107 protein-coding genes (2 of these 107 cut by a window edge) are annotated in these 113,672 nt (G+C 69.6%); 44 read left to right on the plus strand and 63 right to left on the minus strand.

The features are described 5' to 3' along the window. Both ACIBL3_RS30465 and ACIBL3_RS30470 read left to right on the plus strand, forming a co-directional pair. On the plus strand, positions 1-659 hold the 3' portion of the coding sequence (locus tag ACIBL3_RS30465) for a glycine hydroxymethyltransferase (RefSeq protein ID WP_396357157.1). Its footprint begins 808 nt before the window's first position; the window shows 659 of its 1,467 coding nt (coding positions 809-1,467); its start codon lies off the left edge, out of view; it ends in the stop codon at positions 657-659. A 48-nt stretch (positions 660-707) separates the two neighbouring features. Then, positions 708-1,181 (plus strand): GbsR/MarR family transcriptional regulator, encoded by a 474-nt coding sequence (locus ACIBL3_RS30470; protein WP_396357159.1) that lies wholly within the window; start codon positions 708-710, stop codon positions 1,179-1,181. A 79-nt stretch (positions 1,182-1,260) separates the two neighbouring features. On the opposite strand, the gene ACIBL3_RS30475 is transcribed toward ACIBL3_RS30470, so the two are convergent. Genes ACIBL3_RS30475 through ACIBL3_RS30500 form a run of 6 tightly spaced genes read right to left on the minus strand, consistent with a single transcriptional unit; the run spans position 1,261 to position 8,000 of the window. After that, complete coding sequence (locus ACIBL3_RS30475; protein WP_396357160.1) at positions 1,261-2,490, minus strand: VWA domain-containing protein; 1,230 nt, start codon at positions 2,488-2,490, stop codon at positions 1,261-1,263. Then, positions 2,483-3,373, minus strand: coding sequence for an AAA family ATPase (locus ACIBL3_RS30480; RefSeq protein ID WP_396357161.1), 891 nt, complete (start codon positions 3,371-3,373; stop codon positions 2,483-2,485). Before ACIBL3_RS30480 ends, ACIBL3_RS30475 begins: the two co-directional genes overlap by 8 nt. Continuing rightward, complete coding sequence (locus tag ACIBL3_RS30485) at positions 3,366-4,268, minus strand: XdhC family protein (protein WP_396357163.1); 903 nt, start codon at positions 4,266-4,268, stop codon at positions 3,366-3,368. The genes ACIBL3_RS30480 and ACIBL3_RS30485 overlap by 8 nt, the downstream gene beginning before the upstream one ends. Positions 4,269-4,283: 15 nt before the next feature. After that, positions 4,284-6,659: an aerobic carbon-monoxide dehydrogenase large subunit gene (locus ACIBL3_RS30490; RefSeq protein ID WP_396357164.1), complete on the minus strand. Its 2,376-nt coding sequence runs from the start codon at positions 6,657-6,659 to the stop codon at positions 4,284-4,286. Beyond that, the gene (locus ACIBL3_RS30495; protein ID WP_396357165.1) at positions 6,656-7,135 is read right to left on the minus strand and encodes a (2Fe-2S)-binding protein; all 480 of its coding nucleotides are present in this window, start codon (positions 7,133-7,135) and stop codon (positions 6,656-6,658) included. Before ACIBL3_RS30495 ends, ACIBL3_RS30490 begins: the two co-directional genes overlap by 4 nt. A 1-nt stretch (position 7,136) precedes the next feature. Further along, on the minus strand, positions 7,137-8,000 hold the full coding sequence (locus ACIBL3_RS30500; protein ID WP_396357166.1) for an FAD binding domain-containing protein: 864 nt from the start codon (positions 7,998-8,000) through the stop codon (positions 7,137-7,139). 529 nt (positions 8,001-8,529) lie between these two features. Here ACIBL3_RS30500 and ACIBL3_RS30505 point away from each other — a divergent pair. The 5 genes from ACIBL3_RS30505 to ACIBL3_RS30525 all read left to right on the plus strand — a co-directional run bounded on the left by ACIBL3_RS30505 (position 8,530) and on the right by ACIBL3_RS30525 (position 14,074). Further along, the gene (locus ACIBL3_RS30505) at positions 8,530-10,215 is read left to right on the plus strand and encodes a nitrite/sulfite reductase (RefSeq protein ID WP_396357167.1); all 1,686 of its coding nucleotides are present in this window, start codon (positions 8,530-8,532) and stop codon (positions 10,213-10,215) included. Between the two features lie 142 nt (positions 10,216-10,357). Next, positions 10,358-11,044, plus strand: a complete 687-nt coding sequence (locus tag ACIBL3_RS30510) for a phosphoadenylyl-sulfate reductase (protein ID WP_396357168.1) — start codon at positions 10,358-10,360, stop codon at positions 11,042-11,044. Further along, a complete protein-coding gene (gene cysD / locus ACIBL3_RS30515; RefSeq protein WP_396357169.1) occupies positions 11,041-11,997 on the plus strand; it encodes a sulfate adenylyltransferase subunit CysD in 957 nt (318 codons plus the stop codon). Before ACIBL3_RS30510 ends, cysD begins: the two co-directional genes overlap by 4 nt. Further along, a complete protein-coding gene (locus tag ACIBL3_RS30520; protein ID WP_396357170.1) occupies positions 11,997-13,283 on the plus strand; it encodes a sulfate adenylyltransferase subunit 1 in 1,287 nt (428 codons plus the stop codon). Before cysD ends, ACIBL3_RS30520 begins: the two co-directional genes overlap by 1 nt. Continuing rightward, on the plus strand, positions 13,280-14,074 hold the full coding sequence (locus ACIBL3_RS30525; RefSeq protein WP_396357171.1) for a sirohydrochlorin chelatase: 795 nt from the start codon (positions 13,280-13,282) through the stop codon (positions 14,072-14,074). Before ACIBL3_RS30520 ends, ACIBL3_RS30525 begins: the two co-directional genes overlap by 4 nt. Here ACIBL3_RS30525 and solA read toward each other — a convergent pair. After that, positions 14,071-15,204: an N-methyl-L-tryptophan oxidase gene (gene solA / locus ACIBL3_RS30530; RefSeq protein WP_396357172.1), complete on the minus strand. Its 1,134-nt coding sequence runs from the start codon at positions 15,202-15,204 to the stop codon at positions 14,071-14,073. The two genes, ACIBL3_RS30525 and solA, sit on opposite strands and share 4 nt — an antisense overlap. 45 nt (positions 15,205-15,249) lie before the next feature. On the opposite strand from solA, the gene ACIBL3_RS30535 reads away from it, so the two are divergent. Together ACIBL3_RS30535 and ACIBL3_RS30540 are read left to right on the plus strand one after the other, a co-directional pair. Next, the gene (locus ACIBL3_RS30535) at positions 15,250-15,477 is read left to right on the plus strand and encodes a ribbon-helix-helix protein, CopG family (protein WP_396357173.1); all 228 of its coding nucleotides are present in this window, start codon (positions 15,250-15,252) and stop codon (positions 15,475-15,477) included. Then, complete coding sequence (locus ACIBL3_RS30540) at positions 15,477-16,640, plus strand: Clp protease N-terminal domain-containing protein (RefSeq protein ID WP_396357174.1); 1,164 nt, start codon at positions 15,477-15,479, stop codon at positions 16,638-16,640. Before ACIBL3_RS30535 ends, ACIBL3_RS30540 begins: the two co-directional genes overlap by 1 nt. A 3-nt stretch (positions 16,641-16,643) precedes the next feature. On the opposite strand, the gene ACIBL3_RS30545 is transcribed toward ACIBL3_RS30540, so the two are convergent. From ACIBL3_RS30545 to zapE, 3 genes are all read right to left on the minus strand, one after another. Beyond that, positions 16,644-17,024 carry a VOC family protein gene (locus ACIBL3_RS30545; RefSeq protein WP_396357175.1) on the minus strand — a complete coding sequence of 127 codons (381 nt, stop codon included), beginning with the start codon at positions 17,022-17,024 and terminating at the stop codon, positions 16,644-16,646. A 52-nt stretch (positions 17,025-17,076) separates the two neighbouring features. Next, positions 17,077-17,943 carry a polyphosphate kinase 2 family protein gene (locus ACIBL3_RS30550; RefSeq protein ID WP_396357176.1) on the minus strand — a complete coding sequence of 289 codons (867 nt, stop codon included), beginning with the start codon at positions 17,941-17,943 and terminating at the stop codon, positions 17,077-17,079. Positions 17,944-18,033: 90 nt separating this feature from the next. Continuing rightward, positions 18,034-19,047, minus strand: a complete 1,014-nt coding sequence (zapE, locus tag ACIBL3_RS30555) for a cell division protein ZapE (RefSeq protein WP_396357177.1) — start codon at positions 19,045-19,047, stop codon at positions 18,034-18,036. 299 nt (positions 19,048-19,346) lie between these two features. Between zapE and ACIBL3_RS30560 the strand changes: the two genes are divergently transcribed. The 6 genes from ACIBL3_RS30560 to ACIBL3_RS30585 are packed head-to-tail and all read left to right on the plus strand — an operon-like array spanning position 19,347 to position 25,560. Then, positions 19,347-20,669, plus strand: a complete 1,323-nt coding sequence (locus tag ACIBL3_RS30560; protein WP_396357178.1) for an extracellular solute-binding protein — start codon at positions 19,347-19,349, stop codon at positions 20,667-20,669. Positions 20,670-20,673: 4 nt separating this feature from the next. Further along, entirely contained in the window at positions 20,674-21,639 is a 966-nt protein-coding gene (locus tag ACIBL3_RS30565; protein ID WP_396357179.1) for a carbohydrate ABC transporter permease, read from the plus strand. Next, positions 21,636-22,463 (plus strand): carbohydrate ABC transporter permease, encoded by an 828-nt coding sequence (locus ACIBL3_RS30570; protein ID WP_396357180.1) that lies wholly within the window; start codon positions 21,636-21,638, stop codon positions 22,461-22,463. The genes ACIBL3_RS30565 and ACIBL3_RS30570 overlap by 4 nt, the downstream gene beginning before the upstream one ends. A 24-nt stretch (positions 22,464-22,487) precedes the next feature. Further along, on the plus strand, positions 22,488-23,267 hold the full coding sequence (locus ACIBL3_RS30575; protein ID WP_396357181.1) for a VOC family protein: 780 nt from the start codon (positions 22,488-22,490) through the stop codon (positions 23,265-23,267). Continuing rightward, on the plus strand, positions 23,264-24,211 hold the full coding sequence (locus tag ACIBL3_RS30580; RefSeq protein WP_396357182.1) for an aldo/keto reductase: 948 nt from the start codon (positions 23,264-23,266) through the stop codon (positions 24,209-24,211). The genes ACIBL3_RS30575 and ACIBL3_RS30580 overlap by 4 nt, the downstream gene beginning before the upstream one ends. Next, positions 24,208-25,560 (plus strand): GH1 family beta-glucosidase, encoded by a 1,353-nt coding sequence (locus tag ACIBL3_RS30585; protein ID WP_396357184.1) that lies wholly within the window; start codon positions 24,208-24,210, stop codon positions 25,558-25,560. The genes ACIBL3_RS30580 and ACIBL3_RS30585 overlap by 4 nt, the downstream gene beginning before the upstream one ends. A 6-nt stretch (positions 25,561-25,566) precedes the next feature. Here ACIBL3_RS30585 and ACIBL3_RS30590 read toward each other — a convergent pair whose 3' ends face one another. Then, complete coding sequence (locus ACIBL3_RS30590; RefSeq protein WP_396357185.1) at positions 25,567-26,799, minus strand: ROK family protein; 1,233 nt, start codon at positions 26,797-26,799, stop codon at positions 25,567-25,569. Between the two features lie 101 nt (positions 26,800-26,900). On the opposite strand from ACIBL3_RS30590, the gene ACIBL3_RS30595 reads away from it, so the two are divergent. After that, the gene (locus ACIBL3_RS30595) at positions 26,901-27,875 is read left to right on the plus strand and encodes a zinc-binding dehydrogenase (RefSeq protein ID WP_396357186.1); all 975 of its coding nucleotides are present in this window, start codon (positions 26,901-26,903) and stop codon (positions 27,873-27,875) included. A 119-nt stretch (positions 27,876-27,994) separates the two neighbouring features. On the opposite strand, the gene ACIBL3_RS30600 is transcribed toward ACIBL3_RS30595, so the two are convergent. The 3 genes from ACIBL3_RS30600 to ACIBL3_RS30610 are packed head-to-tail and all read right to left on the minus strand — an operon-like array spanning position 27,995 to position 29,056. Next, positions 27,995-28,327 (minus strand): YnfA family protein, encoded by a 333-nt coding sequence (locus ACIBL3_RS30600; protein ID WP_396357187.1) that lies wholly within the window; start codon positions 28,325-28,327, stop codon positions 27,995-27,997. Then, on the minus strand, positions 28,324-28,752 hold the full coding sequence (locus ACIBL3_RS30605; RefSeq protein WP_396357188.1) for a MerR family transcriptional regulator: 429 nt from the start codon (positions 28,750-28,752) through the stop codon (positions 28,324-28,326). Before ACIBL3_RS30605 ends, ACIBL3_RS30600 begins: the two co-directional genes overlap by 4 nt. Then, a complete protein-coding gene (locus ACIBL3_RS30610; protein ID WP_396357189.1) occupies positions 28,745-29,056 on the minus strand; it encodes a hypothetical protein in 312 nt (103 codons plus the stop codon). The genes ACIBL3_RS30605 and ACIBL3_RS30610 overlap by 8 nt, the downstream gene beginning before the upstream one ends. Positions 29,057-29,180: 124 nt before the next feature. Between ACIBL3_RS30610 and ACIBL3_RS30615 the strand changes: the two genes are divergently transcribed. Together ACIBL3_RS30615 and ACIBL3_RS30620 are read left to right on the plus strand one after the other, a co-directional pair. Continuing rightward, the gene (locus tag ACIBL3_RS30615) at positions 29,181-30,257 is read left to right on the plus strand and encodes an ATP-dependent DNA ligase (RefSeq protein ID WP_396357190.1); all 1,077 of its coding nucleotides are present in this window, start codon (positions 29,181-29,183) and stop codon (positions 30,255-30,257) included. Positions 30,258-30,347: 90 nt separating this feature from the next. Further along, positions 30,348-30,851, plus strand: a complete 504-nt coding sequence (locus tag ACIBL3_RS30620) for a hypothetical protein (RefSeq protein WP_396357192.1) — start codon at positions 30,348-30,350, stop codon at positions 30,849-30,851. On the opposite strand, the gene ACIBL3_RS30625 is transcribed toward ACIBL3_RS30620, so the two are convergent. Then, positions 30,848-31,024 (minus strand): hypothetical protein, encoded by a 177-nt coding sequence (locus ACIBL3_RS30625; protein WP_396357193.1) that lies wholly within the window; start codon positions 31,022-31,024, stop codon positions 30,848-30,850. The genes ACIBL3_RS30620 and ACIBL3_RS30625 overlap by 4 nt on opposite strands. 36 nt (positions 31,025-31,060) lie before the next feature. Beyond that, complete coding sequence (locus ACIBL3_RS30630) at positions 31,061-32,938, minus strand: ABC transporter ATP-binding protein (protein ID WP_396357313.1); 1,878 nt, start codon at positions 32,936-32,938, stop codon at positions 31,061-31,063. 155 nt (positions 32,939-33,093) lie between these two features. On the opposite strand from ACIBL3_RS30630, the gene ACIBL3_RS30635 reads away from it, so the two are divergent. The 3 genes from ACIBL3_RS30635 to ACIBL3_RS30645 are packed head-to-tail and all read left to right on the plus strand — an operon-like array spanning position 33,094 to position 34,332. Further along, positions 33,094-33,537 carry an SRPBCC domain-containing protein gene (locus tag ACIBL3_RS30635; RefSeq protein ID WP_396357194.1) on the plus strand — a complete coding sequence of 148 codons (444 nt, stop codon included), beginning with the start codon at positions 33,094-33,096 and terminating at the stop codon, positions 33,535-33,537. Then, positions 33,534-33,881 (plus strand): ArsR/SmtB family transcription factor, encoded by a 348-nt coding sequence (locus tag ACIBL3_RS30640; RefSeq protein WP_396357195.1) that lies wholly within the window; start codon positions 33,534-33,536, stop codon positions 33,879-33,881. The genes ACIBL3_RS30635 and ACIBL3_RS30640 overlap by 4 nt, the downstream gene beginning before the upstream one ends. A 1-nt stretch (position 33,882) precedes the next feature. After that, positions 33,883-34,332 (plus strand): SRPBCC domain-containing protein, encoded by a 450-nt coding sequence (locus ACIBL3_RS30645; RefSeq protein ID WP_396357197.1) that lies wholly within the window; start codon positions 33,883-33,885, stop codon positions 34,330-34,332. Positions 34,333-34,342: 10 nt separating this feature from the next. On the opposite strand, the gene ACIBL3_RS30650 is transcribed toward ACIBL3_RS30645, so the two are convergent. Continuing rightward, positions 34,343-35,116, minus strand: a complete 774-nt coding sequence (locus tag ACIBL3_RS30650; RefSeq protein ID WP_396357198.1) for an enoyl-CoA hydratase/isomerase family protein — start codon at positions 35,114-35,116, stop codon at positions 34,343-34,345. Between the two features lie 24 nt (positions 35,117-35,140). Further along, the gene (locus ACIBL3_RS30655) at positions 35,141-36,739 is read right to left on the minus strand and encodes an ABC-F family ATP-binding cassette domain-containing protein (protein ID WP_360521299.1); all 1,599 of its coding nucleotides are present in this window, start codon (positions 36,737-36,739) and stop codon (positions 35,141-35,143) included. Between the two features lie 106 nt (positions 36,740-36,845). On the opposite strand from ACIBL3_RS30655, the gene ACIBL3_RS30660 reads away from it, so the two are divergent. Further along, positions 36,846-37,748: a neutral zinc metallopeptidase gene (locus tag ACIBL3_RS30660; protein WP_396357199.1), complete on the plus strand. Its 903-nt coding sequence runs from the start codon at positions 36,846-36,848 to the stop codon at positions 37,746-37,748. A 53-nt stretch (positions 37,749-37,801) separates the two neighbouring features. On the opposite strand, the gene ACIBL3_RS30665 is transcribed toward ACIBL3_RS30660, so the two are convergent. From ACIBL3_RS30665 to ACIBL3_RS30725, 13 genes are all read right to left on the minus strand, one after another. After that, positions 37,802-40,834, minus strand: coding sequence for a hypothetical protein (locus tag ACIBL3_RS30665; RefSeq protein ID WP_396357200.1), 3,033 nt, complete (start codon positions 40,832-40,834; stop codon positions 37,802-37,804). Between the two features lie 21 nt (positions 40,835-40,855). Further along, positions 40,856-41,797 (minus strand): hypothetical protein, encoded by a 942-nt coding sequence (locus tag ACIBL3_RS30670; RefSeq protein ID WP_396357202.1) that lies wholly within the window; start codon positions 41,795-41,797, stop codon positions 40,856-40,858. A 108-nt stretch (positions 41,798-41,905) separates the two neighbouring features. Then, the gene (locus ACIBL3_RS30675; protein WP_396357203.1) at positions 41,906-42,562 is read right to left on the minus strand and encodes a hypothetical protein; all 657 of its coding nucleotides are present in this window, start codon (positions 42,560-42,562) and stop codon (positions 41,906-41,908) included. 12 nt (positions 42,563-42,574) lie between these two features. Continuing rightward, positions 42,575-43,303 carry a TadE/TadG family type IV pilus assembly protein gene (locus ACIBL3_RS30680; protein ID WP_396357205.1) on the minus strand — a complete coding sequence of 243 codons (729 nt, stop codon included), beginning with the start codon at positions 43,301-43,303 and terminating at the stop codon, positions 42,575-42,577. Then, positions 43,293-43,793, minus strand: a complete 501-nt coding sequence (locus tag ACIBL3_RS30685) for a TadE/TadG family type IV pilus assembly protein (RefSeq protein WP_396357206.1) — start codon at positions 43,791-43,793, stop codon at positions 43,293-43,295. Before ACIBL3_RS30685 ends, ACIBL3_RS30680 begins: the two co-directional genes overlap by 11 nt. 28 nt (positions 43,794-43,821) lie before the next feature. Continuing rightward, a complete protein-coding gene (locus ACIBL3_RS30690) occupies positions 43,822-44,235 on the minus strand; it encodes a TadE family protein (RefSeq protein ID WP_396357208.1) in 414 nt (137 codons plus the stop codon). A 5-nt stretch (positions 44,236-44,240) separates the two neighbouring features. Continuing rightward, positions 44,241-44,459, minus strand: a complete 219-nt coding sequence (locus tag ACIBL3_RS30695) for a hypothetical protein (RefSeq protein WP_132210455.1) — start codon at positions 44,457-44,459, stop codon at positions 44,241-44,243. A gap of 116 nt (positions 44,460-44,575) precedes the next feature. Further along, positions 44,576-45,496: a type II secretion system F family protein gene (locus ACIBL3_RS30700; protein WP_396357210.1), complete on the minus strand. Its 921-nt coding sequence runs from the start codon at positions 45,494-45,496 to the stop codon at positions 44,576-44,578. After that, positions 45,496-46,398 (minus strand): type II secretion system F family protein, encoded by a 903-nt coding sequence (locus ACIBL3_RS30705; protein WP_396357212.1) that lies wholly within the window; start codon positions 46,396-46,398, stop codon positions 45,496-45,498. Before ACIBL3_RS30705 ends, ACIBL3_RS30700 begins: the two co-directional genes overlap by 1 nt. A 9-nt stretch (positions 46,399-46,407) precedes the next feature. After that, positions 46,408-47,718, minus strand: coding sequence for a CpaF family protein (locus ACIBL3_RS30710; protein ID WP_396357213.1), 1,311 nt, complete (start codon positions 47,716-47,718; stop codon positions 46,408-46,410). Further along, positions 47,715-48,518 (minus strand): hypothetical protein, encoded by an 804-nt coding sequence (locus ACIBL3_RS30715; RefSeq protein ID WP_396357214.1) that lies wholly within the window; start codon positions 48,516-48,518, stop codon positions 47,715-47,717. The genes ACIBL3_RS30710 and ACIBL3_RS30715 overlap by 4 nt, the downstream gene beginning before the upstream one ends. After that, a complete protein-coding gene (locus ACIBL3_RS30720; protein WP_396357215.1) occupies positions 48,518-49,249 on the minus strand; it encodes a hypothetical protein in 732 nt (243 codons plus the stop codon). Before ACIBL3_RS30720 ends, ACIBL3_RS30715 begins: the two co-directional genes overlap by 1 nt. A 53-nt stretch (positions 49,250-49,302) precedes the next feature. After that, the gene (locus ACIBL3_RS30725) at positions 49,303-49,764 is read right to left on the minus strand and encodes a hypothetical protein (RefSeq protein ID WP_396357217.1); all 462 of its coding nucleotides are present in this window, start codon (positions 49,762-49,764) and stop codon (positions 49,303-49,305) included. 152 nt (positions 49,765-49,916) lie between these two features. Here ACIBL3_RS30725 and ACIBL3_RS30730 point away from each other — a divergent pair, with 152 nt between their 5' ends. Genes ACIBL3_RS30730 through ACIBL3_RS30740 form a run of 3 tightly spaced genes read left to right on the plus strand, consistent with a single transcriptional unit; the run spans position 49,917 to position 58,168 of the window. Further along, positions 49,917-57,047, plus strand: a complete 7,131-nt coding sequence (locus tag ACIBL3_RS30730; RefSeq protein ID WP_396357219.1) for a hypothetical protein — start codon at positions 49,917-49,919, stop codon at positions 57,045-57,047. A 26-nt stretch (positions 57,048-57,073) separates the two neighbouring features. After that, the gene (locus ACIBL3_RS30735) at positions 57,074-57,604 is read left to right on the plus strand and encodes a hypothetical protein (RefSeq protein ID WP_396357220.1); all 531 of its coding nucleotides are present in this window, start codon (positions 57,074-57,076) and stop codon (positions 57,602-57,604) included. A gap of 3 nt (positions 57,605-57,607) precedes the next feature. Beyond that, positions 57,608-58,168 carry a hypothetical protein gene (locus tag ACIBL3_RS30740; protein ID WP_396357221.1) on the plus strand — a complete coding sequence of 187 codons (561 nt, stop codon included), beginning with the start codon at positions 57,608-57,610 and terminating at the stop codon, positions 58,166-58,168. Here the strand turns inward: ACIBL3_RS30740 and ACIBL3_RS30745 are convergent. From ACIBL3_RS30745 to ACIBL3_RS30785, 9 genes are read right to left on the minus strand one after another with little or no spacing between them, the layout of a single operon-like run. Beyond that, positions 58,150-58,779 carry an acVLRF1 family peptidyl-tRNA hydrolase gene (locus ACIBL3_RS30745; protein ID WP_396357222.1) on the minus strand — a complete coding sequence of 210 codons (630 nt, stop codon included), beginning with the start codon at positions 58,777-58,779 and terminating at the stop codon, positions 58,150-58,152. The two genes, ACIBL3_RS30740 and ACIBL3_RS30745, sit on opposite strands and share 19 nt — an antisense overlap. Continuing rightward, on the minus strand, positions 58,776-59,159 hold the full coding sequence (locus ACIBL3_RS30750; RefSeq protein WP_396357223.1) for a metal-sulfur cluster assembly factor: 384 nt from the start codon (positions 59,157-59,159) through the stop codon (positions 58,776-58,778). Before ACIBL3_RS30750 ends, ACIBL3_RS30745 begins: the two co-directional genes overlap by 4 nt. Next, positions 59,152-59,625, minus strand: a complete 474-nt coding sequence (gene sufU / locus ACIBL3_RS30755) for a Fe-S cluster assembly sulfur transfer protein SufU (protein WP_396357224.1) — start codon at positions 59,623-59,625, stop codon at positions 59,152-59,154. The genes ACIBL3_RS30750 and sufU overlap by 8 nt, the downstream gene beginning before the upstream one ends. Positions 59,626-59,631: 6 nt before the next feature. Beyond that, on the minus strand, positions 59,632-60,888 hold the full coding sequence (locus ACIBL3_RS30760; RefSeq protein WP_396357225.1) for a cysteine desulfurase: 1,257 nt from the start codon (positions 60,886-60,888) through the stop codon (positions 59,632-59,634). Then, positions 60,885-61,646 carry a Fe-S cluster assembly ATPase SufC gene (gene sufC / locus ACIBL3_RS30765; protein WP_396357226.1) on the minus strand — a complete coding sequence of 254 codons (762 nt, stop codon included), beginning with the start codon at positions 61,644-61,646 and terminating at the stop codon, positions 60,885-60,887. Before sufC ends, ACIBL3_RS30760 begins: the two co-directional genes overlap by 4 nt. Positions 61,647-61,682: 36 nt before the next feature. Further along, positions 61,683-62,018, minus strand: coding sequence for a non-heme iron oxygenase ferredoxin subunit (locus tag ACIBL3_RS30770; RefSeq protein ID WP_396357227.1), 336 nt, complete (start codon positions 62,016-62,018; stop codon positions 61,683-61,685). Beyond that, positions 62,015-63,217, minus strand: coding sequence for a Fe-S cluster assembly protein SufD (sufD, locus tag ACIBL3_RS30775; RefSeq protein WP_396357228.1), 1,203 nt, complete (start codon positions 63,215-63,217; stop codon positions 62,015-62,017). The genes ACIBL3_RS30770 and sufD overlap by 4 nt, the downstream gene beginning before the upstream one ends. Further along, on the minus strand, positions 63,217-64,629 hold the full coding sequence (gene sufB / locus ACIBL3_RS30780; RefSeq protein ID WP_396357231.1) for a Fe-S cluster assembly protein SufB: 1,413 nt from the start codon (positions 64,627-64,629) through the stop codon (positions 63,217-63,219). Before sufB ends, sufD begins: the two co-directional genes overlap by 1 nt. After that, positions 64,626-65,381 carry a helix-turn-helix transcriptional regulator gene (locus ACIBL3_RS30785; RefSeq protein WP_396357232.1) on the minus strand — a complete coding sequence of 252 codons (756 nt, stop codon included), beginning with the start codon at positions 65,379-65,381 and terminating at the stop codon, positions 64,626-64,628. The genes sufB and ACIBL3_RS30785 overlap by 4 nt, the downstream gene beginning before the upstream one ends. A gap of 127 nt (positions 65,382-65,508) precedes the next feature. Here ACIBL3_RS30785 and ACIBL3_RS30790 point away from each other — a divergent pair, with 127 nt between their 5' ends. From ACIBL3_RS30790 to ACIBL3_RS30800, 3 genes are read left to right on the plus strand one after another with little or no spacing between them, the layout of a single operon-like run. After that, on the plus strand, positions 65,509-66,225 hold the full coding sequence (locus tag ACIBL3_RS30790) for an ABC transporter ATP-binding protein (protein WP_396357234.1): 717 nt from the start codon (positions 65,509-65,511) through the stop codon (positions 66,223-66,225). Beyond that, positions 66,222-66,998, plus strand: coding sequence for an ABC transporter permease (locus tag ACIBL3_RS30795; RefSeq protein WP_396357236.1), 777 nt, complete (start codon positions 66,222-66,224; stop codon positions 66,996-66,998). The genes ACIBL3_RS30790 and ACIBL3_RS30795 overlap by 4 nt, the downstream gene beginning before the upstream one ends. A gap of 28 nt (positions 66,999-67,026) precedes the next feature. Further along, positions 67,027-67,953, plus strand: coding sequence for a heme A synthase (locus tag ACIBL3_RS30800; RefSeq protein WP_396357314.1), 927 nt, complete (start codon positions 67,027-67,029; stop codon positions 67,951-67,953). A gap of 68 nt (positions 67,954-68,021) precedes the next feature. On the opposite strand, the gene ACIBL3_RS30805 is transcribed toward ACIBL3_RS30800, so the two are convergent. Both ACIBL3_RS30805 and ACIBL3_RS30810 read right to left on the minus strand, forming a co-directional pair. Further along, positions 68,022-69,134 (minus strand): ScyD/ScyE family protein, encoded by a 1,113-nt coding sequence (locus tag ACIBL3_RS30805; protein WP_396357237.1) that lies wholly within the window; start codon positions 69,132-69,134, stop codon positions 68,022-68,024. Between the two features lie 120 nt (positions 69,135-69,254). Then, complete coding sequence (locus ACIBL3_RS30810; RefSeq protein ID WP_396357315.1) at positions 69,255-70,169, minus strand: heme o synthase; 915 nt, start codon at positions 70,167-70,169, stop codon at positions 69,255-69,257. A gap of 264 nt (positions 70,170-70,433) precedes the next feature. On the opposite strand from ACIBL3_RS30810, the gene tkt reads away from it, so the two are divergent. From tkt to ACIBL3_RS30850, 8 genes are read left to right on the plus strand one after another with little or no spacing between them, the layout of a single operon-like run. Then, positions 70,434-72,647 carry a transketolase gene (gene tkt / locus ACIBL3_RS30815; RefSeq protein WP_396357238.1) on the plus strand — a complete coding sequence of 738 codons (2,214 nt, stop codon included), beginning with the start codon at positions 70,434-70,436 and terminating at the stop codon, positions 72,645-72,647. Positions 72,648-72,679: 32 nt separating this feature from the next. After that, on the plus strand, positions 72,680-73,789 hold the full coding sequence (gene tal / locus ACIBL3_RS30820; protein WP_396357239.1) for a transaldolase: 1,110 nt from the start codon (positions 72,680-72,682) through the stop codon (positions 73,787-73,789). Then, complete coding sequence (locus ACIBL3_RS30825; RefSeq protein WP_396357241.1) at positions 73,786-75,369, plus strand: glucose-6-phosphate isomerase; 1,584 nt, start codon at positions 73,786-73,788, stop codon at positions 75,367-75,369. Before tal ends, ACIBL3_RS30825 begins: the two co-directional genes overlap by 4 nt. 33 nt (positions 75,370-75,402) lie before the next feature. After that, positions 75,403-76,953 (plus strand): glucose-6-phosphate dehydrogenase, encoded by a 1,551-nt coding sequence (zwf, locus tag ACIBL3_RS30830; RefSeq protein WP_396357243.1) that lies wholly within the window; start codon positions 75,403-75,405, stop codon positions 76,951-76,953. Next, positions 76,950-78,137, plus strand: a complete 1,188-nt coding sequence (locus tag ACIBL3_RS30835; RefSeq protein WP_396357244.1) for a glucose-6-phosphate dehydrogenase assembly protein OpcA — start codon at positions 76,950-76,952, stop codon at positions 78,135-78,137. The genes zwf and ACIBL3_RS30835 overlap by 4 nt, the downstream gene beginning before the upstream one ends. Next, a complete protein-coding gene (pgl, locus tag ACIBL3_RS30840) occupies positions 78,134-78,904 on the plus strand; it encodes a 6-phosphogluconolactonase (RefSeq protein WP_396357245.1) in 771 nt (256 codons plus the stop codon). The genes ACIBL3_RS30835 and pgl overlap by 4 nt, the downstream gene beginning before the upstream one ends. A gap of 41 nt (positions 78,905-78,945) precedes the next feature. Next, positions 78,946-79,749, plus strand: coding sequence for an isocitrate lyase/phosphoenolpyruvate mutase family protein (locus ACIBL3_RS30845; RefSeq protein ID WP_396357246.1), 804 nt, complete (start codon positions 78,946-78,948; stop codon positions 79,747-79,749). Between the two features lie 5 nt (positions 79,750-79,754). Continuing rightward, a complete protein-coding gene (locus ACIBL3_RS30850; RefSeq protein ID WP_396357248.1) occupies positions 79,755-80,363 on the plus strand; it encodes a hypothetical protein in 609 nt (202 codons plus the stop codon). Here ACIBL3_RS30850 and ACIBL3_RS30855 read toward each other — a convergent pair. The 3 genes from ACIBL3_RS30855 to ACIBL3_RS30865 are packed head-to-tail and all read right to left on the minus strand — an operon-like array spanning position 80,334 to position 83,467. Beyond that, positions 80,334-81,131 (minus strand): ABC transporter permease, encoded by a 798-nt coding sequence (locus ACIBL3_RS30855; RefSeq protein ID WP_396357249.1) that lies wholly within the window; start codon positions 81,129-81,131, stop codon positions 80,334-80,336. The genes ACIBL3_RS30850 and ACIBL3_RS30855 overlap by 30 nt on opposite strands. Further along, positions 81,131-82,543 carry an ABC transporter permease subunit gene (locus ACIBL3_RS30860; protein ID WP_396357250.1) on the minus strand — a complete coding sequence of 471 codons (1,413 nt, stop codon included), beginning with the start codon at positions 82,541-82,543 and terminating at the stop codon, positions 81,131-81,133. Before ACIBL3_RS30860 ends, ACIBL3_RS30855 begins: the two co-directional genes overlap by 1 nt. A gap of 3 nt (positions 82,544-82,546) precedes the next feature. Continuing rightward, complete coding sequence (locus tag ACIBL3_RS30865; RefSeq protein WP_396357251.1) at positions 82,547-83,467, minus strand: ABC transporter ATP-binding protein; 921 nt, start codon at positions 83,465-83,467, stop codon at positions 82,547-82,549. A 111-nt stretch (positions 83,468-83,578) separates the two neighbouring features. Here ACIBL3_RS30865 and ACIBL3_RS30870 point away from each other — a divergent pair, with 111 nt between their 5' ends. Next, complete coding sequence (locus tag ACIBL3_RS30870; RefSeq protein WP_396357252.1) at positions 83,579-84,733, plus strand: sensor histidine kinase; 1,155 nt, start codon at positions 83,579-83,581, stop codon at positions 84,731-84,733. After that, the gene (locus ACIBL3_RS30875; protein WP_396357253.1) at positions 84,730-85,404 is read left to right on the plus strand and encodes a response regulator; all 675 of its coding nucleotides are present in this window, start codon (positions 84,730-84,732) and stop codon (positions 85,402-85,404) included. The genes ACIBL3_RS30870 and ACIBL3_RS30875 overlap by 4 nt, the downstream gene beginning before the upstream one ends. Before the next feature lie 45 nt (positions 85,405-85,449). Here ACIBL3_RS30875 and ACIBL3_RS30880 read toward each other — a convergent pair whose 3' ends face one another. The 6 genes from ACIBL3_RS30880 to ACIBL3_RS30905 form a co-directional block, all read right to left on the minus strand. Beyond that, a complete protein-coding gene (locus ACIBL3_RS30880) occupies positions 85,450-85,809 on the minus strand; it encodes an RNA polymerase-binding protein RbpA (protein WP_132210419.1) in 360 nt (119 codons plus the stop codon). 15 nt (positions 85,810-85,824) lie between these two features. Next, positions 85,825-86,058 (minus strand): preprotein translocase subunit SecG, encoded by a 234-nt coding sequence (secG, locus tag ACIBL3_RS30885; protein WP_337010487.1) that lies wholly within the window; start codon positions 86,056-86,058, stop codon positions 85,825-85,827. After that, positions 86,055-86,867 (minus strand): triose-phosphate isomerase, encoded by an 813-nt coding sequence (tpiA, locus tag ACIBL3_RS30890; RefSeq protein ID WP_396357255.1) that lies wholly within the window; start codon positions 86,865-86,867, stop codon positions 86,055-86,057. Before tpiA ends, secG begins: the two co-directional genes overlap by 4 nt. 6 nt (positions 86,868-86,873) lie before the next feature. Continuing rightward, positions 86,874-88,076, minus strand: coding sequence for a phosphoglycerate kinase (locus ACIBL3_RS30895; RefSeq protein WP_396357256.1), 1,203 nt, complete (start codon positions 88,074-88,076; stop codon positions 86,874-86,876). Between the two features lie 89 nt (positions 88,077-88,165). Then, positions 88,166-89,173 (minus strand): type I glyceraldehyde-3-phosphate dehydrogenase, encoded by a 1,008-nt coding sequence (gene gap / locus ACIBL3_RS30900; RefSeq protein ID WP_396357257.1) that lies wholly within the window; start codon positions 89,171-89,173, stop codon positions 88,166-88,168. A 147-nt stretch (positions 89,174-89,320) separates the two neighbouring features. Then, entirely contained in the window at positions 89,321-92,107 is a 2,787-nt protein-coding gene (locus tag ACIBL3_RS30905) for a BTAD domain-containing putative transcriptional regulator (protein ID WP_396357258.1), read from the minus strand. A gap of 111 nt (positions 92,108-92,218) precedes the next feature. On the opposite strand from ACIBL3_RS30905, the gene ACIBL3_RS30910 reads away from it, so the two are divergent. Further along, entirely contained in the window at positions 92,219-92,989 is a 771-nt protein-coding gene (locus tag ACIBL3_RS30910) for a sulfite exporter TauE/SafE family protein (RefSeq protein ID WP_396357259.1), read from the plus strand. A gap of 80 nt (positions 92,990-93,069) precedes the next feature. Here the strand turns inward: ACIBL3_RS30910 and ACIBL3_RS30915 are convergent, their stop codons facing one another. Both ACIBL3_RS30915 and whiA read right to left on the minus strand, forming a co-directional pair. Then, on the minus strand, positions 93,070-93,423 hold the full coding sequence (locus ACIBL3_RS30915) for a hypothetical protein (protein ID WP_396357260.1): 354 nt from the start codon (positions 93,421-93,423) through the stop codon (positions 93,070-93,072). Positions 93,424-93,515: 92 nt separating this feature from the next. After that, the gene (gene whiA, locus ACIBL3_RS30920) at positions 93,516-94,499 is read right to left on the minus strand and encodes a DNA-binding protein WhiA (RefSeq protein WP_112238983.1); all 984 of its coding nucleotides are present in this window, start codon (positions 94,497-94,499) and stop codon (positions 93,516-93,518) included. 134 nt (positions 94,500-94,633) lie between these two features. Here whiA and ACIBL3_RS30925 point away from each other — a divergent pair, with 134 nt between their 5' ends. Together ACIBL3_RS30925 and ACIBL3_RS30930 are read left to right on the plus strand one after the other, a co-directional pair. Continuing rightward, the gene (locus tag ACIBL3_RS30925; protein WP_396357261.1) at positions 94,634-95,140 is read left to right on the plus strand and encodes a SigE family RNA polymerase sigma factor; all 507 of its coding nucleotides are present in this window, start codon (positions 94,634-94,636) and stop codon (positions 95,138-95,140) included. Continuing rightward, positions 95,137-96,624 (plus strand): hypothetical protein, encoded by a 1,488-nt coding sequence (locus ACIBL3_RS30930; protein WP_396357262.1) that lies wholly within the window; start codon positions 95,137-95,139, stop codon positions 96,622-96,624. The genes ACIBL3_RS30925 and ACIBL3_RS30930 overlap by 4 nt, the downstream gene beginning before the upstream one ends. A gap of 109 nt (positions 96,625-96,733) precedes the next feature. On the opposite strand, the gene yvcK is transcribed toward ACIBL3_RS30930, so the two are convergent. The 3 genes from yvcK to uvrC are packed head-to-tail and all read right to left on the minus strand — an operon-like array spanning position 96,734 to position 100,580. Beyond that, a complete protein-coding gene (gene yvcK / locus ACIBL3_RS30935; RefSeq protein ID WP_396357263.1) occupies positions 96,734-97,675 on the minus strand; it encodes a uridine diphosphate-N-acetylglucosamine-binding protein YvcK in 942 nt (313 codons plus the stop codon). Beyond that, the gene (gene rapZ, locus ACIBL3_RS30940; RefSeq protein ID WP_396357265.1) at positions 97,672-98,535 is read right to left on the minus strand and encodes an RNase adapter RapZ; all 864 of its coding nucleotides are present in this window, start codon (positions 98,533-98,535) and stop codon (positions 97,672-97,674) included. Before rapZ ends, yvcK begins: the two co-directional genes overlap by 4 nt. Then, on the minus strand, positions 98,535-100,580 hold the full coding sequence (gene uvrC, locus ACIBL3_RS30945; RefSeq protein ID WP_396357267.1) for an excinuclease ABC subunit UvrC: 2,046 nt from the start codon (positions 100,578-100,580) through the stop codon (positions 98,535-98,537). The genes rapZ and uvrC overlap by 1 nt, the downstream gene beginning before the upstream one ends. Before the next feature lie 82 nt (positions 100,581-100,662). Between uvrC and ACIBL3_RS30950 the strand changes: the two genes are divergently transcribed. Continuing rightward, positions 100,663-101,118 (plus strand): DUF6194 family protein, encoded by a 456-nt coding sequence (locus tag ACIBL3_RS30950; RefSeq protein WP_396357268.1) that lies wholly within the window; start codon positions 100,663-100,665, stop codon positions 101,116-101,118. Between the two features lie 147 nt (positions 101,119-101,265). After that, on the plus strand, positions 101,266-102,486 hold the full coding sequence (locus tag ACIBL3_RS30955; protein WP_396357269.1) for a S8 family peptidase: 1,221 nt from the start codon (positions 101,266-101,268) through the stop codon (positions 102,484-102,486). A gap of 53 nt (positions 102,487-102,539) precedes the next feature. On the opposite strand, the gene ACIBL3_RS30960 is transcribed toward ACIBL3_RS30955, so the two are convergent. The 7 genes from ACIBL3_RS30960 to eccCa form a co-directional block, all read right to left on the minus strand. Further along, positions 102,540-103,109, minus strand: a complete 570-nt coding sequence (locus ACIBL3_RS30960) for a Rieske (2Fe-2S) protein (protein WP_396357270.1) — start codon at positions 103,107-103,109, stop codon at positions 102,540-102,542. A gap of 186 nt (positions 103,110-103,295) precedes the next feature. Continuing rightward, on the minus strand, positions 103,296-104,651 hold the full coding sequence (locus tag ACIBL3_RS30965) for a MinD/ParA family protein (protein WP_396357271.1): 1,356 nt from the start codon (positions 104,649-104,651) through the stop codon (positions 103,296-103,298). Positions 104,652-104,920: 269 nt separating this feature from the next. Beyond that, a complete protein-coding gene (locus ACIBL3_RS30970; RefSeq protein ID WP_396357272.1) occupies positions 104,921-106,114 on the minus strand; it encodes an RNA-guided endonuclease InsQ/TnpB family protein in 1,194 nt (397 codons plus the stop codon). Between the two features lie 178 nt (positions 106,115-106,292). Further along, positions 106,293-107,615 (minus strand): type VII secretion integral membrane protein EccD, encoded by a 1,323-nt coding sequence (eccD, locus tag ACIBL3_RS30975; protein WP_396357273.1) that lies wholly within the window; start codon positions 107,613-107,615, stop codon positions 106,293-106,295. A gap of 28 nt (positions 107,616-107,643) precedes the next feature. Beyond that, positions 107,644-108,693, minus strand: a complete 1,050-nt coding sequence (locus ACIBL3_RS30980; RefSeq protein WP_396357274.1) for a DUF6177 family protein — start codon at positions 108,691-108,693, stop codon at positions 107,644-107,646. Position 108,694: 1 nt separating this feature from the next. Continuing rightward, positions 108,695-109,099, minus strand: a complete 405-nt coding sequence (locus ACIBL3_RS30985) for a hypothetical protein (protein ID WP_396357275.1) — start codon at positions 109,097-109,099, stop codon at positions 108,695-108,697. Further along, on the minus strand, positions 109,096-113,130 hold the full coding sequence (gene eccCa, locus ACIBL3_RS30990) for a type VII secretion protein EccCa (RefSeq protein ID WP_396357276.1): 4,035 nt from the start codon (positions 113,128-113,130) through the stop codon (positions 109,096-109,098). Before eccCa ends, ACIBL3_RS30985 begins: the two co-directional genes overlap by 4 nt. A gap of 134 nt (positions 113,131-113,264) precedes the next feature. Here eccCa and ACIBL3_RS30995 point away from each other — a divergent pair, with 134 nt between their 5' ends. Next, on the plus strand, positions 113,265-113,672 hold the 5' end (the start) of the coding sequence (locus ACIBL3_RS30995; protein ID WP_396357277.1) for a hypothetical protein. The gene runs 441 nt beyond the window's last position; the window shows 408 of its 849 coding nt (coding positions 1-408); it begins with the start codon at positions 113,265-113,267; its stop codon lies beyond the right edge, outside the window.

Genomic DNA, 113,672 nt, shown 5'->3' on the forward strand with positions numbered 1-113,672 from the left:
CGGTGCCGCACGCGCACGTCACCACGACCACGACGCACAAGTCGCTGCGCGGCCCGCGCGGCGGCATGGTGCTGTGCCAGCCCGAGTACGCCGACTCCGTCGACCGTGGTTGCCCGATGGTCCTCGGTGGCCCGCTCAGCCAGACGATGGCGGCGAAGGCGGTCGCGCTGGCCGAAGCCCGGCAGCCCTCGTTCCAGCAGTACGCGCAGGCCGTCGCGGACAACGCGGTCGCGCTGGCCGACGGCCTCATGAAGCGGGGCGTCAAGCTCGTCACCGACGGCACCGAGAACCACCTCGTGCTGCTCGACGTCTCGTCGTACGGGATCACCGGGCGGCAGGCCGAGTCGGCCCTGCTGGACGCGGGCATCGTGACCAACCGGAACGCCGTACCGCGGGACCCGAACGGCGCCTGGTACACCTCCGGCGTCCGGATCGGCACGCCGGCGCTGACCACCCGCGGTTTCGGGGCCGACGAGTTCGACCGGGTCGCGGAGCTGATCGTGGACGTGCTGTCGTCGACCACGCCGACCACGACCTCGGCGGGTGCGCCGTCGAAGGCGAAGTACGTGCTGGCCGACGGTGTCGCGGACAAGACCAAGGCCGCGTCCGCGGAGCTGCTCGACAAGCACCCGCTGTACCCGGGACTCGAGCTGAGCTGACCGGCTCGAACTATCAGAACCTTGTGATAGTTGCGGTAGGGTGCGGCCATGCCGCACCCTGACCCGGCTCCGGAAGAGATCAGTCAGTTCGTCGAGCACTTCGCCGGCGTCCTGGCGAACAGCGGCGTGCCGACCATGTCCGCCCGGGTGATCGGGCGGATGCTGGTCAGCCCGACCGGCACGTTGACGTCCGCCGAGCTGGCCGAGTCCCTGCGGATCAGCCAGCCGGCGGTGTCCGGCGCCGTACGGCAGTTGCTGCAGGTCGGCTTCATCACGCGGGAGCGGATCCCGGGGTCGCGCAAGGACCACTACCGGATCCGCGACGACGTGTTCCCCGCGATCCTCGAGCGCCGCAACAGCGCGCTCGCCGAGTGGGAGTCGACGAGTCGCTCGGGGGCCGAGCTGTTCGGCCTGGACACCCCCGTCGGCCGCCGGCTGTGCGAGGCCGCGGACTACTTCGCCTTCATCCACAGGGATCTGGAGCAACTGATCAGGAGCTGGCGGGTGGATCACCCCCGATGACCCTGACCGGCCCGGAATGGCTCGGCAGCGCCGAGCGGATCGCGTTGGAGACCCGGATCATGCGCCGCCGGGTCCCGCTCTACAAGGCCGGAATCGCGGCACTCCGGCTGCTCAACCGGCTGACCGCCGTTCGGGGAGTGCCGAGGGCGGCTTCGAGGTCCTCGAGGGCGGACAGGGAGTGGGCGCTGACCACTGAGTCGCAGTACGGCCAGGCTGCGGCCATTCCCCCGACCAGTGGGCGGTAGCGCGGGCTTTGCGTTCGCGGGTTGGCCCAGACGATGCGATAGGCGATCCGGGACAGCCGCGCCAACTGCTGGCCGAGCCGGGCGGGATCACCTGTCTCCCAGCCATCGGAGATGACCAGGACCACCGCTCCACGGGCCAGCCCACGGCAGCCGTACCTGTCGTTGAAGTCCTTGAGCGCCGCACCGATCCGGGTTCCGCCGGACCAGTCCGGTGCAGCCGCCGCGGCGCGTTCCAGCGCGACCGTGGGTCGCGACCTGGCGAGCACCTTGGTAAGCCGGGTCAGCCGGGTCGCGAAGGTGAACACCTCGGCCCGTCGCCCACCCGCCGCGCAGTAGAGCAGTTGGAGCATCGCGCGGGCGTACGGCTCCATCGATCCGGAGATATCGCACAGTACAACGAGCCGCCGGTGGCGCTCGCGTCGCCTGCGCATGATCAGCCGGACTGGATCGCCTCCGGTACGTCGGGCATGCCGGAGCGTCGCCCGCAGCTCGACACGCGAGCCGTACGACGCCAGGCGGAACCGACGAGACTGGTAGGTGGGCGTGATCAGCGACAGCCGCCGCATCAGATCGGCGAGGGCCAGCAACTCGGCCGGCGAGAGTGCCGCGAAGTCGCGGGTGGCGAGCCGCTCGGTGGCGGTGGCCACCGCCCGAAACGGAACCTCGCCGGGCGGTCCGTCGTCGGGTCCGCTCTTCGTCGACGCGCCGCCGTGGAACCAGCTCGGCTGGTCAGCTCCGGATGTGCCGTGCATCGCCGGTGAGTCGCCACGGGGCTCGGGCAGAGGTACGGCGTTCGCGTCACCGCGACCGTCGGCAGGATCCGTCAGACCGCCGAACACGGCGGCGAAGACTCGGTCGAGTACGTCGATCTGCGCCGGATCGGACACCAGCGTCGCCAAAGCGCAGTGATAGAGCACGGCGCTCGTGTCCGGACGGACCAGGGTGATCGCCCGGGCGAAGCGTTCGCAGCGGTCCGGACCGACTGGCAGGCCGGCCAGGCGAAGCGCTGCTCCGAACCGGGCCACCAGAGTCGGGAGGTCAGCAACGGCGCCCGGCTCAGCCACCACCGACCACCTTGGCCAGGCCTACCGCCCGTACCGTGTCCTGATCCTCCTGGTACTTCAGCACCGCACCGAGGGTCTGTTCCGCGGCCGCGGCGTCGAACCCGTCCAGCCCGAGGACGTGCAACGCCGTCACCCAACTGATGGCCTCGGCGATCCCAGGCGGCTTCTGCAGGTCCAGTCCGCGCAGGCGCTCCACCGCGCCGGCCACCCGCTCGGCCAGAAAGTCCGCGGCGTCAGGCACCCGACGGCGGATGATCGCCGCGACCCGGCCAGTGTCCGGATAGCCGATCCAGTGGTAGAGGCATCGTCGCTTCAACGCGTCGTGCAGGTCGCGGGTGCGGTTCGACGTGAGCACGGCGACCGGCGGCAACGCCGCGCGCTGCGTGCCGAGCTCCGGAATGGTCACCGCCGACTCCGCCAGCACCTCGAGCAGGAACGCCTCGAACTCGTCGTCCCCGCGGTCCACCTCGTCGATCAGCAGCACCGCCGGCCGTGGCCCGGGATGCTGGATCGCCTGGAGCAGCGGCCGCGGCAGCAAGTACTCCGCACCGAAGAGGTCCGCGTCGTGCAGCACCTCGCCCCGAGCCTCGGCGAGCCGGATCGCGAGCAGTTGGCGCGGGTAGTTCCATTCGTACAAAGCCTCGGCAGCCGTCAGTCCCTCGTAGCACTGCAGCCGCACGAGCCGCGTGTCGAGCGCGGCGGCAAGAGCCTTGGCGGCCTCGGTCTTGCCGACACCCGGCTCGCCCTCGAGGAGGATCGGCTGTCGCATCCGGATCCCGAGAAACATCGCGGTCGCCAGCGGTTCGGCGGCCAGGTAGCCGGTCGCCTCCAGCCGGGCACTCAGCTCGGCGATGTCGGTCACCCCGGTGGCTGGGTCACTCATCGAGATAGCGCCCGGGATCGTCTGCGAAGGCCTGACGGCAGCCCGGGCCGCAGAAGTGCCAGACCTTTCCGTCGTGCTCCAGGCGCAGGCTCTCCGCCGTGACCGCGACGGTCATCCCGCACACCGGGTCGACGGCCTCGGTCGGCAGCACGGCCGGCACCGAGACCTGCCGCGCCGGCCGGGGCCGGGTGGCGATGATCTCGGCGAGCACCGACAACGCGATCTCCGGCGCCGCACGGGCCCCGATGTCCAGCCCGGCCGGGGTGTGCACGCGCGCCTTCTCGTCCTCGCTGAGGTCCAGTTCGGCGACCACCGCGTGGCCCCGCCGACGGCTGGCTACCAGGGCGACGTACGGAATGCCGGCCCGGACAGCCCCGGCGAGCACTCGCTGCTCGTGCCTGCCGTGGGACGCGACCACGACCGCGGCCGTATCCGCCGGGAACGGCTCCTCGGGGTCGCCGGTGGCGCGAACGTCGTACCCCAGCGCCTCCCCCACCTGGACCAGCGCACGGGCGATCGGCGCATCACCGAACACGTGGACGAGCGTCGCCGGGATCATCGCCTCCAGGAAGATCTCCAGGGTTCCGCCGGACAGGCAAGGGTTTCCGACGGTGACCAACCCGTCCTCGACCACCTCCCGCTCGTCCGCCGCCGGGGTGATCCGCAGCAGCGTCGACTCGCCGGTCTCGAGCAGCCGCAGCCCCTCCAGCCGGACGGTGGACTCGGCGCAGGTTCCGCCGACGAACCCCTCGAGCGTTCCGTCGGGCAGGAGCAGCGCACTGTCACCGGCCTTGGCACTGGTCGGGCGTTCCGCGCGGACCACGGTGGCCACGACGTACGGCGTCCGCCCGGACCGCAGGTGGTTCGCGCGAAGCTGCAGGTCGGATCGGGTCATCTCTCTGCACCGGCGTTAGGTGATGGCCAGGTCGGTGCGGAACGGCCGGCCCTGGATGGCGCGCCACACGTTGGCCGGGGTAAGCGGCATGTCCACGTGTCGTACGCCATGCGGCTGGAGCGCGTCCACCACCGCGTTGACGACCGCCGCCGGTGAGCCCACTGTGGCGGACTCCCCGACGCCCTTGGCCCCGATCGGATGGTGCGGCGACGGCGTGACGGTCTCCCCGAGCTCCCACGACGGGCACTCCATCGACGTCGGCAACAGGTAGTCCATGAAGGTCGACCCGAGATGGTTGCCGTCGTCATCGAAGGCCATCACCTGCATCAGCGCCATCCCGACGCCGTCCGCAAGGCCGCCGTGCACCTGCCCCTCGACGATCGTCGGGTTGATCCGCACCCCACAGTCGTCCACGGCGACGAACTTCCGCAGCGTGACCTTCCCGGTGCCCGGGTCGACGTCGACGACGCAGATGTAGGCGCCGAACGGGTAGGTGAGATTGGGCGGGTCATACACGCACGTCGCGTCCAGGTGCCCCTCGACTCCTTCCGGCAGCTCGAGCCCGGAGTGTGCGGCCATCGCGATCTCCTGGATCGTCCTGCCCTGGTCCGGATCGCCCCTCACGAACCATCGGCCCTTCTCCCACTCCAGGTCGTCCGGCGACACCTCGAGCATGGCGGAGGCAACGATGCGAGCCCGCTCGCGCACCTTGCGCGTCACCACGGCCGTGGCCGCCCCGGACACCGGCGTCGAGCGCGAGCCGTACGTCCCGAGCCCGAACGGCGTCTGGTCGGTGTCGCCGTGCACCACCTCGACGTCGTCCGGTGAGATGCCGAGCTCCTCGGCGACGATCTGGGCGAACGTCGTCTCGTGGCCCTGCCCCTGCGACTGCACCGAGATCCGCAGGACCGCCTTGCCGGTCGGGTGGACGCGGAGCTCGGCGCCGTCGGCCATACCGAGGCCGAGGATATCCATGTGCTTGCGCGGCCCCGCACCGACCGCCTCGGTGAAGAAGCTGACGCCGACACCCATCAACTCGCCGCGCTCCCGCTTCTCGGCCTGCTCCCGGCGGAGATCGGCATAGCCCACCATGTCCATGGCGAGCTGCAGCGCCCGCGGGTAGTCGCCCGAGTCGTACTCCCAGCCGGTCGGCGAGTTGTACGGGAACTGCTCCGGCCGGAGCAGGTTCTTCATCCGCAGCTCGGCCGGGTCCACGCCGAGCTCGGCGGCCAGTACGTCGACCATCCGCTCGACCAGGTAGACGGCTTCGGTAATCCGGAACGAGCACGCGTACGCGACGCCGCCAGGCGCCTTGTTCGTGTAGACGCCGGTGACGTCGCAATGCGCCGCCTGGAGGTCATACGAACCGCTGAACACGTGGAAGAAGCCCGCCGGGAACTTCGTCGGCTGCGCGGTGCCGTTGAACGCCCCGTGATCGGCGAGCACCTTGACCCGCAGACCGAGGATCTTGCCGTCCGGCGTGGCGGCGATCTCGCCGTGCATGTGGTAGTCCCGGGCGAACCCGGTGCTCATCAGGTTCTCCGACCGGTCCTCCACCCATTTCACCGGCTTGCCGGTCACGATCGAACCGACGATCGCGAGCACGTAGCCGGGGTAGACGGGGACCTTGCCGCCGAAGCCGCCGCCGATGTCGGGCGAGATCACCCGGATCTTGTGCTCGGGCAACCCGGCGACCAAGGCGTACACCGTCCGGTGGGCGTGCGGGGCCTGGGTGGTCGACCAGAGGGTCAGCTTGCCGGTGACCTTGTCGAAGTCGGCCACCGCCCCGCAGGTCTCCAGCGGCGCGGGGTGCACCCGGGGATACAAGATGTCCTCGGCAACGACCACCTCGGCCGACTCGAACACCGCGTCGGTCCGGGCCCGGTCGCCGGCCTGCCAGTCGAAGATCCGGTTGTCGGTCCGGCCCTCGAGGTCGTCGCGAATCACCGGGGCGTCCGGGTCGAGAGCGTGGCGGGCGTCGGCCACCGCGGGCAGCGGCTCGTAGTCGACGTCGATCAGTTCGAGCGCGTCGCGGGCGGCGTACCGGTCCTCGGCGACGACGAACGCCACCTCCTGCCCCTGGAAACGCACCTTGTCGGTCGCCAGCACCGCCTGGACGTCGTACGACAGAGTGGGCATCCACGCCAGGTTCAGACCTTCGAGCGTCTGGCCGGTGATGACCGCCTTGACCTTCGGGTGCGCCTCGGCGGCCGTCGTGTCGACGGACGTGATGCGGGCATGCGCGTACGGGCTGCGCAGGACGGCGCCGTACAGCATGCCGGGCAGTTGTACGTCGTCCACGTAGTTGCCGCGTCCCCGGATGAAGCGCGCGTCCTCCTTGCGGATCATCCGTCCGAAACCCATCGGCGTCCGCTCGCCGGTCGCGGTCATGTCGTCACCTTCTCGGCCGCGGGGTGCTCAGCGGCCCAGCGGACCGCCCGCACGATGTTCTCGTAGCCGGTGCAGCGGCACAGCTGACCCGAGATGGCCTCCCGGATCTCCGGCTCGGACGGCTCGGGGTTGTGGTCGAGCAGCCAGCGGGCGGTCATCATCATGCCCGGCGTACAGAAGCCGCACTGCAGGCCGTGGCACTCCACGAAGCCCTGCTGCACCGGATCGAGTTCCCCGTCGCGTTCCAGCCCTTCGACTGTACGGACCTCACGGCCGTCCGCCATCACGGCGAACACTGTGCAGGACTTGACCGGGCGGCCGTCCAGCCACACCACGCAGGTGCCGCACTGCGAGGTGTCACATCCCCAGTGCGTGCCGGTCAGACGCAGCGTGTCGCGGAGGAAATGGACCAGGAGCAGCCGCGGCTCGACATCGTGGGTGTACTCCTGCCCGTTGACCGTCACCGAGATCTGCATGTCATTCCTCCTGACCCCGCGCCCGGGCCGCGGCCCGGCGCAGCGCCCGCGTCGTCAACTCGCCCGCGAGGTGGCGCTTGTAGTCGACCGGACCTCGCTGGTCCGCCCACGGGTTGCAGTGCTCCGCGGCGAGCCGCCCGGCCTCCACGAAGCTTGCGTCTGTCGCGGGCTGCCCGCGCAGGAAGTCCTCGGCCTCAGCAGCCACGAAATGCTCGGCTCCGACGGCGGTCAACCCGATGCCGGCATCCTCGACAACGTCGCCGTCGAGCCACAGTACGGCGCCGGCCCCGGCCACAGCCCAGTCGCCGGTACGGCGCTCCACCTTCTCGTAGGCACTGCCGCCGCCGGGCCGGATCGGCACCCGTACCTCGACCAACAGCTCCCCCGGCTCCAGCACCGTCTCGTACGGCCCCAGATGGAACTCCCGGATCGGGACTGTCCGGGTACCGCCCGGTCCGCGGATCACCGCGGTCGCACTGACGGCGGCGAAGGCGGCGGACAGGTCCTCGGCCGGATCGGCCTGGCACAGCGATCCACCCACCGTGCCCCAGTTGCGGACGACCGGGTCGGCGATGACCCGCTCGGCGTCGGCGAAGATCCGGAAGTGTTCGCCGACCACCGCGGAGGCGAGCAGTTCCGCATGGCAGAGCAGCGGACCGATCAGCAGTTCGTCGCCCTCGACGCGCAGGTACGACAGTTCGGTGATCGGGTTGATGTCGATCAGCGCCTCAGGTCTCGACAGGCGCAATCTCATCATCGGGATCAGGCTGTGACCGCCGGCGACCACCAGGGACTCCGGACCGTAGCGGCCGAGCAGTTCGATGGCTTGTTCGACGCTGGTCGCCCTGGCGTACTCGAAACTCACAGGTACCTGCATGCATCCCCCCGGACTCGGTCGGACGCGCCCCGGGCTGAGGCTGGTCAACGTTCAACTACTTGCATGGTCCCTCCGCCGCCCCCCGACCGCAATCAGCCAGACCCCGCCGATGTGAGCCATCTCTCGGTCGGCAGCTGATCGGTCGCGGGACCGTCGACAGGGAGGAAATGCGCCCGAAACAATCCCGACCAGGCTGCTAGACATAGCCACATCGTGAGATTTGGTCTCACGATGCAGGATTGGGAGTTGATTTGTCAGGCGTTGACGCTGACGCTTAACACCATGCTCGCTGCCCGCTCCACTCATCTCGTAGGTCGGATTCACGTCGACCTCGGGCGGATGCGCAGCGCCATCTGTTGTCCTTCGATGTTCTGACAGCCACCCCGCCGGGCCAACGACGGCCCCCTGATCACCCCGATCACCGCTGGGTGCGCACCGCGGAACGCATCGAACCGACGACGCTTCGATACCGCAGCCCGCGGACGCACCTGTCACGAGGACAAGGACACCCTCCCGGATGACTGGCGTCACGTCTGCTCCCCGCAAGCCCGCCCGCCCCCGCAAGGGCAAGGGCGAAGGTCAGTGGGCGCTCGGCTATCGCGAGCCGCTGAACAAGAACGAGGAGAACAAGAAGAACGACGACGGCCTCAACGTCCGGGCCCGGATCGAGAACGTCTACGCGCATCGCGGCTTCGACTCGATCGACCCCGCCGACCTGCGCGGCCGGTTCCGCTGGTGGGGGCTGTACACCCAGCGCAAGCCCGGCATCGACGGCGGCAAGACCGCCACGCTGGAGCCGGAGGAGCTGGACGACCGCTACTTCATGCTGCGGGTCCGGATCGAGGGCGGCCAGCTCAGCACCGAGCAGCTGCGGGTGATCGCCGAGGTCTCCAGCACGTACGCGCGCGACACCGCCGACATCACCGACCGGCAGAACATCCAGCTGCACTGGATCCGGGTCGAGGATGTGCCGGCCATCTGGCAGAAGCTCGAGGCTGTCGGGCTCTACACCACCGAGGCGTGCGGCGACGTGCCGCGGGTGGTCATCTCCAGCCCGGTCGCCGGGATCGCCGCGGACGAGATCATCGACCCGACGCCGGCCATCGACGAGATCGTCGAGAAGTACATCGGGTCGGCGGAGTTCTCCAACCTGCCGCGGAAGTTCAAGACCGCGATGACGGGTCACCCGTCACACGACGTCGTACCGGAGGTCAACGACATCGCCTTCGTCGGGGTCGTCCACCCCGAGCACGGGCCGGGCTTCGACCTGTGGGTCGGCGGCGGCCTGTCGACGAACCCGATGCTCGCCCAGCGGCTGGGCACCTGGATCCCGCTGGACGAGGTCGCCGAAGCCTGGTGGGGGGTCACCAGCATCTTCCGCGACTACGGGTACCGGCGGCTGCGGAACCGGGCCCGGCTGAAGTTCCTGATGGCCGACTGGGGTGCGGAGAAGTTCCGCGAGGTGCTCGAGGAGAAGTACCTCAAGCGCAAGCTGATCGACGGCCCGGCGCCTGAGGTCCCCGCGGTCCAGGGCGACCACGTGGGCGTCTACCAGCAGAAGGACGGCCGGTACTTCGTCGGCGTCGCGCCCGTGGTCGGCCGAGTGTCCGGCAGCTCGCTGGCCAAGGTGGCCGACGTGGTCGCCGCGCACGGGTCGGACCGGATCCGGACCACCGCGCAGCAGAAGCTGATCGTGCTGGACGTCGAGGAGTCGAAGGTCGAGTCGCTGGTCGAGCAGCTCGCCGAGCTCGGCTACCAGGCCCGGCCGTCGGCGTGGCGGCGGAACACGATGGCCTGCACCGGGATCGAGTTCTGCAAGCTGGCGATCGTCGAGACCAAGGCCCGGGCCGCGCAGCTGATCGACGAGCTCGAGCAGCGGATCCCCGAGCTGGACGTCCCGATCACGGTGAACGTGAACGGCTGCCCGAACTCCTGCGCCCGGATCCAGGTCGCCGACATCGGCCTCAAGGGCCAGCTGGTCCGCGACGACGACGGCAACCAGGTCCCGGGCTACCAGGTCCACCTCGGCGGCGGCCTCGGCCTGGACGCCGGCTTCGGCCGCAAGCTGCGCGGCCACAAGGTCACCTCGGCCGCTCTGGCCGATTACGTCGAGCGCATCACCCAGAACTACCTGAAGGAGCGCAACGAGGGCGAGCGCTTCGCCCAGTGGGTCACCCGAGCAGACGAGGAGGCACTTCAGTGAGCGAGCGAGCAGCACCGTTGTACTGCCCTTATTGCGGGGACGAGGACCTTCGTCCTTCCGAGGAAGGGCACGGCGCTTGGGAGTGCCGGCCGTGTGCACGGGTGTTCCAGCTGAAGATGATCGGACTGCGGGTGACGGTGGAATGAGTACTGATCTGAAGACGCTCGCCGAAGAGGCGAACGAACGACTAGCCGACGCCTCGGCGCACGAGCTGCTGGCGTGGGCGCGGGAGACCTTCGGTGACGAACTGGTGGTGACCGCCTCGATGGCAGACGGGGCACTCCCCCACCTCGCAGCCGAGGCGGCCCCCGGTGTCGACGTACTGTTCCTCGACACGGGCTACCACTTCGCCGAGACGATCGGCACCCGCGACGCGGTGGCGGCGACGCTGCCGATCAACCTGGTCAACGCCACCCCGAAGCAGACGGTCGCCGAGCAGGACGCCGAGTACGGCGAGAAACTCCACGACCGCGACCCGAACAAGTGCTGCGCGCTCCGCAAGGTCGAGCCGCTCAACCGGTACCTGTCCGGCTACAAGGCCTGGGTCACCGGCATCCGCCGCGAGGAGGCGCCGACCCGGGCGAACACCCCGGTGGTCGAGTACGACGAGAAGCGCGACATGGTCAAGCTGAACCCGATCGCGCCGTGGACCCAGGAGGACCTGGACACCTACATCGCCGACAACGGCGTGCTGGTGAACCTGCTCCAGTACGACGGCTACCCGTCGATCGGCTGCGAACCGTGCACCCAGCGCGTCGCCCCCGGTGAGGACCCGCGCAGCGGCCGCTGGGCCGGCACGGGCAAGGTCGAATGCGGGCTGCACACATGACCGCCACGATCGACACGCCGACCGAAACCATCGCCGCCCCGGAGGAACCCCTGAACACCACGACCGTCACCGAGCTGGACGCGCTGGAGAGCGAGTCCATCCACGTGTTCCGCGAGGTGGCGGCGGAGTTCGAGCGTCCGGTGATCCTGTTCTCCGGTGGCAAGGACTCGATCGTGATGCTGCACCTGGCCCGGAAGGCGTTCGCGCCGGCCGGTGTCCCGTTCTCGCTGCTGCATGTCGACACCGGCCACAACTTCCCCGAGGTCCTGGCCTACCGCGACGCCACGGTGAAGGCGCTGGGGTTGCGGCTGGAGGTGGCCAGCGTCGAGGAGTACATCGCCGACGGCCGGCTGCGGGAGCGCTCGGACGGCACCCGCAACCCGCTGCAGACGATTCCGTTGCTGGACGCGATCAACGGGCACCGGTTCGACGCGGTGTTCGGTGGTGGCCGCCGCGACGAGGAGCGGGCCCGGGCGAAGGAGCGGATCTTCAGCCTGCGCGACGAGTTCGGCCAGTGGGACCCGCGCAACCAGCGTCCGGAGCTGTGGTCGCTGTACAACGGCAAGCACCGCCCGGGTGAGCACGTGCGGGTGTTCCCGTTGTCGAACTGGACCGAGCTGGACGTGTGGCACTACATCGAGCGCGAGCAGATCGCGCTGCCGAGCATCTACTACGCCCACCAGCGGGACGTGTTCGAGCGTGACGGCATGCTGCTGGGCGTCGGCCCGTACTCCCAGCCCCGCGACGGCGAGACCGTCACCAACCGGGTGGTGCGCTACCGCACCGTCGGCGACATGTCCTGCACCGGCGCCGTCGCCTCGACCGCGTCGTCGGCAGCCGAGGTGGTCGTCGAGGTGGCGGCCAGCGAGCTGACCGAGCGTGGCGCGACGCGCGCCGACGACCGGGTCAGCGAGGCCGCGATGGAAGACCGCAAGCGAGAGGGGTACTTCTGATGAGCACGCTCCTCCGCCTCGCGACCGCGGGTTCGGTCGACGACGGCAAGTCCACGCTGGTCGGCCGGCTGCTGCACGACTGCAAGGCGATCCTCGCCGACCAGATCGCGCACGTACAGACGGTGTCCGCGGCGCGGGGCGGCGACTTCGACTTCGCACTGCTCACCGACGGGCTGCGGGCCGAGCGTGAGCAGGGCATCACCATCGACGTCGCCTACCGGTACTTCGCCACCGACAAGCGCTCGTTCATCCTGGCCGACTGCCCCGGGCACGTGCAGTACACCCGCAACACGGTGACCGGCGCGTCCACCGCGGACGTGGTGATCATCCTGGTCGACGCCCGCCACGGAGTGCTCGAGCAGACCCGCCGGCACCTGGCCGTGGCCGGTCTGCTCCGGGTCCCGCACGTCGTCCTCGCGGTGAACAAGATCGACCTCGTCGGGTACGACGAAGCCGTCTTCACCGGGATCGCCAAGGACGTCAACGACCTGGCCGACCAGCTCGGGATCGCCGACGTGCACGCCATCCCGGTGTCCGCGCTGGTCGGGGACAACGTGGTCGAGCGATCCGCCGAGACCGCCTGGTACGACGGCCCGACCCTGCTGGAGTACCTGGAGAACGCGACCGGCCGGATCGACAACTCCCAGCAGCCGCTGCGGTTCCCGGTCCAGTACGTGATCCGGCCGCAGACCGACGACGAGTACCGCGACTACCGCGGCTACACCGGAACCGTTGCCTCCGGCACCGTCTCGGTCGGTGACCCGGTGGTCGTGCTGCCGGCCGGTCGCCGTACCTCGGTGGCCGGGATCGACAAGGCCGTCGTCACCGCCACCTCGACCGCGGTCGCCGAACGGCCGTCCGCGGTCGCCGGCGAGGCCGTCACCGTCCGGCTGGCCGACGACATCGACGTCGCCCGCGGCTCGGTGATCGTCGCGGCCGAGGCCTCCCCCGGCACCCGCCGGGAACTGGCCGCCACCGTGTGCTGGCTGTCCGACCGCCCGCTGACCGTGGGCGCCCGGGTGCTGATCAAGCACACCACCACCACTGCCCAGGCCATCGTGACCAAGATCAACGGCGCGCTGGACCTGGACACGCTCGGAGTCATCGACGCCGCCGGGCTCGACCTGAACGACATCGGCAAGGTGCAACTCAAGGTCGCCGCACCGCTGGCCGCCGACCCGTACTCCAGCAACGCCATCACCGGATCGTTCCTGCTCATCGACGCCCACGACGGGTGGACGCTCGCAGCCGGCATGATCGACGACGAAGAAGGGGAACTGCTGTGACTGCTCCAGCGCTCGTGATCCTCGCCCACGGCAGCCGCGACCCGCGTTCGGCCGCCACCGTCCACGCCCTCGTCAAGTGCCTGCGCGACCTGCGTGACGACCTGCGGATCGAAGCCTCCTTCCTCGACCACTGCCCGCCCACGCCGTACCAGGTGATCGGCAAGCTCGCCGCGGAGGGTGTGGAGGAAGTCGTCGTCCTGCCGCTGCTGCTGTCGTCGGCGTACCACGCCCGGATCGACGTCCCGGCCGTCGTCGACGAGGCCCGCACCCGGTTCCCGGACCTGCGGATCATCGCCTCGGACGTGCTCGGGTACGACGAGACGCTGCTCGACGTCCTGGACCGCCGGATGCGGGCCGAGCTCAAGGACGGCCGGGTGCGGGAGCTGGACGCGCTGGTGCTGGCGTGCGCCGGTTCGAGCGACTCGCAGGCGAACGCGAGCGTCACCCGCCTCGCGCGGCTGTGGGGTCAGCGGCACAAGCTCCCGGTCACCGCGGCCTTCACCTGCGCCGCGTCGCCGTCCCCGGCTGAGGCTGTCCTGCAGTGGCGGCTGGAGGGTCGCCGGCACGTTGCAGTCGGCTCCCTCTTCCTGGCGCCGGGTGTGCTCCCGGACCGCGCCGAGTCGACCGCTCGTCGCGCCGGCGCAGTCGCCGTCTCCCGCCCGCTCGGTGTGAGCGCCGAGGTAGCCCGCCTGGTCCTCCTCCGGTACGGCGTGGCCGGCCTCGACCTCCTCACCCTCGCGCCGGCTCCCCGGCCAACCGTCGTACGGCCCGAGCTGGTCCGCACGGCTTAATAGCGCAACGGATCCACGAAGGAGACGTCCGTATAGGGCGTCTCCTTCGTGGTGATTTGGGCGAGCAATTCACCGACGCCGGCGCAGTGCTTGAAGCCGTGGCCGCTGTCGCCGCCGGCGATCACCAGCCGCTCGTCCCGCCGCCCGACCAGGAACTGACCGTCCGGCGAGTCCGTCACCATGCACGGGATCACCTTCACCGGCTCCGGATCGAGCTCCGGGAAGTGCCCCGCGACCGCCGCCGAGAGCTCCGCGATGTCCTTCCGCGGATGGATGTACCGATCGAGCTCGTCCGGATCGACGCCACGGTCCCGCTGCGCCCCGTCCAGTCCGACCTTCACCAGGAAGTCCTCGTCGGATCCGTGCCCCCACAGCCCGCGCCCGTCCGGGAACTCCCAGATGAACGCCGGGAAGTTCGCCAGCCGGAACGCCTCCGAGCCCGCGTCCTTCGGCTGGAACCAGAACAACGGCGTACGACGCGGCGACAACGGCAATCCCGGCACGAGCTTCCCGAGCCAAGCCCCGCCACACACGACGACCTGCTCCGCCTGAACGGCGATCGTCGGCGTCTGGACCGTCACGTGGCCTGACTCGACGTCGATCCCGGTCACCATCGTGTGCGGATACACCGTGGCGCCCAGCTTCTGCGCCTCCGCAACGTGCGCCCGGACGGTCGGCTCGGCGTAGCAAATGCCCGCCCCCGGATCCCAGACCGCCACGTCCTCCGCGGCCAGGTCGTACTGCGGGAACCTGCTTGCCAGCTCGTCGTGGCTCAGATCGGTCGTCGACGCACCGGCCGCGGCCGCGGCCCGGCGAGCGCCACTCACCGGATGACTGTCCGGTGCGCCGACATTGAGTGAGCCCGTCTGGCGGACGTACACCTCACCCGTCCGCTCGCTCAGGCTCGTCCACAACTCCACCGACTTCCGCGCGATCGGTGTCAGCCCCGGGTGCTCCATGCACGCGACCCGGAACAGCCGCGTGGTCCCGTGCGAGGACCCGAACGGATGCCCGATCCCCTGCCGCTCGATCCCGATCACGTTCACCCCGCGCGCCGCCAGCCGCCACAACGCCGCCGACCCGAACGCGCCCAGCCCAACCACCACGACATCCGCTCGCAGAGTCTCCACCCGGCCACCTTAGCGAGCCGTTGATAGCGTGATATCTTGCTATCCATGGCGAAGGACGGGACGAAGAACATCCTGTTGCGGCTGGACCCGGAGCTGGCCGAGCGGCTGCAGACGGTGGCCTCGGTCGAGGGGCGGTCGGTGTCCGACGTCGCCCGGGAGGCGATCGCCGCGCTGGTGGACCGGCGCCGCCAGGACGACCGCTTCAGCCGGCTCCTCGACGAGAACCTGGCCCGCCACGAGGAGTCCCTGCGCCGCCTCCGCGGAGACGACTGATGCGCTTCCTCGACCAGTACGACGTCCTCGCGATCGCGGCCCGGGTGTTGCGGTGCTCCTCCGACGACGCGGTCCGGCGGACGAATCTCGACGCGGTCGACGAGGTGCTGGGCGACGTACGTCGTACCAGCGGACTGGTCGAGGCGGCGGCGGTGTTGCTGGCCGGACTGGTTCGGGCGCGGGCGTTCGACGGCGCGAACCGGGTCGTGACGGTGGCGGTCGTGCTGCAGTTCGCTGCCATGAACCGGTCGGACCTGCGACTCGAACCGGTCGAGGAAGTCGACGAGCTACTGGATCGGATCGCCTCCGACGGGGTCTCGGCCGACGAGGTGGCCGAGTTCATCCGCGAGCGACTGAAGCCGGAGCACGTCACCGCAGCAGACCTGCAGGACCAACTCCGGCTCGACCTGCTGCTCGAGGACGAGGTCAAGGACCTCGCGTCCTCCGTCGAGGATCACCTGTCGTGGAGGGGAGGCGGAATGTTCGAGTTGTTCACCGACTCGGCCCGGCGGGCCATCGTCCTCGCGCAGGAGGAGGCCCGGATGCTCAATCACACCTTCATCGGGACCGAGCACCTGCTGCTGGGGATCATCCACGAGGAGCAGGGCGGTGGCGCGAAGGTGCTGGCCGGTCTGGGCGTCACCGCGCCGGCTGTGCGTGACCTGGTGGTCGAGATCATCGGCCGGGGCGCCGGCCGCGGCGTCAGTGGCACGGTCCCGTTCACCCCGCGGGCGAAGAGCACGCTCGAACACGCCTACGACGAGGCGGCGGCACCGGGCTGGAAGCAGGCACGAGCCCGCCGGCTCGGCACCGAGATCATCGGCACCGAGCACCTGTTGCTCGGCCTGCTCCGCGACGGCGAGGGCGTCGCCGGCCAGATCCTGATGAAGCTGGGCAACGAACTCGACGAGGTACGACGCAAGACGCACGAGTGGATCGATCACCGCCAACGTCTCGAGTCAGCCGTCTCCGGCTACCTCACCGAGGAGGCCGACACCGCCTGGACCACACCCGAGGCCGCGGCGGCCTGGACCACCTACGGTCGTCGCCATCACCTGCTCGCCGAGCTCAACGCCGTACTCGACGAGAACGAACGGCTCCACGAACAGGTCGCCGCCCTCCGAGCCCTGCTCCGCCGCCACAACATCGACCCGGACGGCTAACGGCTACGTCGTCGGCTGGAAGAGCTCGATCGGGTTGCCGGACGGGTCGTCCAGCAGGATCTGCAGGCCGCCGCGGCCGGTGACGATCTCGTTCCGGAACGAGGCACCGTCGGCGCGCAGTGCGGCGACCGTGGACTCCAGATCGTCGACCTCCAACTGGATCCGGTTCCAACCGCCGGGCTCGGGGCGGCGCCCGTCGGGCATCGTCTGGGCCGCGCCGCCCGGGCCCTTAGGCTCGGACAGCAGCAGCCGGAGATCACCGCGGGTGATCCCGGCGAACCCCGGCCCGGGCCGCATCTGCACCTCGAACCCGAGGTGCTTGGTGTAGAAGTCGACGGCCGCGTCGACGTCGCTGACGATGTACCTCACCGAAACCACGCTCATCGTTGTGCTCCTTCCGCCCCCTGTGTACCCAATCTGGCGAGCAGCGGACAGGTCAGGTGGCGGCCAGGCGCTTCTTTTCGGTGTCCACGTCGAAGTCGGCGGTCGGCCACTCCGGATTCAAGGACTGCAGGGTCTCGAGCAGGATCGTGGTGACCGCCCAGTTGCGGTACCACTTGCGGTCACTCGGGATCACCAGCCAGGGCGCCTCCGGGCCGTTGCAGCGCTCCAGGGCGGCTTCGTAGGCCTCGGTGTAGGCCGGCCAGAGCTTCCGCTCGTCGACGTCACCCGTGTTGTACTTCCAGTGCTTCGTCGGGTCGTCCAGGCGCGCCTGGAGCCGGACCTTCTGCTCCTCCGGCGAGATGTGCAGGAAGCACTTCAGCAGCGTCACGCCGTTCGCCGCGAGCTCGGCCTCGAAGTCGTTGATCTGGGCGTAGCGCCGATTCCACACCGGCGGCGCGACCAGGTTGCGTACCCGCGCGATCAGCACGTCCTCGTAGTGCGAGCGGTCGAAGATCCCGATCATCCCGGCACCTGGCAGCGCCTGCCGGATCCGCCACAGGAACCCGCGGCGCTTCTCAGCCGGCGTCGGCGCCTTGAACGAGGTGATCTTCAGGCCCTGCGGGTCCATCAGGCCCGCGCCGTGCCGGATCACGCCGCCCTTGCCGGACGTGTCCATCCCCTGCAGCACCAGCAGGACGCTGCGCTGCCCGTCCTGGCGGCCTTCGGCGAACAGACGCTCCTGCCAGTCGGACAGCTCGGCACCAAGGTTCTCCAGCGCAAGCTTGCCCTCGTCCTTCGTCCCGGTGAATCCAGGCGTGGCGCGCGTGTCGTACGTGCTCAGATCCACCGGCCCCTGCGGCACCTTCAGCTGCTCGAGCAGCCCACCCTTGTCCGCCTGGCTCTTCTTCTGCTTCGCCATCGCACCATCCTGCCTCATCCGTCCGGCAATTCCCGGGACCGCGACGAGCACCAGGGCGGCGGCGCCTGCCCAGGAAAGCACGCCTGGCGGTCAACCTCCGGCATTGGCGAGGGCGATCAGCCGGGAGAGCGCCCTCAGGTACTTCTTGCGGTAACCGCCCTTGAGCATGTCGGCGGAGAACAGTTGGTCCAGCGGTACACCACCGGCCAGCAGGGGCAGGTTGCGGTCGTACATTCGGTCGGCCAGGACAACCACCCGCAAGGCAACGTTCTCGTCGGTCAGCGGCCGGATGTCAGTGATGCCGACGGTCTCGACGCCGTCGAGCAAAGCGCCGTACTTGCTCGGGTGCAGTTCGGCCAGGTGGCGGTGCAGGTCGACGAAGTGGTCGCACGAGGCATTGGCGCGCTCGGCGGTCTTCGCCTCCACCTTGTCGTCCGGCCACGGCTCGGGCGCCACCGGCAGGCCGCGGTGACGGTAGTCCGGCCCGTCGATCCGCCGTACGTCGAAATTCGCGGCCAGAGCCTGGATCTCGCGGAGGAAGTCGATCGCCTGGAACCGGCCCTCCCCCAGCTTGTCGGGCAGCGTGTTCGAGGTGGCCGCCAACTCGACGCCGGCCGCGACGAGCTGACCGAGCAGCCGCGAGATCAGCATCGTGTCGCCTGGATCGTCCAGCTCGAACTCGTCGATGCAGATCAGCCGGTACGACGACAGCGCGTCGACCGCGGTCCGCAGGCCCAGTGCCCCGACCAGGTTGGTGAGCTCGACGAACGTGCAGTACATCTTCGGCCCGGCCGCCTCGTGCCACAGCGACGCGAGCAGGTGCGTCTTGCCGACCCCGAACCCGCCGTCGAGGTAGATCCCGGGCTTGCCGGGCGCTTGGTCGCGCCTCCGCAGCCGCGACCACAGACTCGGCGCCTGTCGCGGCTTGGCCATTCCGACCGCGCGTTCACTCAGCATCGCGAGCGCTTCGGCCTGGGAGGGCTCGTCGGGCGCCGGCTGGTAGGTGGCGAACCGGACGTCGGCAAAGCGCGGCGGCGGCACGCACTCCGACAGCAGCCGGTCCGGGCTCACCTCCGGCCACCGCTCACTCAGCCGAATCACCATGCGCCCAACCCTAAGTGGCCCACCCCACGCACCACCCCACCACCCGCACCGCTCACCACCACCCGCACCGCTCACCACCCACCGCCCGGCATCCCACTGCCCCACCGCCCGCCGTCCGACCTGCGGTCGATGGCGGGTTGTGTCACCGGTGGCGGGTTGCAGCACGCCAGTGGTGACATAAGCCGCCAGTGGGCTCGGTTCGGAAACTCCGGGAAACTTCCACGTGACCTTGACCACTTTCTTACTTTCAGTTAGGAAGTTGATGTGAGGTTCGTGAGGTGACTGACTGAGGAGTCGGTATGGGCGAACGGCGGGATGCCGGAACAGTGGGCCGGCGGACGGTACTCAAGGGGGCGCTGGGCGGCGCCGCGGCACTGGGGCTCGGGCCGGCCCTCGCCGCGTGCGGCGGCAGTGACAGCGGGGGTGGCACCACGAGCGGCGGGAAGGCCGTGGTCCGGATGTGGTCGTGGTACAACGACCAGGAGGCCCAATTCCCGAAGCTGATCGAGAAGTTCGAGGCGGCGCACGGCAACATCAAGATCGAGAACCGGATCTTCGGCACCCCGGACCAGTACCTGCCCGCCCTGCAGGCGGCGGTGGCCGGCGGCGACGTCCCGGAGATCTTCGCGCCGCACACGCGGGCGCTCACCTACGGCACCGGCGGTGTCTCGGCCGACCTGAAGCAGGAGCTCGGCGACGACTTCCTGAAGGACTTCTTCGACTCGGCCAACCAGGAGTTCACCCTGGACGGCAAGCAGTACGCGGTCGGCTGGATGGCGCAGACGTTCGGCTTGTTCTACAACCCGGACCTGCTGACGAAGGCCGGCGTCGGCGAGGACGAGATCGAGACCTGGGACGACCTGATCGCGGCCGCGGCCAAGATCCGAGCCATCGGCAAGCATCCGGTCGCGCTCAGCTGCAACCCGACGACCAGCTCGCTGGACTTCTTCCTGCCGCTGATCACCCAGGTCGCCGACGACCCGACGTTCTACCTGAAGCTCGACCAGCTCAAGGACGGCGCGACGTACGAGGACCCGAAGGTCGTCGACGCGATCAAGCTGCAGCAGAAGATCGTCAAGGGCGGCGTGTTCCAGCCCGGCACGACCGGCACCAGCGGCGACCAGGCGCCGCAGCTGTTCTACACCGAGAAGGCCGCGATGCTGTTCAACGGCTCGTGGACGCCGCAGGGCCTGACCCAGGACGCCCCGCCGGCCTTCGTGAAGAAGTACAAGGTGATGAAGACCCCCGCGCTCGCGGCCGGCAAGCGGCACTGGACCGCGAACCAGGCCGGCGCCGGCTGGGCGGTCTCGGCGACCAGCAAGAACAAGGACGCCGCGCTGGAGTTCCTGAAGTTCCTGTACTCCGCGGACGGGTACTCCCCCACGATGAACGAGTCGAACTCGATGCCGGCCACCAAGAGCGCGGCGAACCGGATCGAGCTGCCGATCATGAAGCAGATGACGTCCTGGCTGCTCGACGGCGACGGCTGCCCGCACATCCCGTTCGGTCCCGGCTCGGTCGCGGCCGGCGATCCGCTCGCCAAGATCTTCGACGGCAAGGGCGACCCGGCGGCGGTCGCGAAGGAGATGCAGCAGGCCGTGCTGAACGCCAAGGGCGGCTGATCGGATGGCGACAGCGCTGTCCCGGCCGGAAACCAGACCCCAGGCGGTCCCCCGCCGTACGTCGTACCGGTTCGGCTCGCCGTTGCGCCGGTCGCAGCGGGCCGCGGGCTACCTGTTCGTGCTGCCCACGTTCGCGCTGTTCCTGGCGTTCGTGCTCTGGCCGATCCTGTACACGGCGTACCTGAGCCTGACCTCCTGGGGTGGCTTCGGTACGCCGCGGTTCGTGAACTTCGACAACTACAGCCGGATGCTGTCCGACCCGGTCGCGCGCCGGGCGATGGTGATCACGCTGGTGCTGACCGGGGTCACCACGGCACTGCTCACGTTCCTCGGACTGGTGACCGCCGTACTCGTCAACGCCGTCTGGCCGAAGGTCGGCGTACTTGTCCGGACGATCCTGTTCATCCCGGGCATCGTCTCATTCGTGGTGTCGGCGGTGCTGTGGAAGCTGATCTACGACCCGAACATCGGCACGCTGAACCGGCTGCTTGGAGCGGTCGGCCTGGACAGCCTGCAGCATCCGTGGCTGGCCGACCAGAAGACGGTGCTGCCGGCCATCATCGTGGTGACGGTCTGGGGCGGGATCGGCTTCACGATGCTGATCTTCTACGCTGGTCTGCAGGGCATCGACCCGAGTCTGTACGAGGCCGCGGCCGTGGACGGCGCCAACACCGTGCAGCAGTTCCGCCACATCACGGTCCCGAGCCTTCGGGTCGTCACCGGCCTGGTCGTCAGCCTCGGCCTGCTCAACGGGTTCAAGGCGTTCGACGTCATCTTCGTGATGACCGGCGGCGGACCGAACCACGCCAGCGAGGTGCTCGGCACCTACCTGTACTCGCTCGCGTTCGGCTCGACCTCCGGCTCGATCCCGCAACTCGGCTACGCGAGCGCGTTCAGCGTCGTGACGATGGTGCTCTGCACGCTGGCCGTGATCGCCCAGCTCTGGCTGACCAGGAGGGCGGACCGATGAAACGTCAGTCCTGGGCCGGGAAGTCGTTCGCCACCTTCGTGCTGGCGCCGTTCTGCGTGTTGATGGCGTTCCCGTTCGTCTGGATGCTGCTCACTTCACTGCGCGAGCAGAACACGATCTTCAACGGGCCGTTCTTCCCCCACTCCGTCACCGGCAAGGCCTACCAGGAGGCGTGGACGTCGATCGAGTTCCCGCTGCATTTCTGGAACAGCGTCTGGATCACGTCCGTCACCGTCATCGGCGTACTGGTCTTCGCCACCTTGAGCGGCTACGCCTTCGCGAAACTCGACTTTCCCTTCCGCAACACGCTTTTCGTCCTCTTGTTGACAACCCTGATGATGCCGTCGACGGCGCTCATCATCCCGCTCTACCTCGAGCTCAAGTCGCTCGGCCTGCTCGACACCCAGACCGGCCTGCTGGTGCTCTACGTCTCCGGGTCGGCGCCGTTCGCGATGTTCCTGATGCGGGCGTTCTTCCAGACCCTGCCGGACGAGCTGATCGAGGCAGCCCGGGTGGACGGCGGCAGCGAGTTCACCATCTTCCGCCGGGTGATCCTGCCGCTCACCCGGCCCGGGATCGCGACCGTGGTGATCTTCCAGTTCCTGTCCACCTGGAACGAGTTCCTGATCGCCAACACCGTGCTGCGCAGCACCGACTCGCTGCCGCTCCAGCCGGTGCTGTTCACGCTGATGGGTCAGTACTCCACCAACTGGCCGGCGCTCACCGCCGGCCTCACGCTGTCCGTCGTACCGGTCGTCGTCGTCTACGTGCGGATGCAGCGGCAGTTCGTCGCCGGGATGATGCTCGGCGCCGTCAAGAACTAGCTCTCTCACCCCGAAAGAGGTCCGATGGCGATCAAGAACGTCGTGGTCAACTGCACGGACGTGCAGCGCTCGGTCGAGTACTACACCAAGTTCCTGGAGCTACAGGTCGTCGGCGAGCCGACCCCGGAACGCGCCGTCCTCGACGCGGTCACCGCGACGATCGAGTTACGGGCCGTCGGCAACGGCCGTGAGCTGAGCACCTGGGTCGGCGACGACCTGCAGAAGGGCTTCCGGCACGTCGGGTTGAAGGTCGACCGGCTCGACGAGCGGGCCGCCGTACTCAAGGCTGCCGGGGTCGAGTTCAAGCTCGACCCGCTCGATGCCGAGGGCAAGGTCCGGATCTGCTTCTTCTACGACCCCGACGGCACGTTGCTGGAGATGATCCAGGGCGACCTGCAGTACGCCGAGATCCTCGACGCCGACGGGGTCGCCCGGGAGCGCGCACTCGGCGTACCGCAGCGGCCGCGGTTCGACCACGTCGCGATCACGATCGAGGACCGCGAGCGGACCAGCGCGTACTACGACGAGCACCACGGCTTCTCGTTCATCGGCACCATCGAGCAACCGCACGACCAGCGCGGGTTCAGCATCGGCTACCTCAAGGGCGGCGACACCGTGCTCGAGGTCTTCACCTACCAGGTCCCCAAGTCCGAGCGGGATCCGCAGCTCGATGTGGCCGGCTTCGCATACGCCGAGCTCGATGGCAAGCCTCCGGCCGATCTCGGCAAGCTCGTCTCACCTGACGGCACGACCGTGTACGTCGATCCGGACGGGTTCGCGTTCGCCGTAGGCTCCGAGGCATGAACAGGGACTGGCTTCGCCCGCTCGGATCCACAGGCCTCACCGTCTCCGCCGTCTGCGCCGGCGGCAGCGGCATCGCGGGCATGCCCGCGGTCTTCGGGTACGACGTCACCCGTCAGGAGGCCGTCGACCTCGTGCTCCGCGTCTTCGACAGCCCGCAGACGTGGATCGACACCTCCAACGGGTACGGCGACGGCGAGAGCGAACTCCGCATCGGCCAGGCCATCAAGGAGTACGGCGGCCTGCCCGACGGGTTCCTGGTCGCGACGAAGGTCGACGCCCGCGACGGGGACTACTCCGGCGCCCGGGTCCGCGCGAGTGTCGCGGAGAGCAAGGAGCGTCTCGGCCTGGACAACCTGCCGCTGGTGCACCTGCACGACCCGGAGTTCCACGACTTCGACACCATGCGTGATGCCGTCGACACCTTGATGCAACTGCGCGCGGACGGCGAGATCGGCCACGTCGGGCTCGCCGGCGGCAACACCCGCGAGCTCTCCCGCTACCTCGACCTCGGCGGCTTCGAGGTGCTGCTCGTCCACAACCGCTGGAGCCTGGTCGACCACTCGGCCAGTGCCTTGTTCGAGCGCGCGCTCGCCGATGGGCTCGGCGTGATCAACGCGGCGATCTACGGCGGCGGCATCCTCGCGAACCCGCAGGGCTCGACGAAGTACGCGTACCGCGAGGCGCAACCCGCCGTACTGGAGGCGGTGCAGGCGATGGACAAGGCGTGCCGCGAGCACGGCGTCGACCTCGCGACGGCCGCGCTTCGGCACTCCACCGACACCCCGGGCATCGCCGGGACCGTGGTCGGCATCAGCAAGCCGGCCCGGGTCGACGCGCTGGTCGCTGCCATGGAAGCGGACCTGCCCGACGAGCTCCTTAACCGGTTGAGTAGCCTGCTGCCAGCGGAGCAGTACTGGGTCGAAGGTCAGAAGGAGACATCGTGACGAACGGCTTCCCACCCGGGTTTGCCTGGGGCGCCGCGACGGCGTCGTACCAGGTGGAGGGTGCGGTCTCCACGGACGGGCGCGGCCCCAGCATCTGGGACACCTTTGCGCACACGCCGGGGCGGATCTCCGACGGGACCACCGGCGACGTCGCCGACGACCACTACCACCGGTTCGCCGAGGACGTCCGGCTGCTCGCGGACCTCGGCCTGACCGCGTACCGGTTCTCGATCGCCTGGCCGCGGATCATCCCGGCAGGCTCCGGGGTGACGAACCCGGCCGGTCTCACGTTCTACCGGCGGCTCGCCGAGACGTGCCTGGAGAACGGCGTCACGCCGTACGCGACCCTCTATCACTGGGACCTGCCGCAGCCGCTCGAGGACGCGGGCGGCTGGCTGGTCCGCGACACCGCCGAGCGGTTCCGCGACTACGCGGCCGTCACGCACGCGGCGCTGGCGGACGTGATCAAGAACTGGATGACGCTGAACGAGCCGTGGTGCTCGGCGTTCCTCGGCTACGGGAACGGCGAGCACGCCCCCGGGCGGACCGAGGGTGCGGACGCGCTGAAGGCCGTGCATCACCTGCTGCTCGGTCACGGACTCGCGCTTGAGGCGATTCGCTGTCCGGAGGGTTCCTACGGCATCGCGCTCAACCCGGCGCCGATCCACGCCGCGTCCGACTCGGCCGCGGACCGCGACGCCGCGCGGCGGGTCGACGGACTGCGCAACCGGATGTTCTTGGAGCCGTTGCTGGCCGAGAAGTACCCGGCCGACGTTCTCGAGGACACCGGGATGACCGACTGGTTCTCGCAGTTCGAGTCGGACCTGCCGGTGATCGGCGCGCCGCTCGACTTCGTCGGCGTGAACTACTACTGCCCGACGACCGTGGCCGCGCTGGACGGGCCGGTATCGTCGCCGGGCGGCCCGACGACGCAGCCGGGCAGCGAGAACGTACGCGCCGTGGACACCGGTCTGCCGAAGACGCAGATGGGCTGGCCGATCCAGGCGACCGGGCTGCGCGACATCCTGGTCACGATCAACAAGCTCGCGCCCGACCTGCCGCTGTACGTGACGGAGAACGGGGCGGCGTACCCGGACTCAGTGACTGCCGACGGGACTGTCGAGGACGACGACCGGCTGGACTACTTCCGGCAGCACCTCACGGTCTGCCGGGAGCTGGTCGCCGAGGGCCTGCCGCTGAAGGGGTACTTCGCCTGGTCGCTGATGGACAACTTCGAGTGGGCGTTCGGCTTCAGCCGGCGGTTCGGGATCGTGTACGTCGACTACGAGAGCCAGCAGCGGATCGTGAAGAAGAGCGGGCGCTGGCTGCAGGCCTTCATCTCCGAGTAGCCGGCATCAGCTCGTGACCGTCCGGATCGACTTCTGGTGTGGAGTGAGCTGACTGTGCAGGACGAGCGATGCGGCGCCCAGTGCCGCAGCGCTCGGCCCCAGCTTCGACAGCTCGACCCGGGTCGGATGCATCGCGCGGACGAACGACAGACGGTTGATCTCGGTCGCCGCGACCCGGACGTAGATGTCGCCGGCCTCGCTGAACCCGGGGCCGGCCAGGATGATCTGGTCCAGGTCGAGCAGGTTGGTGATCGACAGCAACGCCTTGGCCAGGTACGTCGCCGACTCCTCGATCAGCTGGACGCACCGGGGGTCGCCGGCCGCGGCCAGCCGGGCGATCTTGGCGAAGTCCGAGCGCAGCGCCGTACGGCGGCCGCGCAAAGCTAGCTCGTTGACCAGGGACGGGTCCTGCTCGGCACGCTTCACGACCGCGGCTGGCGCGGCCAGGCTCTCCAGACAGCCCTGGCCACCGCACCAGCACTGCGGACCGTTGACGTCGAGGACCATGTGGCCGATCTCGCCGACGTTCGACGACGAGCCGCGGTACACGTCGCCGTTGGTGACCAGGCCGAGCCCGAACCCGGCCGCCATGTAGACGGTGGCGAAGTCGTTCACCGACGGGATCCGGCCGGCCCAGAACTCGCCGATCGCGGCGCAGGTCGAGTCGTTCTCGACCACGATCGGGTGGTCGATCGCCGCCTTGAGTGTGTCCCGGACGGCGAACGGCTCCCAGACGTACTTCGACGCGTTGGTCCGCAGCAGCCGGATCCCGCCGCCACCTTGCCGCCCGGCCAGCGCGACCCCGACGCCGACCAGAGTGGCAGGCTCGATGTTCGCCTTCACGACCAGGTCCTCGAGCTCGGTGGTGATCCGCTGCACGACCGTGTCCGGCGCGTCCCTTCCGATCCCGCGCGACGACATCTGCTCGATCACCCGGCCACTCATGTCGGTCACGACGTACGTCGTACTGGGGGTGTCGATCGAGATGCCGACGGCGTGCCGGGCCCGTGGGTTGAACTGCAGCAGCGTCGCGCGCTTGCCGCCGGTCGGGTCGCCGAGGCCGGTCTCGACGATCAGGCCGTCGGACAGCAACTGTTTCACCACCCGCGAGATGGACGCCCCGGTCAGCCCGGAGCGGTCGGCCAGATCGACCCGCGTGACCGTGCCGCTGGACCGGATCAGATCCAGGATCGCGCTGTGCGTCTCCTGCGCGGTCGCACCCTTCAGAATCTTCCCCACGTCACCGTCCTCCCTCGGCTCACCCCGAACTTTAATACACAAGGTAACAAAGCGGTATCGGCTTGACCTCAACCAATCTTGAGGTCCTAGCGTCTGCGGCTGTGAAGACGATCAGATTGCACGAGTTCGGTCCGGCGGAGAACCTGCGGTACGAGGAGGTCCCGGACCCGGTGCCTGTCGCGGAGCAGGTGCTGATCCGGGTGGAGGCGGCGGGGGTCCACCTGGTCGACACGACTCTCCGGTCCGGCACTGGCGGTGGCGGGCCGATCCCGCTGCCCGAGTTGCCAACCATCCCCGGCCGCGAGGTCGCCGGCCGCGTGGAAGCGGTCGGCCCCGGGGTCGACGAGGCGTGGATCAGCAAGCGGGTCGTGGTGCATCTCGGCATGGTCCCAGGAGGGTACGCCGAACTCGCCGTCGCCAAGGTGGAGTCGCTGTACGAACTACCGGACCATGTCGACGCTGCACAGGCCGTCGCCGCGATCGGGACTGGCCGGACGACCGCCGGGATCCTGTCGCAGGCGAGGCTGTCGGCGGATGACGTCGTACTGGTCACCGCGGCCGCCGGTGGAATCGGCAGCTACCTGGTCCAGGCGGCCCGCAACGTCGGCGCCACTGTCATCGGCTTAGCCGGCGGCCCCGAGAAGGTCCAGTTGGTCCGCGACCTTGGCGCGCACTACGCAGTCGACTACAAGAACCCAGACTGGCCCACCGCCCTGAAAGCCGACCTCGGCGACCGCGCAGTCACAGTCCTCCTGGACGGCGTAGGCGGCGACAGCGGCCAACAGGCCTTCGACCTACTCGGCCTCGGCGGCCGCCTCCTGATGTTCGGCTGGTCCGCCGGCGGCCCGATCCGTTTGACCACCGAAGACCTGATGTCCCGCGGCCTAACCGCAACCTGGGCCATCGGCCCCAAACTCCTCCCCAAACTCCGCCCCCTGGAAGCCACCGCCCTAGAAGAAACCTTCTCCGGCCGCTGGCACGCCCCAACCACCACCTTCCCCCTCGCGAACGCAGCCGAGGCCCACCAAGCCCTCGAGTCCCGAGCCACCACCGGCAAGGTCATCCTCATCCCCTGACGCACACCACGCTGGGCCCCGGATCTCCTGGTGGGTCGATCCGGGGCCCGGCCGGGCGGCTACCAGATGGTGTAGGCGAAGGTGGTGCTTCCCGACGCGCCGCCGCTGTCAGTCGAGCCCTAGTCGCGTGGCGCGTACATGATCACGGCGACGCCGGCCAGGCAGATGGCGGCGCCGAGGACGTCCCAGCGGTCGGGGCGGAACTTGTCCACCACCATCCCCCAGGCCAGCGACCCGGCGACGAACACTCCGCCGTACGCGGCGAGGATCCGGCCGAAGTTCGGATCCGGCTGGAAGGTCGCGACGAAGCCGTACGCGCCGAGCGCGATCACGCCGCCGGCGATCCACCAGATCCCACGATGCTCCCGCCAGCCCTGCCAGATGAGCCACGCGCCGCCGATCTCGGCAAGTGCCGCCAGGACGAACAGCAGCACCGACCGCAGGACCGTCACGGGCGCTTGACCAGGTCGGTGAATGGCAGCGGGCAGTTGGGGTCACCTGCGCAGGTCTCGAGGTCGTCGCAACCGGCGGCGATCCCGGCCCGCAGGCTGTCCGCGATCACAGTCAGGTCGGCGATCTTCGCTTCCACGTCGGCCAGTTTCTCGCGAGCCCTTGCCTGCAACCCGGCTCCCTCGCCGATGCGGTGCCGATGCCTGGCCGCGTCCAGGAGCTCGGCGACTTCGGTCAGCGTGAAGCCGAGGCGCTGAGCCGCCTTGATCACCCGGAGCGTGGTGACGACTTCGTCCGGGTAGAGCCGGTGCCCGCCGAGGCTTCGTGTCGGCTCGTCGATCAGTCCGCGGCGTTCGTAGTACCGGAGAGTCTGCAGGTTCACGCCCGCCGCGGCCGCGACCTGGCCGGAACGCAGACCGTCAGCCATAACGGGTGCTCAGGGCATCCAGTACTGCGACCTGCGTAGGCGGGACCGTGATGCGCAGGGCGAGCCGCTCGCCGTTCGGCGTGATTTCGAAGTGGAAGAACGAGCAGCACTCGGTCTCCCGGGCGGTGAGGTCGGCCGTGGCTGCCTCGGCCTCGCGGGCGAGGGTGAGCTCGAGAGTAGTCGGGTCGACGCGGGCGACGCCGGTCAGGTGCTCCGCGAACAGTGCGTCGAACTCGGCGACGCGGAACGGCTGCTCGGCGGTTGGCAATGTGCAGGCCTCCGGGGCCCAGTTCGTCGTACTCATGCTTCGACGGTAAACCTGTACCCAAGTACAGGATGCAACCATCTCTGGCACTTTGTGCAGTCGCCGAGTGTTTTCGGCGGCGGAAACTGCTCGGTGGATGCACAAAGTGGGGTTGAATGGCGGGATGCGACTGCCGATCATGCCGCCGGTGAAGCCGATGCTGGCCAAGCCGGTCAAGGAGATTCCGCGGGGCTCGCTGAGCTACGAGCCGAAGTGGGACGGGTTCCGCTCGATCATCTTCCGCGACGGGGACGAGGTGGAGATCGGCAGCCGGAACGAGAAGCCGATGACCCGGTACTTCCCCGAGCTGGTCGAGGCGGTGAAGGCGAACCTGCCGGAGCGCTGCGCGATCGACGGCGAGATCATCGTGATCGGCGAGTCCGGCGACCGGCTCGACTTCGAGGTGCTGCAGCAGCGGATCCACCCGGCCGCGAGCCGGGTCAACATGCTGTCGGAGAAGACGCCGGCCCGGTTCGTCGCGTTCGACCTGCTGGCGCTCGGGGACGACGACTACACCGAGCGTCCGTTCAGCGAACGCCGTACTGCGCTGCTCGAGGCTCTTGCCGACGTGAAGGCGCCGATTCATGTCACGCCGGCGACCACCGACCACGCCACCGCCGGGCGGTGGTTCGAGCAGTTCGAGGGCGCCGGGCTGGACGGGCTGATCGCGAAGCCACTCGACGGCATCTACCAGCCGGACAAGCGGGTGATGTTCAAGGTGAAGCCGGAGCGCACCGCGGACTGCGTGGTCGCCGGGTACCGCCTGCACAAGAGCGGCCCGGACCGGATCGGCTCACTGCTGCTCGGGCTCTACAACGACGACGGCACCCTCGCCAGCGTCGGCGTGATCGGCGCGTTCCCGCTCGAGCGGCGCAAGGAGCTGTTCCAGGAGATGCAGCCGCTGGTGACCACGTTCGACGACCATCCGTGGGCGTGGGCCAAGCAGGAGGAGGGCGTCCGGACGCCGCGCAACGCCGAGGGCAGCCGCTGGCAGGCCGGCAAGGACCTCTCGTTCACCCCGCTGCGCCCGGAGCTCGTGGTCGAGGTCCGCTACGACCACATGGAAGGCATCCGCTTCCGCCACACCGCCCAATTCGTCCGCTGGCGCCCAGACCGCACCCCAGAATCCTGCACCTACGAACAACTAGAAGAGCCCGTCAAGTTCGACCTGGCCGACGTCCTGACCAGCGCGACCAGTTGAGGAAACTGGATCGATCTAGTTGACGGTCAAAGTGTTGTGGTGGGGGCATCATGGGGGATATACCGACTGGTACGAACCGGAGGTTGCGAGATGTACGACGTCGTACTGCTCGTCGAACAGGAACTGTCCGAGCCGGACGCGAAACGCGTGGTCGACCTGCACCAGGACATGCCCGAGCCGGTCAAATACCACGTGCTCGTGCCCTGCCACAACGCCGAGGCCGGGGTGGAGGCCTCCATCAGCGCCCTCGGCACCGCTGACCTCTACGGACCGGGGCTGGCCACCCAGCGCCAGGACCTGGCCGAGGCGCAGAAGGCGATCGACACCGAGGCCAAGGGCTGCACCGGACGCAGTGTGCAACGGCTGCGCGACCTGAGCCAGCACGCCGAGGGCGGGATCTCCCACGACCGCCCGATCGACGCCCTGATCGCCACCGTCGACAAGGTGAACGCGCAGGAGGTCATCATCCTGACCCGGTCGCACGTGGTCGCCGAGTTCTTCCACCTGGACTGGACCAACTCCGCACGCCGGCACCTCCGGGTCCCGGTCTTGCACCTGCTGGAGCACGACCCGCAGAAGGCCTCGACGAACTAGTGTGACAGGAGGGCCGCGTAGGTGACGCCCGCCGCGAGGCTGGCGATCAGCAGGGAGAGGCTGGTGCGCAAGGCTTTGTCGCCGACCTTGCCGTAGTGGCGGCCGTCCTCGGAGTGGTAGGCGAGCTTGAAGCCCGCATAGCCGGCCGCCAGCACCAAGGCCAGTTTGATCATTGCTCCCCCTCCCCTACCCTCAAGCTCACGGTACCCCTAGACATTCGCCGCGGTCCCGGACTCCCTGAACTGCGTGCGGTACAGGTCGGCGTACTCGCCGTTCTGCGCCAGCAGCTGCTCGTGCGTGCCCCGCTCGACGATGTTGCCGTGGTCAACCACCAGGATCAGGTCGGCGTTCCGCACCGTGGACAACCGGTGCGCGATCACCAGCGACGTACGCCCCTCCAGCGCCGTGTCCAGAGCGCGCTGTACGGCGACCTCCGACTCCGAGTCCAGGTGTGCAGTGGCCTCGTCCAGTACGACGATGCGCGGCGCCTTGAGCAGCAACCGGGCGATCGCGAGCCGCTGCCGCTCACCACCGGACAACCGGTGACCGCGATCCCCGACCACGGTGTCCAGACCGTCGGGCAGCGACGACACCAGCTCCCAGATCTGCGCCGACTTCAGCGCCTCGATCATCTCCTCGTCGGTGGCCTCCGGCTTGGCGTAGCCGAGGTTCGCCCGGATCGTGTCGTGGAACATGTGCGCGTCCTGCGTCACGTAGCCGACCGCGTCGTGCAGCGACCGCAACGTCACCTCGCGTACGTCGTTCCCGCCGACCCGGACCGCTCCGCCGGAGACGTCGTACAGGCGGGCGACCAGGTTCGTGATGGTCGTCTTGCCGGCGCCGGACGGCCCGACCAAAGCCACCATCTGGCCCGGACGGACCACGAAACTGACGTCCTCCAGGACCTGCGCCGACACCCGCTTGTCCAGCACAGCCACGGACTCCAGGCTCGCCAGTGACACCTGCTCGGCCGTCGGGTACGAGAAGGCCACGTGATCGAACTCGACACTCGCGGCATCGGCTGGCAACGGCTTCGCGCCGGGCGTGTCCTTGATCATCGGCTCCAGGTCGAGCACCTCGAAGACCCGCTCGAACGACACCAGCGCGGTCATCACGTCGACGCGGATGTTCGACAGCGCGGTCAACGGGCCGTAGAGCCGGCCGAGCAGCGCGACCAGCGCCAGCAGCGTCCCGACGGTCAGGATCTCGCGGACCGCGAGGTTGCCGCCCACGCCGTACACCAGAGCCGTGGCCAGCGCGGCGACCAATGTCAGCGCGGTGAAGAAGACCCGGCCGAGCATCGCGATCCGGATGCCCAGGTCGCGGACCCGGCCCGCGCGCTCACCGAAGCCCTGGTTCTCCAGCTCCGGCTTGCCGAAGAGCGTCACGAGCATCGCGCCCCCGACGCTGAACCGCTCGGTCATCGCGGTCGACATGTCCGCGTTGAGCTGCATCTGCTCACGCGTCATCGCGGCCAGCCGGCGACCGAGGATGCGCGCTGGGATCAGGAACACCGGCAGCAGCAGGATCGCCACCACGGTCAACTGCCAGCTGAGCACGAGCATCGCGCCGACCACGAGGATCAGGCTGATGATGTTCGACACCACGCCCGACAGCGTCGAGGTGAACGCCTGCTGCGCCCCGATTACGTCGTTGTTCAGCCGGGACACGAGCGCGCCGGTCTGGGTCCGGGTGAAGAACGCGACCGGCATCTGCTGGACGTGCTCGAACACCTTGGTCCGCAGGTCGAAGATCAGCCCCTCACCGATCCGGGCCGAGTACCACCGCTGGATCAGGCCGAGCACGGCCTCGAAAACCGCGAGCAGCGCGACCACCAGCGCCAGCGCGGTGACCAAGCCTGCGTCGCCCTTGCCGATGCCGTCGTCGACGATCTTCTTGAACAGCAGCGGCGACGCGATCACCAGGAAGGCGGACACGACCACCAGCAGCAAGAAGACGATGATGTGCCAGCGGTAGGGCCTCGCGAACCCGGCGATCCGGCGCAGCGTGCCCTTGGCCAGCTTCCGGTCGGTCACGGACGCGTCCTGGCGCCGCCAGCCGTACGCGCCCATTCCCATCGGCCCCATGCCTGACATCGGCGTCCTCCGCTACTCGTCTCGTCAACCCAGACAACACTTCAGGTCTCTGCATACTTCCCGTTGAGCAACCAATGGTTGCACAAGACGACGATCCGCCGTACAGTCTCATGCAACCAAAGGTTGCGGATGATGGGAGCAGCGGGATGGACCAGCGCCGGATCGAGCGGCAGATCCACGTCAACGCCACCCCCGAGGTGGTCTACGAGGTGATCAGTACGCCGGAACACCTGCGCGAGTGGTGGCCGGACGACGCCGAACTGGAACCAGTGGCCGGTGCGACCGGCGAGGTCCGGTTCGTCCGGTCCGGCGCCACCAAGGTCGAGCCGCTCACGGTGGTCGAGGCCGACCCGCCACGGCGGTTCAGCTTCCGCTGGGCCTATGAGGGCGAGGTCGCGACGGCTGCCAACTCGCTGCTCGTGACGTTCGACCTGCTCCCGGCGGGCGCGGGCACCTTGCTGCGCTTCGCCGAGACCGGGTACGACGAGGCCGCCAAGTCGGACGAGCTGTACCAAGACCACTTCACCGGCTGGGACTACTTCCTCCCACGACTCGTCCCGTACGTCGACAAACTGGCGGCGTCATCATGACCGTCACCATCGACGACGACCTTTGGTCGGCCGTCGGCGACCCGACCCGGCGGCGGATGCTCGACCTGCTGCTGACCGACGGCAGCGGTACGGCGACCACCTTGAGCGACCGGTTGCCGGTCACTCGTCAGGCGGTCGCCAAGCACCTCGGCGTCCTGGATCGGGTCGGCCTGGTCCACGTCACGCCGTCCGGGCGTGAGCGCCTCTACACCGTGGACGAAACCCGGCTCGCCCGGGCGGTCGACCAGCTGTCGTCGGTCCGCGACGCCTGGGACGGCCGGTTGCAGCGCATCAAGCGGATGGCCGAGGTCATCCAATCCCAAAGACATGAGAGAGGTAGTTGAGATGGTCGACATCTTGCACAGAATCGGAGCCCGGGCGTCCCTCGAGGACGTCTCCTCGGCCCTGACCACCATCCCCGGTCTGGCCGGCTGGTGGACCGAGGACACCACCGGCGACAGCGCCGTCGGCAGTGTGATCAAGTTCCGCTTCGCCGGCGCGGGCGGCGAGGGCTTCGACATGTTGGTGCTGGACACGGAGCCGGGCAAACTCGTCCGCTGGGAGGTCGTCGACGGCCCGCCGGAGTGGATCGGCACCCACGTCCGCTTCGAGCTCAGCCAGACCGACGACTTCGCGATCGTGCTCTTCACGCACGAGGGCTGGAAGGAGCCCGTCGAGTTCATGCACCACTGCAGCACCAAGTGGGCCAGCTTCCTGCTGAGCCTGAAGAAGTACGTCGAGACCGGCAAGGGCGACCCGTCGCCGAACGACGTGGAGATCAGCAACTGGCCGTAGCAGCCATGCCCTACTGACCGATGGCGGCCAGGAGCTCCTTCAGCCGGCGCTCCTGCGCCTCGCGCTCAGCTCTCAGCTGCTCGCCGTACGGGCGATCCGCGGCACCGAGGAGAAGTGCCTTGGTCTCGCGGATCGCCCCCGGCAGCGGGCCGAGCAGCGCGCCGGCGAGGTCCTGAACCGTCGCGGCCAGCTCCTCGGCGGGTACGACGATGTTCGCCAGGCCGAGCTCCTTCGCCTCGGCGGCCTCGACCCAGCGGGACGTCGCGCAGATCTCGAGCGCCCGCGAGTAGCCGACCAGCTGGACGAGCGGCTGCGTGCCGCCCAGGTCCGGGACCAGGCCCAGCGCAGGCTCCCGCATGCTGAAGCGGGCGTCCGGTGTGACCACGCGGAGGTCGCACGCCAAGGCGAGCTGGAACCCGGCGCCGACCGCATGGCCCTGGACGGCCGCGATGCTGACGATCTCGGGACGCCGCAGCCAGGAGAAGCCGGCCTGGAACCCGGCGATCGTCTCGTGCACCTCGGCGGCAGGCTTCGCGCCGAGGGCGAGCAGCGGCTCCTCGCCGTCGGCGTTCTCGCCCATGATCAGCCGCCGGTCGAGCCCGGCAGAGAACGACGGCCCCTCCCCCGACACGACGACCACGCGCACCTCGGGCGGCAGCGCCGTACCGAAGTCGGCCAAGGCTCGCCACATCGCCGGAGTCTGCGCGTTGCGCACCTCCGGCCGGTCCAGCACGACCCGTGCCACCGGCCCGTCCACCGTCAACCGCAGTCCCAAGTCCGTCACACTGAGGAAGATACTCCAGAGTAACTACGCGAGGGAGATCAGGTCCGCGTACTCGTTCGTCCAGAGGTCTTCGACGCCGTCCGGGAGCAGCAGGACCCGCTCCGGCTCGAGCGCCTCGACGGCGCCCTCGTCGTGGGTGACGAGCACGATCGCGCCGGCGTACGAGCGGATCGCGTTCAGCACCTCGGCCCGTGACGCCGGGTCCAGGTTGTTGGTCGGCTCGTCGAGCAGCAGCACGTTGGCCGCCGAGACGACCAGCGTCGCCAGGGCGAGCCGGGTCTTCTCGCCACCGGACAGCACCCGGGCCGGCTTGTCCGCGTCGTCCCCGGTGAACAGGAACGAGCCGAGCACGCTGCGGGCCTGGGTCTCGTTGAGGTCGGGAGCCGCGGTCTTCATGTTCTCCAGGACGGTCCGGTTCACGTCCAGGGTCTCGTGCTCCTGGGCGTAGTACCCGAGCTTGAGCCCGTGCCCGTCGATCACCTCACCGGTGTCCGACTTCTCGATCCCGCCCAGGATCCGCAGCAGCGTGGTCTTCCCGGCGCCGTTCAGGCCCAGTACGACGACCCGCGAGCCCCGGTCGATCGCGAGGTCGACGTCGGTGAAGATCTCCAGCGAGCCGTAGGACTTGGACAGCTCCCGCGCCATCAGCGGCGTCTTGCCGCACGGTGCCGGCGTCGGGAACGCGATCTTCGCGACCCGGTCGGCCTTGCGCTCGCCCTCGAGCTCGGACATCAGCCGCTCGGCCCGGCGCAGCATCTGCTGCGCCGCGGTCGCCTTGGTCGCCTTGGCGCGCATCTTGTTCGCCTGGTCGACCAGCTGACCGGCCTTCTTCTCCGCGTTCGCCCGCTCGCGCTTGCGCCGCCGCTCGTCGGTCTCGCGCTGGGTCAGGTACGCCTTCCAGCCGACGTTGTAGACGTCGATCTCGGCCCGGTTCGCGTCCAGGTGGAACACCCGGGTGACCGTCTCCTCGAGCAGGTTCACGTCGTGGCTGATCATGATCACGCCACCGGCGTACGACTTCAGGAAGTCGCGCAGCCAGACGATCGAGTCGGCGTCCAGGTGGTTGGTCGGCTCGTCCAGCAGCAGCGTCTCGGCCTGCGAGAACAGGATCCGGGCCAGCTCGACCCGGCGGCGCTGACCACCGGACAGCGTGCTCAACGGTTGCCCCAGCACCCGGTCCGGCAGCCCCAGGTTGGCCGCGATCCGGGCCGCCTCCGACTCGGCCGCGTAGCCGCCGGCCGCGTGCAGGTCCGCCTCGGCCCGCTCGTACCGGCGCATGCCCTTGGCGCGGGTCTTCTCGTCCGCGCTGGCCATCGACTTCTCGGCGCTGCGCAACCGCCGTACGACGTCGTCGAGACCGCGGGCGGACAGGATCCGGTCCCGCGCGAGGACCTCGAGGTCGCCGGTCCGCGGGTCCTGCGGGAGGTAGCCGATCTCGCCCGACGAGCTGACCGAGCCGCTGGCCGGCAGGCCCTCACCGGCCAGGATCTTGGTCAGCGTGGTCTTGCCGGCGCCGTTGCGGCCGACCAGGCCCACCTTGTCACCCGGCCCGACCCGGAACGAGGCGGGTGCGAGCAGCTGACGGGCGCCGACGCGGACCTCGAGGCTGGAGACAGTGATCATCGCGGTGGCAGGCGTCCTCAAGCTCGTGGGATCGGTCGGTGGCGGGTCGGCGGCGCTGCGTCACGACACGGCTCAATCCCCCGCACTCAGCACTAGTCTAAGTGCTGTGAAATTCAATCCGGATGCGGATCTCGACACCAGCGGTGTCGAGGACACTCGCGGTAGTGGCGGAGGCGGCGGCGGTCTGCTGCCCGGCGGCACGATTCCGATTGGCGGCGGGATCGGCGGCATCATCCTCCTGGTGGTCATCCTGCTGCTGAACGGCGGCCTCCCGGGCGGAGGCAGCGGCGAGGAGCCCACCGTCCGCAACACCGCGGCAGGCAACCTGGACTCGTGCAGGAAGGGCACCGACCTGCAGAACAACCCGGACTGCCGGTTCGTCTTCTACCAGAACTCGATCGAAGGCTTCTGGGCGTCCGAGCTACCGCGCCGCGGCAAGAAGTACACCCGGGCGCCCATGCGCGTCTTCGACGGCTCCGTGAACACCGCCTGCGGACCGGCGACCAGTGCGGTCGGGCCGTTCTACTGCCCCGGCGACAAGCGCGTGTACCTGGACCTGGGGTTCTTCCAGACGCTGCAGACCGAGCTCGGCGCCAAGGGCGGCAACTTCGCCGAGGCGTACGTCGTCGCGCACGAGTACGGCCACCACGTGCAGAACCTGTACGGCATCCTCGGCCGGATCAAGTCCCGCAACGGACCCACCTCCGACGCGGTCCGCTCCGAGCTCCAGGCCGACTGCCTGGCCGGCATCTGGACCAACCACGCCACCACCGTCCCCGACAAGGACGGCGACACCTTCATCAGCGGCCTCACCCAGGACGACATCGAGCGTGGCCTCGACGCGGCTGCCTCCGTCGGCGACGACCGGATCCAGTCGAAGACCCAGGGCCAGGTCAACCCCGAGAGCTTCAGCCACGGCACCGCCGAGCAGCGGATGCGGTGGTTCAAGACCGGTCTGGACTCCGGCGACATGACCGCCTGCGACACCTGGTCGGCCGACTCGCTCTGACCAACGACGAACCGCCCGTACTCAGGTCGAGTACGGGCGGTTCGCTGTGTGGATCAGGCGACTGCCGCTGGGCGGTGGTAGCCCGGGAGCAGCTCGTCGACCAGGGCGTCGGTCTCGGCCTCTGCGCCGCGGGGCCCGCCGTGCTTGGCGAGCGCGGCGTACATCTGCGACGCCACGTTGGTGACGTCGGCCGACGTACCGAAGTGCGAGGCCAGACGGAGCGTGGCTCGCCACAGCTCCTCCGAGGCCGGCGAGAAGCTGAGGCCGGTCTGCAGGGACGTGCGGGCCAGGTTGCCGTCGTTGTACTGCAGCGAGACCTCTGCCAGCTTCAGCGCGGCGTCGACGACCGCTTCGGCCATCCGGCGCTCGATGCCGGACGCGGCGAGCCAGGAGTACCGGCCGGCGGGCAGGTTCGACCACGCCGGGCCGTGCACCAGGCTGAGCGCCGTCGACAGCGGACCACGTGGGTCGTCCATCATCGTCGCCTGCTTGGCCAGCGTGCGGAACACGTCCCAGTCGACCCGCACGACGCTGCGGTTCAGCATCCAGCGGCCGGACTCGTCGGCGTACATGGCGTCCACACCCACCCAGCGGCGGGTGTGCTCGAGCGCCGCGTCGCGCAGCTCCTCGCTGATGCCACGCGGCCAGATCGCGCCGGCCAGGACGTTCGGGTGCACGCCGTAGTCCTGGCTGGCCAGGAACGCGATGATCTCGGACGACAGCTGCACGCGACCCTCGTCGATCGTGCCGCGAGCGTCCACCTCGACCGGCCCGAGCAGATCGACCTCGACCGGAGCCGGCTGGCTCAGGTCGGTGGTGGAGAACTCGTACGCCGGCATGTCCTGCTCGACCCGGCGCTTGTCCAGCGAGTCGGACTCGGCCGCCTCGAACAGCGCGACCAGGTCCGCGAACTGGGCGGGGTCGATGCTGTGGGCATCCACCTCGAGGCCGAGCAGCCGGCAGACGGCCTGGTTCTTCTCGTCCACCACGAACCGCCACGGCGAGCTGATCACGTCGCCGACCACGACCACGGCGATGGTGCGCTTGTGGTCCGCGGCCAGGCGGTTCAGCTGGTCCTGCTCGGCCGGCGTCGGCGGCGCGGACACGAAGATGATTTCCGCACCCCACAACGCCGCGTCCGGATACGCCATCCGGGCCTCGGCCACCGAGTCCAGGTTGCGTCGCGCACAGGCCTGCACCTGAGCCTCGGTACGACGGTTCACCTCGGCGATCGCCTCGTCGAGGCGGACCCAGTAGCTCAGCCGGCTCGGCGCCAGCGCGGACAGGTCGTCTCCGAACCCGACCATGCTGACGTGGGCGCCCTCCGACCACAGGTTGGTCGCCAGCTCGACCGCGAGCGAACCGACCACGTCCCGGGACGGGTTGTTCACCCCGCCGAAGCTGACGATGCCGTTCGCGGTGTCGAGATCGACCAGCACGGTTGCGCCGTCCGCGTTCCGCCCAATCGTCACCAGCGTCGGGTACGGCGCCGGCGCCGTCACGTCGTGCGTCGGGGCGTAGGCCCGGCGGAGCGTCCAGCGGGTGCCGTCGGCAATGACCTGCCACGGCGCGGGCGGCGGCGTCTGTGCCTCGTACGGGTCGAGCACGAGCGTCAGCGCGCGGTCGGTCACCAGCGCCGCGACGACCTTCGGCATCGGCCGGCTCGCTTGAGTCATGTCAGCACCAAGCTGGCGCAGCGCGTTGTCGACGAAGCGGGCGGTCGGGATGTCGCCCGCCAGCCGCAGCCCGATCTCGGTCTGCCGGTGTCCGGCCGCCTTCGGACCGGGGCCCTGCGCCCAGCCGCGGCGCCGCCGCAGTGCTAGCGCGAGACCGGCCGCCAGCAGCGTGGCGCCGAAGCCGTAGATCCCGGCCTCGGTCGCGTCGATGCCGCCGTCCTCCACTGCGACCGGGGCGGGCTCGGGCACCTTCGTGCCACCGGCCGCCGGTTCGCCTTGCTCGGACTGCGTGCCCGGACCGTGCGGGGCGACCGAGATGCCTGGCTCGCCCGGCTTCACGTTCTTCGCGCCCGGGTCCCGGCCCGCGCTGCCGATCGTGACGGACGAGCCCTTCTCGGTGGCCTGGCCCTCGAAGAACCGGTTGCCCGGACCCGGCTCGGACTTCGACGCCGTGCCTGTCGACGTACCGGTCGTCGTCTTGGTGCCCGTCGACGTCTTGGTCTCGGTGGAGGTCTTGGTGCCGGTCGACGTTGTCGTCTTGGTCCCTTGCGTGACCGTCGTCGTGGTGCCGTCGATCTTCACCCGGACGGTGTGCACGCCCGGGCCCTTGGCGTCGGCCGGCAGCCGCACCTGCCAGCCCGGCAGGATCAGATCCGGGTTGGTCAGCCTGCGGCCGTCGGGCTGCAACTTGTTCTTGTTGAGCTCGTAGATCTCCTTGTACCGGCGACCTTCACCCAGGTACCGCTCGGCGATGTCCCACAGGCAGTCGTAGTTGCGGCCCTGCGGCGGACGGACCTCGGTGTACTTGACCACCTGGCCCTTGTCGTCGCTGTTCGTCCGTACGCCGGTGTGCGTGGTGCCGACCTGGCTGCCGCTGAGCACCTTGCTGCGCGACTCGGTCTGACGGAAGGTGTTCTTCGACTCCTGGTCGCCGCCCTGCGTCGCGGTCGCCACCGTCGGCGCGCCTGTGCTGTGCGTGGTCGCGGCGCTGGCGAGCGGAACGCTCACACTGGCGGCCGCGCCGATCAGCACGACGGTCGAGATCAGACGGCGGGCCAGGCCCTGCGAGCCGCCGCCGAGTGGGATCCGTGGTGAGAGGCCGTGGCCGCGGATCTCCGCGATCGCCTCCGCGATCAGGCAGACGACGAAGTGCAGCCAGGCGATCCAGATGAAGAACGCGAGGATGCCGAGCACGGTGTCGATGCTCAGCTCGCTGAACAGCACGTCGCGACTCGGGATCTGCTCCGGCCACGGCGTACCGAAGAACCGCAGCAGGACGTACGGGACGCCGCCGACGATCGCCAGGATCGCGAGCAGCGCGACGAAACCCTTCAGCCGGTCCGCGCCCGGGCTCCCCGACCGCCGCTGCGGCAGGCGGGCCGACTGCACCGGCTCATTCGTCCTTACCATCGTTCCTCCATACCCCCACCATCAGCCACCAATGGCCTGCACTTCCTGCACCGGCAACCGCTGCACCGCGTTCACGTTGGCGCGCCCGATCGCCTCCCAGCGCTGACCGACCCAGTACGAGACCTCCCAGGTGATGGTCAGCTTCACCGTGTACATGCCGTCCGGCTGGGTCGCGCTGGACCGCTCGTAGACGTGCTTGCAGGTGCTCATCTGGTTGTACGGGTCCTTGGTCTCGTCGTACCCGTCGGCGTCGTCGATCGGCGTCATGCCCATCTGGCAGTCGATCGGCGTCGACCCGTCACCCGGATCGACCTTCATCGCCACCACCATCCCCCGCATGGTCAGGTTGTGGGTGGGATCGAAGAACCCGCTGTCGAGGTCGGTGGTCTTGCTGATGTCGTTGTTCAGCACCATCGCGCTGTCGGCAGTGAGCGAGAAGTAGGCCGGCACGTTGACCCGGGGCGTGAACGTCGGCTTGACCTGCAGCACGGGCGGCGGGTACTGGCTTTCGAAGCGGAACCAGAACTGTTCCATGTAGTCCGGGTACGGGCACTGCGCGCGCTCCGCGTCGTTCACCGGGATGTACGCGCGTTCCAGATGCGCGTTGTCGCCACCGTTGTAGGTGTTCAGGTCGTAGTCGGTGATCGTGATCCGCATGACCCAGGTCTTGCCGTCGGGCGCCTGCGGCAGCCGGATCCCGTCGGGGATCTCGAAGTCGCGGCACGGGATGAACGGCCGGCCGTTGAGCTTCTGCCGCCAGGTCTGCGGCGGCGGTCCCTCGCCCGGGATGTAGTACTTGCCGGAGCTGCAGTACGCGCCGAAGCCGATCGAGTTGACATACATGCTGCAGACCCGGTTGCCGCTGTGAATCGTGTCGGCGGCGGCCGTCGTGGCGGGGACGGCCATCAGCAGTGCGAGCACGGCACCCAGGACCACCAGTCCACGGCCCACTCGGTTGCGCATCCTCACTCCCCAGATTCGTCTAGGCGCAGATTATCTTCGACCAGGGGCATCATGCCCGTTGCTCAGTGCCTCGTCACCTTTTCGGAATGTGCGATTTCCCGTTCTGGTCTAAGCCGGATAGTTCACTCGCGAACACTTGACACCGCTGGACGGAGCCAGCCGGTACGGCAGCCAGCCCAGGCCGGTCTTGATCATGTCGATGACCTCCGGCGAGCCGCCGGGCGCGACCACTGCCCACTGCTTCGCCTTCGGGTCCCAGTACTGCGTGGTCTGCGATCGGCACGCCTTCACCCGCACCGTGCCGTCGGACTGGCTCTGAACGCCGAGGACGACCACGCTGCCCGGTGGACGCATCACCCACCCGTTGCGCTTGGCATCGACGATGGCCTGCGACGTGTCGGCGTACCAGAACGAAGGGAACGACTTCCTCAGGATGCTGTCGTCGCGGGCGACGAGCGCCTGGAAGTACAGCGGGTAGCTCTGCACGAGGCCTTGGACGGCGGGGTTCGACTTGTAGTTCCCGGGAACGACGAACACCTGCGTCTTGCGCGGCGCGGTCGTGGCGGTCGTGCTCGCCGGCACCGACGGCGCAGTGGTCGGCGTCGTCGCTCCGGCGGTCGGAGTGCTCGACGTGGTCGTGCTCGAGTCGCCGCCGGCGCCGTCGACCGGGACCGGGCGGCCGCCGTCGTTCTCGTTACTGCCGCCGCAGCCGGACAGCAAGAGCACGCCGGCCAGGACGGCTGCGGGAAGGGCGAGGCTTCGCACTGTTGGCATTCCTTAGCTGGTCGGCGGGCTGGTGGGCGGCGTGGTCGACGGCTGTGGGCTCTCCGGGTCCGGAGTCGGCGTGATGCTCGGCGTACAGGTCGACGGGAACGGCAGCGGCTCCAGGGTCCACGTCGGCGTCGGCGAGCCGATCGTCCAGGACGGGCACGGCAGGTCGAGCGTCGGCGGCACCGCGGTGCTGATCGGAGCTCCCGGGTCGTCGGGCGAGGTCTGGACGGCGATCGGCGGGATCGTCGGGCTGTCGTCGGCCTTCTTGATGCCCTGCTCGGCGTGGGCGGTGCCGATGCCGCTGGCCTTGAGGCTGGTCTTCCCGATCAGCCCGAGGAACGTCGTCTTGTTGTCCAGGGCAACCCGGATCTCGACCTGCTCGTCGGTCAGCTTGGTCGGCCCGCAGGACGTCACGGCCGGGTCGTTGGACGACACCTGCGCACAGAACCCGGCGATCGCGGTCGCCGCCTTGGCCGTGTCGATCTTCGCCTCGGCGGAGTTCAGCTGGATGCTCGCGGCGCCGACACGGGCCGCCTCCTGGGCGTAACCGACCGCGCGGGAGCGGGCGCCGAGCTGACGGCCGCCGTCGATCACCAGGCCTGCCAGGGTGAAGATCATCACCGCCAGGATCGCCACCGCCGGGCTCAGCGCACCGCGGCCGACCGTCCGCCGCCGGTTGCCCGGGGCATCGATCCGGAAGAAGTCCGCCACCCGGGACCGGCGGTCACGAGCCATCGCGCACCCCGCGGTACGGGTCGACCGAGGAGCTGAACCGCTTCGTGATCGTGGTGTCGCCACCGATCCCGAGCAGGCCGAGGTCGCGGTAGTCGATCGTGCAGGTGACCTCGACCGACAGCGGCGTGCCGGCGGCGAACTCGGTGGTGATGGTGCCGCTCGCGGTCTCCTTGCAGGACTTGAACGCCTGGCCCATCGTCCGGTTCACCGCGTCGTCGACGTACCCCTGGGCCTCGCTCAGGGAGCGCGCCTGGCTGGCCGAGCGGGCGCCGTCGCGGGCCGCGCTCTCCAGCAGCGAGGAGGTCTGGAAGTACCGGCCGCAGGCGAGCAGGAACATGAACAGGATCAGCAGGATCGGCGCCAGCACAGCCAGCTCGAGCGCCATCGTGCCCTGCTCCGTGGGCTTGCGGTGCCGTCCTCCCGAGCGGATGTACCGCACCGTCGGCCGGGCATGCCGGGGCGGACGACGGGTCCCCAGCTTCCGTGTCATGTCCTCACTCATCTGCTACTTGTCGTCGTTACTTGTCATCAGCTTCGAATTGCTCGATCGGACCGGTCGCGGTGCGCTCGACGTGCAGCTTCAGGCCCGGCACCAGCGAGACGGTGTCTCCGGTCACGGTGAACGACACCATGCCCTCGGGATTGTTGTACGACGGCGGCTCGACGTCGGCGTTCTGCAAAGTGGTCCCGCCGAGCTGCTGCGCGTACGCCTTGATGTCGCCGCGGATCTGCTCGCCGACACCCTCGTTGTAGACCGGCGGCTGGACCAGGCGCAGTCGCGAGACCCCTTCCTGGGCAGCGTTCAGCGCGACCGACCGCCCGTACAGCCAGAGCGCGGTCTGGATCGACATGAAGATCAGCGCCAGGATCATCGGCGCCAGGATCGCCAGTTCGAGAGAGGTCGCACCTCCCTCCGACCGCCGCCGGTGCACCAGGATCAGCCGTTCTCGATCTCGCCGGTGCGCTTGTCGATGACCCGGCGAACCACCAGGCCGATCGCCAGGGCGGCGGCGACCAGGATGGCCGAGATGATGGCCCACTCCAGCGCCGACGCGCCGAGCTGGGTCCGTCCCTGCCGAGCCCGGGCCCGTTGGGTGTGGGCCCGCGCCACCGCGTAGCCGGCCATCGCGCGCCAGAACTGCAGTTCCGAGTTCATCCGGATTCCTTCCCGATCATGAGGCCCAGTGCGGGCCTCAGTATGCCCTGTACGACGGACGGTTTCCGCCGATGGATCCCTGAGAGGGTGTCTTGGAAGACACCCCCTTACCCACTTCAGTTCCCCAGGATCGCGATCCCGGCGGGGAATCCTAGGAACAACATGAACGCCGCACACATGACGAGCTGGGCGACCAGCATCGACTGGGACCGCTCGCCCGCCTTGCCCTCCACGTCGGCGAGCTCCTTGCGGCGCAGCGACGCGGCCCGGGCCAGCAGGGAGGCCCGGATCTTCGCGCCTTCGTCACCGGCCAAGGCGAGCGCCGAGGCGAGGTCACGCAGTTCCTCGACGCCGAGGTCCTCGCCCAGCCGGGCCATCGCGTCCCAGGGCGTGATGCCGATCAGCCGCGCGTTCGCCAGCGCCTGCCGGATCCTGGCCATCGCCCAGTGGTCGCCGATGGTGGAGGCGGTCATCAGCGCCTCGGGCAGACCGCGGCCGCCGGCCAGGTTCATCGCGACCAGGTCGAGGAAGCTGCCGACCACGTGCCGGAAGTCGCGCCGCCGCGCCTCCGCCTCCTGCCGCAACGCCAGGTCGGGCAGGAAGAACGCGAACGCCATCGCGCCCAGCGTGACGATGGCCGGCGTCGCGCCGGGCGCGGTGAGGCCGAGCATCGCGAACAGGAAAAGCACGATCGGGATGAAGATCATCGCGCCGAGCGCGAAGAACACCTTGGTCGCGAGCATCGCGGCGAACGGCTGGTTCATCACCGCGAGGTCGCGGCGCAGCCGGCCGAAAGCCCAGCCGCGCGCGTTCGCCTCGAACTCGAGCCGGCGGCCGAGCGACTCCCGGGCCCGGTCGAGACCGCCGAGCACCCGCTCCCCGGCCGCGCTCTGGGTCGCGCCTGCGCCGTACCCGGTCCGCCCGGCGTCGATCCGGGCGATCGTGGACAGCACGTTCGCGGACGGCTTGATGAACATCCGCACCAGCAGGTACGCCCCGAGGCCGACCAGGCCACCGGTGACGAAGGCCCACGTCATCAGCCCACCACCTCCATCCGGTCGTCGCCGGCCCGCTTGGCCCGCTTGTCGGCACTGCCGATCAGGAACCGCTCCGGGACCTCGATCTTGGCCAGCTTGCGCAGCCAGACCAGCCCGAGCGCGTACAGCGCGATCACGATGAACAGCACGAACTGGCCGATGAAGCTGGTGTACGGCGCGACGTACGTCGGGTTGAACAGGACCAGCGCGGCCGCGACCAGCAGCGTGATCGCGACCACGACCTGGACCGAGCGCCGGGTCGACCGCCGTTCGGCCGCGACCTTGCGCCGTACGTCGAGCTCCTCGCGGGCCGAGTCGGCCAGCGCGGTCAGCACCTCGCGCAGACCGGGACCGCGCAGCCGGGCGTTCAGCACCAGGGCGGCGACGATCAGGTCGGCGGACGGATCGTTCAGGTCGTCGGCGAACCGCATCAGTGCCGAGGGCAACGGTTCGCGGATCCGCAGCCGGTCGACCAGCAGGTTCAGGCCGGGCTTGATCGCCGGGGCGGCGTTCACCGCGGTCGCGGGGATCGCCTGCTCCAGGCCGACCGCGCCGGCGATGGTGTCGCGCAGCGCCTCGGTCCAGGTGGCCAGCGCCTCCAGCCGTTCGATCGCCCGGCGTTCCTCGCCGGTGCCGCCGAAGAACCGGTCGGCCATCGCAGCCAGCAGTCCGAGCGCGACGGCGAGCACGAGCCAGCGCGTCACCACCAGGACGACCAGGCCGACGCCGATCCCGGTGCCGAGGCGGATCAGGTGCTTCCGTCCCTCGACGCCGGTGCCGCGGCGGAACAGCGACGGGGTCTCGTCCTTGGGCTCGGTGCCGCGGATGGCGACGATCAGCAGCAGGAACGCGCCGCCGACCACCGCTCCGCAGAGCAGGGCGAGCAGGGTCCGGTCGTTCATCGCCTCACCTCACGCCCACGTTCCATGCACGAGCGGCTGGTACCCGAAGTACTCGAGCTCGTCCATGCACGCGATCGGCGCGTGCGCGGCCGCCCGCCCGTCGCGACCCGGGGCGAACACCTCGCCGGACAGCACCCGGCCGTCCCAGCCGGTCACCTCGCGGATGCTCTCGACGTACCGGCTGAGGCCGCCGCCGCGCTGGTAGTCGTTGTGCTTGCGGACGAACACGACGAAGTCGAGCGCGCCGGCGATCAGCATCTGGGTGGCGTCCATCGGCAGCCGTTCCATCGCCTGGATCGCGTAGGTGCTGATCCGGTTGAACACCTCCATCGAGCTGTTCGAGTGGATCGTCGACAGCGAACCGTCGTTGCCCTGGCTCATCGCGTTCAGCATGGTGACGATCTCGTCGCCGAGCACCTCGCCGACGATGACCCGGGACGGGTTCATCCGCAGCGACCGGCGGACCAGGTCGGCCATGCTGACCTGGCCGACGCCCTCGGAGTTCGGCAGCCGCTCCTCGAACGCGACCACGTTCGGGTGCAGGTCCTTGAACTCGCCCAGGCCGAGCTCGAGCGAGCGCTCCACGGTGATCAGCCGCTCGTGCGCCTGGATCTCGTTGGCCAGCGCGCGCAGCAGCGTCGTCTTCCCGGAGTTCGTCGCGCCGGCGATCATGATGTTCTTGCGCGCCGCGACCGCGGCCCGCAGGAAGGAGCCGACGTCCTCGGACATGGTGCCGTTGGCCACCAGGTCCTTGAGGAACACCCGGCCCAGGCGGGCGCGCCGGATCGACACCGCCGGGCGCGCGGTGACGCCCATGACCGCGGACAACCGGGAGCCGTCGGGCAGGCGCAGGTCGAGCTGCGGGTTGGCCGAGTCGAACGGCCGGCTGGTGAGGCCCGCGTGCGCGGCCAGGACCTGGATCAGCTCGACCAGTTCCTCGTCGGTCTCGGCGACCGGACCCGGGTTCTCCTCGCGACCGTCGCCGTACTGGACGAAGACCTGGTCGCAGCCGTTGATGTCGATGTTCTCGACGTCGGGGTCGTCGATCAGCGGCTGCAGCCGGCCGACCCCGAACAGCGCCGAGTGGATCGCGCCGGCGATCTGCGCGTCGTCGTCGGGCGTGGGCGGCGTCCGGCCCTCGGCCAGTTCGTAGCGGGCGTGGTCCTCGAGCACCTGGACGATCAGCGAGCGCGCGTACTCCCGCTCGTCCTCGGCGCTCATCGGCGGTACGCCGTTCACCTGGTCGCGCCGACGTTGTTCGTTCAGCCGCTCGGCGACCTGCACCCGCAGCTTGCGAACCAACTCCTGGTCGGCGCTCATCGCCAATCACCTTGCGGTGGGAACGCGGCGTTGGCCATGTCGAAGTCCTGCGGCGGCGGCGCTGCGACGATGGCCGCCATCTCCGCGGTGATGTCGGTCGCGGAGCGGATCAGCTGGGTCTTGTCCAGACGGCCGTGGCCGCGGCCGTCGAAGAACGCCGCACCGGCCGGGTCGTAGGCCAGGTGCCAACGGTGCCGCACCGGCACGGACATCGCGTCGAGCACGGTCCACACCTGCTTGACGCCGTCGCGCTGCTTCGGGTCGGCCACCACGACCACACCGAGCTGTGCGTCGACGTGGTGCACCAGGGACGACAACCGCTCACGGAGGTGGGCCACCGACGAGCCGGTCGCCGTACAGACGAGGACGACCAGGCGGGCGGACTGCACGACAGGCAGCTGCGGGGACGAGGCGCCGATGCGCCCACAGTCGGCCAGCACGTCGCCGTTCTGCATCTGGTTGAACGAGATGCCGAGCGGATGCCACAGACCGCCCATGCCACCCACCTGCTCGGGTGAACGGACGCCGAGCATGACGTCGAGACCACCGTCGAGCTGCTGGCTGTGCGCCAGGATCACCTCGTCGCTGAGGCCCTTGCGGCTGGCCGCGGCCAGGCTGACCAGACCGCGGTCCGAGTTGAGCGGGGCGCCACCCGGTGCGGTCATCCGGATCGCCACGTCGCTGCCGGCCGGGTCGCACTCGGCCAGCAGCACCTGCCGCGGCCAGAGCGCGCCGAAGACGAGGCTGGCAGTCGTCACCCCGGGCGAGCCCTTCGCGCTCGCCAGTGCCACCAGTGCCATCAACCGTCTCCGTCGGTGCGGGAGACCTCGGGCTTGGACCCCGGATTGAGCACGGTCAGCACCAGGGTCTTGGCCGCCGCGGCTGCCGCGACGGCGGTCGCCTTCTCGGTCGGGACGAGGATGGTCACGTTGAGCGTGTTCGCGTTGTTCTTCGAGTCCGCGATACCACCCGAGCTGGCGGTCACCTCGGCCGCGGTGACCAGCGGCGCGGCCTGCTGGCTGTCCTGGTTCGCGGTCGGCACCCGGATCACCGACACGATGTCGCCGACCCCGATCCCTTCGGACGGCGCCCGGCCGCCCTCGAGGGTGACGCCGACCAGGGCGCCACCGCTCGGGATCGGCTTGGTCCTGGTGAAGTTGGACTTCGTGACGAACTGGTCCTTGTAGAGCCAGGTGGTCGTGTACTGGCCGATGTAGTCGTCGGCCTCCGACCACGGGATCAGCGCGCCGGTCGCGCCGGCCAGGTCGCCGCGCGCCAGGTCCTTGCGGTCCAGCTTGTGACCCGGCGCGAGCTTGTCGGCGGAGATCGCGACGAAGTCGGACCGGTTGCCGCTGTTGACGGCGATCAGCGCCGACCCGGCGGCGCCGAGCAGGATCAGGATGACGGCAAGGGCGGCCAGGGCGGGGCGGCGTTCCCTGCTGCTCGGCAGGCGATTTGTACCACTGCCCGCCGATCTGCCCGCTCCGCGGGTGCCTTGGGAGGAAGTACGCGTGGAGGACGAGAGACTCACGCGCCCTACCGTAATGGCAGCGAGGTGCCATTCATGCCACCAGACCGGTGCCGTTACCCGCTCGCGACCCGGTCCCGCTCCGCCGACGTCAGCAACTCGGTGAACGCCCCCGGCGCGCCGTACAACTGGTCTAGATAGCTAAACAGTCCCTGCAGCGCCAACCCGAGCTCGCGCTGCCACCCGTCGGCCGTCTCCAACTGCGTCGCCAGCACTCGTCCCTCCGCGAGCGTGACGGCCGAGTTGACCGGCTGCACCAACCGCTCCCCGTCCTCGTCCGGTACGGCGCCATTCCCCCGGACCCGCCGTACGACAGCAGCCAGCTCGGACCGCTCGGCCTCCGGCAGGACCCGGTCAAATCCGGGGGAACCGTGGAGCTGGTCGAGGTAGTCACACAGAGCGAGGAACAACTCGACAGCGTCGTACTCCGGACCCGGATCGGCCACGTGACGCAGCTGCGCCACCACGCTCCGTGCCTCGGAGACACTCCACCCGGACACTCCCAACCGGTCGGTCATGTGACGATCGTAGGGACGTGGCAGGCGTAAATCGTTAACTGTTCGGGTGATTTGAGTGGCTGGCCAGTAACCGAAAGTTTGCTAACGTCCGGGACCAGAGGCTCGGTGACAACTGGTGGTCACCGAGTCGCGATCGGGAGGGGTGGGTCGTCTTGACGACGCCTGGTGTCACCGCCCCGGATCCGGTGGGTCGCGCTCGCGCGACCCTCGGAACCGCGTTGGGCATCGTCGTGCCGTCAGCCGTGCCGCTGCGTGACGGCCGGATCTGGCTGACCAGCCGGCGCGACGTGCTGCCGGCCGAGGTGGTCCGGGGGCTGGAAACGCGGCTCGGCCAGCGTGCCGCAGACCGTGCCGGCGACGACCGGCTGCTCGCCGAGGCCGTCGCCGTACTCGGCTCGGAGATCGCGCGCGTCCGCGGCGAGTCGACCGAGGCGGGCGCCACCGATGCGCTCGACCGGTTGCTCAACACCCCCGGACTGAACCAATCGCGCCACGCCGAGGGTGTGGCGATGCTCCGCCTGACCCTGCGCCTTGCCGCCCGGGAGTCGAGCGAAGCGGCCGCACGGCTCGCCGCGATGCCTGGCGAGACCAGGGTCCCGGTAGCTACCGCGATCGTCTCGGCGGCCCAGGAGATCAACCGCAACGCCGCCCAGCTCGGAACGCCGACCCCGGCGCGGCCGCGCACCGGTCGCCACCGGAACCCGGTCGGTGTCAGCCACCGGCGAAGCGACACTCGGGTGGTCCGAGGGACCGCTCTGGACCCCAGGGGCCGCACGGCCACGGCAGATCCTCAGCAGAGCGAGCTGGCCGCGCTGGCGGCGTTGACTCAGCTGGGAGAGGCCGACCTGGGTTCGTCCGTGACCAGCCGGCCGGCCGTGAGCCGACAGTCCCGGTTGGCCACGATGACGCTCACGACTCGCGACGTACCGCAGCATGTCCGCGTCGAGATCCTCCCGACCGCCCGCGGCCTGGCAGCGCAGGGCACGCTCCGATCCGGTACGGCGAACGACCCGCACGTACTGCGGATCGCGCCGTGGGTGCCGGATCACCAGTACCGGCAGATCTGGGTCCGTCAGCTCAGCCGGATGACGCAGCAGATGCAGGCGGAGCAGGCTGAGCGACCCCGCAGCATCCTCGGCCGGGTGCGTTCGATGCTCGGCTCGGAGCGGCGCGAGCAGCGGCTCAACGAGGACTATGCCGCCTACCAGCAGCTGTCCCGGGACTGGGAGCAGGCCCAGGCCGAGACCGTCGCGAACGGTCAGCCGAGCGGACCGCGCAGTGTTGCGGACCTCGAACGCGACATCCGCCTCCAGGCCGGCGCAATCTGGTGGCGCAGCGGCATCATGCCGACCCTGCCCTGGGCTCAGGACTCGATCTACTCCCCCAGCGCTGCCGTCGAGGGCATCGCCGCCGAGCGAGCTGTCGCAGCGGCCAACCCCGAAGCGAACACGCCCGAGCATCTGCGACAGCAGGTCGTCGACCAGATCGCCGAGCTGGAAGCCGCCACCGCAGACCTGCAGCACCAGGCTGACACCAAGGTCGACAGTGCGGCCGCGACTGCCGATCAAGCGACCAGCAAAGTCGACCTCGCCGTGGCCGAGGATCTGCTCAAGGACCGCGGTGCACCGGAGCGAGCCCGCAAGCTGCGGGCCGACGCGACCGCCGCCTTCGCCAAGGCACGCCGCCACACCGAGATGGCGCATGCCTACCAGCGGGCGGCGAACGACGCAGGCGAGGCCTTGGCCGGCTACCAGGCCCTGCTCGCCCGCATCGACGACCCGGACCACTCGCCAGAGCAGATCGCCGAGCTGGCGCGCGAGGCTGCGGCCAGGACGGACGACTACCAGGCGAGCCTGAGTGCGGCTCTGCCGGTCGACCATCTCGCGACCGGGGTGCCGACCGACCAGCACCTGGACCTGCCGGTCGAGGCGATCAACGCGGCGCTGCTGGCGAACCAGAGCGACCAGCAGATCACCGGCAGCGGTCCGCTCCCGGTCCCGGGCGCCCAGTACCGCAAGCTCTTCTCCGACGGCATGGTCTTCAACGTCGTCGGCGCGCCCGACGACGACGTCAGCAAGGTCGCCCAGGTCCGGGTCCGGGTGAAGGCCAAGGACCTGCGCGAGCGGACCGGCCTCGACTACGACATGGCGGAGCAGATGTCCGCCACTCTCGGCGAGGGCGGCCACAACAACGCCATCACCAACACCCACGCGAGGAACGTCTCCTTCGGCGTCAACCTGCAGCCGTTCATGGCCGCCGCACCGCCGGGATCCGTCATCCAGGAGGCCTCGCAGGTGGTCGCGCCGCGCGTCGACGCCGCCACCGGGAAGTCGCTCGCCGAGACCGCCGGTGCGAGCGCCCACGGTCAGCTCGGCTGGGTCGACGTACACAAGGGTGAGTCGCTGCCGTACAGCTGGACCGGTGAGTACGAGATCCAGGTCCGGAACTCGCCGACCGAGCCGTGGTCGGAGGTCACGACGGTCAGCGCCGGCGAGCAGCTGACCTGGGTTCCGAGCCCGTACACGGTCCAGGCGCAGGCCGAGACCGTGACGCTGGAACAGCTCGGCCGCGCGGCCGACCTCGACCCCGTATTCCCACGGCACACGGTCAACCGGATCACCGGTCTGCACGACCTCAACGACCGGCTGGTCGCCGAGGCCCAGGAGAAGTCGTACCCGATCGACCGGATCGGGTACGAGCAGCTCCTCGGGCGGGTCACCGAGGACCCGTACCGGTTGCTCGGCGAGTTCGCGAAGCCCGGTGGCCTGAGCCAGACCATCCAGGTCGGCGGCGAGTCGGCGTACCGGCTCACGCTCGAGGTCGAGCCGGTCTGGGCCACCGCCAAGCTGGTCGGTGCGTGCAGCGGAGAGCTGGGCCAGGAGAAGGTCGAGGTCGACTTCGCCGGTGTCAACGCGAGCCGGGCCTCGGGGACCTCGCTGTCCGGCTCGGCGTCGGTCGCCTATCCGGGCACGCCGCTCGATCCCGCCCAGCCCGTTCCGGCGTACCTGCCGAGCCCGACGGCGCTGTCCGACGTGGGCTCGAGCACCGTGGACCTGTCGCCGAACGTCTCGGCCGGCCGCAACGTCTCCCGCCAGGGCGGGATGAACCTCAGTACGACGGCGATCACGCCGGTGGTCGACCGCGACATGTCGCCGACCCAAGGTGTCCTGGTCGACCTCAAGGTCACCGCGACACTGCGCAAGATCGATGATCCGTACGCCGAGCCGGTGGTCGTCTCCGACACCTGCAACGCGAAGCTGCGGCTGACGGCCAACCGGCTGCTGCGGGCCGGCGCGCCGGCCGGCAAGGACAACGTACTGCGGGACGACGACGGCGAGATCCGGCTCGACCAGCACGGGCGCGCGCTCCTGGTCGGCGACCCCGAGCCGCCCACCGGTCCGCAGACCCTGCCGCCGTGGCACGGCACCGGCGAGAACCAGATGCGCGGCACGGGCAAGGCGCTGCCCGACGGGCTCACCGGCGTCGACGAGGCCCGGCGGCAGGCGCTGACCAAGCTCAGCGAGCTGGGCCTGGTGCCCCCGCTCGACGACGACTTCCAGCCGCTCCCGGACGATTCGCCGTCCGACCGGCGGCGGGCCGGTCAACAGGTGAACTACGACCGCGTGGTCGATGCCATCGCCGACCACCGGATCGTGGCCGGGATGAACTCGGCCTGCCAGTCCGGCCTGCTGGTTCAGCTCGTCGACCACCGCACCGGCCACGCGCCGCTGGACCGCTTGTTCCGGCTGTCGACCACGCAGGACTTCGACGACGTCAAGCCCGCGGGCAGCAACCCGGCCAGGACGGTGACCCGGCTCGGCATCAGCTCCCGGGCGATCCAGGCGATGCTCGGCCGTTCGAGATCCGTTCCGGTCTCCGCCGGCATCGGGGCCAGCGACGGACCGGCGGAGGGACAGCCGGGCTTCCTGGGCCGGCTGGGCCTGAAGCTGAGCCGCAACGCGCTGGCGCGGTCCTTCAGCCAGACGGTGGGCAGCCGGATCAACCGGGTCACGCTGCACGAGAGCACCGCTCCGGTCGACAACCTCGACCAGAGCATCCGGATCACCTTCACCGAGATCACCCCGGACGGGGAGTCCGAGCCGCTCGCCGACGTCCGCGGCACGATGTCCGTGGCCTACGACAGCACGCTGGCCCAGGCCGAGGAGCCGGTGTTCGAGACCGACCCGAAGCCACCGCACCCCGAGGCCGTCAGCCGGTCGATTCCGGTCGCGATGGACGCCGGCAACCCGGCCGACCGGCTGTACTCGGCGGTCGAGGCCATCCGCGCGGACACCGTCGGCTTCGCGCAACTGCACGCAGCGCTGTCCCCGGAGGCCATGCTCTCCAACAAGGAATGGATCACCGACGGCCGGTACGAGCTGCCGCTGGTGATCACGCCGGCACCCGCGAACCCGGCGCAGGCGGTGGCAGACCGGACGCTGCTGCCGCAGAGCTACAAGATCGTGATCCGCAGCGAGCCGGTCAGCCAGACGTTCGCGGCGATGAACCAGCAGGTCACCGGTGACATCAACTTCACCATGATCGACACCGGCTTCACCTCCGGCAGTTCGACCTCGGGCGGCGTCGGGCTCGAAGGCGGCGGCGGGCCGGCTGCGGAAGCCGGCGACCCGTCGACGATGAGCGGCATGGTGAGCGTCGGCCGAGTCGCGGGCCGGTCGCAGTCCACCGGCACGAGTCAGACGTCGGGCGACGAGCGGTTGCTGATCAACACCGGCGTGCATTACGAGCTCCTCGAGCGGCACCGGCTGGTGGCCGACGTGATGCAAGACGGCAAGGTCGTGCAGACCGTGCCGCTGCAGGACGCGCTGGTCCAGAAGGCGATGCCGGAGTACACCGCCCTGGAGCTGTACGGGCGGGATGAGTTCGACCTGCCGCAGCCGATCGCAGCCGACGTGGCCGAGCGGTACCTGACCAACCGGGTCGAGATGAGTCCGCGGACCGCGGCCGCCTTCGTTCGCCGCTACAAGCAGGAGAAGGCCGGTGTCACGACGGGCCTGGCCGCGGAGCACACCGACGAGCGGCTGACCCGGAAGTTGCTCGGGCACGGCCAGCAACCGGCATCCACCGCCCCGACACCTGCGGAGCGCCTGGCCGACAGCCTGGCCCGGACCGAGCAGGTGGCCGGGGAGCAGCGGGCCGTCGGCCTGCCCAACTCGTTCCGGGCCACGCTCGGCTCGAGCCAGCCCTACGAGCTCAAGGCAGAGGGACCGGAGCGGCGGGACGTCGACCTGCTTCCCCAGATCCGCGAGCAGGTCGAGGAGATCGCACCCGGACGGCTGGCCGGCGACCAACTGCTCGCGCCGGCGCTCGAGGCCACTTTCGCCAAGGACGCGTTCAAAGGTCACCTGGTGAACATGCTCGGGCCGCGCGGCTACACCGCTCCCCCGATCGAGATCCCGGTCGAAGGGCAGGATCACCCCGATCTGCTGCTCGTCACCGTCAAGGCTCACTTCGAGGGCGACATCCTGGTCGACGGCACGCCCGGTCTGACGAAGGTCGAGGCCGTCTACTTCGACCAGAAGTACGGCTACGAGAGCCTCGATCAGGCGATCGGGCGCAACACCGCCTACTCCGGCGGCGTGGAGCTGAAGAGCGAGGGCAGCGACGGGCAGTCGGTGTCGGGCGGAGTCAGCGCCGACCGGATCCGGCAGGTCTCGGAGGGCGACAGCAAGCAGAACACCACCTTGCACCGCACCGGCGATCTCGAACCGACACCGGTGACCCGGCAGGTGGTCTTCACCACCGAGGTCAAGCGCGTGCACAACGCCGGAGCGGCGGCGATGTCGAGCGCGCGGTGGCGGCTCACTCGGACGACTCCTGCCGAGCTGACCACGACCGCGCAGCCTCGCGAGATGCGCGGCGTGCTGACGTCCTTCGTTCCGCGCGGCCTGATCGGCGAAGCCCCGACCGCCGGCGCCGAGCAGGCCACCGGGGAGTTCAGCCCCGAGCACCGTGCGTTCGAGATGCCCGAGGGCGCGCAGGTCTCGGCCATGCTGCCGTACCGCGAGGGCGCGGTCGCTACCGACGAGCTCTACAACAGGTTGACCGAGCACCTGTCCCGGCCCGGTGTGCTGGGGGTCGCCGGCGTGGCCGAACACGAAGTGGCGATCGGCACCCAGTTGCTGCCGATGGCGCTGGAGGCCAAGTTCGAGCAGCTGACCAGCCCGGGCGGTCTCAAGCTGGAGCCGCTGATGGGACGCGGCAACGGCCGGACGACGATCGGCGTCCAGATCAACGCCCGGCCGGTCGGCATCGAGCTGCTGACTTCCGGCGTACCGGGCCAGTCGGGCATCGTCCGGCGGTACCAGCACAAGGTGCAGAGCTCGACCGCCGGCAACCAGGTCACCCCGGCCACGGTCACCGGAGGCTTCAACGGCGGCGTCGTCTCGATGACCGCCTCGGTCGGCGAGCAGGTCAAGAAGCAGTCCTCCGACGCGGTGGGGACCCGGCTCGAGACCATCGCGACCCGCAGCGGCGACCTCGTCGACGTCCGGTTCCCGGTCACGTACGACATCACGATCAACCAGCAGACGGACACCGGGCGCGGCACCCCGACCACCAAGGACAGCACGCACCTGCGGGACGCCGCGCGCGCCGAGTTCTACGTGCGGATGCTGTACCACGAGTACCTCAGCATCCTTCAGCAGATGGAGTCCAGCGGCGACCTCTCCCTGGACGGCGTGCAACTGCAGGCGGTGCCGGAGAAACTCGGGAAACCGGACCTGCGCGCAACGGAGTACGGCGAAGACGCGTCGGGCCGGCGGACGTACCAGCCGTACCAGCCGTTGCTGGCAGCAATCGACAAGGCCATGGCCGACCGCACCCCCGTGGTGCTGGCCGTGCAGGAGGCCGGCGGCCAGGAGCGGCTCTACCAGGCCGTCCCGGTCCAGGACGAGCGCGGTCTCCGCGTCGTCCTCTCCGGTGTCAACGACGGCGGCTTCGCGGCCGCCTTCTCCAGCCTGGACCGGCGGCTGGTGCAGATGGCCGAGAGTCCGCACCCGTCCGGTGAGGAGCGCCCGCGGGTCGATCTGCGGGAGCTGTTCAACACCACCGAGCCGGGGAGCAACTTCAGCACCAAGGTCGCCGACGCGCTCGAGCAGAACGGCGTGCCGACGGCGATGCTGAAGGGCCTCGACTACAGCCGGACGGCACGCCAGGTGACACCGCAGGCCAATCTCGGCCGGCGACCGACCGTCGGTGGCGCGGCCACCAGCCGGACGATCACCCCGACGACGAGCGGGCCGTCCATGGCGGGCCCGTGACGACGCAATACGAGGAGGGGGCCGGTATGGCGTTCGCAGTGGCGCGGACCAGGGACGAGGCGTACCTCTACCTGGAGCTGCATCCTTGTCCCAACTGCGGTTCGATCGACACGCAGTGGGAGGACGGGCTGGCCGACGTGGAAGGTGAGCTGGCGGTCAGCTACGCGGGGATCTGTCCCGGCTGCGACGTCGAGCGGCAGTACCTGTTCGGTCTGCCGGCCCGCGAGACCCGGGTGGCGGGGTGGCCGACGTTCGGCGGTCCGGAACCGTCGGAGCTGCTGGATCCGGGGCAGTGGCTGGACGTGGCCGACCGGGCCACCGCCGACGTCCCCACCGATCCGCGTGAGGCCGGTAAGGTGCTGGCCGTCGCCGTGGCCGCGGTCGACGAGGTGATCAAGTTCGTGCCGACCGGGCAGGACGCCGTACCCGAGGACGAGTTCTGGACGCCGCAAGGCCGGGCCCTCTGGGACGCCGGGCCGGACCGGTTCCGGCTGGAGCGGCTGCTGGCGGCTCGGGACACCTACCGCGAGCGGGGCCGAGAGACAGGAGCGAGATAACCGATGCTGACCGCAAGGACGCTGGCCGAGGCGCAGGTGTACGTGAGTCTGGCGACGGCCGCCGACCCGGCCACGCCGGCCACCGAGCCCGACCCGATCGTCCCGGGAGAGAACCTGGCCGAGGGCGAGCAGGCCTGGACGCTCGCGTCCTCGGCCGGTGACATCGAGATCTCGTACGCCTCGGAGGACGCGGCCCGGACGATCGGCGCCCGCTTCGGGCTGGGCGTCTCGCAACTCGTCGACGCGGCGCAGTGGGCCGTGGTGGCAGCGACGTACGCCCGCCGGGCGCTCGAGGCGGACATGGCCTACACCGGTGGACCGGACCAGGACCGGAACACCGTCGAGCTGAACTGGGAGTTCGCCGCGGACGCCGTCGCCGAGGCGATCAAGTTCCTGCCGGACGGCGCCGACGTGGTGCCGGACGCGGGCGTGTGGTCCGAGTTCGGCCGCCAGTCCCGCGCGCAGAACCCGGAGCTCGTGACCCGGGCCAAACTCACCGACGACCTCGAGTACTACCGCGGCACCCTGCAGGACTTCAGGGCACTCTACGGCGACAGATCCTGAGGGTCGGTGAGCTCGATCCGGAGCGCGCGGGCGTCCGCGCCGGCCTGCTCGAGGACCTTCTGCTTGGGATCCGGTACGCCGAGGAACGGCGGCCGGACCAGGCTCACCAGATCCTTCAACCGCGGATCCTCTAGCACGGTATCGACGGCCCGCCGGTCTCCCCCACACACCAACGCGTCGAGCCGCGCCGGGGCCAGGATCCGTACGGCGACCTCGGTCGCGGCCGCAAACGCTTCACGCGCTTGGTTGTCGCGTCGCCGCGCATACCGCTGCTGCGACCACCCACCGGCCTTCGTCGTCCCCTGCACATGCCGCGAGCCGACCTTCGAGTCGATCAGCTTGCCCCCGGCAAACACGCCGACGCCGTAGCCTCCGCGCCGTACCAGGAGCACACCGAGCCGTCGCTCGATCAGCACATGAGCCAGGAGGCCGTCCTTCGACAGCTCTCCCAACGGCTCGAACGGGACGGTCACGACAGCGACCGCCCCGTCCTCCGCCGACACCGTGACCGTCTCAGCGGTCACGTCGTACGACGTCGCGCCGTGGCGGTCACCGAAGCCGGCCAGCCACCTGTCCAGCCGCTCCGGCGCCACCCAGACGACTCGTGTCACACGTTGAAGCCGAGGGCGCGAAGCTGGTCGCGGCCGTCGTCGGTGATCTTCTCCGGGCCCCACGGCGGCATCCAGACCCAGTTGATCCGGAAGTCGTTGACCAGGCCGTCCAGCGCCATCCGGGTCTGGTCCTCGATCACGTCGGTCAGCGGGCACGCCGCCGACGTCAGCGTCATGTCGATGATCGCCGTACTGGTGTCGTCCACGGTGATGCCGTAGATCAGGCCCAGGTCGACCACGTTGATGCCGAGCTCGGGGTCGACGACATCCTTGAGCGCCTCGTTCACGTCCTCGACCTTGGCCGGTTCGGTGCTGGGCTGAGCTGCCGCTGTCAGGTCGACCTCGGGCAGCTCGATCTTCTCGTCGGTCTGGTCAGCCATTGCTGCTCACTCCTTCTTGCTGCGCGTCGGTGCGGGCCAGGGCCTGTGCGGTGGCGTCCCGCCAGGCCGACCAGCCCAGCAGCGCACACTTCACCCGGGCCGGGAACTGCGCGACGCCGGCGAACGCGACGCCATCCTCCAGAACCTCTTCGTCCGGTTCGACATTCCCCCGGCCCTGCATGAGCTCGAGGAACTTCTCGTACGTCGCCATCCCCTCGGCGACCGGCTTGCCGATCACCAGGTCGGTCATCACCGAGGTCGCGGCCTGGCTGATCGAGCAGCCGACGCTCTCGTGCGTCACGCCGGTCACCGTGTCGCCGTCGAGCTCGACCCGGAGCGTGACCTCGTCCCCGCAGGACGGGTTCACGTGGTGCACCTCCACGTCGTACGGCTCCGCCAGGCCCGCGTGGTGCGGGCTGCGGTAGTGGTCCAGGATGATCTCCTGGTACAGCGAGTCCAGCTGCATATGCGGTCAGGCCACCTTGAAGAAGGACCGGACGAAACCGAGGCCGTCGACCAGGGCCTCGACCTCCTCCGGGGTCGTGTAGAGGTAGAAGGACGCCCGCGTCGAGGACTGTACGCCGAACCGCTCGTGCACCGGCCGCGCACAGTGGTGCCCGGCCCGAACCGCGATCCCGCGGGTGTCCAGCACGGTCGCCACGTCGTGCGGGTGGACACCGTCCAGCTCGAAGCTGATCGCGCCACCGTGGTCGGTCGCGTTGGTCGGCCCGAGGATGGTCAGCCCCGGAACGGTCTTCAGGCCTTCCAGGGCGTACTCGACGATCGCGCGCTCGTGGGCGGCGATCTTGTCCATGCCGATCCCGGACAAGTAGTCCACCGCCGCACCGAGACCGACCGCCTGCGCGATCGGCGGCGTACCAGCCTCGAAGCGAGCCGGTGGCGCGGCGTACGTCGAGCCCGTCATCCGCACGACCTCGATCATCTCGCCACCACCGAGGAACGGCGGCAACGAGGCGAGCAGGTCGTAGCGGCCCCAGAGCACGCCGATGCCGGTCGGGCCGACCACCTTGTGACCGGTGAAGACCAGCAGGTCCGCGCCGAGCGTCGAGACATCGACCGGGAACTGCGGCACCGCCTGCGAAGCGTCCACGACGACGGTCGCGCCAACCGCGTGCGCCTTGGCGGCGACGTCGGTGATCGGGTTGATCGTGCCGAGCGCGTTCGAGACCCAGGTCAGCGCGACGACCTTGGTGTTCTCGGTGATCAGCTCGTCGACGTTGCTCAGATCGAGCCGGCCTTCTTCGGTGACGCCGAACCACTTCAGCGTCGCGCCGGTCCGCTCACAGGCCAGCTGCCACGGCACGATGTTGCTGTGGTGCTCCATCTCGGAGATCACGACGACGTCGCCCGGCTTCAGCGACGCGCCGAGCGTGTGTGCGGCCAGGTTGAGCGCCTCGGAGGCGTTCTTGGTGAAGACGATCTCGTCTCGCGACGGAGCGCCGAGGAAGGCCGCGACCTTGTCCCGGCCGGCCTCGTACGCCGCGGTCGCCTCGGCGCCGAGCTGGTGCATCGCCCGGGCCACGTTGGCGTTGTGCTTGAGGTAGTGGTCCTCGATCGCCTGAACAACCTGGCGCGGCTTCTGCGAGGAGTTGGCCGAGTCCAGGTAGACCAGCGGGAACCCGTTCGCGAGCTCGCGGCTGAGGATGGGGAAGTCCGCCCGGACCGACTGCAGGTCCAGGGGACTGCTGAATGTCCGGGCGTCGGTCACTTCGCGCCTGCCTTCACGAACCGCTCGTACCCGTTCGCCTCGAGCTCCTCGGCCAGCTCCGGGCCGCCCTCCTCGGCGATCCGGCCGTCGACGAACACGTGCACGAAGTCCGGCTTGATGTAGCGCAGGATCCGCGTGTAGTGCGTGATCAGCAGGACGCCCTTGTCGCCCTGCTCGGAGAACCGGTTGACGCCGGTGGAGACGATCCGCAGCGCGTCGATGTCGAGGCCGGAGTCGGTCTCGTCGAGGATCGCGATCTTCGGGTTCAGCAACTCCAGCTGGACGATCTCGTGCCGCTTCTTCTCACCGCCGGAGAAGCCCTCGTTGACGTTGCGCTGGGCGAACTCGGGGTCCATCTCCAGGTCGGCCAGCGCCGTGTTCACGTCCTTGACCCAGGTGCGCAGCTTCGGGGCCTCGCCGTCGATCGCGGTCTTCGCGGTCCGCAGGAAGTTCGCCACCGACACACCGGGCACCTCGACCGGGTACTGCATGGCCAGGAACAGGCCGGCCCGGGCGCGCTCGTCGACCTTCATGTCGAGCACGTCTTCGCCGTCCAGCGTCACCGTACCGGAGGTGATGTTGTACTTCGGGTGGCCGGCGATCGAGTACGCCAGCGTGGACTTGCCGGAACCGTTCGGGCCCATGATCGCGTGCGTCTGACCACCGGCGATGGTCAGGTCGACGCCGCGCAGGATCTGCTTGGGGCCGGCCTCGGTGTCGACCGACACGTGCAGGTCGCGGATCTCGAGTGTCGCCATGAAAGTCTTCTATCTCCGTCGTTTACAGGGATGCCATCAACTGGCGCTGTTCAGGGGGTTCTTGACATCGACGAGTACGTCGTCGCCGTCGAGCCGGACCGGGTAGATCGGCACCGGGTCGTACGCGGGCAGGCTGGTCGGCTCGCCGGTGCGCAGGTCGAAGCGGGAGCCGTGCAGCCAGCACTCGATCTCGCACTCGCCGACGTCACCCTCGGACAGCTGGATCTGCGCGTGCGAGCACTCGTCCCGCACCGCGAAGAACTGTCCGTCGCTCTTCACGACCGCGACCTCGACGCCACCGACCTCGACCGGGATCACTCCCTCGTCGGGTACGTCGGCAGCGGCGCACGCGCGCTCGAAGGTGTCGCTCACTGTCCGACGACCGCCTTGGCAGCGTCGCTGAGTTCTGCGGTGCGGGCGAGCTTCTCCTCGATCACGTCGTGCAGGTGGTCGGCGACCTCTGGGACGCCGATCTTGCCGATGATGTCGTTGAAGAAGCCGGCCACCACCAGCCGCCGGGCCGCGTCCTCGGGGATGCCGCGGGCCTGCAGGTAGAACAGTTGCTCGTCGTCGAACCGGCCGGTCGCGGACGCGTGTCCGGCGCCCTCGATCTCGCCGGTCTCGATCTCCAGGTTCGGCACCGAGTCGGCGCGGGCGCCGTCGGTGAGCACCAGGTTCCGGTTCAGCTCGAAGGTGTCGGTGCCCTCGGCCGCGGCCCGGATCAGTACGTCGCCGATCCACACCGAGCGCGCGTTGTCGCCGGCCAGCGCGCCCTTGTAGAGCACGTTGCTCTTGCAGTGGGTCGCCTCGTGGTCGACGAACAGCCGGTGCTCGTGGTGCTGGCCGGTCTCGGCGAAGTACACCCCGACCAGCTCGGCGTCGCCGCCGGGACCGGCGTACCGGACGTTGGTCGCGATCCGGACGACCTTGCCGCCGAGGGTGACCGCGACGTGGTGCAGCCGGGCGTCCCGGCCGATCAGCGCGTCGTGCTGAGCCAGGTGGACCGACTCGTGGTCGCCCTGCTGGATCGCCACGACCCGCAGGTCGGCGCCGTCGCCGGCGACGATCTCGACGTTCACGGCGAGCTCACCGGCGCCGGTGTGGTCGATGATCACGATCGACTTGCTGTGCCGGCCGGCGTCGACGATCAGGTGCGCGAAACCGCGGGCGCCGAGGCTCGCGACGTTCACGTGCACCGGCTCGGTCAGCTCGGCCTCCTTCGGGATCCGCACCGCCAGCGCCTCGGGCGCGTGGTTCCACGCGACGGCGGCCGAGCGGTCCTGCGGCGTCCCGACCTTGAGGGAGTCGGCGGCGACGGCCTCGATCACGACGCCGTCCGGGCCGGTCGCGTCGACCTTCGGGGTCTCCGCGCCGGCCGCGTCCTCGAACAGTGCCTTGAGCTGCTTGACCGGGGTGAAGCGCCACTCCTCCTCGCGCCCGTTCGGCACCGGGAAGTCGGCGACGTCGTACGACGTCGGCCGCTCGCTCCGCGCCTGGAGCGGGACCGGGGAGCCCGGTCCGTGGGAGTGCGCCCGGTTGCCGGTGGCAACCAGGGTCTCGGAGGACGACATCAGCCGACGGCCCCTTCCATCTGCAGCTCGATCAGTCGGTTCAGTTCCAGCGCGTACTCCATCGGGAGCTCGCGAGCGATCGGCTCGATGAAGCCGCGGACGATCATCGCCATCGCCTCGTCCTCGGCCATGCCCCGGCTCATCAGGTAGAAGAGCTGGTCGTCGCTGACCTTGGACACGGTCGCCTCGTGCCCCATCGCCACGTCGTCCTCGCGGACGTCGACGTACGGGTAGGTGTCCGAGCGGCTGATGGTGTCGACCAGCAGCGCGTCACAGCGCACCGTGGACTTGCTGTGGTGCGACCCCGGCGCCACCTCGACCAGGCCCCGGTACGACGTCCGGCCGCCGCCGCGGGCCACCGACTTCGACACGATCGAGCTGGAGGTGTACGGCGCGTTGTGCACCATCTTGGAGCCGGCGTCCTGGTGCTGGCCTTCGCCGGCGAACGCGACCGACAGGGTCTCGCCCTTGGCGTGCTCGCCCATCAGGTAGACGGCCGGGTACTTCATCGTCACCTTGGAGCCGATGTTGCCGTCGATCCACTCCATCGTCGCGCCCTCCTCGCAGGTGGCGCGCTTGGTGACCAGGTTGTAGACGTTGTTCGACCAGTTCTGGATCGTGGTGTAGCGGCAGCGGGCGCCCTTCTTCACGATGATCTCGACCACCGCGGAGTGCAGCGAGTCCGACTTGTAGATCGGCGCCGTACAACCCTCGACGTAGTGCACGTAGGCGCCCTCGTCGACGATGATCAGGGTCCGCTCGAACTGGCCCATGTTCTCGGTGTTGATCCGGAAGTAGGCCTGCAGCGGGATGTCCACCTTGACGCCCTTCGGGACGTAGATGAACGAGCCGCCGGACCAGACCGCCGAGTTCAGCGAGGCGAACTTGTTGTCGCCGACCGGGATGACGGAGCCGAAGTACTCCTGGAAGATCTCCGGGTGCTCCTTCAGGCCGGTGTCGGTGTCCAGGAAGATGACGCCCTGCTCCTCCAGGTCCTCGCGGATCTGGTGGTAGACGACCTCGGACTCGTACTGCGCCGCGACGCCGGCGACCAGGCGCTGCTTCTCCGCCTCCGGGATGCCGAGCTTGTCGTAGGTGTTCTTGATGTCCTCGGGCAGCTCTTCCCAGCTCGAGGCCTGCTTCTCGGTCGACCGGACGAAGTACTTGATGTTGTCGAAGTCGATCCCGGACAGGTCGGCGCCCCACGACGGCATCGGCTTGCGGTCGAAGAGCTTCAGGCCCTTCAGCCGCAGGTCGAGCATCCACTCCGGCTCGTTCTTGAGGGTGGAGATGCCCCGCACGACATCGGCACTCAGGCCGCGCTGGGCGACCGCGCCGGCGGCGTCGGAGTCGGCCCAGCCGTACTGGTAGTTGCCGAGGCCTTCCAGTTCGGGGTGAGCGGTTTGCGTCATCGGGCAGTCCTCGCAGATTCGCCGTGGGATACAGGGGCAGTTGAATCGGGTGCAGCCAGTTCGCCGGGGATGCGCCCGGGAATATGTGTGGTGCAGACACCGTCGCCGTGGGCGATGGTGGCCAGCCGCTGGACGTGCTTGCCGAGGAGTCGCGCGAACACCTCGGTCTCCGCCTCGCACAGCTGGGGGAACTGCTCGGCCACGTGCGCGACCGGGCAGTGGTGCTGGCACAGCTGCTCGCCGTGCGCGGCCTTCGCCGTGGACGCGGCATAGCCGTCCGCGGTGAGGGCCTGGGCGAGCACCTCCGCCTTCTGGTGCTCGGGAGCCGCGTCGACCAGCTCCCGGTACCGCTTCTCCACCTCGGCGACCCGGCGCCGGGCGAACTCCGCCACCGCCTCGTCACCGCCGGCTTCGGCGATGAACCGCAGCGCGGTGGCCGCCAGGTCGTCGTACGCCTGGTGGAACGCGTGCCGGCCGGTGTCGGTCAGCACGAAGACCTTCGCGGGGCGGCCGCGGCCGCGGGGGCCGTAGATCCGCTCCTCGCGGGCCTCGACCAGGCCCTCGTCGAGCAGGTGGTCGAGATGCCGGCGGACTGCCGCCGGGGTCAGCTCGAGGCGCTCGGCGAGCACCGCGGCGCTGGACGGACCGTTGGTCAGGATCGAGCGGGCGACCCGGTCCCGGGTGGACTCGTCCCGCGCGGCCGGCGTCGCGGCGCCCGTGGGCACCGGTCCGTTCGTCGCAGGAGTTTTCACAACATCAGTGTCGCGTAATTCACCAGGCGCTTCAAATAAGGGTCCCCTAACCGCTTTCCGGCTTCAGGCGGGGCCCGAGACCGGACCGTGAGCGAGGTCACTCGGAGGCGTTCTCTATGCTGCCGTTGTGCCTGTCGCGGTGGAGATCGACAACCTCGTCGTGCGGTACGGCGAGAAGAGCGCGGTCGACGGTCTCAGTCTCACCGTAACCGGCGGCACCGTGACGTCCGTGCTCGGGCCCAACGGCGCCGGCAAGACCACCACCGTGGAGAGCTGCGAAGGCTTCCGCCGGCCGGACTCCGGGCGGGTCCGGGTGCTCGGGCTGGACCCGATCGCCGACCACGACGAGCTGATGCCGCGGATCGGCGTGATGCTGCAGGAAGGCGGCGCCTGGTCCGGCGTCCGCGCGGTCGAGATGCTCCGGTACGTCGCCTCGCTGCACACCCACCCACTCGACATCGCGGCGCTGGTCGAGCGACTCGACCTCGGGACCTGCGGCAAGACGCCGTACCGACGGCTGTCCGGTGGGCAGAAGCAGCGGCTGTCGTTCGCGCTGGCGATCGTGGGCCGGCCGGAGATCGCGTTCCTGGACGAACCGACCACCGGCCTCGACCCGCATGGCCGCCGGGAGATCTGGCAGCTGATCCGCGACCTGCGGGACGACGGCGTCACCGTCGTACTGACCACGCACGCGATGGACGAGGCCGAGCAGTTGTCCGACCAGGTCCATGTGATGGCAGCCGGCAAGGTGATCGCCTCCGGGACCCCGGACGCGCTCACCGAGCACCACACGAAGTCGCTCGAGGACGTCTTCCTCGAGCTCACCAGGCCGGAAAGATCATGACGACGTACGCACCACAGCCCGGGAGCGCGCCTTGGCCACGCAAGGTGATCGCGCATACCCGGATAGAGTTCAAACTGCTCCTCCGCAACGGTGAGCAGCTGCTGCTGGCCCTGGTCATCCCACTCGGCCTGCTGTTGCTGCTCGGCGGGACCGGGCTCGGCAACCGCCTTCCCTTGGGTGACGGGCGACCGATCGATGACGCGGTCCCCCGAGTGCTCGCGCTCGCCGTGCTGTCGTCGTCCTTCACCTCACTCGCCATCGCGACCGGCTTCGAGCGGCGCTACGGGGTGATCAAGCGGCTCGGCGCCTCTCCCCTGTCCCGGACCGGTCTGCTGGCCGGGAAGATCGGCGCGGTGCTGGCCGTCCAGCTGATCCAGCTCGTCGTACTGATCGGCACGGGCTTCGCCCTCGGCTGGCAGCCGGTGGGCGGGCCCGATGCGATCTTCGGTGTTGTGCTGATGGTGCTGTGCGGGACGGCCGCCTTCGCGTCACTCGGTCTGCTGATGGCCGGCGTACTGCGGGCCGAGGCGACGCTGGCCGCGGCGAACCTGTTGTACCTGCTGCTGTTGGTCGGTGGCGCTGTGCTCACGCCGGTCGACGAGTACCCGGCGGGTATGCAGGGCGTCGTCCGCGTGCTGCCGAGCGCTGCACTCGCCAACGGACTGGCCAACTCGACCGTCGAAGGCGTCATCCCCTGGGCCGCGGCACTGTCGCTGGCGCTGTGGGCGGCAGTCATCGGATACCTAGTCTCCCGGACCTTCCGATGGGACTGAACGAGCGCTTCTTTAGAGTGTGCCGGTGATGAGCACGGAGACGCCGCCCCAAGAGACGACACCGGTCACCGGATTCTGGCGGCTGGTGCCAGAGCCGAGCCTGGACACGGTCCGGCACTGGGGCTGGGCGTCGGTGGTCGCGAACATCGGCATCGTGGTAACCGGCGGACTGGTCCGGCTGACCGGCTCCGGTCTCGGCTGCCCGACCTGGCCGTCGTGCACCGACGAGTCGTACGTACCGCACCCGGAGCTCGGCATCCACGGCGCCATCGAGTTCGGCAACCGGATGCTCGGCTTCGTCGTCGCGGTCGTTGCGATCGGCACCTGGCTGGCCGCGATGCGGTACCGCCCGGTGCGCAAGGACCTGCGCCGGCTCGCGACCGCGGCCGCGCTCGGGGTCCCGCTGCAGGCGGTGATCGGCGGTATCAGCGTGCTGACCGGGCTCAACCCGTGGATCGTGTCGGCACACTTCCTGGTCTCGCCGGTGATCATCACGTTGACCGTGTCGCTGATGCGGCGGTCACGGACGAGTCCCTACCCGCACACTCCCCCGGTGGTCCGCGCCCTCGCAACGGCCTCTGTGGTGGCGGTTTGGCTGGCCGTTGCCCTCGGCACCTTGGTCACCGGCGCGGGTCCGCACTCGGGCGACCCGGAGACCGGGCGGAACGGGTTCAACGAGGAGCTGATCAGTCAGCTGCACGCGGACGTGGTGTTCGCGCTGCTCGGGATCACGATCGCTCTGGTGATCGCGACCCGGGTGACGGCGACCTCGCGGACGCTGCGGAAGCTGGCGGCCTGGTTGCTCGCGATGGAGCTCCTGCAGGGCGTTGTGGGCTTCACGCAGTACTTCACCGGACTCCCCTGGGTCCTGGTGCTCATCCACATGTTCTTCGCCGCAGTGCTGATCGCCCTGGTGACGGCGGTGTACGGCGAACGCGGCACACCGGCCACCTAGCGCCGGCCACCCAACGCAAGACCCGGGGCGCCCGGCCCGGTGAGTAGACCGGACGCCCCGGGTTGCTCTCAGTGCGTCGGCACGACCCGATAGACGGCGCCTGGTCCGAAGATCGGTGACGACACGTAGACCTTGCCGCTATGGCTGATCGCGGTGCCGGCCGGCAGGATCAGCTGACCTGGAGCGAGCTCCTTCCTCGGCCCGGCTTTGTGCCACCGGCCCGGGAACTGCAGGTACAGCGAGCCGACCGGCGAGCCACCCAGCTCCCACTGGAACCAGCTGACCTTGGCCAGCTCGACGACCGCCAGGGTGCCCTTCGGCCCACCCGCCAGGTCCACGATCGACGTGTAGCCGTCGGCGTACCGGGTGCACTTGCCCTTGTACGGCTTGGCCGGGTCGCACACCGCGTTCACCGAACCCGGCTTGATCCGCCAGATCTGCGACGTCTTCGGCGTCGCCGGGAAGCCGCGGAGCTCTCCGACGTACCAGTAGCCGTCCGAGCCGACCGTCACCGAGGTGGCGACCGCCTCGGCGAGGACCGGCGTGCCCGCCGGCGGCGCGTCCGGCCCGAGACCTGCCGGGGTCTTCACCACGCGTGGCTTCAGCCGGGCGACGGTCTTGATGTGGCCGTTCGGCCAGACCCGGAGCAGGTCGTTGCCGGCCGCGTCGGCCACCAGGACCGTGCCGTCCTTCAGCGCGGCGACGCCGAACGGGTTGGACTCCGTCGGCGGACCGTCTTGCTGGTTGTCCGGGTCTGGGTCGGTCAGTTGATACTTGCCGATGTCGGCGATCGCCAGCGGCGCCTTGCCCGGGCGCAGCTTGTAGAGCGTCGCGCTACCCGGCGTCGGCGGCTGGCCCGGCTCGCCACCCGCGCCGGTCAGGGCGTAGGTGACGCCCCACTTGTTCGTGTCGATCGCCGGCGCGAATCCGCCCGGCACCTTGCCGAGCAACCGGATCTTCTTGCCGTTGTGCGCCCAGGCCTCGTAGACCGAGCCGTCGCCGACGCTGTAGATGATCTTCCCGCCGAACGTGGCGACCCCACGCGGACTGTCCAGACCGGAGACCACCGGTTTGATCGTGGTGCCGTACTTCGTGCTTCCCGCGTCAGCCGGCGCCGCTACCAGCGCGGACCCGGCGAGCGCGAGCGCCGCAACCGCAGCAATGCGTGTTCGTACCCCCACTGCGAACCCCCATGCATCTGTGCCTCCCCAGGCGTGGATCCCCCTCCACAGACCAGGACATCGGACCATCAGATCACGATCAGGTCAACGGGAGAACTCCCTGCACCCGCAGGGCGACGCTCAGTGCAGCAGCGGGTCGATGGCTGCGGCGATGAACAGCAGAGCCAAGTAGATGTTCGAGAAGTGGAACAACCGCATCGGTCGCAGGGCCGCGCCCTCGGCGCCGGTGTGGGCCCTGAGCAACAGCGCGCGAGCCTCACGGAGGAAGACGATTCCGAGCGCGATCGCGGCCAGCGGGTAGACGAATCCGGTGTCGGCGACCGGCCACAGCGCGATCGACGTGATCACCATCACGACCGAGTAGGCCATGATCTGCCGGGCGGTCGCGACCGGGGTGGCGACCACGGGCAGCATCGGTACGTCGACCGACGCGTAGTCCTCGCGGTAGCGCATCGCCAGCGCCCAGGTGTGCGGCGGGGTCCAGAAGAACACCACCAGGAACAGCACGAACGGCGTCCAGGCCAGCTCGTTGGTGACCGCGGTCCAGCCGATCAGGGTCGGGAAGCAGCCCGCGATCCCGCCCCAGACGATGTTCTGCACGGTCCGGCGCTTCAGCACCATCGTGTAGCCGAACACGTAGAAAGCGTTCGCCGCGAGCGCCAGGACCGACGACAGCCAGTTCACGAAGAAGCCGAGCTCGAGCGTGGCCAGCACGCCAAGGACGACGCCGAAGATGGTCGCCGACCGCGGGCTGACCGCGTGCCGGGGCAGCGGGCGGCGCCGGGTCCGGCGCATCTGCTCGTCGATGTCGCGGTCGAGCACGCAGTTGATCGTGTTCGCGCTGCCGGCGGCGAGGATGCCGCCGACCAGCGTGGCGGCGACGACGCCGAGCTCGGGGACTCCCCCGGCGGCCAGGAACATCACCGGCACCGTGGTGATCAGCAGCAGCTCGATGATGCGTGGCTTGGTCAGCCCGACGTACGCCTTCACCACGTCGCGCACCGACGGACTCAGCACAGCAGCGCTGTCCGGCAGCGGCGTCGGGTACGACGTCGTCGCGGCTGGACGCGGGTCGACGGCCGTCACGAACACCTCGAACTCGATGGGTTGACGCCGGAGACCGGCGCTGACGGTTCGACAGTCTACGACGCCCCGTAGGAGTGCTCGACCACCCCCCGGGAACAAGGATGTACGTGTCCGAGTTGCTGATCTGTGAGAAGCCTGAAACGTGCTGGCGAGTAGGCTCCTGGCGGGGGACCACCAGGAGTGCCCGCAGCCATTGAGAGGAGCGCCGCCGGCGTGACGGAGAAGACCAGCCCCAAGCTTGAATGGACCGAGCTCGACCAGCGCGCGGTCGACACCGTGCGGGTGCTCGCGATGGACGCGGTCGAGAAGGTCGGCAACGGCCACCCCGGTACGGCGATGAGCCTGGCGCCGGCGGCGTACCTGCTGTTCCAGAAGGTGATGCGGCACAACCCGGCGGACCCGGAGTGGGCCGGGCGGGACCGGTTCGTGCTGTCGGCCGGTCACTCCAGCCTCACGCTGTACATCCAGCTGTACCTGGCCGGCTTCGGCCTGGAGCTGGACGACCTGAAGGCGCTGCGCACCTGGGGCAGCCTGACCCCGGGCCACCCGGAGCACGGCCACACCAAGGGCGTCGAGACCACCACCGGGCCGCTCGGCCAGGGCGTCGGCAACGCGGTCGGGATGGCGATGGCGGCCCGCCGTGAGCGCGGCCTGTTCGACCCGGAGACCGCCAAGGGCGACAGCCTGTTCGACCACCAGATCTACGTGATCGCTTCCGACGGCGACCTCGAGGAAGGCGTCTCGGCCGAGGTGTCGTCGCTGGCCGGGCACCAGAAGCTCGGAAACCTCACGGTGATCTACGACGCCAACAAGATCTCCATCGAGGACGACACCGACATCGCGTTCTCCGAGGACGTGGCGCTGCGCTACGAGGCGTACGGCTGGCACGTCCAGACCGTCGACTGGACCAACGGCGGCACCGGCTACGAGGAGGACGTCCAGGCCCTGTACGACGCCGTCGAAGCAGCCGCCGCGGTCACCGACAAGCCGAGCTTCATCCGGCTGCACACGATCATCGGCTGGCCGGCCCCGAACAAGCAGAACACCGGCAAGATCCACGGCTCCGCGCTCGGCGCCGACGAGGTCGCCGCGACCAAGCAGGTGCTGGGCTGGGACCCGGAGAAGTCCTTCGACGTGGCCGACGACGTGATCGCGCACACCCGCCAGGCGATCGAGCGCGGCAAGGCTCTCGAGGACGAGTGGAACATCAAGTTCGAGGCCTGGAAGGCCGCGGCGCCGGAGCGGGCCGAGCTGTTCGCCCGGCTGGGCCGGCGGGACCTGCCGGCCGGCTGGCGGGACGCGCTGCCGAGCTGGGACGCGGACGCCAAGGGCGTCGCCACCCGGGCCGCCTCCGGTGAGGTGCTGACCAAGCTGGCGCCCGAGCTGCCCGAGCTGTGGGGCGGTTCGGCCGACCTGGCCGGCTCGAACAACACCACCCCGAAGGGCCAGCCGTCCTTCATCCCGGCCGAGTTCTCCACCAAGGAGTTCCAGGGCGACGAGTACGGCCGGGTGCTGCACTTCGGCATCCGCGAGCACGGCATGGGTTCGGTCCTGAACGGCATCGCGCTGCACGGCGGCACCCGCCCGTACGGCGGCACCTTCCTGGTCTTCAGCGACTACATGCGCCCGGCGGTCCGGCTGGCCGCGCTGATGAAGCTGCCGGTCATCTACGTGTGGACGCACGACTCGATCGGCCTCGGCGAGGACGGCCCGACGCACCAGCCGATCGAGCACCTGGCGGCACTGCGGGCCATTCCGGGCCTGGACGTCGTACGCCCCGCGGACGCCAACGAGACGGCCGCCGCCTGGGCCGCGATCCTCGAGCACAAGGACCGCCCGGCCGGCCTGGCGCTGACCCGGCAGAACGTCCCGGTCTTCCCGCGCGGCGCCGACGGCTTCGCCGGCACCGAGAACGTGCGCAAGGGCGGCTACACGCTGCTCGACACCGACGGCACGCCGGATGTCGTGCTGATCGGCACCGGCTCCGAGCTCCAGCTGGCCGTCGAGGCGCGGGACACGCTGGCCGCCGAGGGCATCAAGGCCCGGGTGGTGTCGATGGTGTCGCGGGAGTGGTTCGACGAGCAGGACGACGCCTACCGCGACTCGGTCGTCCCGCCGCAGGTCCGGGCCCGGGTCTCGGTCGAGGCCGGGATCGCGCTCGGCTGGCGCGAGGTCGTCGGTGACGCCGGGCGCAGCGTGAGCCTGGAGCACTTCGGCGCCTCCGCCGACTACAAGGTCCTGTACGACGAGTTCGGCATCACCGCCGCCGCCGTCGTCCAGGCCGCCAAGGACAGCATCGCCGCCGCCGCGGAACTCGGCGGCTCCGGGGTACCGGTCGGGCGTCGCCCGGCCGGCGGAATCGGCCCCGGTGACGACCCGGCGGTGAGCGCCGACCCGAACGCCGACGCCACCAACGAGCGCAACTGACACACACAACAGAACATCCGGAGGCTTCGGACATGAACGATCGCTTGAAAGCACTCGCCGACGCGGGTGTCTCCATCTGGCTCGACGACCTCTCCCGGGAGCGGCTGGCCAGCGGCAGCCTGGCGACGCTGATCCAGGACGCCCACGTCAGCGGCGTGACCACCAACCCGACGATCTTCGCCAAGGCGATCTCGGACGCGGACGCGTACGCCGAGCAGGTGTCCCGGCTGGCCGCCGAAGGGGTCTCCACCGACGAGGCCATCCGGGTGATCACCACCGACGACGTCCGCTCGGCCGCTGACCTGTTCAAGCCGGTGTACGACGACACCGACACCGTCGACGGCCGGGTCTCGATCGAGGTCGAGCCGGGTCTGGCCCGGGAGACCGACAAGACGATCGCCCAGGCCAAGGAGCTGTGGGAGACCGTCGGCCGCGACAACGTGTTCGTGAAGATCCCGGCCACCGAGGAGGGCCTGCCGGCGATCACCGAGACGCTGGCCGCCGGGATCAGCGTGAACGTCACGCTGATCTTCTCCCTGGAGCGCTACAAGGCGGTCGCGGACGCGTTCCTGACCGGCCTGGAGAAGGCGATCGAGAACGGCCACGACGTGACCAAGCTGGCCAGCGTCGCGTCCTTCTTCGTCAGCCGGGTGGACACCGAGGTGGACAAGCGCCTGGACGCGATCGGCACCGACGAGGCCAAGGCGCTGAAGGGCAAGGCCGCGGTGGCCAACGCCCGGCTCGCGTTCGAGGCGTACGAGGAGATCTTCGCCTCCGACCGCTGGCGCGAGATCGAGACCGCGGGCGCCAAGCCGCAGCGCCCGCTGTGGGCGTCCACCGGCGTGAAGGACCCGGCGTACCCGCCGACCCTGTACGTCGACAACCTGGTCACCCGCGGCGTGGTCAACACGATGCCGGAGGCAACCATCAAGGCGGCCGCCGAGCACAGCGAGGTGACCGGTGACACGGTCCGCGGCGACTACGCCGCCGACCGCAAGGTGATCGACGACCTGGAGAGGCTGGGCATCTCGTACGACGAGGTCGTCCAGGTGCTCGAGGACGAAGGTGTCGCGAAGTTCGACGCCTCGTGGTCCGAGCTTCAGGACACCGTTACCGCAGCCCTGAAGGGTGCCGCCAAGTGAGCGCTCCGGCAGTAAGCACGCAGAACGGCGACTGGGCCGAGGTCGTCGACAAGCTGGTTGCCGAGAAGGTCGCGTCCCGGCTGGCCGGCAAGGACGCCACCATCTGGGGTCCGGAAGCCGAGTCCGAGGCGTCGATCCGGCTCGGCTGGGTCGACCTGCACGAGAGCTCGCGGCCGCTGCTGGCCGAGATCGAGGCCCTGCAGGCCGATCTGCGGTCCGAGGGCCTGGACCGGATCGTGCTGTCCGGCATGGGCGGCTCGTCGCTGGCTCCCGAGGTGATCACCCGGACGGCCGGTGTCGAGCTCGTCGTCCTGGACTCGACCGACCCGAGCGTCGTCACCCGCGCACTGGGCGGCGACCTGCAGAAGACGGTCATCGTGGTGTCCAGCAAGTCCGGCGGCACGGTGGAGACCGACAGCCATCGACGGGCGTTCGTCAAGGCGTTCACCGACGCCGGCATCGACGCGGCGTCGCGGGTCGTCGTGGTGACCGACCCGGGTTCGCCCTTCGAGAAGCTCGCGGCGGACGAGGGCTACCGCAAGACGTTCCTCGCCGACCCGAACGTCGGCGGCCGCTACAGCGCGCTGACGGCCTTCGGTCTCGTCCCGTCCGGGCTGGCCGGGGCGGACATCGCGGAGCTACTGGACCAGGCGGCCGAGGCCGCTCCGGCGCTGCAGGCCGACTCGACGGACAACCCCGCGTTGTGGCTGGGCGCCGTACTGGCTGCGAGTGCCGGGCGGGACAAGGCGATCGTCGCGGCTGACGGGTCGGACATCGTCGGGTTCCCGGACTGGGCCGAGCAGCTGATCGCGGAGAGCACGGGCAAGAACGGCACCGGTGTGCTGCCGGTCGCCGTCGAGCCCGATGCGCCGGAGCTGCGGAGTGACGCCGCCGACCTCACCAATGCGCTGCTGGCTGACAAGGCAACGAGCGCCGTACCGACTGCTCTGACGTCCGGTTCGCTGGGTGGGCAGTTCCTGCTGTGGGAGGTCGCGACCGCGGTCGCGGGCTACCTGCTGGGGATCAACCCGTTCGACCAGCCGGATGTGGAGAGCGCGAAGGCGGCTGCTCGTGGTCTGCTGGACGCAACGCCCGAGCCGGAGCCGGCGGCGTTCACCGACGGCGCCGTCGAGGTGCGTGGGTCCGAGGGGCTGCTGGACGGTGTGGACTCGCTCAAGGGCGCGGTCAACGCACTGCTGAGCCAGCTCGACGACAAGGGCTATCTGGCCGTGATGGCGTACCTGGACTCCGAGCGGGATGCCGACCTCGCGTCGATCCGCGCGGCGCTCGCGAAGCAGACCGGGCGACCGGTGACCTTCGGCTGGGGTCCGCGGTTCCTGCACTCGACCGGCCAGTACCACAAGGGCGGCCACCCGGAGGGCGTGTTCCTGCAGATCACCGCGACGCCGCCGAACGACGTGGAGATCCCCGACCGGCCGTTCACCTTCGGCGGGCTGATCGCGGCCCAGGCCGCGGGTGACGCGAACGTGCTCGCCGAGCGCGGTCGCCCGGTGCTGCGGCTCCACCTGACCGGCCCGACGAGCGGCGTACAGCAACTCAAGTCCCTGTTCGACAACTGACGTTCGACAACTGACCTCGGAGGAAAGCGGCTGATGACCGCTGAGCTCGACGAAGAGCCGACCGGACCGGTCAACCCGCTGCGGGACCCGCAGGACCGGCGGCTGCCGCGGATCGCTGGGCCGTCCAGCCTGGTGATCTTCGGTGTCACCGGTGACCTGGCCCGCAAGAAGCTGATGCCGGCGGTCTACGACCTGGCGAACCGGGGGCTGTTGCCCCCGGGCTTCGCCCTGGTCGGCTTCGCGCGGCGTGACTACACCAACCAGGACTTCGCCCAGGTCGTGCACGACTCGGTCAAGGAGCACGCCCGGACGCCGTTCCGGGAGGAGGTCTGGCAGCAACTGGCCGAGGGCTTCCGGTTCGTGCCGGGTGACCTGACCGACGACGAGGCGTTCAAGCGGCTGCGGGAGACCGTGGACGAGTTGGACGTCAGCCGCGGCACCGGTGGCAACCACGCGTTCTACCTGTCCATCCCGCCCGGTCTGTTCCCGCAGGTCGTGCAGCAGCTGTCCGAGCACGGGCTGACCGACGAGGTGCCCGGCTCGTGGCGGCGGGTGGTGATCGAGAAGCCGTTCGGCCACGACCTGAAGAGCGCCCGGGAGCTGAACCGGGTGGTCGAGTCGGTGTTCCCGCCGGAGCAGGTGTTCCGGATCGACCACTACCTGGGCAAGGAGACCGTGCAGAACATGCTGGCGCTGCGGTTCGCCAACGCCATGTTCGAGCCGGTCTGGAACAGCCACTACGTCGACCACGTCCAGATCACGATGGCCGAGGACATCGGCATCGGCGGCCGGGCCGGGTACTACGACGGCATCGGCGCGGCCCGGGACGTGATCCAGAACCACCTGCTCCAGTTGCTCGCACTGGTCGCGATGGAGGAGCCGGTCAGCTTCGACGCCTGGTCGCTGCGCCAGGAGAAGAAGAAGGTGCTCGCGGCGGTCCAGCTGCCGGAGCGCCTCGACCTGCACACCGCCCGCGGCCAGTACGCCCCCGGCTGGGCCGGCGGCGTCAAGGTCAAGGGCTACCTGCAGGAGGACGCGATCCCGCAGGACTCAGCGACCGAGACCTTCGCCGCGCTGCGGGTGGACGTGGACACCCGCCGGTGGGCCGGCGTCCCGTTCTACCTGCGCACCGGCAAGCGGCTCGGCCGCCGGGTCACCGAGGTCGCCGTGATGTTCAAGCGCGCGCCGCACCTGCCGTTCACCAAGACCTCGACCGAGGAGCTCGGCCAGAACGCGCTGGTGCTGCGGATCCAGCCCGACGAGGGCATCACCATGCGCTTCGGCGCCAAGGTGCCCGGCACCTCGATGGAGATCCGCGACGTGAACATGGACTTCGCGTACGGCGGTTCCTTCACCGAGTCCTCCCCCGAGGCGTACGAGCGGCTGATCCTCGACGTACTCCTCGGCGACCCGCCGCTGTTCCCGCAGCACACCGAGGTCGAGCTGGGCTGGAAGATCCTCGACCCGGTGATCGAGTACTGGGCCGAGCACGGCAAGCCGGAGCAGTACGAGTCCGGCGGCTGGGGCCCGGACTCCGCGCACGAGATGCTCGCCCGCGACGGACGCGCCTGGAGGCGGCCATGATCATCGACCTGACCGGTACGACGTCGAGCGAGATCGCCTCGGCGCTGCTGAAGGCCCGCCGGAACGCGGGCTCGCCGGCCATGGGCATGGTCGGCACGATCGTGGTGGTCGTCGACGAGGCGTCCCACCACGACGCGATGAAGGCCGCGAACGAGGCCGGCCGTGAACACCCGTCCCGGGTGCTCACGGCGATCCTGCGACCCGGCCGTGGTGCGTCGGGTCTGGACGCCGAAGTACGTGTCGGGGAAGGGATTCCGGGCGAGGCGGTGCTGCTGCGGCTGCACGGTGAGCTGGCCAAGGTGCCCGAGTCCGTCATCACTCCCCTGCTGCTGCCCGACTCCCCCGTCATCGTCTGGTGGCCGGGCGGCGGGCCGAAGGTTCCGGCGGACGACCCCTTGGGTCAGCTCGGCCGGCGCCGGGTGACCGACGCGGCCGCGACCCGGCGGGCGTCGGTCGACTTCTCGGCGCGGGCCGAGGGGTACGAGCCCGGCGACACCGACTTCGCCTGGACGCGGCTGACGCCGTGGCGTGCGCTGCTCGCCGCTGCCCTCGACCAGTACCCGACCAAGGTGACCGGGGCCGAGATCTCGTCCGCCAAGGGCAACCCGAGCGCCGACCTCCTGGCCGCCTGGCTGCAGCAGCGGCTGGGCGTCACAGTTGAGCAGAAGGTCTCGCGCGGCCCGGGGATCACCGCGGCCCGCCTGTTCACGCCGACCGGGCCGATCTCACTGACCAGGCCGGACGGCGCGGTGGCGACGTTCAGCGTGCCGGGCGCTCCGGACCGGCCGGTGGCGCTGAAGCGCCGTACGACGTCTGAACTGTTGAGCGAGGAGCTACGGCGACTCGACCCGGACGACGTGTACGCGCAGACGCTGGCGTGCATGGTCGAGCGGGAGAACATGCCGGCCGACGCGAAGAAGGTGAGCGCGGAGGACCGTCGCTCGACCCAGACCGCGGCGACCAAGGCCGCCTCGCGTACGGCGGCCCCGGACGCGCCGACGCCCGCCGCCACCAAGGAGAAGGCCGTCCGGAAGTCGGCCGCGGCGAAGAAGACCACGGCGGCGCGGAAGTCCGCTGCCGCCAAGACGTCCGCAGCGCGCAAGACCGCCACCTCGAAGAAGGCGGTGGCCAAGAAGAGCACCGCGAAGAAGAGCACGGGCAAGAGGGTGGCGGGACGGTCATGAGTTCCGCCTCCATCCTGGTCAACCGCGACGCCGAGGGCTTGGCCCACGCCGTCGCGGCCCGGCTCATCACCCGGCTCGTCGACGTGCAGAGCAGCGGCCGGGTCGCTCAGGTCGTGCTGACCGGCGGCCGGGTCGCCTCGGTCGTCTACCGGGCCGTCGCCGAGTCGCCCGCCCGCAGCGCGATCGACTGGCGACGGGTGGAGTTCTGGTGGGGTGACGAGCGGTTCCTGCCGGACGGCGACCCCGACCGCAACGAGACCCAGGCTCGCGAGGCGCTGCTCGATCACGTCGACGTGGACCCGGCTCGGGTGCACGTCATGCCCGCCGACACCGGTCAGGGCGCTGAGGCGGCCGCGGCTGCGTACGCTTCCGAGTTGGCCAAGGCGGTGGGCCCCGGCGATCGGGACGGCGTACCGACCTTCGACGTACTGCTGCTGGGTGTCGGCCCGGACGGTCACGTCGCCTCGCTCTTCCCGGAGCACGCCGGGCTGTACTCCGAGGACACCGCCGCCATCGCCGTCCACGGCTCCCCCAAGCCCCCGCCGACCCGCATCTCTCTGACCTTCCCAGCCCTCAACCGGGCCCACGAGGTCTGGTTCGTGGTCTCCGGCGAAGACAAGGCCAAAGCCGTCCGCCTGGCGCTGTCCGACACCGGCCGCCTGCAAATCCCCGCCGCCGGCGTCAAAGGCCTGAACCGCACCCTCTGGCTCCTCGACGAACCGTCCGCCGGCGAAATCCCCACCGCCATCCGCGCACCCCGCACCTGACTTCGGCGGGAGCCGAAGCGTTCGGCTGCGAGGATGGCGGTATGACTTTTCGCGAGCTGCACAACGGGTTCTTCGTGATGCCGAACGCCTGGGATGCCGGGAGTGCGGTGGTGCTGGCGGATGCCGGGTTCGCGGCGATCGCGACGACGAGTGCGGGGATCGCGTTCTCGCTCGGCAAGGGTGATCACACGCTGCCGGACGGTGCACCGGCGTTGTCGCGGGAGGACATGTTCGCGCGGGTCCAGGAGATCACCGCGGCGAGCGCCGTACCGGTGAACGGCGACCTCGAGGACGGGTACGGCGCGGCGCCGGAGAAGGTCGCGGAGACGATCCGGCTGGCGCGTGAGGCCGGGCTGGCCGGTGGGAACATCGAGGACTACGACGGGCGGGACCTGTACGACGTCGAGTTGTCGGTCGACCGGATCGTCGCGGCCCGCGAGGCGGCCGGTCCCGACTTCGTCCTCACCGCACGCACCGACGGCCAGTTGCTGCGTACGCCGACCTCGCTGCAGGACTCGATCGACCGCGCGAACCGTTTCCACGCGGCCGGCGCCGACTGCCTCTACGTCCCCGGCGTGAACGACCTCGAGTCGATCCGCACCCTCGTCAACGAGCTCGCCGGCCCGCTCAATGTCGTCCTCGGACTGGGCACGTCCACCCTCACCGTCCCCGACCTGCAGGCCGCCGGCGTCACCCGAATCAGCCTCGGCGGCAGCATCGCCCGAGCCACCCTCGGCCTGGTACGACGCGCCGCCCAAGAGCTCCTGACCACCGGCACAATCACCTTCGCCGCCGACCAAATCCCCCAAGCCGAGCTGAACGAACTGTTCGCTCGCAAGCAGTAGTCACGATGCCAATCGGCCGGAGTCGAAGCCTTGGCGGCCTGGCGATCGCCCACGGGATCGTCGGGCTCGCCACGTGCCTGGCTCTCATCGTCTTCTACGCCGTCGGAGGAGCCTTCGGCGCCATCAACGACGTCGGCAACGCCGTACTCGGCCTGCTGAGTGCGGGCCTGGCATTGCAGTCCTGGCGCTCCGGAACACTGGGCCGCGCTGTCCTCGTCTGGATCGCCACGGTCGGTGCCGCGATCACCGTCGTGGGCTCGTATCTGGTGATGACCGACAGCACCGGGTTCTTCCTCGCCGGGCTGGTGTCGAGCACCGGTTTCGCTCTGATCGGCGTCTGGTTGTTTGCCGTCAACCGCGCCGTCAACCGCGCCGCCGACCCCAGCCGGCCCTGGGCAAGGCTGCGCCGCTCCGGACTGGTCGCCGGCGCCGTCATGCTAGTGGGCTTCATCAATACGCCAGGCATCTTCATGGGTCTGGACGACATGCAGACAGCGCCCGTCTGGACCTACATCGGCGGCCTCAGTTGGGCCGGGACCTACCTCCTCTTCCCGGTCTGGAGCCTGAAGCTCGCCGGCCTTCTCCTAGGCGTCGCGGAGCCGGAACAGCAGTAGTCCGGCGGCGAGCGCGCCTGCGGTGTACAACGCGAGAACACCGAGTCCGGACCATGGCGAGATCGACAGGCTGTCCAGGCGCAGGGTGGACTGGATCGAGAGGCCGGCGGTCATTGGTGACACTTGTTCGATCCACTCCTTCCAGCGGGGATCGGTGACGGCGAGCGACACGAGCGGCGACAAGTACAGGAGGACGAGCAGGATCGTCACGGTGCCGCCGGTGTGGCGGATGACGAAGGCGATGCCGAGGCTGAGTAGCGCGACCAGGCCGAAGTACAGCACGGTTCCGCCGTACGCACGCAGGGTCGGTCCGTCCTCGAGCGAGAGTGGCTGGTAGCCCGCGACTGTGGTGAATCCGTTGTGGGACAGGAATTCCCGGCCGGCCAGCAGCGACGCGAGGACGCTGACGGTGGCCGCCCCGACAACCGACACGGTGACGACGACCGCCTTCGCGGCCAGTACGACGAGCCGGCGCGGGCAGGCCGCGAGCGTCGTCCGGATCATCGCGGCCTCGTACTCGGCGGTGACAGCGAGTACGGCGACCACGATCACCGCCGCCTGGCCGAGATAGACCCCGGACAGGCTGAGCTTGGTCAGGTCGAAGTCGCAGGCCGGATCCGAACGGTCGCAGTTCGGCGGCTCGAGGTCCCAGGTCACCAGGGCACCGATGGCTGCCGTCGACAGGACCAGCGCCAGCAGCGTCCAACCGGTGCTCGGTACCGTGCGCAGCTTCGTCCACTCGGCCCGAAGCGCTCGCCAAGCCACCATCAGGCGTCCCGGCGGGCGAGTTGCCAGTGAGCCAGTCCGAGTGCGATGACGGCGTACGCGCACAACACCCCGAGCCCTGCCCACGGACCGATCACCTGCGCGGCGCGGTCGACCGTCTGCTGGACGGCCAGTCCGGCGACCGGAGACAGCCGGCTCATCCACACGTCGGCCTCGGGTGAGATGACCGGAGCAACGATCTGCGGCACCACGACCAGCGCGATCACGAATACGATCGCACCGACGGTACGCCGCCGCAGTACCGCGACTCCGAGACTGAACAGCGCGATCAGGGCGAGGACCGCGGCGGTGCCGACCACCGCACGCAGAGTCGTGCCGTCCAGCAGCGACACGTGTGGGTACGCCGGTGGGTTGTAGCCGCCCGCGTGCAGCCCTGGTTGCGCAAGCAAGAACGAGGCGACGCCCGCGACCAGCCCGGTCACGAAGACCGCGCCGCCGAGCACGACCGCCTTCGCCGCAAGCACCTGACCGCGTCGAGGCCCGGCGGCCAGCGTGGTGCGGATCAGCCCGGTCCGGTACTCGGCCGTCATGAACAGCACGCCGAGAGCGATGATCGCGATCATCCCGATTCGGAGGCCGAACAGGCTGAGCAGCACCACGTCGTCCTCTCCGGGAGAGTGCCAACTGGCGACGCCGTACCCGGAGATGTCGCCTGATCCGGTCACCGTGAAGGTGTCATCGGTCCGGCTCAGCCCCCCGATCGGAATTCCCCCGGTCTGCTTCGACGGCAGGGTCGTGATGTTCTGGCCGGCCCAGTCCCCCGGCGGCTGCGACCCGGTCACCGTGACCTCGTCGAAGACCGCCGACCCCACGGTGTTCGACAGACCGATCGACGTGCCACTGCCCGTCCGTTGGGTCACGTACAACGGCGGCGACGCGACGAAGAGGCCGACCTCGACGTTCTGCGGCAGCGCCACGGTCATCGTCCCGACCTCGCGCCAGTCGGCACCCTCGGCGGATTCGTAGCCGGTGACCTGGTTGCCGGTTCGCGTCAGCTTGAGCCAGCGCGGCGCCCCGTCGGCCGGTCCGGCCAGATCGGTGTCGAACATCGCCTCCATCCGCACACCGTGCTCGGGCGTGACCATGACCGCGGCGTACGGCGTTCCCGGTGCGACACCGGCCTTCACCAACAGGCCCGCCTTCGCCCACTCGTGGCTGTTTTGCTGGCTGACGACCCGGGCGACGACCGAGCCATCTCCGGCCAGCGGCTTGTGCACGAAGTAGGCCTGGTCCGAGTACGTCGGCTGCTCGTTGGCATCCGTCGAGCCGGCGGACGAGCCCAGCAGCTCCAGCAGCACGCTGACCACAACCGCCGCCAGCAGGCACAACGAGGTGCTCCGCACGGACCGGAACTTCGTCCACTCCCCGTGCAGCACGTGCAGGAAGCCATTCATCACTCACGCCTCCCGCGCCGCGAACTCGACCGCGTCCCGGGTCAGCTCCATGTAGGCCTCCTCCAGCGACGCCCGGTGTGCGGCGACCTCGGTGAACGCGAGAGCGTGCTGGTTCAGCACCTTGATGACGTGCTCCGACGTCAGCCCGGTCACGGTCACCCGGTCGTGGTCGGTGGCGGCGACTGTGGCGCCGGCGTTCGCCAGCACCGTCATCGCCTGAGTCCGGTCCGCGGTCCGGACCACGACCCGATCCGCTGACGCGGCGGCCACCAGCTCGCGCACTGTGGTGTCAGCGATCAGCCGGCCCCGGCCGATCACGATCAGGTGGTCCGCGGTGTCCTGAAGCTCGCCCATCAGGTGGCTGGACACCAGCACTGCCCGGCCCTCGGCGGCCAGCGACCGCAGCAGGCCGCGGATCCAGACGATGCCCTCCGGGTCCAGCCCGTTCACCGGTTCGTCGAACAGCAGCACCGGCGGATCCCCGAGCAAGGCGCCGGCAATCCCCAGCCGTTGCCGCATCCCAAGCGAGAACCCACCGGCCCGGCGCCGCGCAGCTTGCGTGAGCCCCACCTGCTCGAGCACCTCGTCCACCCGCGTTGCCGGCAGACCGTTGTACTGCGCCATCCACAGCAGGTGGTCGCGAGCCTTCCGGCCCGGATGAACGGCGCCCGCGTCGAGCAAGGCACCGACCACGCGCAACGGCGTACCGAGGTCCCGATAACGGCGGCCGCCGACCAGAGCACTGCCGCTGTCCGGCGCGTCCAGCCCGAGGATCACCCGCATCGTCGTCGACTTGCCGGCACCGTTCGGACCGACGAAGCCGGTCACCTGACCCGGCCGGACGGTGAAGGACAGGTCGTCCACCGCGACGGTGGCGCCGTACGTCTTGTGAAGCTCGTGAACCTCGACAGTGTTGGCCTCCATGGCAGCAGACGCTACGGTCCGGCCCGCAGGGATGTCGTCACGCTGCCGAGCGGGTCTGCCGTCCCTCGCGTGGGGGACGCCGAGGTGACACGGCGGGGCGACAATGAGCACGTGAGCCAGGTCCGTGAGCTGCTCGACGGCGTACGCAGCACCGTCGGCAACCGGTACGCGTACGTCGTCCTGGCGGCCGTGCTCGGTCTGCTGGCCGTGATCGAAGCCGGCGGTCGCGGCGACGGCACCGGCATCGATCTGGGGTCGGCGATGCTGCTGGGGCTGTGCGCCACCGTGCCACTGGCGTTCCTCCCGGCTCATCCGGTCCCGGTCGCAGTGGCGGTGACCCTGGCCAACGTGGTGATGCTCGCCGGCCCGGAGTCGCCGTTCGCAGCCGGAGTACTGGCCGGGATCATCGCCCTGTACCAGCTGGCGCGCAGACGATCGCGCCGAGTGGTGTTCCCTTTGTTGCTGCCTTTCGTCCTGTTCGCGCTCGGGGATCCGCAGCCGGACTCGACCGTGCTGCTGGTGTTCATGACCGCGGCGGTCCTGCTCGGCACCTCACTGCGGGAACGCGGTGTCGCCGCCGACTCCGCCGCTGTCGGACAGGCCAGCGCGGACAACCTTCTCGAGTACGCCGCACGCGGTGAGCGGGCCCGAATCGCCCGGGAGTTGCACGACGTGGTCGCGCACCACATCTCGATCATCGCGGTCCAGGCCGAGACCGCCCGGCTGACGACGCCTGGCCTGCCACCGGAGGGCGCGCAGCGGCTGGTCGACATCGGCGACACCGCGCGCTCCGCCCTCACCGAGATGCGCAGGCTGCTCGGCGTACTGCGCGAGGACGTCGAGCCCGGCACGTCGAGCGTGCGCGCACCGCAGCCCGGCCTGGAACAGCTGATTGCCCTCGTCGACGAGGCTCGCGCGTCCTCGGGTGCCAGCACCCGGCTGATCGTGCGCGGCTGCGTCGTACCGCTCGACCCGGGTGTCCAACTGACGGCGTACCGGATCGTTCAGGAGGCGCTGACAAACGCGCGCAGACACGCAACCGGCGCCGCCGTGGACGTCGAGTTGGACTACACCCCGGAGGCATTGCGAGTGCGGATCCGCGACAACGGCCCAGGGCGTGCCTTCGAGCAAGAAGCCGGTGGGCACGGGCTGGTCGGTATGCGCGAGCGCGCCGCGATGGTGAGCGGAACCCTCACCGTGGGCCGGCCGGCCAGCGGCGGTTTCGCGGTCGAGGCGGTCCTGCCGATCCCGCCGGACGCGTCATGACCCCGCCGATCCGGATCGCCGTCGTCGACGACCAGGAAGTGGTCCGGGCCGGCTTCGGCGCACTCCTCGGCACCCAGCCCGACTTCGTCGTCGCGGGTACGGCGGCTGACGGCATGGAAGCGGTCCGCCTGTGCCGCGAGCAGTCCTTGGACGTCGTACTGATGGACGTGCGAATGCCGGTCCTGGACGGGATCGAGGCGACCCGGCAGATCGTCGCCGAAGCAGGTCCCGGCCCACGGATCCTGATGCTGACCACGTTCGACCTGGACGAGCACGTGTACGACGCTCTGGCCGCCGGCGCCAGCGGGTTCCTGCTGAAGGATGTGACCGCCGAGCGCCTGTTCGACGCGGTCCGGGTGATCGCGTCTGGCGGCGGGCTGCTCGCGCCGACCGTGACCCGGCGGTTGATCGCCGAGTTCGCCCGGCTCCGTCCCGCGCACGCTCCGGTCGTTGAACTCGGCCAGTTGACGCCGCGCGAGATCGACGTACTCCAACTGATGGCCGAGGGGCTGTCCAACCCGGAGATTGCCACCCGGCTGGTGGTCAGCGAGGAGACCGTCAAGACCCACGTCAGCCGGGTGCTCGGCAAACTCGGCCTGCGGGACCGCACCCAGGCTGTGATCGCGGCGTACGAGTCCGGTCTCGTCGTCCCCGGCGTCCGTCGGCCCTGAACGCCAACAGCCCGGACCGATCGGTCCGGGCTGTTGCCACGTGCCTCAGAAGATGACTTCGCCGCGGGCGCGGCGGGCGCGGAGTTTCTCGAGGGCCTCTTCGAGGATCTCGGCGGCCTCCTGCTCGCTGCGCCGTTCCTTCACGTAAGCCAGGTGGGTCTTGTAGGGCTCGATCTTCGGGGGCGGGGGTGGGTTGTTCACATCGGTGCTGGTCGGCAGACCGCACCGCGGACAGTCCCACGCCTCCGGAATGGACGCCTCGACCGCGAACACCGTCGCGGTCTCGTGCCCGTTCGCGCAGAAGAACACGATGCGCTGCCGGGGCGCGGTGTCGCCGCGCTCCGCCTCACCCATCGGGCCTGCGCCGACCCGGCTGCCACGAATCGCACTGCCACCACCAGCCACGGGAACCTACTCCCCTCAGCCGAGCTTGTAGAGCAGGCCGAGAGCGACGATGGCAGCGAACCAGATCAGACCGACGGCGATCGTGATCCGGTCCAGGTTCCGCTCGGCGACCGACGAGCCGCCCAGGCTGGACGACACCCCGCCACCGAACAGGTCCGACAGACCGCCACCGCGGCCTTTGTGCAGCAGCACGAGCAGCGTGAGGATGAGGCTGCAGACGATCACGACGATCGAAAAAGCGAGAATCACGAGGAGTAGCCTAACTGAAGGTCCAGGTAACGGCAGATTCCGGCGAACTCGTCCACCTGAAGGCTCGCACCTCCGACCAGGCAGCCGTCCACGTCCGGTTGGGCCATGATGCCACCTGCACTGGCCATCTTCACCGACCCCCCGTAAAGAATCCGTACCGAGTCGGCGACCGACGGTGAGATCGTCTCCTCGATCCGGCCCCGGATCGCCGCGATGACCTCCTGCGCGTCCTCCGGCGTGGCGACCTCGCCGGTGCCGATCGCCCAGACCGGCTCGTAGGCCAGCACGAGCTTGCGGACGTCGTCCTGCTTCAGCCCGGCCAGCGCGCCGTCCACCTGGGCCAGCGTGTACTCCACGTGCTCGCCGGCCTTGCGGATGTCGAGCCCCTCGCCGACGCAGACGATCGGGGTCAGGCCGGCTTCGAGCGCCTTGGTCGTCTTGGCGTTGACCAGCGCGTCGTCCTCGCCGTGGTACTGCCGCCGCTCGGAGTGGCCGGTCAGCACGTAGGTGCAGCCGAGCTTGGCCAGCATCGACGCGGAGATCTCGCCGGTGTAGGCGCCCGCGTCGTACTTCGACACGTCCTGGGCGCCGTACTTGATCTTCATCCGGTCGCCGTCGATCAGCGTCTGGACGCTGCGCAGGTCGGTGAACGGCGGCAGTACCGCCACCTCGACCCGCTCGAAGTCGTGCTTCTTGTCCTGCAGCGTCCAGGACAGCTTCTGCACCAGGTGCACGGCCTCGACGTGGTTGATGTTCATCTTCCAGTTGCCCGCCATCAACGGCGTACGGGCAGCTGCGCTGTCAGCCATCGGGTGTCAGTCCTCTTCCAGTACGGCGAGACCCGGGAGCTCCTTGCCCTCCAGGTATTCGAGCGACGCCCCACCGCCGGTGGAGATGTGGCCGAACGCGTCGTCGGCGAAGCCTAGCTGGCGCACCGCCGCGGCCGAGTCACCGCCGCCGACCACGCTGAGGCCGTCCACCTCGGTCAACGCCTGTGCGACGGCCTTGGTTCCGCCGGCGAACGCGGCCATCTCGAACACGCCCATCGGGCCGTTCCAGAACACCGTCCTGGCGCCGGCGATCTCGGCGGCGAACGCCTTGCCGGACTCCGGGCCGATGTCCAGGCCGAGCTGGTCGGCCGGGATCGCGTCCGCGGCCACCACCGTCGCCGGGGCGTCGGCCTTGAACTCGGGCGCGACCACGATGTCGGTCGGCAGCACGATCTCGACGCCCTTGGACTTCGCGGTCTCCAGGTACCCCTTGACCGTGTCCAGCTGGTCTTCCTCGAGCAGGCTCTTGCCGACCTCGTGTCCCTGCGCCTTCAGGAAGGTGAACACCATCCCGCCGCCGATCAGCAGCTTGTCGGCCTTGGCCAGCAGGTTGTCGATCACCGCGAGCTTGTCCGAAACCTTCGCGCCGCCGAGGACGACGACGTACGGGCGGGCCGGGCTCTCCGTCAGCTTCTTCAGTACGTCGACCTCGGCAAGCACCAAGCCGCCGGCGGCATGCGGCAGCTTGCGCGCCACGTCGTACACGCTGGCCTGCTTGCGGTGCACCACACCGAAGCCGTCGCTGACGAACACGTCGGCCAGCGCGGACAGCTCGTCGGCCAGCTGGTCGCGCTCGGCCTCGTCCTTGCTCTCCTCACGCGCGTCGTAGCGCACGTTCTCGAGCAGCAGGACCTCACCCTCGTCCAGATCCTGTACGGCGGATTGCGCGCTGTCGCCGGTGACGTCGTCGGCGAACAGCACCTTGATGCCCTCCGGCTCGAGCAGCTCGCCGAGCCGCTTGGCCACCGGGGCCAGCGTGAACTCCGGGTTCGGCTTGCCCTTGGGGCGGCCGAGGTGGGCGGTGACGATCACCTTGGCGCCGGCCTTGGCCAGCTTCACCAGGGTCGGCACGCTGGCCCGGATCCGGCCGTCGTCGCCGATCGTCTCGTCCTTGATCGGCACGTTCAGGTCGGAGCGCACCAGCACCCGCAGGCCGGCCACGTCCCCGAGGTCTTCGATGGTCTTCACAGTTCAGCAATCCTTGCGGCTCAGGGATCAGCCTGCGTCCGGGGTGGACCGGACGCAGGCTGTCGACAAGTGCAGGTGTCAGGCAGGTGTCAGAGCGAGGCGCCGACGTGCGTCACCAGGTCGACGAGGCGGTTCGAGTAGCCCCACTCGTTGTCGTACCAGCCGACGACCTTGACCTGGTTGCCGATCACCTTGGTCAGGCCCGCGTCGAAGATGCAGGACGCCGGGTCGGTGACGATGTCGGCGGAGACGATCTCGTCCTCGGTGTAGGTCAGGTAGCCCTTCAGCGCGCCCTCGGCGGCGGCCGCCTTGTAGGCCTCCTTGACCTCGTCGACGCTGACCTCGCGGCCGACGGTGACGGTCAGGTCGGTGGCCGAACCGGTCGGGACCGGGACCCGCAGCGCGTAGCCGTCCAGCTTGCCCTTGAGCTCCGGCAGCACCAGGCCGATCGCCTTCGCGGCGCCGGTCGACGTCGGCACGATGTTCAGCGCGGCGGCGCGGGCGCGGCGCAGGTCCTTGTGCGGGGCGTCCTGCAGGTTCTGGTCCTGGGTGTACGCGTGGATCGTGGTCATCAGGCCCCGCTCGATGGTGAACGCGTCGTGCAGGACCTTGGCCAGCGGGGCGATGCAGTTCGTGGTGCAGGACGCGTTCGAGATCACGGTGTGCTTCTCGGCGTCGTACAGGTCGTGGTTCACGCCCATCACCACGGTCAGGTCCTCGTTCTTCGCCGGGGCGGAGATGATGACCTTCTTGGCGCCGTTGTCGGCGTGCGTCTTGGCCTTGGTGGCGTCGGTGAAGAAGCCGGTCGACTCGATCACCACGTCGGCGCCGACGTCGGACCACTTCAGGTTCGCGGGGTCGCGCTCGGCGAACGCCTTGATGCTCGTGCCGGCGACGGTGATGTCGTCCTCGGTCGCGGAGACCTCACCGGGGAAGCGGCCCAGGATCGAGTCGTACTTCAGCAGGTGAGCGAGGGTCTGGTTGTCGGTCAAATCGTTGACGGCGACGACCTCGATGTCGGCACCGGACGCCTGCACGGCGCGGAAGAAGTTACGGCCGATCCGGCCGAAGCCGTTGATACCTACGCGTACGGTCACGGGACTGCGTCTCCTCAGATCTGGCTTTGAGCACTGCCGCTACACCCGAAACACTAACCCAAGAGCCCACTCGGCCCACTGGTAGTGTCCACACCAGACCACCCTGGAAACGGTTGCCTTCCAGACCAGACCACCTGCAACAGGGTTTCAGGCGAACCGGCGGTACGGCGCGGGCATCGACGGCTCCGGCTCCACCAGCAACGCCGCCACCTGCTCGGAGGTGAGCAAGTCGTAGCCGGCGAGCACCTCCAGTGAGCGTTCCCGCTCGGCCAGCGCACGATTCGCGAGGCCGATCAGCCGGTACGCCGTACTGAGGTCCCACAGCAGCCTGCCCAGGCCCAACTCGTTCGGCCATCCGGCCAGCAGGTCGATGGCATCGGTCAGCCACTGGGCTGCCTGCCGCGGTTCCCCTGCGTCGAGAGCAATCTGCCCGAGGTTCGCCATCGATATCCCCTGGCCGGTGACATGGCCCAGCTGCTGCCGTAGCTTCAACGCCTCGTGGTGCCGCGCACGCGCCTCCGCGAGCCGTCCCTGGTGGTGCAGCACGATGCCGAGGTTGGTCAGGTCGACGGCCTCCACCCCGGGCTCGCCGATTGCGTGGTTCAGCCCGGCCGAGCGAGTGAGCTCCTGCTCGGCCTGCCGCGGTCGACCGGACATCACCAAGGCGTGCGAGAGGGTGGCGCAGACCCGCGCCTCCCGCAACTTGTCGCCCAGCACCGCGAACTGGTCCCGGGCCGTCTGCAGCGGCTCGACGGCCGCACTCGGCCGGTGCGCGATCTGTGCCGAACCCCAGGCATGGGCCGCGGTCGCGACGAGGATCGGCTCTCCCGCCTCCTCAGCAGCGTCCAGCGCCAGCCTGCCGAGCCGCAGCGCCTCGGAGTGCCAGCCGCGGCTCGCGAACGAACTGTGCGCAGCCGCGGCGAAGCCGACCACGACTGCCGGATCGTCCTGCAGCGCTGCAACGGCCACCAGGTTCTCGCGTTCGGCATCAACCCACGAAGACGCCGCATCACGGTCTGCGAGTGACGCCGGATCCCAGGTGAGCTCGGATGCGCCCGACGTCAACCACAGTCTCGACGCGGTGGTTGCATGCAGGCTGGACGCCGCTCTGAGCGTAGCGAGATAGGCGTGACCGGTACGGCGGATCGCAGCAGCGCGTACCTCGGTCGACAGTCCTCCGGCGACTTCCGACGCATAGAGCCGAACCAGGTCGTGCATGCCGTACCGGCCCGAGGCGCGCACCTCAACCAGCCGGGCGAGCACCAGCCGGTCGAGACCGTCCTGAGTGTCGCCCGGCCGGGCATCGATCAGCGCGCCGATGGCGTAGTCGTCGAGATCTGTGAGGTTGAGCAACGGCAACATCCGGAAGATCCGGTCAGCGAGCCGACCGGTGCGGCCGCTGCCCAGGCTCTGCCTGCCCACGCTGATGCTGGCCCGGACCGATAGATCGGCGTCACTCAGCTCGTCCAGGCGACGCTCGCCGACGGCCAACCGTCCTGCCAGGTCCGCCACGCGCCAGTCCGGCCGTGCTGCCAGTCGCGCGCCGGCGATCCGAATGGCCAACGGCAACCGGCCGCACAGGCCGACGACCTGCGCAGCGGCCTCGGGCTCGGCTGCGACCCGGCCTGCACCAGCCAGCTCATCCAGCAGCGCCAGCGCGTCCTCCTCCGCCAAGGCATCGAGTTGCCACTGGAGAGCGCCGTCCAGACTTCCCATCGGCATCCGGCTGGTCACCAATACGGCGCCCCCGCCCGGCGTCAGCCGCCGTACCTGCGCAGCGTCGACGGCGTCGTCAAGCAGCACCAGCAGGCGACGGCCCGCCGTGAGTGACCGGAACCTCGCCGCCGCCTCGTCGATGTCGGACGGCACCTGGTCGTCGGGTACACCAAGGGAGCGGAGAAACCGGCGCAGCACCGCCAACGGCGTGAGCGGTACCGCTCCAGGTGTCGCTCCGCGCAGGTCGGCGTACAACTGACCGTCCGGGAACTCGTCGCGGACCCGATGCCCGGCCTTGATCGCCAGCGCCGACTTGCCGACACCACCCTGGCCGTGGACGGCGACAATCGGCAGACGTTGCGAACTCCGCAGTACGGCACTGATCCGTTCGAGCTCAGTTGACCGGCCGGCCAGGTCGACGACGTCCGGTGGCAGCTCGGCCGGCGTCCGGAGGGCACGGATCTCGCCGCCGGGCGACAGCGCCGGATCGGCCACGAGGATCGCGTGCTCGAGCTCGCGCAGCCGCTCTCCCGGGTCCAGACCGAGCTCCTCGGCGAGCAACTCCCTGCCGCTGCGGTACGTCGCCAGCGCGTCGGCGGTCCGGCCGCCGCGATACAGCGACAGCATCAGCTGGGCCCGGAACCCTTCATGCAAAGGGTTTTCGGCAACTGCCACGGTCAGCTCGGGAACCAGCGCAGGGTGCCGGCCGAGCGCCAGGTCCGCCTCGATCCGCAGTTCCAGCGCCAGCAGCCGTGCCTCGGTCAGCCGGTCCGCCTCGTCCCGGAGCGACGAGACCTCCGCCAGGCCTTCGTACGCCGATCCGCGCCAGAGGCCGAGTGCATCGGACAGGACCGCGGCGGCCCGCTCCGGTTCGTCGGCCCGTTCACGCCCTTCGGCCAGCAGTGACTCGAACCGGTTCGCATCGAGCTGGTCCGGCGCGATGTGCAGCACGTACCCGTCCGCCGTACTGGTCAGCTCGTCTCCGGCGCCGAGCAGCCGTCGTAGCGCGTGCATGTGCCAGCGGATAGTTCCCTGCGTCGGCCGCGCGTCCTGCCATGCGGCGTCCACAAGGATGTCGCGGGACACGACCGAGCCCGCTCTGCTGAGCAGCAGAGCCAGCAGGGTCCGTCGGATGCCCGCATCGATCACCTGTGTCCGGTCGCCGTCGTCCACCGCTATCGGCCCCAGTACGCGGTAGCGCGGCTTCGGTCTGTTCACAGTGCGGTCATCTTGTCTCACCAGTGGGCCAACGCTGACCCAACGCCGGTCCGGGAACCTGCCGACACAGGTGGCTGCCGCGAGCCGCCCGACCGCCCGGGGGAAGACACGATGGATATCGAGATCGTCGCGCTGCTGCTTGTCGCGGCGGCGGTGGCCGGCTGGTTCGACGCTGTCGTGGGTGGTGGCGGGCTGGTGCAGTTGCCCGTGCTGATGCTGGCGCTGCCCAGTACGCCGGCGGTGTCGCTGCTGGCGACGGACAAGCTGTCGTCCATCTCCGGTACGGCGTGCGCGGCAGTCACCTTCGCCCGCCGGACTAAGGTCGACGTCCGGCTCGCATTGGTGAGCGGCATCCCAGCAGTGGCGTTGTCGGGAGCGGGTGCCGCGGCTGCGGGCACGCTACCCCCAGAGGTACTGCGTCCGGTCGTGGCGGCCGCGCTCATGGCCGTCCTGGTGCTGGTGGTCGCCCGCCGCGATCTGGGCGTGGCTCCGACCAGCGTCCTGCCGAGCCGCGCCCGGGTTGCCGCAGTGGTGGCTGTGACCGGGGTGGCATTGCCGTTCTACAACGGGTTCGTCGGTCCGGGCACCGGGACGATGATGGTCGTCGCGCTCACGACGCTGCTCGGCACCGACTTCACCCGTGGATCGGCGACGTCGAAGCTCGTCAACCTCGGCTCGAACCTCGGCGCTCTGCTGGTCTTCGCCTGGCAGGGGCAGATGCTGTGGATGCTCGGGCTCGGCATGGCCGCAGCCAACATGCTCGGCAGCCGCCTCGGCGCAGGTCAGGCGCTTCGCCGCGGGTCGCGCTTCGTTCGCGTCGTACTGATCGTGGTCGTCAGCCTGCTCCTGGCAAGACTCGCCGTGGCGGAACTGATCCGCTGAGCAGCGGCCCTGGAACACATCCAGGACCGCTGCCCGCGTCGATCACCGCCCGAAGGCCTGCGCCGTCCCCCGCGGAGTCACTACGGCACCCAGCTTCTCCTTGGCGCCGTCACCACTCTGCTCCGGCGCAGCAGCACCCCGAGCGGCGCCTGCCCGCTGTTCAGGAGGTCGCGCGCGAAGGCCACATCGCCTTCCCTGCCGACCCGCAGGGCGCCGGCGACCTTGCCGAGCCCGGTCTGCGGCGCCTGCTGCACCTCGTTGTCCGGCCAGCCGCTGACCACCGGGCTGTCGGCGACCATGCTGTTCTGCTGCTTGGCCGCTTCCTCCGCGGCCTTGCGCGCCGCATCTTCGGCCGCCAGGCGGGCGGCCTCCCGCGCGATGGCTTCCTGGTGAATCCTGTCCAGCGCCGCGGCTTCTTCTTCTTGGGTACCCATCGGTCCTCACTTGTTCATCGGATGGCAACCCCCGTGGGGAGATCCAACCAACATGACAAGCGCCGCGTGGGGCGTGCTTGATAACGATCCGGTCAGGCTGGGTCGAGCATGTCCGGGGTGAGGTTGGCCTCGGTGTTCGGGATGCCGAGGTCGGCGGCGCGCTTGTCGGCCATCGCCAACAGCCGGCGGATCCGGCCGGCCACCGCGTCCTTGGTCAGCGCCGGCTCGTGCAACTGCCCGAGCTCCTCCAGGCTGGCTTGCTTGTGCTCCAGCCGCAGCTTGCCCGCCACCTGCAGGTGGTCCGGTACGTCGTCGCCGAGGATCTCCAGCGCCCGCTCGACCCGCGCACCCGCGGCGACGGCTGCCCGAGCCGAGCGGCGCAGGTTCGCGTCGTCGAAGTTGGCCAGCCGGTTCGCGGTCGCGCGGACCTCGCGGCGCATCCGGCGCTCCTCCCAGGCCAGCACCGACTCGTGGGCACCGAGCCGGGTGAGCAGCGCGCCGATCGCATCGCCGTCGCGAATCACCACGCGGTCGACGTTGCGCACCTCGCGCGCCTTCGAACCGATCCCGAGTCGCCGGGCCGCACCGACCAGCGCCAGCGCCGCCTCCGGACCAGGACAGGTCACCTCGAGGGACGACGACCGGCCCGGCTCGGTCAGCGAGCCGTGCGCCAGGAACGCACCCCGCCAGGCCGCCACCGCGTCGCAGGAAGCACCCGACACCACCGCCGGCGGCAGACCCCGGACCGGGCGGCCGCGGTTGTCGACCAGGCCGGTCTGCCGGGCCAGCGCGTCACCGTCACGGACGACGCGTACGACGTACTTGGTCTGCTTCCGGATACCGGACGGGGAGATCACCACCACGTCCGACGGGTGCCCGAAGATCTCCGCGATGTCCTTGCGCAGCCGCCGGGCCGCGGCCCCGCTGTCCAGCTCGGCCTCGACGACGATCCGCCCCGACACCAGGTGCAGACCGCCCGCGAACCGCAGGACCGACGACACCTCGGCCTTGCGGCAACAGGGTTTCGTGACCTGGATGCTGGTCAGTTCGGACTTCACCTGTGCAGTCATCGCCATGAAGGCATCCTCCCACCGTTGTCAAAGACCCTCGTTCAACGGGCGCATCGCGGACCTGGTTACGCAGGGATGCAACCTCCCGGAGGGCCCGATGCGTTCCCTCGACGACAGAATTGATCGGCAGAGGGGGCCGGATGCGAAGACGCGACGACGACGAGTTCACCGAGTTCGCCGCGATCACGATCCGACGGTTGCGACGTACGGCGTACCTGATGTGCGGCGACTGGCATCGGGCCGAGGACGCGGCCCAGGACGCGCTGGTGAAGGTCTACCGCCGCTGGAACCGCATCGACCGCAGCGAGGGGCTGGTCAGCTACGCGCACAAGGCCGTCGTGACCTCCGTGCTCGACCAGGCGCGACGACCGTGGCGGCGCGAACATCTCGACGACCCCGGAGACGACATCCTGACCGCGCCGGACGCGTTGCAGGCCGTCGACGACCGCACGGTGGTGGTCGCGGCGCTCGCCGCACTCGCGCCCGGTCAGCGCGCGTGCGTCGTACTGCGGCACTACGCCGACTTCAGCGTCGAGCAGACCGCCGAGATCCTCGGCATCGGCGAAGGCGCCGTGAAGAGCCAGACCTCCCGCGGTCTCGTGCACCTCCGCCAACTCCTCGGACTCACCGAAAAGAGCACCTCGTGACCACCGACATCGAGCGCCTCCTGGCTGCAGCCGCCGACGACACCGACCGGCCACTGCACACCGACGTCGACGCCATCCTCGCCCGTGGCCGCCGTTCGGTCCGCCGCGGCCGGATCGCCGTCGCGACCACCGCCGTCCTCACCACCGCGGCGATCATCGGCGGCGTCGCCGCCTGGTCGAACACCGTGAACGACTCCGCGGACCCGGCCGGCGACCCGAAGAACCAGACCATCACCGTCGACTCGAAGACCGGACAGGTCGTCGACAACGAGTCCGGCCGGCAGGCCGCGGCCCCGCCTCCGGTCAGCCCGCTGTCGGACGCCGAGGTGCTGCAGCGCTGCAAGCAGTACGACAACGAGTACGTCCAGGCCAACCAGGAGCGCGGCTCGAACACCTTCGACAAGGCGGGACCGATCGACGCCCGCTGGAAGGTTCTCGTGAAGAGCGGCGACCAGAGCCGTCTGCAGGCGTTGTTCCTGGCGCCCGACCAGTCGATCGTATCCACTTGCACCATGGAGGGCCCGCAGCGGCCCAAGACCAACGGGCGCTACAGCACGACAGAGAGCTTCGGGACGCCGGGCAAGGTCCCCGGCGGTTCGGAGGGTGAGACCCAGGCCGTCTCGGCAAAGGTCCGGATCCCGGCTGACGGCGTCGCCCGGGTCCTGGTGAACTTCGTCGACGAGCAAGCACCACGGCAGGCGCTGGTCGGCCCCGACGGATTCTTCACACTGGGCTTCCCGGGCTGGGAGCAGTACCGCTGGCCGTCGCCCGACGCCACGGGCCGGGCACGCCGGCCCGAACCGACGATCCAGCGGGTCAGGGCGTACGACGCCGACGGCCGCCGGATCTACGACTGGAAGTACCAGCCGGTGGAGCTGCCGCAGCAACCGACCGTGCCGGCGGACCGGAAGATCGAGCTCGCGGCGCCGATCACCCCGGAGATCGTGCTCACCGAGGACCCGGCCACCGGCAAACGGCTGCAGCCGGCGCCGCCGGTCAGCCCGGTCAGTGACGACTCGATCCGGACCCGGTGCAAGAAGCCGGACGACGCCTACCTCAAGGGCGGCGCCCTGCCGGGTCAGGACTCGCGGACCTACGACGCCGGGAAGATCACCCCGGAGTGGAAGGTCGCCCTGAAGACCGGAACCGGGATCGACTTCACCGCCCTGCTGGTCTCCCCCGGCGACAACGTCGTCGCGTGGTGCCACATGTACGACAAGGCCGATCACTACGACTACAGCCGCGGCGGCGTCCCCGCCACCGGGAAGTTCGGGGTCGGTCTGGCGTGGGGCCAGGTCCCCGACGGGGTCGCCCAGATCGTGGTCGACCTGCCGAGCGGCCCGGTCCGCGCACTGATCTCGAACGGGTTCTTCATCTGGGGTCTCACCGGCGGGAACTCCGACGTCAAGAACGTCCGGGTCCGCGGCTTCGACGCCCAGGGCAAGCAGGTGTACGACGCCAATCACGACATCGACGCGAGCTGATCTGTCGGCGCGGGTTGGCTACCGCAGGGGCCCGGACAAGTAGTCGGGACCGCGGACATCTGATCAGATGTCCGCGGTCCCGAGAAGGTGTCCGAAGCCAGACGTACGGCTAGACGAGCAGCTCGCGGAAGACCTTGGCGAGTTTGTCCGGGGCGTGGTGGAGGTGGCGGTCGTCGTCGGCGATGTCGGCGATGACCAGCTCCGCGCCGAGCGCCTCCGCCGTACGGCGCAGGGACGCCGGGTCGGGCACGTGGCCTTCGTCGGCGAGGACCACGTCGATCCGCAGGTCCGGGGCGTGCGCGGCCAGCACCTCGAGGTGGGTCTCCGGCGAGAAACCGTCGGTCTCGCCCTTCTGCTCCCCCAGGTTCAGCGTCAGCACCCGCCGGGCGCTGGTCTGCTCCAGCCCGCGGCACAACGCCGGGACCAGCAGGTTCGGGATCACCGACGTGAACCACGAACCCGGTCCGACGACGACCCAGTCGGCTTCCGCGATCGCCACCAGCGCCTCCGGACAAGCCGGCGGGTCGGCCGGGTCGAGCGCGACGTCGACCACGTGCCCTTCGGTCGTCGCCACCTCGGCCTGGCCGCGGATCTCGGTGATCGCCTCCGGATGGGCCGGATCCAGCCCGAGCACGCGAGCAGTGATGTCCAGCGGTACGGCGGACATCGGCAAGACCCGGCCCTGTGCGCCGAGCAACCGGGCCACCCAGTCGAGCCCGTCCACGGCCTCGCCGAGCAGCTCCCACAGCGCGACGATCAGCAGGTTCCCGACTGCGTGGTCGTGCAACGCACCGTCGCTGCGGAACCGGTGCTGCAGCACGTCCGCCCACGTCCGGCCCCACTCGTCGTCGCGGCACAACGCGGCCAGCGCCATCCGCAGGTCACCCGGCGGCAGCACCCCGAGCTCACTGCGCAGACGACCGGACGAACCACCGTTGTCCGCAACCGTGACAACCGCAGTCAGCTGGTCAGTGACATGACGAAGCGCGGACAGAGAGGCAGCCAGTCCATGCCCCCCTCCCAGTGCGACAACTCTGGGGGCTCTCGTCACTCGCGCCCCAGATCTCGGTGGACGACCAAGGTCGGTGACCCTTTCTCGCGCAGCCGCCGGGCGATCTCCTCGGCCATCGCGACGCTGCGGTGCTTACCCCCGGTGCAGCCGATCGCGACGGTGACGAAGCGCTTGCCCTCGTTCAGGTAGCCGGTCCGTAGGGTGTCCAGCACGTCCACGTAGTTCTGCAGGAACTGCTGGGCCAGCGGATGGCCGAGGACGAAGTCTGACACAGGACGGTCCTGCCCGGTCATCGGGCGCAGGTCGGGCTGCCAGTACGGGTTCGGGATGAACCGCATGTCGGCGACCACGTCGGCGTCGACCGGGATGCCGTACTTGAACCCGAACGACACCACGGTGGCCCGCAGCTCGGCGTTCTCCTCGTCGCCGAAGGCGTTCACGATCTTCGCGGCGAGCTGGTGGATGTTCATGTTGGAGGTGTCGATGACCAGGTCGGCGCCGGCCCGGATGTCGCCGAGCAGCTCGCGCTCGCGCTGGATCCCGGTCAGCAGCCGGCCCTCGCCCTGCAGCGGGTGCGGCCGGCGAACGCTCTCCTGCCGCCGCACGATCACGTCGTCGGAGGCCTCCAGGAACAGCGTCAGCGGCCGGTACCCCTTCAGCCGCAGGTCGTGCACCGCCTGCGGCAGCTCGTCGAAGAACATCCCGGTCCGGACGTCGACGACGACCGCGAGCCGCGGCGCGGCCCCGGTGCCGACCACCTGCTCGACGATGGTGGTGAGGAACATCGGCGGCAGGTTGTCCACCACGAACCAGCCGAGGTCCTCCAACACGTCCGCGACCGAGCTTCGCCCCGCCCCGGACATTCCGGACACGATGACGAGATTGCCTGCGTCGTCCATCAGCTCTCTGTTCTCCCTGGATCCCCGTCGGCCGCTTCAACCGACCGCTGCCCGGCAGCCGCCGGGACGTCGTCGTCCAGTATCTCGCCCGTGGCCATGTTCACCGACGGCGCCCGGCCGGTTTCCGCCTTCGTTGCGGCAGCGTTCACCGCCAGTACGACGGACTCCGCCGTGCGGCGCCCGAATCCGGGCAGCGCGGCCACCTCGTCGATGGTGGCCTGACGCAACTTCTTCAGCGAGCCGAAGTGCTTCAGCAGGGTCTTGCGGCGGACCTCGCCGAGGCCGGCGACCTCGTCCAGCACGCTCTCTACCATCGACTTGGACCGCCGGCTGCGGTGGTGGGTGATGGCGAACCGGTGGGCTTCGTCGCGCAGCCGCTGCAGCAGGTAGAGGCCCTCGGACGTCCGGGAGAAGATGACCGGGTCCTCCTCGTCCGGCAGCCACACCTCCTCGAGCCGTTTGGCCAGGCCGCAGACCGGGATGTCGCCGAGACCGAGCTCGTCCAGCGCCTGCCGGGCGGCCGCGACCTGCGGAGGGCCGCCGTCGACGACGACCAGCCCTGGCGCGTAGGAGAACTTGCGGGCCCGGCCGGTCTCCGGGTCGATCAGGTTGGCCGCCGGGTCCTCGTCGTCCTGCAGGGTGGCCCGCTCGTCCAGGAGCCGCTTGAACCGCCGGGTCAGCACCTCGGCGATCGAGGCGACGTCGTTCTGCCCGTCGACGCCCTTGATCACGAACCGGCGGTACTCGCTCTTGCGCGGCAGGCCGTCCTCGAAGACCACCATCGACGCGACGACCTCGGTGCCCTGCAGGTTCGAGACGTCGTAGCACTCCAGCCGCAGCGGCGCCTCGGGCAGGTCGAGCCCGGCCTGGATCTCCTCGAGCGCCTGGTTGCGGGTGGTCAGGTCGCTGGCCCGCTTGGTCTTGTGCATGGTGAGCGTCTGCAGCGCGTTGCGCTCGACGGTCTCCATCAGCGCCTTCTTGTCACCGCGCTGCGGGACCCGGATGAACACCTTCGAGCCGCGCAGCTCCGACAGCCACTCGGTCAGCGCGGCCGCGTCCTCCGGCTCGGTCGGGACCAGGATCTCCCGCGGGATCGCGTCGCCCGAGTCGCCGGCGTACGTCTGCTGAATGAACCGCGACACCAGGTCGCCGGTGGTCGCCGTACCGTCCGCCTTGTCGGCGATCCAGCCGCGCTCACCGCGGATCCGGCCACCGCGGACGTAGAAGATCTGGACGGCGACCTCGAGCGGGTCCTCGCTGAGCGCGATCACGTCGGTGTCGGTGCCGTCGCCGAGGACGACCGCGTTCTTGGCCAGCGCCTTCTCCAGGGCGGCCAGGTCGTCGCGGATCTTCGCGGCCCGCTCGTACTCGAGCTCGGCCGCGGCGGCCTTCATCTCCTTCTCCAGCCGGCGTACGTACGTCGCCGTCTGGCCGGACAGGAACGCCGCGAAGTCGTCGACGATCTTGCGGTGCTCGTCCTGGCTGACCTGGCCGGTGCACGGCGCCGCGCACTTGCCGATGTAGCCGAGCAGGCAGGGCCGGCCGATCTGGCGGTGCCGGTTGAACACGCCCTTGCTGCACGAGCGCATCGGGAACACCCGCAGCAGCAGGTCCACGGTCTCCCGGATCGCCCAGGCGTGGCTGTAGGGGCCGAAGTACCGCACGCCTTTCTTCTTCTGGCCGCGGCCGACCATCACCCGCGGGTAGTCCTCGTTGAGGGTGATCGCGAGCCACGGGTACGACTTGTCGTCGCGGTACTTCACGTTGAACCGTGGGTCGTACTCCTTGATCCAGGAGTACTCCAGTTGCAGCGACTCGACCTCGCTGGCGACCACCGTCCACTCGACCTTCGCGGCCGTCGTCACCATCGCCTGGGTGCGCGGGTGCAGGTTCACCAGGTCCTGGAAGTACGACGACAGCCGGGCCCGCAGGTTCTTCGCCTTGCCGACGTAGATCACCCGCCCGGCGGCGTCGCTGAAGCGGTAGACGCCAGGCGAGTCGGGGATCGACCCTGGAGCGGGACGGTAGGAGGACGGATCAGCCACCCATCCACCCTAGTTCGCCGCACGGACAAAGTCGGAATTCCGCCAAAGTCTCTATCGCAGCTTCAATGACACACTTGAAGGCATGACCGTTGACGAGCTGGACCTCCTGATCAAGAGGTACGACGGCGTCCGGATCCTCGAGGCCCAGGACGACCTGTTCTACCTGTACGACCCCGCCGGCGACCTGCCGCCCGAGCGGCAGCAGCCGTTCGCCACCATCGTGACCGGCGACCACTACGAGAAGGTGTCCCGGCTGGACGAGCCCGGAGCCTGGCGACTCAACCTCGGCCTGACCAAGGCGACGTACACCTCGCTGTTCGGCGCCGTGCCGACCGAGCGGGACGCGGACTGGGTGCTGGACTCCGGCCACGACTACACCGCCCGCGACCAGTTGATGCCGCACCCGTTCTACGCCTCGCAGCACTGGGTCTGCATCGTCTCCCCCACCGATCCGGCGGCACTCCAGGACCTGATCACCGAGGCCTACGAGTTCGCCGCGCGCAAGTACGCCAAGCACCGGGCCCGCCAAACCAGCTGAACCTTGCGGTCGTGTTGCGGCTTGCCTCATAAGCCCGGTTTGACCCCCGGTTGGGATGAGCGCACTCCCTAGCGTGTGACCCAGGGTAGATGCGCAGGACCTTTGCGTGAGGCAACTGGGCCTTGCGCTGACTCGAGGGAGCCGCCCATGTCCCCCATCCGCAGACCGCGGGCCGTGCTGGGAGCACTCGCCGCATCCGCGCTCGCCGCCACCGGCATCGTCGCCACCGCAGCCGGTAGTGACGCCGCACCGGACGCCGGTGTCAGCATCCGCGGCGCCGGCAGCGCCAACGCGATCCCGGACAGCTACATCGTCGTCCTGGCCGGCCAGCGCAGCCAGGCCGAGACCCGGGCCACCAACGCCACCCTGGCGAGCAGCTACGACGTGAAGGTGGCCAAGCAGTACGACGCGTCGGTCAAGGGCTTCTCGGCGACGATGAACGCGGAGCAGGCGAAGAAGCTGGCCGGTGACAAGCGGGTCGCGTTCGTCCAGCAGAACCAGAAGATCACTATGAGCCAGGACAATCCGCCGTGGGGACTAGACCGCAGTGACCAGCGCGATCTGCCGCTGGACAAGAAGTTCACGCCGTCCGGCGCCGCCGAGAACGTGAACGTCTACGTGATCGACACCGGCATCTACGCCGCGCACAAGGACTTCGGCGACCGCGCCGCGGTCGGCACCGACACGGTCGGCGACGGCCAGAACGGCGTCGACTGCATGGGGCATGGCAGCCATGTGGCCGGCACCATCGCCGGATCGACGTACGGCCTGGCCAAGGGCGCCAAGGTGTTCGGGGTCCGGGTGCTCGACTGCAAGGGCTCGGGCTCGACCGAGTCGGTCATCGGCGGTATCGACTGGGTGACCAAGAACGCGAAGAAGCCCGCGGTCGCGAACATGAGCCTCGGCGGCGGCGCGGACGACGCGCTGGACGCGGCGGTGAAGGCGTCGGTGGACGCCGGCATCACCTACGCCGTTGCCGCTGGCAACGAGAGCTCGGACGCCTGCGGCGGCTCGCCGGCCCGGGAGCGGTCCGCGATCACGGTCGGCGCGACCGACGACCAGGACCAGAAGGCGTCGTTCTCGAACTGGGGCAAGTGCGTCGACCTGTTCGCGCCGGGCGTAGACGTCGAGTCCGTCGGCATCACCGACCCGGAGTCGACCGCCACGATGAGCGGTACGTCGATGGCCACGCCGCACGTGGCCGGTGGGATCGCGCTGTACCTGTCCGACCACCCGGACGCCACGCCGGCCGAGGTGACGACCGCGCTGGTCGGTGCGTCCACCCCGGACAAGGTGGGCGACCCGGGCGAGGGCTCGCCGAACAAGCTGCTGTTCGTCGGGAAGGCCGACCCGGCCGCCCAAGGCTGACCTGCCGAAGCTGAAGAGCCCGGCCCCCCGGAGGACCGGGCTCTTCGCCTGTCTCAGGACGTCTGGACGATGTTGCTGCCCTGGACGGCGACGTTGACGGCCGGCAGCGCGCTCCGCGCCGGGCCACTCACCGGGCTGCCGTCGGTGATGCTGAAGTGGCTGTTGTGGAACGGGCACACGATCTGACCGCCCTCGACCGAGCCGATCGGGTTGCCCTGGTGGGTGCACACGGCCGAGAAGCCCTTGTACTGGCCGGCGGCCGGCTGCGTCACGACGACCTTGGCGCCGGTGAACACCTTCCCGCCACCCACCGGCACGTCGGATGTCGGGCCGAGCACCGTCCCGCTCGCGGTTGTCGCCGGAGCGCTCGACGACGGAGCGCTCGACGACGGAGCCGAGCTGGTAGCTGTGGTCGGCGCACTGCTCGTCGGGGCCGAGCTGGTCCCGGTGGTGCCGGCCGAGCCGGCGTCGTCTCCCCCACCGCAGGCGGCCAGGATCGGCGCGCTGGCGCCGGCCAGCGCAACCATCGCAGCGCAGCGCAGCACCGACCTCCGGTCGCGCAGGTCATCCGCAACAGGCGCGGCCTCGGGGGTTGCGGGTGGGGCCATGGTGTCATCGCTCATGAATTCGGACCTCCAGGAGCTTCCGGTCAAAGTAGTTGAACGCTTTGCTTCTTAGTTGTCTACCCGGCCCCTCAAGTACGGGGCGGATACCGGGACAAACGACCGGATCACCCGAACGGTTCAGCGTTTGAGCACCTTTTCAGGATTCAACCGGGCTTTGAGGCTTTGCTGCGAGCCCGCTGTGCGTCAGCTGGCAGTGTGGGTGACCGTCTCCACGACCCGTGCGGCAAGCTCGAGGACGGTACGGCGGGTGCCGGACTGCAACTGCTCGCTGTACAGTGGCCAGGACTGCGCTATGTGCAGGTCGAACGGCAGCACGACCGGCTCCATGCCTCGCTGACGGAAGGCCTCCACGAGCCAGCCCACAGACGCCGGGTCGACGTTCTCGACCACCGTGATGACGACGATGCCGCGACTGAGCAGCACGTCCTGGCCGCCCGGTGTCAGCTGGTCGAGCTGCGACAGGCAGTACTCCGCCACGTGCTGCACGGACGGCACGACCACGACCGCACAGTGCCCGGAGCCGGCCATCTCGCTACCCACCTCGTCGAACAGACCACCTGGGCAGTCGACGACGGCCAGCCCGACATCCCGTGACCCTTGGCCCTGCGCTTCCGCGAGCGTCGCGCGTACGGCGTCAGCGGTGCCCTCGCTGCGGACCAGAGTGACTCGCTCGATCGGACCGGCGCCGACGGACAGCTCCAGTCGCCGGGACAGCTCGGCGCCACCCGGGTCCGCGTCGACCGCGACCACGCGGTCGGAACGCTGGACGGCCAGCATGGTGGACAGCAGGGCGGCGACGGTCGACGTACCGCCGTTGGTGACCGGGCTCAGGACACCGACCCGGCGCATGATCGCGATCGGCCGGCGAATCGTCGCGATGTTGTCCACGTCGCGCTGCATTCGGCCCGAGGCGCCGACCAGGTACGCCGCTTCGGAGGCGATCCGGCGGAACCGGCGGAAGACCGAGTCCCCTTCCGGCTCGCCCATCGGCGTACCGAGCTGATCCGACTGCGGAGTCGGCGGCGCAGCCCAGCCTCCCCCGGGGTGCTGCTGCGGCTGCTGGTCGTAGTAGTCCTCGTGCGGCACCTGCCCGGGGTGATGCTGACCCTGCGGCGGGTACTGCTCGTACGGCGGAGGCTGCTGGTACTGGGGCTCCGGTGGGTACTGCTCGTACGGCGGCGGAGCGTACTGCTGCTGCTCGTACGGCCCAGGTTGGTACGGCGGCGGCTGCTGGTACCCCTGCTGCGGGTACTGCTCCGGCGGATACCCCTGCTGCGGTGGATAACCCTGCTGAGGCGGGTACGGCGGCTGCTGCTCGTACGGCGCGTACTGCTCCGGCGGATAGGGCTGCTGCGGAGGGTATTGCTCCGGCGGGTACTGCTGCGGTGGGTACTGCGGAGGCGGCGGCTGCTGCTCGTACTGCTGGGGTGGGTACTGCTGCTGCGGATACTGCTGCTGGTACTCCGGAGGAGGCGGCTGCTGCTGCCCGTACGGCGCCTGATACGGCCCCGGCTGATACCCACCCTGCTCCGGAGGCATCCCCTGCTGCTGCGGAGGCACTCCCTGCCGCGGAGGCATACCCTGCTGTGGCGGGCCCGGCTGTTGCTGCGGATAGCCCTGCTGTGGTGCAGGGGGCATCGCAGGGCCGCCCTGCCCAGCTGGGGCCGGCGGCGGGGCGGGCGGGGTGTCCGGGCGGTCAGGGTCTTCGGCCGGTGACTGCTCCGCCATCCGGCGCAGCATGTCACCCTGCCAGTTCGATTCATTGGCATCCTCCCTGTCATGACCGACGGGGATTCCTTCCGTGCCGCTCATGCGGCACTCCGGTGGGTTCCTGCTTCGCCGACGACGGCCGGACCGAGGTCCGGGCTTACACCGCCTCCACAGGCAGTCGCGGCCTGCCCGGCCGCCAGGATATTGCGTGCCGCATTCTCGTCGCGGTCATGCACAGCACCACAATCGCACCGCCACTGGCGAACACTCAGCGGCTTCGCACCACCCAGCACACCGCAAACCGAACACAACCGAGTGCTCGGGAACCAGCGGTCCACCTTCGTCACCGCCCTGCCGTACCGGGCCGCCTTCTCCGCCAGCACCCGCAGGAACTGGCCCCAGCCGGCGTCGTGCACCGACTTCGCCACCCTGGTCCGGCCGAGCCCGGCGATCGACAGGTCTTCGACATGAACCGCTTGGTTCTCACGGATCAGACGAAGAGCCGCCTTGTGCGCGTGATCAGCCCGGGCGTCCCGCACCTTCCTGTGCAGCACGGCGACCCGGCGACGAGCCTTGTTGCGGTTGGCCGAACCCTTCTGCTTGCGCGACATAGCCTTCTGGGCATGCGCCAGCCGACGCTCGGCCTTCCGCAGGTGCCGCGGGTTCTCAACCTTCTCCGTCGTGCCGTCCGTAGCCGCGACGGTCGCGAACGTCGACAACCCCAGGTCCACGCCAGCCTGACGCTGGACCTTCGGCAGCGGCGTGTCTGCGACCTCAACCACGAACGACGCGTAGTAACGCCCATCCGGCTCCATCACGACGGTCACCGACGACGGGACCGACGGCAAGTCCCTGGACCAGCGGACCTTCAGTTCGCCGACCTTGGCTACATACAGCCGCTCACCACGCAAGGAGAACCCGTTGCGGGTCAGCCGGATGCTCTGGCGGTTCGCCTTCTTCCGGCGCTTCGGGCGGCCTATCCTGCGGCCCTTGCGACGCCCGGACCGCGAGTCGAACCAGTTCCTGTACGCACGGCGCGCGTCGTTGCACGCCTGAACCAGCGCCACAGACGGCGCTTCTGCGAGCCACACCCGCTCAGGCGTGGCCTTCGCCAGCGTGACCACCCGCCGCTGAACCTCACTGTCGCTGAGCTTCTCACCCGCCTCGTGCGCGTTCTGCCGCAGGCGCAACGAGTCGTTGAACACCACCCGGACACAACCGAACACCCGCACCAGCGCCTGCCTCTGCGACGCGGTCGGGTACACGCGGTACCTGTAGCGAACGATGCTCACGGGAAGACACACTACCGCTCGTCCATACCCGTCCGTGACGAGAATCGCCTTGGCACACAGGTGGTTTCGGCCTTTCTCGTCCACCTGCTCTTCGTGACGAACCACCAGTCTGGGCTGCTCGATGACGAGATGCTGCCCCAGCGCTCGCGCCACTTATCTTGGGCATTCCATCCGGTCGTCAGAATGCGTTCAGCAGGTCGGAGTAGACGCCGAAGACTCCCAGCGCCAGGGGGACCGTCACGATGATCGCCCCGACCTCAAGATAGTCGAGCAGCTGGGTGAGCCGCGCACGGACATGCTCCGCCGGTGCGAAACTGAGACCGAACGCGCAGAACATCGCCACCAGCACCAGCAACCCGAGCGCGATGAACGCGCCGCCCTGACCGTTGACCGCCGCGATCAGCACGCAGCCCGACACGATCGTGAACGCCGCCGCGAACAGTACGGCGACCTCACTCACCAGCGGGTACAGCCGGGACCGAGACGCGAGCAGGAACGCCAGTACCAGCGCCAGCGCGATCGCCCACGCCCCGCCTTGGCGCAGCAGCATGATTCCAGCCACCGCGGACGAGATCGCGATCGGCACCACCGCCAGCGCCAGGCCAAGGTGTGCGGCATTGAGTGCGGCCTGCACGTCGCCGCGCATGATCTCCTGACCCGACGCACGCCGGTCGTCCAGACCGGACAGCCCGGACAACGCCAGCGCCAACCGCGGCAGCAGACCGAGCAGCAACACAGCCAGCAGGGCTGCCAGCGCACCGATGCGGTCCGCATCGAGCCCAGTGCCCGCGCCGATCATCCAGATCGCCACGAACAGGATCGCCGTCGCACCGGCAACCACACCGCCACCGGCCACGCCGGCCGCTGCGTAGAACATCGGCCCGAACGCGAGGCAGAGCGCACCGACGGCGATCGACAGCCCGAGGTTCCAGCCGGCATCAAGCGCCCAGAACGCAGCAGCCAGCGCCAGTACGACGGTTGCCACCGTGACCAACGGGATCGCGACGACCTTGTTGCCGGACCGGCCCAGCGCGATTCCGATGAAGGCACAGATCGCCGCCAGCACCAGCAAGATCACACCGGTGAGCACGTTCGGCGCGGCGACCAGCAGGGAGATCGAAGCCGCGATGATCGAGAACACCAGGCCGGCCCCGGCCAGGATCCGGCGGTGCGCAGGCTTGAAGGTCGAACCGCGACGCTTGAGGTCCTCGACCGCTTCCTCGGTCACGTCGTACACGGTCGGAGGCGGCGGCAACTCGCCCTCGGCGGCCAGCCGCAGCACCGATCCGTCGATGATCTGCGCCGACGAGAGCGTCCCCTCCGGCGGCACCAGCACGCCGGTCGCGGTGGTCAGGAAGCGCCGCTGCGGGGTCTGCTGCAGCGGCTCGTCGAGCATCCGCAGCAAGTCCGGGAGCAGCACGCCGAGCGGCTCGTCAGCAGGCAGTACGGCGTCCAGCCGCCGGCGCTGACCGATCACCGTCACCCGGCTGTAGGTGCTCATGCCTGCAAACTCCTGTTCTGATCGTTCGTCACCGCTTACCCGCCAGTGCGTCGGCCGGGATGAGCTTCTTCATCAGCGTCGCGTAGGTCTCCCAGTCGCGCGGACTGCGCCCGTCACCGATCGGGTACCAGACCGCCGGCGCGTGCGAGGGCCCGATCGCCAGCGCCTTGCTGATCCCCTCGACGGTCAGCATCTCGGTCAGGCTCGACGCCCGGACCGCCTCGTTCCCGGCGGCCAACCCGATCGGGCAGGCCATCCCCAGGAATCTCGGCGCGTACGTGCCGTCGGCTTCGCCGTACGAGCCCATCACCATCGCCGAGACGAGCTCGAAGTCGTCGGCGATCTCGTCGATCCACTCGCCGACCTTGTGCATGCCCGGGAACTCCATCCCCGGTTGGGAGACCGCTAGCGTGACGGTCTCGTCCACGCCGGACTTGGTCCGGCGAGCCTCGAGGGTGCCGACCGACGGCCGGAACTCCGCGCCCGGCTGCCCGGCGAGGATCAGCCAGGTCGGCTCTGGGGCCCGGTCCCGGCAGTACTCGGTCAGGGCCTCCGGGCTCCACGGCTGGGTCACCGGCTCCGACGTCGACCAGCCGGCCGGTCCGCTGCCAGTGGCCGTCGTGAATAACCGCTCGGCGACCCGACCCAGCACCAGGCTGTCGACCGGCTTGTGCCGGACCCGCACGGTGAACTGCAATTGACCGAACGGATCTTCCTGGATGACGTAGTCCGGGTGCAGGTCGGAGCTCTGCTCACCGGGCTTGACCGCCGAACGGGCGATGAACATGTCGCCGTTCCACTTCAGCCGTACGCCGTTCAGCCCGTCGAAGTACTCGCCGTCCTCGCCGGTGACGACCCACTTGGAGAACGCGCCCTTGAACAGCGTCGACCGGACCGGCCAGGTCAGTTTCGAGCTCTTCGGCGTGACCAGCTGCACGTCCCGCTGAGCCATCTTCGCCGAGGTCAGCGCGTCGCTCAGCCAGGCCGACATGCCAATCACCGGACGGTCCTGCATGACGACGGCGACGTTCTCCGTGATCAGGTCGACGCCCGGGCTGAAGATCAGGTCGTTCGGCATCTCAGTCGGTTCCCTCGCTCGCGTTCTGCGGTGTCTCGTGCTGGGCCGTGCGGACTCCGTCGGAGGTCCAGACCTTGCCGCCCAGCCGGTTGATCAGCGTGGTCGCGTACTGCTCCGCGACCTCGCGCGCGCCGTCGCGCGCGGTGGCCCGGATCTCCACCCACCAGGCCGGCGTGTCCACCACGCCGACCGTCGTGCCGAGCATCCGCTCCACCTCACCTGGCACCTGGATCAGCAGCGGCAGCTCGATCGACACCAGCGGCAGGTTGTCCTCGCCGCACAGCTGGACGACAGCCCCGCCGCTGACCGCGCGGACTCCGAGCTCCTCCCCCGCGGCAGACAGTCCGGCCAGAACGTCGTCACTCGACGGCCGCCCGTCAACCAGCGCCACCAAGTCGTAGGTCATGTTGTTGTTCCTCCGGTGGTCTGGCTGGCGGCTTGGACCGCGTCGGCCATGGCTGTCTGGACCAGTTGTGGCCCGTCGCCTCGTCGTACGAACAAACCGCGGCCGGGCGGGTAGTCGCCCGGGTACGCGCCGGTGAAGAGCTGACCCTCGCTCCGGTCGCCGGACAGCACCAGACCGGCTGCTCCGGACTCCATCACCGCGGACAGGAACGGCTCGTACAGCTGCCGCGACGCACCCGAGGCGCGCCGGGTCACGATGAAGTGCAGCCGGATGTCCCGCCCGGCTGCGACGTACGGCAGGAACGGGTCCATCGGCGACTGCCCGCCCGACGTCAGCAGGTCGTAGTCGTCCGCCAGTACGACGATCCGCGGGCCACCCTGGCCCGCTTCCGGAATCGCACCGGTGTCGTCCGGCATCCGCTTCGCCAGCTCCTGCGACACCCCGGCGGCCAGCCCGGCAGCGACCCGGCCGGTTGGCGCGTAGCCCCCGACGTACGCCTCCGGAACGAACTCGCGCAGACCGCGCCGCGGGTCCATCACCGCGAACACGAGCTGGTCGGACTGGTGCCGCTCGATCAGCTGCTGCACGATCAGCCGGACCATGTTGGTCTTGCCCGAGCCGCTGTCGCCGAACACGACCAGGTTGGTGTCGCGGCCGGCCAGGTCCAGGTACACCGGCGCCAGCGCACGCTCGTCGACACCGATCGGCACCACGGCCGGCTCGCGGACCTCGTCGGCCACCTGGTCCCGCGGCAGCTGCAGCGGCAGGATCCGGACCTGCGGGGCCCGTGGACCCTGCCAGGTGGACCGCACCGACACCGCCTGGGCCTCGAGCACCTCCGACAGGTTGTCGTCGTCGGCGAGACCGTCCACCCGCGGCAGCGCGAACTGGGCGTACAGCTTGCTGCCCGGCACCAGCATCCGGCCCGCACCGGCCTTGCGCAGCACCTCCTGCAGTCGCCGGTCGATGTTGGAGTCCGACGGGTCGTTCAGCCGGAGCTCGAGCATGGTGCCGAACATCGCCTGGTTCTGCATCCGGACGTCGTTCCAGCGCATCATCGACGCCACCACGTGTACGCCGTAGCTGCTGCCGCGTTGCAGGATGTCGGTGATCGGCTCGTCCAGCTCGTCGAACGTGGTCCGGATCGCGCCGAAGTTGTCGATCACCAGGACGACGTCGGCCGTCGGCAGCTCCTGGATCCGGCCCTCCGCGTGGTCTTTCCGCAGACCCTCCATCGTGTCGATGGCGTGGTTGCGGAACACCCGCTCGCGGTGGTCGATCATCGAGCGGATCTCCTCGACCGTCCGCCGGATCCGCTCCCGGTCGGTGCGCAGCGCGACACCGCCGACGTGCGGCAGCTCGGACAGCGCCTGCATCCCGCCACCCGCGAGGTCGAGCGCGTAGATCGCGACCTCCTGCGGGGTGTGAGTGTGCGCGAGTGAAGTGACCAGGGTGCGTAGCGCGGTCGTCTTGCCGGACGCCGGACCGCCGACGATTGCGGCGTGCCCACCGGCGCGGGTCAGGTCCAGCCGGAAGACCTCCTGGCGCTGGTTCGCCGGGTCGTCGACCACACCGACCGGCGGCTGCATCTGCGGCGCCCGGACCGCCAGCTGCAGGCCGCGGCCGTCCACGTAGTCGGCCCGTCCTCCCAGGGCGTCCAGCGTGCACGCGGACGGCAGCGGGGGCAGCCAGATCTTCAGCACCTGCTGAGCGGCCCGCCGTACCTGGTCGACGAAGATGTTCAGCTCGGTCGGACCCGTCGTACGCTCCGTGGCCTTCGCCTCGGCCACCGGCTTGGCCGCCTCGAGCTCCGCCTCGGACAGCTGGTACGGCGTCAGCTCGTGCGGCCGCACCTCCGTGCCCTCGTCCTCGATCACCGCGTCGTTCGGCGGGACGTACGGCCCGGACACGTACGCCGCCCGGAACCGCTGGTACACGCTCGTGTCGACCTTCAGGAACCCGAAGCCCGGCAGCGGCGGCAGGTGGAACGCGTCGGTGGTGTCCAGCACCGTCCGGCTCTCCTCCTCGGAGAACGTCCGCAGGCCGAGCCGGTAGGACAGGTAGGTCTCCAGGCCGCGCAGCTTGCCCGACTCGACCCGCTGGCTGGACAGCAGCAGGTGGACACCGATCGACCGGCCGATCCGGCCGATCGACAGGAACAGGTCGATGAAGTCCGGCCGCTCGTTCAGCAGCTCGCCGAACTCGTCGATGATCACGAACAGGTGCGGCAGCGGCGGCATGTCCGGCTTCTGCCGGCGGTGCAGCCGGTAGTCGGTGATGTTGGCGATGTTGCCGGCGTCCTTCAGCACCTGCTGACGGCGCAGCACCTCGCCTTCCAGGCTCTTGTAGGCCCGCTCGATCAGGCTCGCGTCGTCGCGCAGGTTGGTGATGATGCCGGCGACGTGCGGCACCTTCTCGAACGGGGCGAACGAGGCGCCGCCCTTGAAGTCGACCAGCACGAACGAGAGGTCCTCGGGACTGTGGGTGGCCATCAGCGCCATCACCATCGTCCGCAGCACCTCGGACTTACCGGAACCGGTCGCGCCGACGCACAGGCCGTGCGGGCCCATACCGAGCTGCGCAGACTCCTTCAGGTCGACCAGTACGACGGCGCCGCTGTCGTCGACGCCGAGCGGCACCCGCAGGAACGCCCGGTCGGACCGCGGCTGCCACAGCTGGTTGAAGTCCAGCTTGGCCACGTCGGTGATGCCGATCAGGCCCATGAAGTCGACGTCGTCGCGCTGCCCGTCCTCGTCCAGCGACTCCGCGGACAGCCGCAGCGGCGACAGCTCCCGGGCGATGCCCTCGGCGACCGGCGCCTCCATCCGGTCCACCTGTCCGCTGGCGGCCATCGGGTACTGGCCGCGCAGGTCCTCGATCCGGACCTCGTCGCCGTACACGGTGATCCGCATCGTCACCGAGCTCGGCTCCTGGAGCCGGTCCGCGACCAGGTGCAGGACGGTGACTCCGAGCTCGCCGGGGACGAGCGAGTCGTCGGCCTGCGGGCGGACCTCGGCGGCGACATCGCCGTACGTGTCGTGCAGGACGAGCAAGCGGCGGGTCAGCCGGCGGCGGTCCTCGAAGGCCACCGACCCGCGGCGCGACTCGGTCGCCCACTGCACGCGCTCGCTCAGGTCGGCTGACAGCAGCTGGGACAGCTTGAGCGGAGTCTCGGCGATCCGCCGGAACGGCGTCGGGCCCTGCTTGCGCTCCGGGTCCTGCACGTGCGGCAGCCAGCTCAGCCAGTGCCAGTCCGGCAGCGCGGACCGTGGGTGGGCGGCCGCGATCATCACGTCCTCGGGCGCGTGGAACACCGCTGTCTGGACGAGCAGCGAGCGGGCGATCCGGACCACGCCCTCGCGGTCCCCGACGATGCTGACGTTGCCGACGTGGTCGAGCGGGACGGTCAGCGGCATGTCCGGCATCTCGGTGAACCGCCGGACCAGCGCGTTCGCCTCGGCCATCATGAACTGGTCCGGCGGCTCCATCGCGGAACCGCCCTGACCCACCGTCGCCGGTACCACCGGCACCCGGCCGCTGCCGCACCGCGGCTGCAGGAAGTCACTGTCGGTACGGCGGCGCTCCCACAGCCGGGAGACGTCCGTCACACAGTCCAGCAGCGCGTCCGGCGGCGGGTTCAGCTCGAGCGCCTGGGCCCGGGCCTTGCGCTCCTCCTTGGCGAAGTCGTCGCGCATCCGCTCGAGGTAGTCCAGGTACCGGGTGCGCTGGCTCTTGCGGTCCTTGCCGCCCTTGCCGCGGGACGCGAGCATCCCGCCGACCGAGCCGACGAGGGTCAGCCCCAGCATGCCGATCCCGACCATCACCATCGGGCCGGAGCGGCCCATGGTCATCATCGCCACCGACCCGATGCTGCCCACCATCGGCAGGAGCATCTGCAGCGCCCCGCCGCCACCCCCGCCACCACCGCCACCACCGCCACCGAGGCTGGGCGCGACCTCGATCACGCGCTGCTGCTGCACCCCGGGGGCAGGTGTGCGTCGCGCCGGGCGGTGCACGATCCGGCTTGCCACTAAGGTTTTCCTCCGCTGGACCAGCCCGCGGTTGCGCGGGGGACTTCGTACTTCTTACCGACGGACGTGCGAGACACTGTAGTGGTGGGTGAGGTCATCGAATGACAGGCACGAACGATTCCACCGTGGTCGAAATGATTGCGGAGCTGGCGCCGATCTGGCTGCCCGGCTGTGTGGTGGACGCCACACAGCGCACGGTCGAGGTCGGCTGGGGGCGCGGCGCGTTGCAGATGTCCGCGGTGGTGGGCGTCGGCGAGATCGTCGATCGTTGCCTTCAGCTACCACAGGAACGCTGGCCCGAACAGATCGAGGCCTGGCTGCGGGCCGTCGTCGCCGAGGGTGAGCTCGCGACCGACGAGCACCGGTTCGGCGACGTCGCGGAACGCCAACGCGCGCTGCTGGTGCAACGCGGCTGGTCGGCCCGCACCGCCGGCCCGGTCGCCGATGCCTTGCTGCCGTTCGGCGACCACTTCGAAGTGGTCGTGTTCGTCCGGACGGGCTCCGAGCTCCGGCGGCTGACCGTCGTACGGCGTTCGATGCTG

Source organism: Kribbella sp. NPDC050124 (assembly GCF_044460355.1).
GTDB lineage: Bacteria > Actinomycetota > Actinomycetes > Propionibacteriales > Kribbellaceae > Kribbella.

Coding starts and splice junctions, on each gene's coding strand:
- ACIBL3_RS30580 (WP_396357182.1), top strand. CDS start 23,264: ATGAACAGGGACTGGCTTCGCCCGCTCGGATCCACAGGCCTCACCGTC.
- ACIBL3_RS30860 (WP_396357250.1), bottom strand. CDS start 82,543: ATGAATGGCTTCCTGCACGTGCTGCACGGGGAGTGGACGAAGTTCCGG.
- ACIBL3_RS30630 (WP_396357313.1), bottom strand. CDS start 32,938: ATGGGGCCGATGGGAATGGGCGCGTACGGCTGGCGGCGCCAGGACGCG.
- pgl (WP_396357245.1), top strand. CDS start 78,134: ATGAGTTCCGCCTCCATCCTGGTCAACCGCGACGCCGAGGGCTTGGCC.
- ACIBL3_RS30740 (WP_396357221.1), top strand. CDS start 57,608: ATGCTGACCGCAAGGACGCTGGCCGAGGCGCAGGTGTACGTGAGTCTG.
- ACIBL3_RS30965 (WP_396357271.1), bottom strand. CDS start 104,651: ATGCCTCCGGAGCAGGGTGGGTATCAGCCGGGGCCGTATCAGGCGCCG.
- ACIBL3_RS30980 (WP_396357274.1), bottom strand. CDS start 108,693: ATGCCGAACGACCTGATCTTCAGCCCGGGCGTCGACCTGATCACGGAG.
- cysD (WP_396357169.1), top strand. CDS start 11,041: ATGACCGCCACGATCGACACGCCGACCGAAACCATCGCCGCCCCGGAG.
- ACIBL3_RS30700 (WP_396357210.1), bottom strand. CDS start 45,496: ATGACGTGGGCCTTCGTCACCGGTGGCCTGGTCGGCCTCGGGGCGTAC.
- ACIBL3_RS30685 (WP_396357206.1), bottom strand. CDS start 43,793: ATGACACGGAAGCTGGGGACCCGTCGTCCGCCCCGGCATGCCCGGCCG.
- ACIBL3_RS30845 (WP_396357246.1), top strand. CDS start 78,946: ATGACTTTTCGCGAGCTGCACAACGGGTTCTTCGTGATGCCGAACGCC.
- ACIBL3_RS30850 (WP_396357248.1), top strand. CDS start 79,755: ATGCCAATCGGCCGGAGTCGAAGCCTTGGCGGCCTGGCGATCGCCCAC.
- ACIBL3_RS30615 (WP_396357190.1), top strand. CDS start 29,181: ATGCGACTGCCGATCATGCCGCCGGTGAAGCCGATGCTGGCCAAGCCG.
- ACIBL3_RS30725 (WP_396357217.1), bottom strand. CDS start 49,764: ATGACCGACCGGTTGGGAGTGTCCGGGTGGAGTGTCTCCGAGGCACGG.
- rapZ (WP_396357265.1), bottom strand. CDS start 98,535: ATGGACGACGCAGGCAATCTCGTCATCGTGTCCGGAATGTCCGGGGCG.
- ACIBL3_RS30950 (WP_396357268.1), top strand. CDS start 100,663: ATGACCGTTGACGAGCTGGACCTCCTGATCAAGAGGTACGACGGCGTC.
- zapE (WP_396357177.1), bottom strand. CDS start 19,047: ATGGTGATTCGGCTGAGTGAGCGGTGGCCGGAGGTGAGCCCGGACCGG.
- ACIBL3_RS30635 (WP_396357194.1), top strand. CDS start 33,094: ATGGACCAGCGCCGGATCGAGCGGCAGATCCACGTCAACGCCACCCCC.
- ACIBL3_RS30535 (WP_396357173.1), top strand. CDS start 15,250: ATGGCGAAGGACGGGACGAAGAACATCCTGTTGCGGCTGGACCCGGAG.
- sufD (WP_396357228.1), bottom strand. CDS start 63,217: ATGTCGTCCTCCGAGACCCTGGTTGCCACCGGCAACCGGGCGCACTCC.
- ACIBL3_RS30520 (WP_396357170.1), top strand. CDS start 11,997: ATGAGCACGCTCCTCCGCCTCGCGACCGCGGGTTCGGTCGACGACGGC.
- ACIBL3_RS30495 (WP_396357165.1), bottom strand. CDS start 7,135: ATGCAGATCTCGGTGACGGTCAACGGGCAGGAGTACACCCACGATGTC.
- ACIBL3_RS30795 (WP_396357236.1), top strand. CDS start 66,222: ATGACGACGTACGCACCACAGCCCGGGAGCGCGCCTTGGCCACGCAAG.
- ACIBL3_RS30610 (WP_396357189.1), bottom strand. CDS start 29,056: ATGAGTACGACGAACTGGGCCCCGGAGGCCTGCACATTGCCAACCGCC.
- ACIBL3_RS30640 (WP_396357195.1), top strand. CDS start 33,534: ATGACCGTCACCATCGACGACGACCTTTGGTCGGCCGTCGGCGACCCG.
- tal (WP_396357239.1), top strand. CDS start 72,680: ATGAACGATCGCTTGAAAGCACTCGCCGACGCGGGTGTCTCCATCTGG.
- ACIBL3_RS30570 (WP_396357180.1), top strand. CDS start 21,636: ATGAAACGTCAGTCCTGGGCCGGGAAGTCGTTCGCCACCTTCGTGCTG.
- ACIBL3_RS30865 (WP_396357251.1), bottom strand. CDS start 83,467: ATGGAGGCCAACACTGTCGAGGTTCACGAGCTTCACAAGACGTACGGC.
- ACIBL3_RS30665 (WP_396357200.1), bottom strand. CDS start 40,834: ATGGTAAGGACGAATGAGCCGGTGCAGTCGGCCCGCCTGCCGCAGCGG.
- ACIBL3_RS30560 (WP_396357178.1), top strand. CDS start 19,347: ATGGGCGAACGGCGGGATGCCGGAACAGTGGGCCGGCGGACGGTACTC.
- sufU (WP_396357224.1), bottom strand. CDS start 59,625: ATGCAGCTGGACTCGCTGTACCAGGAGATCATCCTGGACCACTACCGC.
- sufB (WP_396357231.1), bottom strand. CDS start 64,629: ATGACGCAAACCGCTCACCCCGAACTGGAAGGCCTCGGCAACTACCAG.
- ACIBL3_RS30955 (WP_396357269.1), top strand. CDS start 101,266: ATGTCCCCCATCCGCAGACCGCGGGCCGTGCTGGGAGCACTCGCCGCA.
- ACIBL3_RS30855 (WP_396357249.1), bottom strand. CDS start 81,131: ATGGTGGCTTGGCGAGCGCTTCGGGCCGAGTGGACGAAGCTGCGCACG.
- sufC (WP_396357226.1), bottom strand. CDS start 61,646: ATGGCGACACTCGAGATCCGCGACCTGCACGTGTCGGTCGACACCGAG.
- ACIBL3_RS30490 (WP_396357164.1), bottom strand. CDS start 6,659: ATGACCGCGACCGGCGAGCGGACGCCGATGGGTTTCGGACGGATGATC.
- ACIBL3_RS30705 (WP_396357212.1), bottom strand. CDS start 46,398: ATGAACGACCGGACCCTGCTCGCCCTGCTCTGCGGAGCGGTGGTCGGC.
- ACIBL3_RS30960 (WP_396357270.1), bottom strand. CDS start 103,109: ATGAGCGATGACACCATGGCCCCACCCGCAACCCCCGAGGCCGCGCCT.
- ACIBL3_RS30735 (WP_396357220.1), top strand. CDS start 57,074: ATGGCGTTCGCAGTGGCGCGGACCAGGGACGAGGCGTACCTCTACCTG.
- ACIBL3_RS30485 (WP_396357163.1), bottom strand. CDS start 4,268: ATGACCCGATCCGACCTGCAGCTTCGCGCGAACCACCTGCGGTCCGGG.
- ACIBL3_RS30875 (WP_396357253.1), top strand. CDS start 84,730: ATGACCCCGCCGATCCGGATCGCCGTCGTCGACGACCAGGAAGTGGTC.
- ACIBL3_RS30910 (WP_396357259.1), top strand. CDS start 92,219: ATGGATATCGAGATCGTCGCGCTGCTGCTTGTCGCGGCGGCGGTGGCC.
- ACIBL3_RS30670 (WP_396357202.1), bottom strand. CDS start 41,797: ATGCGCAACCGAGTGGGCCGTGGACTGGTGGTCCTGGGTGCCGTGCTC.
- ACIBL3_RS30925 (WP_396357261.1), top strand. CDS start 94,634: ATGCGAAGACGCGACGACGACGAGTTCACCGAGTTCGCCGCGATCACG.
- zwf (WP_396357243.1), top strand. CDS start 75,403: ATGACCGCTGAGCTCGACGAAGAGCCGACCGGACCGGTCAACCCGCTG.
- ACIBL3_RS30835 (WP_396357244.1), top strand. CDS start 76,950: ATGATCATCGACCTGACCGGTACGACGTCGAGCGAGATCGCCTCGGCG.
- ACIBL3_RS30625 (WP_396357193.1), bottom strand. CDS start 31,024: ATGATCAAACTGGCCTTGGTGCTGGCGGCCGGCTATGCGGGCTTCAAG.
- ACIBL3_RS30655 (WP_360521299.1), bottom strand. CDS start 36,739: ATGATCACTGTCTCCAGCCTCGAGGTCCGCGTCGGCGCCCGTCAGCTG.
- ACIBL3_RS30470 (WP_396357159.1), top strand. CDS start 708: ATGCCGCACCCTGACCCGGCTCCGGAAGAGATCAGTCAGTTCGTCGAG.
- ACIBL3_RS30510 (WP_396357168.1), top strand. CDS start 10,358: ATGAGTACTGATCTGAAGACGCTCGCCGAAGAGGCGAACGAACGACTA.
- ACIBL3_RS30710 (WP_396357213.1), bottom strand. CDS start 47,718: ATGAGCGCCGACCAGGAGTTGGTTCGCAAGCTGCGGGTGCAGGTCGCC.
- ACIBL3_RS30540 (WP_396357174.1), top strand. CDS start 15,477: ATGCGCTTCCTCGACCAGTACGACGTCCTCGCGATCGCGGCCCGGGTG.
- tpiA (WP_396357255.1), bottom strand. CDS start 86,867: ATGGCTGACAGCGCAGCTGCCCGTACGCCGTTGATGGCGGGCAACTGG.
- whiA (WP_112238983.1), bottom strand. CDS start 94,499: ATGGCGATGACTGCACAGGTGAAGTCCGAACTGACCAGCATCCAGGTC.
- ACIBL3_RS30800 (WP_396357314.1), top strand. CDS start 67,027: ATGAGCACGGAGACGCCGCCCCAAGAGACGACACCGGTCACCGGATTC.
- ACIBL3_RS30605 (WP_396357188.1), bottom strand. CDS start 28,752: ATGGCTGACGGTCTGCGTTCCGGCCAGGTCGCGGCCGCGGCGGGCGTG.
- ACIBL3_RS30565 (WP_396357179.1), top strand. CDS start 20,674: ATGGCGACAGCGCTGTCCCGGCCGGAAACCAGACCCCAGGCGGTCCCC.
- ACIBL3_RS30620 (WP_396357192.1), top strand. CDS start 30,348: ATGTACGACGTCGTACTGCTCGTCGAACAGGAACTGTCCGAGCCGGAC.
- eccD (WP_396357273.1), bottom strand. CDS start 107,615: ATGAGCACCTACAGCCGGGTGACGGTGATCGGTCAGCGCCGGCGGCTG.
- ACIBL3_RS30505 (WP_396357167.1), top strand. CDS start 8,530: ATGACTGGCGTCACGTCTGCTCCCCGCAAGCCCGCCCGCCCCCGCAAG.
- ACIBL3_RS30985 (WP_396357275.1), bottom strand. CDS start 109,099: ATGACCTACGACTTGGTGGCGCTGGTTGACGGGCGGCCGTCGAGTGAC.
- ACIBL3_RS30695 (WP_132210455.1), bottom strand. CDS start 44,459: ATGAACTCGGAACTGCAGTTCTGGCGCGCGATGGCCGGCTACGCGGTG.
- ACIBL3_RS30680 (WP_396357205.1), bottom strand. CDS start 43,303: ATGGCTCGTGACCGCCGGTCCCGGGTGGCGGACTTCTTCCGGATCGAT.
- ACIBL3_RS30750 (WP_396357223.1), bottom strand. CDS start 59,159: ATGGCTGACCAGACCGACGAGAAGATCGAGCTGCCCGAGGTCGACCTG.
- ACIBL3_RS30550 (WP_396357176.1), bottom strand. CDS start 17,943: ATGGCGAAGCAGAAGAAGAGCCAGGCGGACAAGGGTGGGCTGCTCGAG.
- ACIBL3_RS30715 (WP_396357214.1), bottom strand. CDS start 48,518: ATGGCACTGGTGGCACTGGCGAGCGCGAAGGGCTCGCCCGGGGTGACG.
- ACIBL3_RS30915 (WP_396357260.1), bottom strand. CDS start 93,423: ATGGGTACCCAAGAAGAAGAAGCCGCGGCGCTGGACAGGATTCACCAG.
- ACIBL3_RS30480 (WP_396357161.1), bottom strand. CDS start 3,373: ATGAGTGACCCAGCCACCGGGGTGACCGACATCGCCGAGCTGAGTGCC.
- ACIBL3_RS30645 (WP_396357197.1), top strand. CDS start 33,883: ATGGTCGACATCTTGCACAGAATCGGAGCCCGGGCGTCCCTCGAGGAC.
- ACIBL3_RS30575 (WP_396357181.1), top strand. CDS start 22,488: ATGGCGATCAAGAACGTCGTGGTCAACTGCACGGACGTGCAGCGCTCG.
- ACIBL3_RS30545 (WP_396357175.1), bottom strand. CDS start 17,024: ATGAGCGTGGTTTCGGTGAGGTACATCGTCAGCGACGTCGACGCGGCC.